Source organism: Vibrio sp. 10N.286.49.B3 (assembly GCF_002873395.1).
Lineage (GTDB): Bacteria > Pseudomonadota > Gammaproteobacteria > Enterobacterales > Vibrionaceae > Vibrio.
Window position 1 is genome coordinate 57,672 of the sequence record NZ_MCUV01000004.1, and the last position, 115,343, is coordinate 173,014.

Sequence of the window (115,343 nt, forward strand, 5' to 3'; positions counted from 1 at the left end):
AAATATTTATGGATTTAAAGAAATGAAAATACTGCATATAGCGGCTTTTGAAGGCAATATCGGTGATAATGCCAGCCACCTTGGTTTTCAAGAAATATTGAATCAGATCCAGGTCAATAGTGATGTCGATCGTTTAGAAATTCGAAAAGCTTACAATAACTACATTGGTGAAGATAAAATCATTTTTAATGAAGATTTTGTCGCTCTAGCCAATACCTATGATTTAGTCATTTTTGGTGGAGGTGGTTTTTTAGACTACTGGGTTGATAACTCCGTTAACGGTACCACCATCAATATCACAAATGATCTTTTAGATACGATTCGATGCCCAATCCTTATTACAAGTATTGGTTGCAATCCACACCGAAAAGTACCCGAAGGAAATCATGCAAAATTTAAAGCATTTTTAGATTATGTACAAACTAACCCTAACATTACCATTGCTTTGCGAAATGATGGCTCTGTTAACTCTATTGCTCATGATTTTGGTCAAGAGTATTTAAGTGACATCCATGAGATTTTAGATCATGGCTTCTTTTATACTCCTAGCAATGCGGTGACATTACCACTCGATGAAAGCTACGCTGTTATCAATATTACTAATGACCAGTTAGAAATGAAGGATGTTATATCCGACGATCCTTCTTGGTATCATGCTGAACTGAAAAGTATTGTTGATACTGTTATTAATAAAGGATTGAAAGCTGTTTTTGTTCCTCATATTCATCAAGATATCACAGCTATATCTCAATTCTTAGATTATCTACCAAGCAGCACAGTGCGCAGTTCTACGATGGTTGCACCTTGCTTCCAAGGCGATGCTGCGACTGATTTTATATTTAATCTTTATAAAAATGCTGACGTCGTTATTGCTTCTCGCTACCACTCCAACGTCTGCTCTTTAAAGTTTGGTGTGAAAACGATTGGTTTGTCGCCATTACATAGAATTGAGTATATTCATCAACAACTGGTAAGTAGCGAGAACGGCTCTAGTTTCTATATTGAAAAAAATGTCGCAAACAAGGTAAATCACCTCATTACAAATTTAGATACTATTAGCATTAACCACAAAAAATTAAATATGCTAAAAGAGGCTACTATTCAGTTTTATGCCTCCTACTTCGCTAACTTAGAAGACTAGTTATACTAACAGTTAGGTAGTCATAGCATTTGACTACCTAACTTTAATTTATCACCTTAACGATTATGACTTATTGGCAAAGTGATCGTTTAAGTAATTTTGTATTCGATTGATCTTTTGAATACTGGCACTTCCTTTTTGCACAAGTACTTTAACTGGGCAGCTAGGGTATAACTTCGACAAAGTATATAAAGCAGTTGAAGATAAACCAATAATATTCACTGGTTGAACTTTCTCTTTATACAGTTCAATTTCTATTGGGAAAGAAGGCATATGATAGATCAGGTTATCCAACCTCTTAATCGCTTCTGTGACATGGGCCATTTCAGTTCTATGAGGGATATAAAGTAACGGGCTATCCGAGCATTGTTGCGCTTCTTCTAAAAGCACTAAGTATTCAGATAGGCTTATATTGTGACTTTTCTCATCCACACGCCCTTGTCCAATGAAAATATCATAATGTGTATTTTCACTCTCAACCTGGCTAAACTTATCGCTTAATGTTTTCAGGTTATTGCTTCTAAATTTTGTAACACAACCTGGAAGATCAAAAACTGAGAATATTTCAGTATTTTCAAAGAAAGGGAGTCTACCTATTGGTTTGATACCTTGTAATTTCAGCTGAAAATCTTGGATTAATCTTGGTCGATAATATGCTTTCTTCGGCTCAAGATGGTCATAATAATCAACAAACATCATCGTTCCATCATCAAAAAAGATATGCTTTTTAAAGTCTAAGTTACGAATAAGAAGCTTATTTCTCCAACTGCGATACTCACTATAAAAAAAGGTATCCAAATTACCTTTCGATAGTTCGAGTACCTTTTTAATTATTTTTGGTGTGTTCGTCGTTCTTTTTTTACGATCAAATCTCAGAATGTAATCCCAGTCGCTTTCATCGACTAAGGCACTCATCTGCTTTTTACCAATTTGGCTATTTTGTTCAATAATAACTAAAAGATTATCTTTTGCCTGATAAGACTCTCGGGCCTCATTGGCACAAATATATTGAAATGGAGAGGTGATGATAAAAACGTTCATGGACTATGCTATCCCGTTTAATAATTAAGCCTATTGCTAGCTTTATGCCTAACATGAATAAGAGATAGGCTGACGGACATAATACCTGTCAGGCTATCTCTATATTATTGAACCTTGCTTCTCAAACTACAGTTGTGAAGCCAAGGCTCTGAGCAAATTTATGCGTTTTGAATCGCAAGATATTCAGCAACACCTTCAGCAACCGTTTTAAATTCAACATCGCAGCCTGTTGCGCGAAGTTTGGTCAAATCGGCTTGAGTAAATTCCTGGTAAGCGCCTTTTAGATGCGCTGGGAATGGAATAGTTTCAATGCTATTGGCGTCTTTACCGTGATGTTTTACCACCGCTTCGGCTACCGCTTGGAAAGGTTCTGCGCGGCCAGTACCACAGTTGTAGATACCTGAAACGCCGTGCTCTAGGAACCATAAGTTCACGCTACACACATCACCCACATAAACGAAATCACGCTTAAATTCAGAGCTGCCTTCGAACAGTTTTGGATTGTCGCCAGCTAGGATTTGGTTGTTTAAGTGGAAAGCCACCGATGCCATGCTGGCTTTGTGATCTTCACGTGGGCCGTAAACGTTGAAGTAACGGAAACCGGTGATTTGCGATAGCGTTTCGCCGTGTGCTTCAGCGTCTGCCCATAGGCGGCGTACATAGTTATCGAACTGCTGTTTTGAGTAACCGTAAACGTTCAGCGCACCTTCAAATTCACGCTCTTCGATGAACTTTTCTGTGTCGCCGTAAGTTGCAGCTGATGAGGCGTATAGGAATGGGATCGCACGCTCAAGACAGTAGTGAAGCAATTCTTTTGAGTACTCGTAGTTGTTGAGCATCATGTATTTTCCGTCCCACTCAGTAGTCGCTGAGCAAGCACCTTCGTGGAATACCGCTTCAATTGGCCCGAAGTTTTCGCCAGACATTAATTGAACTAGGAAATCATCACGGTCCATGTAGTCGGTGATATCAAGATCAACGAGGTTTTTGAATTTTTTACCATTCTTAAGATCATCAACCACAAGAATGTCGTTAATTCCTGCTTTGTTTAATGCTTTAACAATGTTGCTGCCAATCATGCCAGCGCCACCAGTAACGATAATCATAACTCTTCCACCAAGATTTTAAGTATTGATTGAGTTTATCAAATAATCATGTAAAGAAGAAGTGAAGCCCATATTGACCCTAATTCCCAACAATCTGTTTCTTTGATAAACTGTGCAGTAATTTCATTGATATAATAGCGCGCAATAACGTACATCATCACCCCTATAAATGCGCAGTAACGTACTGATATTAAATTAAGTAGATTCAAATGACTAAACGTAATGATTTTGATCCAAAAGCTTATAACCCAACCTTCCAATGGGATTTTCTCGCCCCTAAGCATTGGGGTACGTGGTTAGGCTTAATTGCTTCACTTCCTTTGGCACTTTTACCAAACCGCTGCCATGTTTGGATTGCCGACAAAATTGCTCGCAAACTTATCACCAAGCGCAAAGGCACAATACATAATGCCTGGGTTAATTTAGCGCTCTGTTTTCCAGAAAAATCTGACCAAGAACGTGAAGCGATTTTGCATAAGACGCTGGTCACGGCTGGCACATTTATGCTGCGTTTTGCCAATTTGACCCTGCGCAGTAAACAGTGGCTACGTGATAATACTGTGGTCAATGGCATGGAGAATCTACAAACGGTGCTTGATGAGGGTCATAAAGCGATTCTATTAGTTCCGCATACGTGGGGCATCGATATTCCTGCCGTGCTGCTGGCTTCGCAAGATCTGCCGGTTTCAGCAATGGCCAAGCGTCAGAAAAATCCTGTAACCGACTGGCTGATGCACCGTCAACGCGTGCAATATGGCGGTCGCGTTTATGAGCGCAGTGGTGGTATTAAACCTTTCATTAAGTCGATTCGCGATGGCTACCTTGGTTACTACCTTCCCGATCAAGATCATGGTCGTGAACACAGCCTATTTATCGATTTCATGGGCAATCGCAAAGCAACGCTGCCAGGCTTAGGTAAACTGGCGAAAGTGAGCCGTTCGAAAATTGTGCCTGTTTTTGCCATGTTGAATACCGACACGGGCAAGTATGAAATCAATATTCATCCTGCATGGGAAAACTACCCGAACGAGACCGAAGCGGAAGATGCTCGCATGATGAATGCCATGATTGAGCAGGAAGTGATACAACACCCTGAGCAATATATGTGGATTTTAAAACTGCTGCGTACGCAAGAAGATCCGGATTCAATTTATAATCCTTATAAAGATCCGAAATATAAGGCCTCTAAATAGACGGAGTTCTGAATAAACTAAGATCGAAGTAAACGCAGATTCTAGATAAACAAAGATTCTAGATAAACAGAGTTCTAAATAAACAAAGCAGCAACGCTTTCATTTTTAATTAATAAAACAACGACATTGAGCTTATAGAGATGGATGACGCAAAGAAGATTTTAATTATTGGCCCGTCTTGGGTCGGTGATATGGTGATGTCGCAAACTCTGTATATGACATTAAAACAGCAGCACCCGAATGCGCTGATTGATGTGATGGCACCGGGATGGTGTAAACCGATTGTAGAGCGCATGCCTGAAGTAAACCGTGCAATTGATATGCCAATGGGCCACGGTGATGTGAACATTTTAGGTCGCCGTGAAATTGGTGTGACGTTACGTAACGAAGGATATGATCACGCTTATATCTGCCCAAATTCGGCAAAATCGGCGTTAATTCCTTGGTTTGCGAATATCCCTAAACGTACTGGCTGGAAAGGCGAAATGCGTTATGGTCTATTAAACGATCTACGTCCAAACAAAAAGTCGTTCCAATACATGGTTGAGCGTTATGTAGCGCTGGCTCATCCGAAATCTTCGATGATTGATTCAAGCTCTTTGGGTGGATTAGATAACCTGCCAAGACCGCACTTAACCATTGATGCTGAAGTACAAAAAGCAGCGTTAGTAAAGTATGGCTTAGCAACCGATAGCCCAGTGATTGGCTTAGGTCCTGGGGCAGAATTTGGTCCTGCGAAAAAATGGCCAGAAGCACACTACGCTGCTGTTGCCGAGGCGATGTGTCAGCAAGGCAATCAAGTGTGGCTGTTTGGTTCGGCGAAAGATGTCGAAACCTGCGATTCCATTAAAGCGCGAGTTGATAGCCAGTACCACGACCAAATTCACGTCCTCGCTGGTCACACAAGCCTAATTGAAGCCCTAGATTTACTCGCTTACTGTAAAACCGTAGTGAGTAATGATTCCGGTATCATGCACTTAGCCGCCGCTGTTGGCTGTAATGTGGTTGCGGTATATGGCTCAACCTCACCTCGTTATACGCCACCTTTGGCTGACAACGTAGAGATCGTCCATACCGAGATTGAGTGTCGCCCTTGCTTTAAGCGTGAGTGTCAATTTGATCACTTGAAATGTTTAAGCGAACTGGCTCCTAAGCAGGTACTCGACAGTATTCAACGTCTGCACGCCATCAAGGTTTCGGCATGTTAATTCGCGTCTTTTATACGTTCGCCCTAGCCCTAGCCGCGCCTTTGCTGCTGCTTGGGCTGTATAAGTCAAAGCCGAATAAGCCAAAGTTTGGTTCGCGTTGGAAAGAGCATTTTGGTTACACACCGTCGCTACCTTCGGCGAAAAACACGTCACAAGCACCGCTGTGGATTCATGCTGTATCGGTGGGTGAAAGTATTGCTGCTGTTCCGCTTATTCATGCGCTAAAAAAACGTAATCCGACTCAAACGATTGTTGTCACCACGACCACCAGCACCGGCGCAGAGCAAATAGCTAAGCTGGGTGATTTGGTTGAGCATCGTTATATGCCGATTGATTTTTCGTTTGCCGTGCGTGGCTTTTTAAACGCGATTAAGCCGCAGAAGATGCTGATCATTGAAACGGAGCTATGGCCAAATACCTTAGCGGAAGTGGCAAAAGCAGGCATACCGATCACTGTGGTCAATGCCCGTTTATCCGAAAAATCTCGTCGCAATTACGCCAAAGTGCAGCCATTATTTAATCTGCTTAGCCAGAACTTAAGCCAAGTGTTATGTCAGTCGCAAGCCGATGCTGAGCGCTTTGCTGCCTTAGGTATCGCGCAAGATAAACTCGCGGTCACGGGCTCGATTAAGTTTGATATTCATATCTCGGATGAGACGAAGTTAGCGGCTAAAAATCTGCGTAATGAGCTAAATGGTGAACAAGATAATACAACAGCGAACAAAACTGACAGTGAGCGCCCTATTTGGATTGCTGCCAGCACGCACAAAGGCGAAGATGAGCAAGTACTTGCCGCCCATCAAGCTGTACTTGCCGAGCAACCGAATGCACTACTTATCTTAGTTCCACGTCATCCTGAGCGTTTTGATGATGTCTTTAGCTTATGCCAAACCTCTGGCTTTAACTGCGTTAGACGTACTTCTAACCAAAGCGTGACTGGCAATGATCAAGTCTACCTCGCGGATACCATGGGCGAAATGCTCACCTTAATGGGCGCGGCTGATCTCTGCTTTATGGGCGGTAGTTTAATCGGTGATAAAGTCGGCGGACACAATGTATTAGAGCCCGTTGCTTTAGGGCTGCCAGTCATTACTGGACCTAGCTATTTTAATTTTGAAGAAATAGTGAATACATTGCATGCTGAAGAGCTGTTAGTCATCACACGCGACTCTCACTCTCTAGCGCAAGACATCATAGTATTGCTAAAAAACATGACCACAAAGCGTAATGTTCAAGTTAGGAAAAATAACGATACGAGTGCCACATATCAAACTATCAAGCATATTGAAGGTGATAAGTAATGAGTTCAACGTTAGCAATTAAGATCAGAAGAAAGTTGATTAAAAAGTACATCAAACTAACTCATGACAAAGCCGACTGGTATAAAGCTGACTATTGGCCAGATATAAAAAATATTGAGGATGAGTATTACTTTCAAAAGAATTTAATCCCGACTCAAAAGCTCTCTACTTTGCAAACCGAGCATGACAACGTCAACATCATAGGTTCTGGTCCTAGCATTAATAAGTTAGATTTAGCTGAGATAAAAAATAGCGCTAACATTTATCTCAATGGCGCTATCTCTATTGCTCATGATAAAAATTTACCTGTCTTTGCTCACGTTATTATGGATTTTAACTTCGTATATAACCGATTTGATATCATCAAAAACACCAAAAAAGGCACGAACTTAATCCTTAGTTTAGGGGCGTTATGTGCTATTGCTGAACGGGATATGGATTTATTATTAAGCTGTAATATCTTTGTATTTAAGACTGAAAAGATATCGGCAAGCAATCTATTATCAACGGATATTGATTCTTTCATTGTCGATGGTGGGAGCGTTATGTCTATCGCAGTACAGATTGCCTACCGTATGCAAGCACCCATGATTTATTTGTTAGGGTTAGATATTTCCAACGCGACTCAACCTCGATTTTATGAGAATGATAAAAATAAGCAGAAGTGTGGCTTACAAAAAGATTACGAAAATAAAATCCTGCCATTCATGATGGAAGCGGCAAAGGTTGCTCAAGCTAATGGTATAGATATTGTCAATTGCTCACCGATTTCAAAGCTTCCTTTTGATATTATTCCTTACAGTAATCAATATGAGAAATAAACTGAACAACACCATTATTGAGTGCATTTTAATATGTTAATTCGCACCTGTTATGCCTTCACATTAGCCCTAACTGCGCCTTTGCTGCTTGGGCTGTATAAGTCAAAGCTGAATAAGCCAAAGTTTGGTTCACGCTGAAAAGAGCATTTTGGTTGCAAGCCTGTAAGGAAGCTAGAGCAGTCAAAGAATTTAGAGGTCTTTACTGTCTTTGATATCCCTGAACCGCAACATAAAATTGTAAAAAATACTTTTGAGCAATTAAAAGCACACTATCAATGTGAAACTCTCTATAACGCTGACGCCCCTGCTGGGTTCATTGGTCATAAAAGAAGAAAAACAGTACAGGAATATGTAGCAGAGATTCAGCACTTCACTCAATCACTCGGAAAGTCTGTTATTTACTTCCCTCACCGAAATGAATCGCCTGAAGTAAGAGCTGAAGTTGAGAAAATTGAACTATCTACGCTTGTTGGCATTTTTTCAACAGCGCAATACACAGCATCGATATTATATCCAGGTATGCCTATTTATAATTTATATAAGCCACAAGTTAATGCAACACATAAAATGACGGTACGTGAGAAAAGAATCCATGATGTTTTTTGGTAAAAAAAATCAAAGGTTTATGCATTTATTGTCTGTGGACACTTATATTTATCCCTCTGGAATGCTACTGTTTTTAGTTGTTTTTTAAATTTTCGGGTATGATTCTATTTACTTTATATTTTTCTAGGTATTACTTAAATGTGTATTAAGAATAAAAATGCAATAATTGGTAGAACAAGTCATACTTTCCTAAAACTATACATTGACATGCTTATCCATAAGTGTGACTGTTCAAAGGATGATATTTGTATTATTGCTACAGATAATTCACTTACTATTAGTGAGTTAGATGGTGTTATGGTTATTCCTTTTGAGTCTGTATCTAATGAAGATTTCATTGAGTGCAAAACAATAACCGCTATATCTCTATCAACTCATAACTCAAGTTACTTGTCCAAGATCATCGATATCGGTGATGTTCGAGATAAGCTTTATATCCACTTAACGGATGATGAAGTGGATAGATGGCTTAAAACTAAAGATAAACACGGTGAGTTAATACCAACAAAATCTAATAGTTTTGATGATGATTGCAAACACGTATTGAATCACGTTAAAAATCTCATTGCTCCCAGGGATTACTTCGAACCTAGCCTTCAATATTTGACAGGGCGTGACGATCTAAATTTTATTGATGCCCGTGATGCTTTCAAGTCTCTTCCTACTCTATTATGGGATAAATTTTCTGATGTTTACACCATTGATGAAACTCAAACTGCACCAGAAAATAGAATCATGATTGGCGCTAAAAGAGGTGTTTTCTCTCTTTTTGAAGTTATTGCATTAATTCAAAACCTTAAGAAAGAAAATTTATTACCAAAGTATAAATTACTTGTATTTACATATAAGAAAAAGAAATCATTTAGAGTATTAATTGATATATATCTTGGTTACTTGCGTAAAATTCGCAGGTGCAATGTTGATATTTCCTACCCTACAGCAACCAATTCTATTACTTATAACGCTCTTGTTATGTCATGCTCTCATTTGTTACTACAACGACGAGGAAGTATGTCGACAACGAGAAGTTATTTGAGTTTAGGTCGAGGTGTCGTTCACGTAGAGGTAGATTCTCCGAACTACATTGAGCTTTCTAAAGCTGAATCTATCAAAGTGGCCGGCTACTCATCAATGAGAGATGTAGCAAAAAACATTGCTAATGGAAATATAGACCTCGATATAAATCGCAAGCAGATAGAGGAACGATTTGAATATAAGTTTAGCCTATTAAAAGACATTTATAATTGACTAGATAACCTATTCTCAGGTAGTAAATGACTTTTAGTGAAAGATAAAATTACAATGGCGGTGATCATCTCTTCATGCAGTTTTTCACCTGGGCGAATGCCAACCACTTTCGTTTCACACTCTGGCGCGATAGCTTCTGCGATATCCATGATCTTGTACGATGGGATTTTAGGTACGAAGATTTCACCACCTAAGTGATTTTCAAGCGCGTACATCACCATATTGACACCGTCTTGCAGTGAAATATTAAAGCGAGTCATCTCTTCGTGAGTAATTGGCAATAGACCTTCTTCTTTTTTCTTCATGGAGAATGGAATAACTGAGCCACGTGAACCCATCACGTTACCGTAACGCACAACACTAAAACGAATATCTTTAGAGCCTTTGATGTTATTCGCTGCAGCAAATAGTTTGTCTGATGCAAGCTTAGTTGCGCCGTATAAGTTAATCTGTGCACACGCTTTATCGGTTGATAGTGCTACCACATCATGAACGCCACATTTCAGCGCAGCTTGAATCACGTTCTCAGCGCCGTCGATATTGGTGCGAATACACTCTGTTGGGTTGTACTCTGCTGTATCGACTTGCTTGATTGCTGCTGCATGAATAATCACATCCACACCTTCATACGCTTGGATCATACGATTTTGATCACGTACATCACCGATAAAAAATCGCAACTATGGATAGTCTTTCAGCGGGTAGTTTTGACGAATCTCAAACTGCTTGAGTTCATCTCAATAGATAATGATCTTTTTAACATCTTGATAGCGTTCAAGAATTGTTTTAATGAACTGTTTACCGAATGATCCTGTGCCACTGGTAATAAGTACTGTTTTATTATTTAGCATTTTTTCACCTAACAAGATGTAAATTAATTAAATGTATTATCCATGGTGAATGGTATATCTACGAACTCACCATTACATAACCAGAGTGAATTTTTTCCATTTCTTTTTCACTCCATTGAATATTGCGCTTCTTTTGTTCTTTTATAAAAGAGCGCTTTAATCTCGCTAGGTTACCAGCTTTCCATTCATCACCAGGTTGCTGGTAGCACTTATCAAAATCAATAATCCATACCTTATCTTGATCATCGAGCAAAATATTGTGGATATTTAAATCAGTATGGTTGACTTGAGCTCGATGCATTTTCGCAATCTCCTGCCCAATTTTTTGATATATCTCTGCTGTTAGCGGCTTTTCTTGCAAAATAGATACGAGATCGCGTGCATTGGGTATTTTTTCACTCAGAAGATCGGCTTGATAACAGAAGGTTCGCTTTACTGCGCGTGCTGCTATTGGCTTTGGTACATGAACGCCCGCTGCGATTAACGTGTTTAATAACGTAAATTCTTGGGCGCTGCGGGTTTTATCCCAACCAGTGAACCAGTAGTGGTCTTTCACCAACTTGCCAAATAAACCACCACGTTGATAGTGCCTTAACGCTGCGGCCAATTTCTCGGTCTGCACAAACCATGTGGTTCCTCGCCCCTTCGCACTACCAATCACTAAACCTTGTTGCTGCCAGTAACTTGCATCGAAGACTTGCCCAGGATTTTCACTTAAAAGCGCATCATCAAACCAGATATGCTGTTTAGGTTGCTGAAGGGTTTTGATCACATGGTTTCCTTTTATTTTCCATTGAGTAAACGTGAGCCGATTATAAATATTGCAGCAAGATAAGTAGCCAAGTAAAGCCCGCGAGAGCTAATGCAATAAAAACTGCAGAAGAACCAATATCTTTGGCACGACCGCTGAGCTCATGATGCTCGGTACTCACTCGGTCAACAATCGCCTCAATCGCTGAGTTTAGTAGCTCAACAATTAACACTAAAACCACACTACCCACCATTAAAATGCTTTCGACCACCGATAGGCCTAAAGCAAAATAGAGCACGATAGTTAAAATCAGTGCGACCACCAGCAAGCCTAATTCTTGTCGAACCGCCGCTTCATATTTAAAGGCCGCTTTGAGTCCTTGCATTGAATATCCGGTCGCTTTAATCACGCGCTTAAATCCGGTATTGCCTGGTTTTCCTGTCATTTCTCTCTCCCTGAGCTATCGGGTTAAGGTTTATCACACAATCACACGAATATATCCCATCAATATTTTACATTCTTTGCCCTGCAATACATAATTCTGACTCTTATTTGTCGCTTTTTCTTTAGGGAACTTATCATCATGGCGCTTTTTCAGTCGGCCCCTAACTCTATTTGCATTCTTCGCCTCTCTGCCATCGGTGATGTATGCAATACCATAGCAGCGGTTCAAGCGATTCAACGTCAATGGCCTAGCACTTCAATCACTTGGATTACCGGTAAATTGGAAGCCCAATTGATTGCTGATCTGCCTAATATTGATGTGATTGTCTTTGATAAAAAGGACGGCTGGAGCGGCTATAAAAAGCTGTGGGCACAACTCAAAGGTCAACACTTTGATGCCCTGCTACACATGCAATATGCCCTGCGTGCGAGTGTGGCAACGTTAGGTATTAAAGCGCGTTATAAGCTGGGTTTTGATGCTCAACGTAGCCAAGATTTTCAAACTCTGTTTACCAATGTCAAAGTACCTTCGCCTAGCGAGCCGCATGTTTTAGATGGTCTGCTTGCCTTTACCCATACCTTAGGTGTCACAGCTGCAGAGCCAACATGGTCACTCTCTTATACCGAGCAAGAAGGTCAATGGGCAAGCGAGCAGCTAAATCCGAACCTGCGCAATGTCGTGATTGTTCCGGGCGCGAGTAAAGCTTACAAAAACTGGACAGCACAAGGCTATGCCGAGGTTATCCTTCATGCTCAAAAGCAAGGCTGGCAGGTGATTTTAGCTGGTAGCCCTGCACAGGTTGAGGTCGATTTATCTGCTGATATTGAAGAGGTTCTTATCTCTAGGGTTATGGACTCTCAAGCAGAAAACATGACCAACTTGGTGGGTAAAAGCAGCTTAAAACAGATGTTAGCCCTACTGGATAAAGCCGACTTGGTGATAGCGCCTGATACCGGTCCAACTCACATGGCCAACGCAATGCAAACCCCTGTGATTGGTTTGTATGCCCACCATAACCCTGAGCGCACCGGACCGTATTTATATCGTGACTATATTGTCTCGGTTTATGACCAAGCACTTAAAGCCGAAACCGGCAAAGACAAAACCGAACTTAGCTGGCGTACGCGAGTTAAAGATGAAAATGCAATGCAACGTATTAGCGCCTCACAAGTAATTGAGATGTTTGATAAGGTTGTTTTAGATAAGGATTTAATATGAGTAAGCCAACTCTCGCAGTCGCATTGATTGTTAAAAATGAACAGCAGCACCTGAAGGCATGTTTAGATACGGTCTCTGGCTGGGTTGATGAAATCGTTATCTTAGATTCAGGCAGCAGCGATCAAACCCAAGAGATTGCTCACCAGTTTACGGATAAGTTTTTTACTAATACGCAATGGCCTGGATTTGGTAAGCAGCGTCAGATCGCGCAAACTCATGTTGAGTCCGATTACATTCTTTGGCTTGATGCTGATGAACGTGTTACCCCTGAATTAAAGCAAGATATTCTCGCGGCGGTCAGTGCTGATAAAGCCAATGTTGTGTATAAAATTAACCGCTTAAGTACCGCTTTTGGTAAGCAGATTAATCACTCTGGTTGGTCTCCAGATTGGGTGGTTCGTTTAGGTCGTACCAAAGAGTTGGCTTATAACGACGCGCTGGTGCATGAAAGTGTTTTAACTCCTGCTGAACTAACGGTCGAGCCATTAAAAGGTCGCTTACTTCATCTTACCTTTGATGCGCTACACCAATACACGCGTAAAACGGCTCTGTATATGAAGTCGTGGGCCGATCAGCGTGAAGGCAAAAAGAAGGTTGGATTAACCAGCGCAATCCTGCATGGCTTTTTCCGTTTCTTTAAAATGTACTTTATCAAACGTGGCTTCCTCGATGGTCGTCATGGCTTGGTGCTGGCTATCTTAAGCGCCAACACGACTTTTACTCGTTATGCTGACCTGTGGTTGCGTGACTATGTAAAGCAGCAAAGTGTAAAGCAACAAAACGTAAAACAGCAGAATGAACAGCAACAGGATGAGAAGAAATAGTCATGAAGATTTGTCATGTTAACTTAGCTTCTGGGTTTAGTGGTGGCGAGCGTCAGACCTTACAGTTAATTAAGCAGCAGTTGCGTGAAGGCTATCAGCTTACCGTTGTCGCTAATCCGAAAAGCCCTTTTGCTGATGCGATTCGTGAATTAGGCTGCAAGCTTGTTTTAGCGACGCACTTTACTCGCCAGCATAAGAAATCCATTACACAAGAGTGCCAATTAATTCACGTTCATGAAGGGCGTGCGATTTACTGGGCGCTGATTCAGTCAACGCTGTTTTCGATTCCTTATATTGTCACGCGCCGTATTGATAACCCTTTAAAAAATAAATGGCTATCCACCAAAGCTTATGACAAAGCCAGTGCGGTGATTGGTTTAAGTAATGAAATTGTCGCGCGAGTAAAAGATCGCCACCCGAATGCAACGTTATTTAAAATTCCAAGCTCACCGGTGGCTTATCCTGTCGAGCAAAATCAAGTGGATACGATTTGGCGTCAATTTGCCAATAAATTTTTGGTTATCCAAGCGGCGAATTTGCTCAAACATAAAGGTCATGACGTGACGTTAGCGGCGGCAAAACAGCTGCAGGAACTCAACCCTAATATTCATATTGCCCTACTTGGTGATGGTCCTCAGCGGGAAGCTTTAGAGCAGTACGCACAAGAGCATCAGCTAACCAATGTCACTTTTGTCGGCAAGCAGCATAATATGGGCGATTGGTTTGCCTCGGCAGATCTGCTTATCCACCCTTCTTATACTGAAGGTCTTGGCTCGGTGATTCTAGAGGCGATTCAAGGTGGATTACCGGTTATTGGTACTGATGCTGGCGGTATTCCAGATATTATCGATCATAATCAATCCGGCTTATTAGTTCCGGCTGGTAATAGTGATGAGTTGGCTCAAGCTATCCAATTAATGGCGACCGATAAACCTCTGCGTCATCGACTGTTAACAGGCGCAAAAGAGAAGCTCACTGAATTTGATATTGAACAGACTTCTGCTTTGTATCGCTCAGTTTATCAATCCGTCACTGAGGAAGCATAATGAGCAAAAAAGTCATTTACCCAGGTACCTTTGATCCCATTACGAATGGTCACCTTGATCTGATTAACCGCATTGCCAATATGTTTGATGATGTGACGATTGCCGTTGCCGCGAGTCCAAGCAAAAAGACCTTGTTTACTTTAGATGAGCGTGTGGCGTTAGTTGAGAGCGTGACGCAGCATTTACCGAATGTGTCTGTGAAAGGTTTCTCTGGCTTGATGGTCGATTTTGCCAAGCAACAGCAAGCGAATATTTTAATCCGTGGTTTACGTACCACTGTCGATTTTGAGTATGAGTTTGGCTTAACCAGCATGTATCGTAAGTTGATGCCGGGACTAGAGAGTGTCTTTTTAACCCCATCGGAAGAGTTTGCTTTTTTATCATCGACCATAGTGCGTGAAGTGGCGATTCATGGCGGTGATATTAATCAGTTTGTGCCAGAGGAAGTGGCGCAGGCTATTTACAATAAAATTCAAGATAAGCAGTAAGGAAGCATTGTGCATAAGTTTAGTTATTACGTTACTCATTACCTGTATGTTCTTGTTCCAAAATTTTTATTACACCTGCGTACTCGACGTAATTTACAACGCCAGAAAAGCAATGCGTATATTGAAGATCGGGTGAACTATTACTGCAAAGTGGCAGATTCCTTTGAGGTAACTGGGGACTCTAAAACGAGCGTTAAAGGCTTTCACAAAACCGGTGGGAATACTTACTTTCTTGATCTTTATAAAGTGATCTCTGGGTTCGATGTGAGTAATCAATTTACCTATATTAATGGTGATGTGATTCATGTACCTGACTCACCAAGCTTTTTGAAAAGTCGCCCGATTGCTGGGGATAATCAAAATTCGGTTTTACTAAAGCTCAATGCAATTCGTCACTATCTCTTTGTAAACGATACTCTTCGCTATCAAGACAAGAAGGATATGGTGGTTTGGAAGGGCGCTGGATTCTGGGCTAATCGACGTGTACTGCTGAATAAATACAGTGGTCACCCATTGTGCGATATAACGCGTAGTGATTTTCGCAAGCAAACACCAGATGATAATCCAAGTCACTTTGCTCCGAAAATGTCGATTGAAGATCAGCTTAAGTATAAGTTTGTTCTGAGCTTAGAAGGCAAGGATGTGGCGACCAACTTGAAGTGGATTATGTCATCGAATTCGGTTTGTATTATGCCAAAACCGGAGTATGAGACATGGTTTATGGAAGGTCGTTTGGAAGCTGGCGTGCATTATATTGAAGTGAAGGATGACTTTTCTGACTTGCTAGAGAAGATGGATTACTACCTAGCAAATGAAGAAGAAGCATTAGCTATTGTGCGTAATGCTAATCAGTGGGTTGAGCAGTTTAAAGATGCCGATCGTGAGGTGTTGATTGCTCAGCATGTGGCGAATCGATATTTTAAGCTTTCAAATCAAGCGACTATTTAAGTTATTGCTTATCAGTGGTTACCCAGCATATGACCCTGAGCCAAGGATTAACACTCGACTCAGCGCCGTCACGACCTAGATAAAATGTGTTCGATGTAGCGAATGTAAATAGGCATGGATGCCTATTTTGAAGCGAACAGGGATGTCTTGAGCGGTTCGCGGAATCGGATGCATTTTTATCTCACCACTCACCGTTCTGCTTTTCAAGTATTCATAGGGCTGTGTTTACTTCTGGCACTGCTCACAAAAGAAAGTGTTACGTTGACCAATCTTTTGCTCGTGTAGTGGTTCACTGCATTGCGGGCAAGGTTGGCCAGCTTTGCCATATACTTGCAGCTCCTGAGCAAAATAGCCCGGCTTACCATCGGCTTGCGCAAAATCTTTTAAGGTCGTACCGCCACGTTTGATTGCGGTGGCAAGGACCTGCTTTATCTCTCCCACTAAACTCGCCCACTCTTTTTCTGTCACTTCACCTGCCGGACGTAATGGATGAATATGCGCACTAAAGAGTGACTCATTGGCGTAGATATTCCCCACACCAACCACAACTTTGTTGTCCATAATGAAAGACTTAACTGCTACACGCTTGTTTTTCGCCTTGTGCGCTATGTCATCGGCATTAAACTCGTCGGTTAAAGGCTCAGGTCCGCAGTTATTTAAAACCTTGTGTGATTCACCAGGCGCGCTGTACAACCATGCCCCAAAGCGGCGCGGGTCGTTATAGCGTAGGATTTTACCGCTGGTGAGCTTGAGATCGACATGATCGTGTTTACCGGCTTCGAAATCGGCATCTAATACACGTAATGAACCTGACATGCCTAAGTGGATAATGGCGCTGCCTTGGTCGGTATCGATAAGTAAGTATTTGGCGCGGCGGCGAATGGAGCGGATCACTTGTCCATGCAGTTTTTGTAATTCATCGGGAATCGGCCAGCGTAGTTTTGGCTGACGAATAATGATGGTGTCGATGCTTTCACCGAGTAAGTGGGGAGTGATGCCCATGCGACTCACTTCAACTTCGGGTAACTCTGGCATTCTCACTCTCCTTTACTGGTGAAAAATTCAATCTATCGACAAAATCTGAATAGGCATAACAATGCCCATTAATGTCTGATCCATCATATCCTTATTGCTACTCTAATAAGTTAGGCCTATGGATATAGATACGCTTTATCAACATTAACGGCTATCCACTCACCTTGCCAGTTTTTCAGCAGCCAAAAGCTATCGGTGATGTAATAGGTGATCCTTTGTGGCTCTTCTTGATCTTGATACCAAACTTCGATCGTCTGTGGGCTACCAAGTTGGGTGCGCAGTTTTTGGTAGGTCGGTTGATCTATCGGTGTTCCGACGATGCTTTTCCAGCGAGAAGCCAATTCTTTTGGTGCAACAGCCACAGACTCACTTGATCGCCAGCGACCTTGGTTTTTCTCTAGTGACCAATCTGAAAAGTGTAGTGCTTGCAGGGCGTGCTGTGGTGCGAGCAAGAAAGGAAACTCTGGTTGCTCGGGCTTAATAAGGTAATGTTTGATCCAAACGGGTGAATAGAGGATCACCATAAAGGCGACGACACCCACTATCATCCAATGATTCCACCGACGTGTTCGACGAGCCATTCTCACCTCCTAATTCAATCATATCTATTTAATATATCAGAATAAGTGTATGAGCTATATCGAGTTGCACTTATTTGAGCTAGATACTTAACCCACGCACCAACGGCTAGATAAAATGTGTTCGGCGGAGCGAACATCAATAGGCATGGATGCCTATTCTTGAGCGCACAGGGATGTCTTGAGCGGTTCGTGGAGTTGAATTCATTTTGGTCTAAATACTTAACCCGCGCATCAACGGCTAGATAAAATGTGTTCGGCGGAGCGAACATCAATAGGCATGGATGCCTATTCTTGAGCGCACAGGGATGTCTTGAGCGATTCGCGGAGTTGAATATATTTTGAGCTACATACTAGATTGGTTTGTAATTTAGAAGATTTGAAGGGTTTTCTTACCGGCATAAAAAAACCCAACTACAAGAGCTGGGTTTTTAGCTATCTCACAAAAAAGAGCAATCAATTACTTGATTTTAGCTTCTTTGTACATAACGTGCTTACGTGCAACTGGATCAAATTTCTTGATCTCAAATTTGCCTGGCATGTTACGCTTGTTTTTGTCAGTTGTGTAGAAGTGACCAGTTCCAGCAGAAGATACTAGACGGATTTTCTCACGAATGCCTTTAGCCATTGCTTAATTCCTCTTAAACGTTTTCGCCACGTGCACGGATATCAACAAGAACAGCATCGATGCCTTTCTTATCAATGATACGCATGCCTTTAGCAGTTAGACGTAGTTTAACAAAACGTTTTTCGCTCTCTACCCAGAAACGATGAGTTTGTAGGTTCGGCAGAAAACGACGCTTAGTAGCATTTCGTGCGTGTGAACGGTTGTTACCCGTTACAGGACGCTTACCAGTTACTTGGCATACTCGGGACATTGAAGTCTCTCCAAATCGTTTCAGCTCGATATCAACCTTGCTGGCCGAACCTCTTCTATCAAATTCTGAAAATAGAGGTAAAAACCATTATGGAAAATCCATTCAAGGCTATCAAAGGTCGCGCATTATACTAACTTGACATGCATTGCTCAAGACCCGAACAGATCCTTTTTACAGAATTTCGTGATCTTTTTATGAACAGGCTGCTTTTAATGAGTAATTGAGCTGATTTAGGTTCAAAAATTAGTGCGCGAATCATAGCAGATCTAGAGCAAGTAACAACCTAAAAGTGAGCCTTATCGCAATTGTTCTTGTCAAATCGATGGTTTTATTATTAATTCTTCAATAAAATAGCCAATTGCTTACGGTTTATTTTCTAATCAGCCCAACTTCACCAACCAAAAGACCCTATTTTTACATCCAACCACGCTCTGCAAACGAAATCACCTCACCATCACCGACCACAAAATGATCCAAAATACGAATATCCACCAGCGATAACGCATCAACAAGGTGTCTAGTGATCCTTCGATCGGCCTGACTCGGCTCTGCCACACCCGATGGATGATTGTGCGCCAAGATAAGCGCAGCACTATTATGATGCAACGCACGCTTAACCACTTCACGCGGATAAACACTCGCCGCATCAATCGTACCCTCAAACATCACCTCATCACTAATAATCCGATGTTGGTTATCTAAAAAGAGTATATAGAAGGCTTCACGCTGCCGATCGCGCAAGACACTCGATAAATAACGCTTAGTATGTTCCGGACTCGTTAACCCATCACCACGTTCAATCGTTTCTGCCAAGTAACGCTGGGTCATCTCAATCACCGCTTGCAACTGCACGTACTTCGCCTCGCCCAGCCCCTTATGCTGACAAAACTCACTTTTACTGGCACTAAATAGCTGTCTTAATGAGCCAAACTGTTTTAGCAGCGTATCGGCCAACGTGATCACATTCATCCCCTTGGTGCCAGTGCGTAAGAAAATCGCTAACAACTCCGCATCGGTTAATGAACTCGAACCGTGACTAATGAGCTTTTCACGTGGCATGGATTCATAGGGGAGCTGCTTTAGTTTCACACTCATCGTCTTTTTCTCGTTTGATCAATAATCCTTCACCTTGGTCTGCTTTGCTCTTTATCACGAACAGAATTTTTCTATTTTCAAACCAACAGCTAAATTTAATGTAACGGCAATGATAAGAAAGGCGTAACAAACGGACTTAACACCACTTCTTATGCCTTGTTCTAGCTCCTTGCCATCCATTTTGATATCTTATCCTGAGTATTTTTAAGGAATAACATCATGCAAACACTCGCTGGTAAGAAAATTCTACTTGGCATCAGTGGCGGAATTGCCGCGTATAAATGTGCTGAGTTAACACGTCGTTTAATTGAACGTGGCGCTCAAGTTCGCGTTGTCATGACCAAAGCCGCGCAAGAGTTCATTACGCCTTTAACTATGCAAGCGGTCTCGGGTCATCCGGTTTCCGATAGCTTATTCGATCCAGCGGCGGAAGCGTCAATGGGTCATATCGAATTAGCGAAATGGGCTGATCTGGTATTACTCGCACCTGCCACTGCCGATTTGATTGCTCGTATGAGTGCTGGCATGGGTAACGATCTTCTTGCGACTTTAGTCCTTGCGACCGATTCTCCTGTTGCCGTTGCGCCAGCGATGAACCAGCAGATGTACTCTAATGTGGCTACGCAGGAAAATATTGCGACATTAACCCGTCGTGGTTTTAACTTGTGGGGACCCGCTGCCGGCGAACAAGCCTGTGGTGATGTGGGCATGGGGCGTATGTTAGAGCCGATGCAACTGGTACATTGCTGTGAAGCCTTCTTCTCTTCTCGCGACAAGCTGCTATTAGATCAAGCAACAGCAACCGACACTGCCAGCGAAGAGACGCTATGCTTAAATGACCAACCACGTTTAGGCGACCAACCTCGTCTGGGTGATTCCATCGAGTTTCCGCTGCAAGGTAAGTCTGTGCTAATTACGGCAGGTCCAACTCGTGAAGCGATCGATCCTGTACGTTATATCTCCAATCATAGTTCAGGAAAAATGGGGTATGCCTTAGCCAAAGCAGCCAAAGCGCAAGGCGCACGCGTGACCTTAATTAGCGGTCCAGTTCGTTTAGCGACCCCAGAGAACGTGACGCGTATTGATGTCGAAAGTGCCATGTCGATGTTTGAAGCGGTGACCGAGCAAGCGCCAAACCATGATATTTTCATTAGCTGTGCTGCCGTTGCCGATTATCGCCCAGAGTGTATTGCCGAGCACAAGATCAAGAAAACCGGTCATAACGATGATGAAATGACGCTGCGTATGGTGAAAAATCCAGATATCGTCGCTTCTGTGGCGGCGATGACTGAGCAACGTCCATTTACGGTTGGCTTTGCGGCAGAAACACAAGACGTTGAGAAATACGCTCGCGGTAAACTTATCAATAAGAAGCTGGATATGATCTGCGCTAATGACGTATCAATTGAAGGTTTAGGCTTTAATAGTCAGCAAAACGCGCTGCACCTTTATTGGCAAGGCGGAGACAAAGCGCTACCAACCGAAGATAAAGACGTGCTTGGTCAGGCTATCATCTCGCATATTACTACCCTGCTGTAGTCCCTATCACAGTGACTAATCCATTGTTTACTCGGATTGTTATAGCTCACTGAATCGCATCGTAATCCTGCATATCGTTTGGTTTGGGTATATACTGCCCGAACCACTCTATGAGTAAAAATTGTTGTTAAAGGAAAAAAATAGATGGCTGGCACTAGAAAAACAAATCGCCGCGACGAGATCCTTCAAGCCCTAGCACACATGCTTGAGTCTCCAGAAGGTGCATCTCGAATCACCACTGCAAAACTGGCAAAACAAGTGGGCGTTTCTGAAGCTGCGCTTTACCGTCACTTTCCCAGCAAAGCCCGCATGTTTGAAGGTTTGATTGAGTTCATTGAAGAGTCGCTGATGTCGCGTATCAACCTTATCTTAGATGATGAGAAAGATACTCTTGAACGTATTCGTCTGATTATGCAGCTTATTTTAGTCTTCTCTGAGCGTAACCCTGGTCTTACCCGTATTCTTTCTGGTCATGCCTTGATGTTTGAAAATGAGCGTTTACGTGAGCGTATTAATCAGCTGTTCGAACGCATTGAGACTCAACTTCGTCAGGTATTGCGTGAGCGTAAATTGCGTGAAGGTAAGTCATTCCCTGTTGAAGAAAAGATCCTGGCCGCGCAACTGCTGGGTCAAGTGGAAGGCAGTTTGAATCGTTTTGTACGTTCTGATTTTAAATATCAACCGACGGCGAACTTTGATGCTTACTGGTCGCTATTAAGTGCGCAAATTAAGTAGCGATTATAAGTTACCGCTAGTGATGGGCTATAAATAGTTCAAGTCGTTGATTGATATACACCGTTTAGATTAAGCGAGCGTTTGATGAAAGATAGTTTAGATAGATACCCTGCGCCTAAATTTACTCTCTCTTTATTGCACCCAAGAAACTGGGGCGTATGGGCTGGGTTTGGTTTGTTGGCTTTACTGGTTAACCTGCTGCCTTATGCACTGCTATTAAAGCTAGGTCACGCCATGGGTCAACTGGGCATGCGTTACGGTAAGAAGCGCGTTCATGTGGCTAAGCGTAATATTGAGCTCGCTTTTCCTGATAAGTCGGCAGATGAAGTCGATGCCTTGGTGGCTGAGAACTTTAAAAACACGGGCTTGGCATTAATTGAAACGGGTATTACTTGGTTTTGGCCTACGTGGCGTTTTAAGCGCTTGATTGATATAAAAGATATTAGCGGGTTAGCAGAGAGCGACGCGGAAGGTAAAGGGGTATTGCTGGCTTGTGTGCATGCGCTTAACCTTGAGATCACCGCGCGTGCTTATGCTGTGGTTGGTTTTCCTGGCTATGGTGCATATCGTCCGCACAATAACCCTGCTTATGATTACATTCAGTACAATGGTCGCACGCAAAATGGCAACCGTCTGATTGACCGTAAGGATTTAAAGCAGATGATCCGCGTGCTGCGCAATGGTGGTCGTTTGTTCTATTTAGCCGATCATGATTATGGCATGAATAAGTCGGTATTTGTGCCTTTCTTTGCGGTTAAAGATGCCTGTACTACAACGGGTTCAAGCATTTTGGCTTACACCAGCAAGTGTGCAATTGTCCCAGGCTCTGGCTTTCGTAACGATAATAATCAATACGATTTAATTGCCAATAAGCGCATTGAGGCTGACTACCCACAAGATGATAGCACCGCAGCCGCTGCCTACTTAAACCACTATTTAGAAGAGGTGATTTTACGCGCCCCTGAGCAGTGGATGTGGCTCCATAAGCGTTATAAGACCATGCCTGACGGAAAGAACAAAGGCATTCGTTATAAGTAACAGCAGTAGCAAGTTACAAGTTACAAGTTACAAGTTACAAAAAGATAAGGGCTAGGTAGAGATTCTACCTAGCCCTTTTTTTATCAAGTGCTCGTTATTAAACGATCTTAGATGCCGTATTGTGCGCGGTAGGCTTTTACTGACTCTAGGTGTTGCTCATCTGTGCCCTTCTCTTCTAGGAAAGTCACCAGGTCAGTTAGGCTTACGATTGAGATGATTGCACAACCAAAGTCACGCTCCACTTCTTGAATCGCAGATAGCTCGCCTTTGCCTTTTTCTTGACGGTCAATAGCGACTAATACGCCAGCTAGATCGGCGCCATTTGCTTGGATGATTTCCATTGATTCACGAATCGCTGTTCCTGCTGTGATCACGTCATCAACCAGCATGATACGACCTTCTAGTTCGCTACCGACTAGGTTGCCACCTTCACCGTGATTCTTTGCTTCTTTACGGTTAAAGCAGTAAGGCGTGTCGATGTCGTGGTGATCGGCAAGTGCTACTGCGGTTGTCGTTGCGATTGGGATACCTTTGTATGCAGGGCCAAATAGCACGTCAAATTCAATACCAGAATCAGCAAGTGCTGCTGCGTAGAAACGACCTAAACGCGCTAGGTCACGACCTGTGTTAAACAATCCAGCATTGAAGAAGTATGGACTCTTACGACCTGACTTTAAGGTGAACTCACCAAATTTTAGTACTTCTTTCTCTAGGGCAAACTCAATAAATTCACGCTGATACGCTTTCATGTTTTCTCTCTCGTCAATGTATAAAGGGTCTATGTGTAAAGTGTCTGTGTATAAAGTTTCTATTTATAAGCTTTCTATTTATAAATAAGGGGGGTGTCTGTGGATCTTCAGTCAAAAAAATAGCCCCTGAATCAGGAGCTATTAAAAAATCAAATTAATCGGCTAGTGCCGCTTTCTGAGCGGTGACGATATCGGCAATGCCTTTGTTCGCCAATGCCAGTAATTCCATTAGCTCTTCGTGGCTAAATGGTTCGCCTTCTGCTGTGCCTTGAATTTCGATCATCTTGCCATCTTCTGTCATCACAACATTCATGTCGGTGTCAGCAGCAGAGTCTTCTGTGTACTCTAGGTCACATAGCGCTTGTTGTTTTACGATGCCCACTGAAACGGCAGCAACGTGGCCTTTCATTGGGTTCTTTTTCAGTTTACCGCTGTCTAATAGGCTTTGGATTGCATCCGCCATTGCGACACTTGCGCCAGAGATAGAAGCGGTACGTGTACCACCGTCAGCTTGGATTACGTCACAATCGACAGTGATCATGATTTCGCCCAGTTGCTTTAGGTCAACAACAGCACGTAGGCTACGAGCGATAAGACGTTGGATTTCCATCGTACGGCCGCCTTGTTTGCCACTTGCCGCTTCACGACGGTTACGAGTGTGGGTTGCGCGTGGCAGCATGCCGTATTCCGCTGTTACCCAACCTTTACCTTGGCCTTTTAACCAGCGTGGTACGTTTTCTTCTACGCTAGCGTTACATAGTACTTTGGTGTTGCCAAACTCAACTAATACTGACCCTTCAGCATAAGCGGTGTAGTTACGAGTAATTTTAATTGGACGAACTTGATCTACAGCACGGTCATTTGGACGCATGAGACTACCTATGTGAATGGGGTGAACTTGGTTGGGGCGAGATTATAGCGAAAAAACGTCATAGGTAATAGACACTAGACACTTTTTTCGACTCTTACCTCGTTTCTACTTTTGGGTTACACTTAGCTTATACTTATATTTTCATCTTCCTATAAAGGATACATTCATGATCTACAGCATGACCGCTTATGCACGTAAAGAAGTTAAAGGCGATTGGGGTTCAGCAGTTTGGGAAATCCGTTCTGTTAACCAACGTTACCTTGAAACTTACTTCCGTATGCCAGAGCAATTTCGAGGTTTAGAACCTATTTTGCGCGAGCGTTTTCGTAAGCGTCTAGCTCGCGGTAAAGTAGAATGTAACCTACGTTTTGAAGCTAACCCTGCTGCTAAAGGTGAGCTAAGCATCAATGAAGGTCTGGCGCAGCAAGTGATTAATGCCGCGAACCAAGTGATGGCGATGACTGGCGAAACGAGCCGCGTTAACCCATTCCAAGTGATGAACTGGCCTGGTGTGATGGAAACGCCTGAGCAAGATATGGATGCGATCAATAAAGATTTACTGGTTGGCTTTGATGCTGCGATTGCTGAGTTCATTGACGCACGTGGTCGTGAAGGCGAAAACATGAAGGCGTTGATTGTTCAGCGTTTAGATGCGATCACGGAAGAAGTGGTGAAAGTACGTGCGCGTATGCCTGAGATTTTGGTGTGGCAACGTGAGCGTCTGCTGACTAAATTTGCAGATGCGAAGGTAGAGCTTGAAGGTTCTCGCGTTGAGCAAGAGTTGATTCTTCTTGCGCAAAAATCTGACGTAGCAGAAGAGCTAGATCGTCTTGATTCTCACGTGAAAGAAGCAAATGTTATCTTGAAGAAAGGCGGAGCTTGTGGCCGTAAACTTGACTTCATGATGCAAGAATTTAACCGTGAATCAAACACGCTAGCTTCTAAGTCAATCAGCACAGACATCACCGCTTCAGGCGTTGAGCTAAAAGTGTTAATCGAACAAATGCGCGAGCAGATCCAGAATATCGAATAAAGTTTCTAGCTATTCACAGGCGTCAATATATACACGTAAGCCCCAGATTAATGGGGCTTTTCTGTTTTTATTGGTATTGACTTGTTTCCCCTAGTTCATGCTAAAGTGGTGACATATATGGTGACATATATGGTGACATATATGGTGACATAAAGTCGGGTTTCTTATAACCCTCCTCCCTAAAAGTCACCTTTAGATGATGAAGGGCAAGTGAAACTATAATTTCACAAACAAGGAAAATAAAGAAATATAGCTTCTCTTCATGTGTATCAATAAATAGTCCCCCCTATTGACCTTGCAACTAATATGTAACTATAATTTCACAAATGATAGATTAAGGAAACTATAATTACATTATGATGAATCAAGATGCTAAAGCTAAACGCACTGCTATTATCTTTCCTAAAAATAAGCAAATTCTGAATACATTAGGGGAGAATATAACGCTAGCAATGAAGCGACGCGGTATAACCCAGGATATGATGCACAACAGAACTGGCATATCTAAACCAACTTTACGAAAAATATCAAAAGGTGATCCCTCCGTATCTCTTGGGCACTATGTTAATGTACTTTCAGTTCTCGGTTTATTGGATGACCTCGCTAAAGTAGCATTTGATGATGAGTTTGGAAGAAAACTTCAAGATATTGAATTAATGAAGAAAAAAAGATAAGAGAGCCACATATGGAAATCTACGTTTATGCTGATTGGGTTGACCCAATTGATTCCATGTTCATTGGTACATTGCGCTCCTCTGTAATCAGAGGAAAAGAACACTTCAGCTTCAACTACGATAAAGAATGGTTAACCTCCGAATATGCTCGTCAAATAGATCCCTCTTTACAATTATATATTGGAGAGCAACATGCCGAAGATGACCGAAATTTCAAAGTATTTCTAGACTCATGCCCCGATCGTTGGGGGCGTCTTCTGATGCAGCGTAGAGAAGCAGTAATAGCTCGAAATGAAAAGCGTCGAGCCCGTAAATTGTTTGAAACCGATTATCTCTTAGGAGTACATGATTCATTCCGCATGGGAGCTCTACGCTTCCGTACATCCAAAAATGGCATTTTCCTAGATAATAGTGATGATTTAGCAGCACCTGCAATCACTTGTCTACCAGAGCTACAACTGGCTGCAAATGGTATTGAAAATACTCCCGATTTCGATAATCCTGACTACCTTAAATGGTTAAACATGCTGATATCTCCGGGCTCATCATTAGGTGGAGCTCGCCCTAAAGCCTCAATTAGAGATATAGATCAAAGCTTATGGTTAGCTAAATTCCCAAGTCGTTATGACGAGTATGATATCGGATTATGGGAGTTTATTGTGTATCAGATGGCTTTAGATGTTGGTATCAATATGGCAGATTCAAAAATTGAAGCTATCGGGCATCATCACATCTTCTTGACCAAACGGTTCGATAGAACCGAAGATGGTAAGAGACTACACTTCAGCTCAGCAATGACTCAACTGGAGTATTTTGATGGTCATGATGACAGTGCAAGCTATCTAGAGCTCGCTGAGTTCTTAATACAGTACGGTTCTAATACCAAAGTGGATTTAGAGCAACTTTGGAAGCGTATGCTATTCAATATCATGGTATCAAATAGTGATGACCATTTGAGAAATCATGGCTTTATTCTTGATACAACTGGATGGCGACTATCCCCAGCCTATGATATTAACCCTACAATGAATGCGACTGGCTTACATCTAAATATAGACGACACAAGTAACGCTCTTGATGTCGATCTTGCATTTGAAGTTGCAGATTACTTTCAAGTTGATGCACGAACAGCGAATGAGATTTATCAAAAAATTCTTAACGTTGTTTCCGGATGGGAGAGCCTGGCACAAAAATATGGAGCGCCAAAAGGCGAACGCGATCTTCTGAGAGGTTGTTTTATAACAGAAGAATACTAAGCCTCTATTTTAGAGGCTTTTTTTATGCACCGATAAACAGTGAAGCTGGTACACCAAAACGCGCTGATAGTGCCTTAATGTGGTTGAGCGTTAGGGAGCGCTTTCCACTCAAGATCATTGATACTGTCGATTTTGCACCAATCTCTTCTTTGAAGTCACTTAACGTCAATTGATGCTGATCGATAATAACCCTTAGCATGGCGATGCCTGGCTCTAGTTTTTCGATAGCTTGATTAAATTCACTAAACTGCTCCGCTTCTTCTTCGTATCTTTCAATCACCGGAAACATCAAGTCGATCACTGGCTGATGAGCATCATAATCTTCGATAAGTACTTCCATCGTGGCAATCAGCTCTTGATATTGCTCAGGCGAAGAGATACCACTCACCCAAGGCATAACTTGGTTCAGTTGATTAGCGGCTTTGTCTAACACAGCGATATCTAACATATTGTTACCTCTTCAGTTTCTTTTCACGGTATTGCTTTGTAATACGGTCGTACTCGGCATGGCTGACAATGTTCTTAATGAAGCATCGACCTCCTACAAATTCGATAAATGCAATAAGCCTTAAGTTGTTACCGCCAATGCCGATCACCCACCACTTATCAACGTATTTAAAATTGTCTAGTGACGGAAAGACTTTTCGTAGCTCATCTGGGCTTTTTGCTTTACTCTCTTTTAACACCTTGTACGTTGCATCTAGTGCATCGGAATCGTTTGGATAGAGTTTTTTCGCATTTTCAAAAGGTTGCTTACTTATAACGTGCATGTACTATCCAGTTTGTTCACTATATGGGAACACTATACCTAAACCAAGCTTAGTTCACAATATGTGAACGCCAAGGCGTAACCAAAATGGATAGCTGGATAATCAATGGTGGTCAAATCGGTGGTTAAAAATGTAAATTAAAGAAAATAGCAACCTCAACCACATGATTTAAAACAGGTTAACTATTGCAACCCACATTCAGATCCAAAACATCGAATAATTTTATTGCTGTTTTTTATGCTCTATCTCTAACTCTTTTTTCTGCCTATCCTTTACCGTTCCCCAAGTTTCACCCTCTTCCCTTTCTGTTACTCTCTCTTTGTATTTTTTTACCGCTCGCTCCATAACTCTACTTTTATCTATATGACCCGATAAATCTAAATGCTCTAATGTACAAGCAATATCCCACAATAGATCCCCGAGTTCATCTTCAAGATAACATTGACGATTAGAGTGAATTTCTTCTTTCACTTCTTCGACTTCTTCAACTAAACCATTCAGATATGTTTCAGCACCTTTATACCAGTCACCTTGTAGATCTCTCTGAGCTTTAACCGTTGCAATTTCTTGTAATTTTTTAAACATCGATAGCCTTCACCATAAGTAAACATCTCTTGAATATTAACATTAGTTACCTCAACACTAAGCAAAAAAAACTGGCCTTATATACAGTTCATCGTTATAATCTACCTCATATTTAATAAATAGGTAAAAGACATGTCTAAGAATATTGTTTCATTTTTTGCAGGTGCTGGCGGCTTAGATCTTGGTTTTGAAAATGCAGGATTTAATGTCACTTGGGCAAATGAATATGATAAGGATATCTGGGCTACTTATAAAAAAAATCACCCAAATACTCAATTAGATCAGCGAAGTATCACAGATATTAATGCAGATGAGGTTCCTGAATGCGATGGCATCATTGGGGGTCCACCATGTCAAAGCTGGAGCGAAGCCGGTGCTCAACGCGGAATTAAAGATCAAAGAGGTCAGCTATTTTTTGATTTTATTCGTATTCTTGAGGCAAAGAAACCAAAGTTCTTCCTTGCTGAAAACGTAAGTGGTATGCAGCATGCTAGACACAAAGAAGCTCTTGATAATATTAAGGTAATGTTTAAAGAAGCTGGCTATGATCTTAATATAAAAATGATGAATGCCGTGGACTATGGCGCAGCTCAAGATAGAAAACGTGTCATCTTTATCGGCTTTAGAAGTGATTTAAACGTTAAGTACACCTTTCCTGAGCCAATCGCAAAAGATGAACGCCTAGCTCTGAAAGACATTATCTTAGACCTAGATGGCTCAGCAATGCCAGCCCTTGATAAACAAAAGCCAAACCCGGATGTGAAGATTCTTAATCATGAGTTTATGATTGGAGGCTTCTCTACTATGTTTATGTCTCGTAATAGAGTTAGAACTTGGGATGAGCCATCTTTTACCATTCAAGCCGGTGGACGACATGCACCTATTCACCCTAGCGCTCCAAAAATGGAAAAAGTAGAGAAAGATAAGTTTAAATTTATTGAAGGACATGAGTATAGAAGACTTAGTGTTCGAGAGTGTGCTCGTATTCAAGGCTTCCCTAATGACTTTGAATTTATATATAAGAATGTTGCTGCTGGCTATAAAATGATCGGTAATGCTGTCGCTGTACCCTTTGCTAAAGCTCTAGCAATCAGCATTAAAGAGCACCTTAAATAAGAAAGGGAACAATTCTGGCATGAAATGACCTAGCAGCGATTACCAATATCCGCACAATTCTTTGCTCAAAAATTAACGATAAAAAGAATTACAAATTATGAAAAAAACCATTCTTGCTGTAGCGCTTGCTGCTGCTTCTACTTTCGCTTCAGCTTCTGAAGGTTTAACCAAATTCAGCCCAGCATACGCAGGTAGCAAAGTGGGCTTTAGTGCTTCAAGTGCTAAGCATTTAGATAGCCATAATGCAGGGATTCAAGTGGGTAACGGTATCGTTGCGGGTACTTTTAACTACTCTGACATTGAAGATTTCACTACCCTAAACCTTGGTCTTAAGTTTAATGCTGACGGCTTTTTTGGTGGCCTAAACTACGATATCGATTCTGATTTTCACTACTCTTATCGTAACTCTTATTATTCTGAATCTCTCGATCCAAAACTAGGCTTTCACTTAGGTTATGAGTTTAACCCTAACCTTTACGTGATGTGGGCGCGTAGTGCGCTTGAGTGGAACTATGTTGATAGTAATTTGCGAGGTCATCTTGAATTCGTAGTGAATAACCTAGTGGTTGGCACTCAATTCCAACTGGCTGATAATCTATATGGTCACGGTATCTTTGGTATGAGCATGTACTCTGAAGATTCTAAATACGGCTATAGCTACACAGATAACAGCGCTATCATAGGCTTTGGTATTGAGTACTTAGCAAATAGTGGTTTCTATGCGGGTGCTAACCTAACACACGTTGATGAATCAACCGTTAGCTTTGGCTTCGGCTACATGTTCTAAATTTGGCTTTCCGTTCTCACTTGTTTATTCATAGATAAGTGAGGATTGATGCCATAAAAAACGCCACCCTCTTCTGATTTAACTACAACGAGTTAATCTAAAGAGGGTGGCGTTTTTACAGCTTGCTACTTACATCATCTAGCGCACTAATGATGCGACGATGACAAAAGTTATAGCAAAACCTACGATAGTGTCGCTTGCAGTTGTTCGAGTAGTGAACGTTGCTCATCAGTTAGATTGGTTGGCGTCTGCACTTTCATCTTCACAAACAAATCGCCCACTTCGCCTTTACGGTTCGTTACGCCTTTGCCGGTAATTTTGAACTTACGTCCGGTCTGAGTACCCGCTGGCACTTTCAGTTTAAAGCGACTATCAATCACGTTCACTTCGGCTTCACCACCTAATGCGGCTGTCGCCATATCAATCGTCACGTTGCAGATAAGGTCGTTCTCTTCACGCTCTAAAAACGCATGGGCACGCGTGGTGATGTTAAGCAGTAAGTCACCAGAAGGACCGCCATTGATGCCTGCGCCGCCTTTGCCAGAGAAGCGGATTTTCTCGCCATCTTTAATGCCTGCAGGGATCTTAACGTTGATTTTTTTATGCTCACCATTAATTGGTAGCTCAACGACTTTTTCAATCCCTTGAATAGCATCAACAAAATCGATGGTAAAGGTGAATTCACGATCTTGACCTTTTTGTGGACGAGGACGACCGCGACCTTGAGAAAAGATGTCATTAAAGCCACCAAATCCACCGCCGCCGAACATATCTTCAAATCCGCCGCCATGACCACCGAAGCCACCGTGACCGCCAAATCCGCCGCGTCCTTGTCCACCGTTTTCAAAGGCAGCATGACCAAACTGATCATATTGACGACGTTTATCGGCATCATTCAGCAGTTCGTACGCTTCTTTGACTTCTTTGAAACTGGCTTCTGCTGCGGCATCACCTGGATTTTTATCTGGATGGTATTTCATCGCTAGCCGTTTATAGGCTTTTTTGATGTCCTTTTCTGAGGCTCCCTTAGAGACACCTAGCACGCTGTAATAATCTCGTTTCGACATGCTAAAACCTCTTTCAATGTCTAGCTTAAATAAAAAAGGGGCGAGAGAGTTACCTCATTCGCCCTGAATAACCGTTAGCCTAACTATTTATAGCCATAACTCAACGATTTATTACATTTAATTCAGCATTGAGCTAATACGTTATTTTACTTCCTCAAAATCGGCTTCCATTACATCGTCATCTGATTTTGATTTCGACTGTGTTTCAGCACCATTGGTTTGAGTTTGTGCTTGTTGTTGAGCGATTTCCATCAGCTTTTGAGCCGCTTGCATCAACTCTTGAACTTTAGCCTCGATCGCTTCTTTGTCATCACCAGGCTTAACTTCTTCTAGTGCTGCAATAGCCGCTTCGATTTTCGCTTTCTCTTCCGCTGGAAGTGCTTCACCCGCTTCATCCATTTGCTTCTTGGTGCCGTGGATCACTTGGTCAGCTTGGTTGCGCACGTTCACCAATTCTTCAAACTTTTTATCGTCTTCTTTATTGGCTTCCGCTTCTTGAACCATGGCTTCGATTTCCGCTTCAGATAAACCACCAGAAGCTTGGATTGTGATCTTCTGCTCTTTGCCTGTCGCTTTATCTTGTGCTGATACATTCAAGATACCATCAGCATCCAGATCAAACGTCACTTCAATTTGCGGCATGCCACGTGGAGCAGGCTGAATACCTTCTAGGTTAAATTGACCTAGCGATTTGTTGTAAGTTGCTTGTTTACGCTCACCTTGCAGAACATGAATCGTCACGGCATTTTGGTTATCTTCTGCTGTCGAGAACGTTTGATGCGCTTTGGTTGGGATGGTGGTGTTCTTCTCAACCAATTTTGTCATCACGCCACCCATGGTTTCGATACCAAAAGACAGAGGAGTAACGTCGAGTAGTAGAACGTCTTTAACGTCGCCAGCCAGTACACCACCTTGCACTGCAGCACCCATTGCAACCGCTTCATCTGGATTGACATCACGGCGAGCTTCTTTACCAAAGAATTCAGCCACTTTCGCTTGAACCATTGGCATACGGGTTTGACCACCCACTAAAATCACATCCGTAATGTCATCAATAGTCAGCTCCGCATCGGCAAGGGCAACTTTTAATGGCTCTAGTGAGCGTTGCACTAAATCTTCAACTAAAGACTCTAGCTTTGAACGTGTGACTTTAACGTTCATGTGTTTAGGACCGGTTGCATCAGCCGTGACGTAAGGAAGGTTTACGTCGGTTTGCTGCGCTGAAGAGAGTTCGATTTTCGCTTTCTCTGCCGCTTCTTTAACACGTTGCATAGCAAGAGGATCGGTTTTTAAATCAATACCCTGCTCTTTTTTAAACTCATCAACGAGGTAGTTGATCATGCGATTATCGAAGTCTTCACCACCAAGATGGGTATCACCGTTCGTTGCCAGTACTTCGAAGGTTTGGTCACCATCAACTTTGTCGATTTCGATGATAGAGATATCAAATGTACCACCACCCAGGTCATAGACTGCGATAGTGCGCTCACCCTCTTTCTTATCAAGACCGTAAGCCAGTGCGGCAGCGGTTGGTTCGTTGATGATACGTTTGACTTCAAGACCAGCGATACGACCCGCATCTTTCGTCGCTTGACGTTGTGCATCGTTAAAGTAAGCAGGAACGGTAATAACCGCACCAGTGACTTCTTCGCCTAAGAAATCTTCCGCTGTTTTCTTCATTTTTTTCAGAATTTCAGCCGATACTTGAGGAGCCGCCATTTTTTGGCCTTGCGCTTCAACCCAAGCATCACCATTGTCCGCTTTAACAATATTGAAAGGCATGATTTCGATATCACGCTGAACTTCTTCGTCTTCAAAACGACGACCGATAAGACGCTTGATCGCGAATAGTGTGTTTTGTGGGTTGGTTACTGCTTGACGTTTTGCAGGTTGACCAACCAGTGTTTCGCCATCGGTATAAGCAATAACCGATGCCGTTGTGCGCTCACCTTCCGCATTTTCAAGTACGCGTGGAACGTCGCCGTCTAATACTGAAACACAAGAATTTGTTGTTCCTAAGTCAATACCAATTATTTTACTCATAATTATACCCTCGATACTTGCATTAGTTTTTATAATGCAAATATCTAAATTTAGTGTGCAGTTCCCCTAGCGCAGCGATTGATTCACTGCGCTAAACTTCAATTTTTTATTCAGCTATATGATGAAACTGAATGATTACCGAGCGATTTAGTGGTCGGTATTAGCCAATTGAGATATTACGCGGCTTCATGGCTTCAGGGACTTCACGGACTAAATCAACGTGAAGTAAGCCATTTTCCATGCTGGCTGTAGTGACCATTACGTAATCGGCTAATTGGAATTTGCGCTCAAAGTCGCGCTCTGCAATACCTTGATATACGTAGTTTGGTTTGTCTTCAGTCGTTTTCGCTTTGCCTGAGACCAACAGCATGTTTTCGTTTTGCGTTAGGGTAATGTCATCTTCTGAAAAACCAGCAACGGCCATCGTAATACGATAGTTATTGTCATCTTTCTGTTCGATGTTGTATGGAGGGTATCCATTACTAGACTGCTTCTTCGCGCTGTTTTCTACAAGATCTAACAGGCGGTCGAAACCAATTGATTGGCGGTATAGGGGAGAAAAATCTACTTGACGCATAATACTATCCTCATAAATAAGCAATAGTTCTCAGACCAGGATTGGCTTATATAAGCACGACCAATAGCATGAGACTAACCACATACTCCGAGTGTTATCTTTATAACCACTTTGGACGTATGTATTAAATAATGAAAGCAGGTGGCAAGCCGAATCGGTCATGCGACACTCTACCGTTTGATGACTGTTGAACCCGATTAAGTCGGCGAACTTGGTCATCAATGAACTCCATAAGGCAGCTCATGTATTTAATATATGCTTCCCAGTTTTAACTGTCAATATAGAAATTAGTTTTTTTAATGCTTATTCGGTTTTCATTAACGCGTCCAAGCTTAAACAACAAAAAAACCTTGGCCTAATGAAAAGCCAAGGTTTTGTGTCTTTAACTCAGTGTGATGCTAACGAGTCACTAAGTGTGATGCTAGCTAGAACTCATTGAGCTTACTCTGGGCAAACCGCCTCACCGATGTCTTCCCAAACACTGCTTGTTGTTGGGTTCTCACCTTGAGTCCACCATTTTGCTTGGTAGCGACGCTCGCCGTGGTCAACTTCATCACCGCCATTGTAAACGGTGTCAGCATTCCAACCCATCGCAACGGTGCTGTGCAGTTCCCATACGTCAGCGGCTAGAGAAGGCGCGGTATTTTGTGTCCACCACTTCGCTTTCCAAACGAGATCATCATGACTCACTGTGTCACCACCGTTGTACACTTGACCGGCTTGGTATGCAGGGAAATCACCTAGGTTTGGATCTTCCACTGAACATTCACCTGGAAGCTCACCCGGTTCGCCAGGGATAAGTGGCTCATCTGGTGTACCTGGTTCTGCTGGCTTACCGCTTTCACCTTCTTCAGGCGCTTCAATTGGCGTACCGGTTCCTGGATCAATCACTATCATTTTTTCTACGATAATCGTCGTGCTTGCTTTAGCGTCAAGCTGACCATCGGAAACCAAGACGCTAATATCAGTGACGATATCTTCTGTGGTGGTTGGCGCTTTTACCACAAGTGTCTTTGAGCCGTAGCCGCTGATCACCTCAAAGTTACTTGGCACTGACCAGTCAAACGTTAATGGATCGTTTTCAGGATCGTTTGCTTGTGCTGTCAGGCTAAATTGTTGACCTGATTTCACGGTTAGTGTCGCTGGAAGCTCAACCGTTGGCGGCTGGTTTTCTGGCTCTTCAGCTAGGTTAGCAATCGCCACTGAATCGGTGCCCGTTAGGTTTTCAGGGTCGGTTACCGTTAGTGAGAAGCTGTAGGTTTGGTCTTCATCAACCGCTGGTACAAACACGGTCGCTTGTGCACGGTCAGCATTGATTAGCTCAACCTGCTCGCCACCAATTTGTGTCCATGTGTAGGTCAGTGCTTCACCTTCTGGATCGTAAGAAGCGCTGCCATCTAGCGTCACTTCTACTGGACCACTAACTTCATGATCTTGACCTGCGTTGGCAACCGGTGGCTTGTTGACGGGTGGCAGTTCGCCATTATCATCGCCATGACCGAGAGACTCATGCATAGCGTTAAGCACATCACCGTTATCGCCATCAATTTCCCACGACATTAAGCCGCCAAGACCGTGTTCACGTACGTATTGACCTTTCGCAAGTACAGCACGTTCATTATCAAATGTGATCAGCTCTTTGGTTGTTGGGTTCCACATGTATGACGCTTCTGCTTGCTCATCATAACGCTCTTCCCAATCACCACCGCTGCGGTTAGCTCGGATATCACGGTAATCAACAACGCCGTTTTCCCATGTACCTTTGATTGCGCCTGTTGCACGACCTGAGAATGGGTTGTCGTTAACATAATCATGTACGCCAGTCCAACCACGCCCGTATTTTGGTACGCCAGGAATGATACGTTTTCTATCCACACCGGCTTCGATTAGGTGCTGTACGCCTTCATTCAAGTTAAAGTCGTATGGGACGTCATGTTCTGGTTGGTAAATACCAGATTGGTGACCAAGGTTTTCAGTATCAAAGGCACCGTACATGTCGTAGCTCATCACGTAGATGTAATCCATGTACTGCTGCGCTTGATTGAAATCGACAACGCCAAGTTTTGTTGATGAAGTGTGTACTGCTGAAGAGAGCTCGAAAGTACGACCGGTTTCTGCTTCTAGTTCGTCCATCATTTCACGTAACTCTTTCATCAGCGTTACGTATAGCTCGCCATCTTTTTCAGGGTCGCCAAGGTTTGGATTCGCACCGCCACCGCCTGGGTATTCCCAATCGATATCAATGCCGTCGAAGAATTTCCATGTCAGTAGGAATTGACGTACTGAGTTGATAAATGTTTTACGACCTTCTTCATCGTGCATGAAATAGAATGGGTCTGAAAGTGTCCAGCCACCAAGAGAAGGAACGATTTTTAGATCCGGGTTGGCTTGTTTGATCTGCATTAGCTGACCAAAGTTACCTTTAAAGTTGTCGGCCCATGTGAAATGACCATTAAAGGTATTTTGCACGGTTGCCCACGGGTCATGTAGAGCCAGTTCAAAGTCATCAACGCCTTCACAAGCACGCAGTAACTGTTGGTAACTGCCATCAATTTCTTTCACGCTGTCATTCATGTCTGCACCACAAATTGGTACGAACGCGTAGATAAGGTGCGTTAAGTTTTCATGTGGGATTTTTGCTGCTAGGTAGTCACGCTCATAGCCTGACCACTCTACGAAATAGGTACTCACCACACTGCCCGATGTATTGGTGTATGGCTTGTTGTTTTCTAGGTATTGAGCTTCCAGCGGCTCCATGTGTGCGCCATCTGTATCGGCAACCACAACATTTTTTGGCGTACTTACGCTGGCGCCATCATCATTTGATAGCTCCACAACAAGCTCATAGCGACCGGATTTTTCGATATTAAAACTGGCTTTACCTGGGTTACCATCGGCTTGCCAAACGACTTCGCCATTGAGTAAGATCGCTGATTGGGTAGCGGGATCGCCAGTCCAAACAGACCATGAGATATCAACCACCACTTCATCGTGTAGCGTAATTAAATCACGGTATGACTGTTTGGTATCGTCTACTTCAACAAATGAGTAGTTGAGATCGCCCCATTCATTAATGGTTGGAACGCCCGGCGCGGCTGCCATCGTATTGAATGACATGCCCCCGATTAAAAGTGCTAGTACTGTTTTTTTCACGTTAAGCTATCCTGTTATTTATTTTTCACAATTAATGTTCAAGTCAATTGAAAGGCAGTCATCGGATTGAAAGCTGCCGAGTTATTAGACCTGATATAAATGAAAAACCACTAACAGAACACCATTCTGTGGGAGAAAATCACACTCTTAATATTTATTGCCGTTTGCACACATTCCTCTGACTTTTGCACTTGATTTTCATCAAACATAAAGTTATGAGAGCAAGAAAAAGGCTGTGTTTATTAATCTTGAAAATTAACGGCCACCAAAGCAAAGGTATTTGATATCTAGGTACTCATCTAAACCTTGCTTAGCCCCTTCCCGACCAATACCCGATTGCTTAACTCCGCCAAATGGGGCGACCTCTGTGGAGATAATGCCGTCATTAATGCCGATCATGCCATATTCCAATGCTTCTGAAATCTGCCAAATACGGTGAATATTCTGGCTATAAAAGTACGCGGCTAATCCATAAATGGTGTCGTTTGCCATCTCGATTAAGGATTCATCGCTATCAAAACAGACCACAGGAGCAACAGGACCAAAGATCTCTTGTTGGATAATATCCATACCATGGCTGACATCGGTTAAGATCACTGGCTGAACAAACAAGCCATCCAACTGCTTAATCGGAGAGGTCGGGTTCGCGCCTTGCTCAATAGCACGCTCTACCATCGCTTGGATATTTTGTTTCGCAGCTTGGCTAATAACAGGACCAACGGTAGTGCCTTCCTCTAACCCATTACCGACTTTCAAGGTTTTTACTGCCGCATCGAATTTGCTGACGAACTCATCGTACACCTTGCTGTGGACGTAAAAGCGATTGGCACAGACGCAGGTTTGTCCAGCATTGCGAAATTTCGATAGCATGGCTCCTTGAACTGCGGCGTCGATATCCGCATCATCAAAGACGATAAATGGGGCATTGCCTCCCAACTCCATCGAGGTGCGCTTAACACTTTGTGCACACTGCGCCATGAGTAAACTGCCCACCCGTGTCGACCCGGTAAAAGAGAGTTTGCGGATCAATGGGTGTGAGGTAAAAGCGTCACCAATTTGCGGCGCATCTTCACCAATCACGACTTGTAATAGGTCACGTGGAATCCCGGCTTGATAAGCTAACTCGGCAACCGCAAAAGCTGAAAGTGGTGTCAGCTCTGCTGGTTTGATGATAAAGCTACAACCGGCAGCAAGGGCTGGGGCGGCTTTACGGGTGATCATGGCGATGGGAAAGTTCCATGGGGTAATCGCGCAGGCAACGCCAATTGGTTGCTTGATGGTGACTAAGTTTTTACCCGCAGCTGGCGCAGGAATGGAATCACCGTAGGCACGCTTGGCTTCTTCTGCAAACCATTCAACAAAGCTTGCACCATAGCTCACCTCTCCCATGGACTCTGCCAGCGGTTTACCTTGCTCTAGCGTCATCAGCCGCGCGAGATCGGCTTGGTTTTCCATCAGCAATTCATACCACGCTTTTAATATTACTGCCCGTTGCTTTGCTGTCTGTTTAGCCCACTCTTTTTGCGCATCATGAGCTCGTTCAATACCTTGATTAACACTTTTGACACAGCTAATGGGAACATGCCCTATTTGCTCACCGGTTGCAGGGTTCGTCACTGCCAGTTGAGATGGTGCGCTGACATCCATAAATGATAATAGGGTTCGGTTTTGAATATGCTGCATGACATTCCCTTTATGTGGCTGTTTTCTACAATACTCATGTAGTTGCATTATAATAATTGTGTCAATGGATGACAATTTGGTCATTGCTATACTTTGGCTTAGCGCACCACTTACTTATAAAACTCAATTAAATTAGAAGCTTATATTCGATAAAACCAACCATCCTGACATAAATCTCAAAAATAGGATTCGAACACTTTTTAATCAAATGCTGTTGAAAAAAACACCTTGTACGCTACCATGGTCATACTTGATTGAAGTGTCGATAACAATAAAAATTACCACCTTCATTTAAGTTGTCGTTAATTAGATATAAGGGAATATTATGGATCAATGTGACCACTCACAACATTTACAACGTCAACATAGAAATTTCTGGCAGCGGTTCATTGGTATTAAAGAAATACTCCGCTGCTCTAACTGTGGTCATATCATCACGGTTAGATAGACAGCAAAAAGGGCGCTTCATTAAGAAGCGCCCTTTTGTTTATTTTGCATTCTATTCTAAATAATCTCGAAAATAGACATATTTTGTCCAGGCACACATCTTACAATTTGACACTGTGATTAAGCTTATAAATGAAAAACCTGTTCATATTCACCGCAGCAAGCTTACCACACACAATACGCAACATTTATCACAAAAGTACAATAAACCCATTCAACTTGTGTGATATTAGTTCCATTTTTTCAGCTAAAGATCTTTTATAATAAAACTATAAATAAGATTCATAAAATAATTCAAAGAAATAATAGGCTTAATATGTGCAACCATTCTCAATACTTGCAACGTCAACGAAGGAGCTTCTGGCAAAGGCTCATTGGTATTAAAGAAATACTCCGCTGCTCTAACTGTGGTCATATCGTCACTGTTAGATAGACAGCAAAAAGGGCGCTTCTATTAGATAGAAGCGCCCTTTTGTTTTTAAACCGGATACTAATCACTGCGAGTAGATTGGTATAATATCCCTAGCAAACGCGTTGTCATCTTAGTGATAATCTTATGCGCTGTTCGAAGTAGTATCGAAAATGCAGGTCATGCCGTTGCTTACCCCAAAATCGAAACTACCCCTTTAGCATTACACGCTGATAATAATTATGTTAGTAATAATATACACAACCAATCGTTATGCGTGATATATCACGATTTTAGACTTCCACTCTGTTTTTTTGAAGTAATGTCACAAAAATAACATCTATAGGGCTATTTTATTCTAGCGAGTAGAGACGTTACCTCATCTACCGACAATACAACCATATAGAGTGATTTTGGGTTCTTTAAAGTGATGATTTATTTGTATTCGATAACTTTTGCTACGTACTCAAATTTATCCGACTTACCAAGTTTATTGCGATAGACATCTACGGAGAAAAAGTTTGGTGAATCTTGCTCAATTTTTTTGATGATCTCTTGATTGAGCTTATCTAGGCTATCGTGACCATAAACAAAGAACTGATCTTGTTTTTCCAAGTTGATATGCTTAGCGTAAGTTGCCGAAACTAAAGCTTTACTTAAACTTTCATGTACCACAACTTGGTAGTCAACATATTCAAACTGCGTCCCTTCATTATGTACGCTAGCAAAGATATCTTCTTGGCCTGACACTGAAACGAGTTCTCGCATCACTTGGTTAACTTCTTGAATGTCTTGTGTGGTTGCTGTTTGAGCTGAAACATTAAAAGCAGCAGAAATAAGTGCAGCAAGTAAAAGTGTTTTTTTCATAATAGAGAGTCCCGAGTTGTTGGCTACTGATGGTTATATTACCCATACAAATATGATCTATTTAATCTCATTTGCAGGACTCAACCCTCCATACAACCGTGTGCTTATCACTCTTGATAAGGACAAAAAAATGTCATCATTTACATATTCACCTAACTCGCCGTTTATGCTACTCTTCGCCTCCATTTTTCTGGGTGCTTTTCACTCAGAACACGCATTTTAATAGGCTAAGCACTACACTTAGCATTCAATCCAACCAACCGTGGAAATATAAAGATGGGCAAAGGCACTCTCTATATCGTATCTGCTCCTAGCGGCGCCGGTAAATCGAGCTTAATCTCAGCGATGCTGGAAACGAACCCTACCTATGCGATGAAAGTCTCTGTGTCTCATACGACTCGTGATGCTCGCCCAGGTGAGATCGATGGCACCCATTACCACTACATTGCGAAAGAAGAATTTAAGTCTTTAATTGAACAAGGCTTATTCCTTGAGTACGCAGAAGTATTTGGTAACTACTACGGTACCTCTCGTGTTTGGATTGAAGATAACCTAAATAAAGGTATCGATGTCTTCCTCGATATCGACTGGCAAGGTGCACGTCAAATTCGTGAGCAAATGCCACAAGCGAAAAGCATCTTCATTCTGCCACCGTCAAATGGTGAACTAGAACGTCGTCTAAATACTCGTGGTCAAGATGCTCCTGAAGTCATTGCAAAACGAATGAGTGAGGCAAAATCAGAGATTTCTCACTACAATGAATATGATTACATGATCATTAATGATGACTTTGATAACGCTTTAATTGACTTTAAAGCTATTATCCGTGCCGAGCGTCTGAAACAAGACAAGCAAAGCGCTAAGTATCAAGGTATGCTGACCGCACTATTATCTGAGTAATCAGACACCAGCATACATACAAATCTTTACTGCTGGCTTGGCGATTTAACGGCTTCTCTGTCTATTTATATGGCGTTCAGGTCTATTATCGTTGGCGAGCAGTATTTATCAGTGAGATAAGTCTGCCTCGATCTAGCTAAAGCTGGACGAAACTTGTATACTTTCTCGTCATTAAAAATTAATTAGTTAACTATTTGGAGTTCTCATGGCACGCGTAACTGTTCAAGACGCTGTTGAAAAAGTTGGCAACCGTTTCGACCTAGTTCTAATCTCTGCTCGTCGCGCTCGTCAAATGCAAACTGGCGGTAAAGATTCACTAGTGCCAGAAGAAAATGATAAGCCTACGGTTATCGCTCTACGCGAAATCGAAGAAGGTCTTATCACGAAAGATGTATTGGACGCACGTGAGCGCCAAGAACAGCAAGAGCAAGAAGCGGCTGAGCTGGCTGCGGTAAGTAGCATTACACATACCCGTTAATTCGGTTATTCGTATCAAGTAACTTTTCGGGTCTATAATTTGTATCTATTCGATAGCCTCAAAGACGTTGCCCAAGAATATCTAACAGAGCCTCAGGTAGAGGCTCTGCGTCAATCTTTTGTGGTAGCGCGGGACGCGCATGAGGGGCAAAGTCGCTCTAGTGGCGAGCCTTATATCATTCACCCGGTTGCTGTTGCTCGGATCTTGGCGGAAATGCGCCTTGATACAGAGACACTTCAAGCAGCACTTCTTCATGATGTCATCGAAGATACCGAAGTCAGTAAAGAAGAACTTGAAGCTCAATTTGGCACTACCGTTGCTGAGTTAGTGGATGGGGTATCTAAACTCGATAAACTTAAGTTTCGAGATCGCAAAGAAGCCCAAGCGGAAAACTTCCGTAAAATGGTGCTGGCGATGGTACAAGACATTCGTGTCATCTTAATCAAACTGGCAGACCGAACTCACAACATGCGTACACTTGGGGCACTTCGTCCTGACAAAAAGCGTCGTATTGCTCGTGAAACTCTAGAAATTTATTCACCTCTTGCCCACCGTCTGGGTATCCACAATATTAAAACCGAATTGGAAGAGTTAGGCTTTGAAGCGCTCTACCCTAATCGTTATCGCGTTTTAAAAAATGTGGTGAAAGCGGCGCGTGGTAATCGTAAAGAGATGATCCAACGTATCCATAGCGAAATCGAAGGTCGACTGCATGATGTCGGTCTATCGGCACGCGTCTTTGGTCGTGAGAAGAACCTGTTCTCCATCTATAACAAGATGAAAAGTAAAGAGCAGCGTTTCCACACCATTATGGATATCTACGCATTCCGTATTGTCGTTGACTCTGCTGATACGTGTTATCGCGCATTGGGTCAAGCACACAACTTATACAAGCCACGTCCTGGTCGAGTAAAAGATTACATTGCTGTGCCAAAAGCCAACGGCTATCAATCGATTCATACTTCAATGGTAGGTCCTCATGGCGTACCGGTTGAAGTGCAGATCCGTACTGAAGATATGGATCAAATGGCGGATAAAGGGGTCGCGGCGCACTGGTCTTATAAAGGCAATGGCGATCGCACTGGCACCACCGCGCAAGTGAAAGCCCAACGCTGGATGCAAAGCTTATTAGAGCTGCAACAGAGTGCGGGTAACTCGTTTGAATTTATCGAGAACGTAAAATCTGATCTTTTCCCGGATGAGATTTTTGTTTTCACGCCGAAAGGACGCATTGTTGAGCTTCCTGCCGATGCGACTCCGGTTGATTTTGCTTACGCTGTGCATACCGATGTCGGTAACATGTGTGTTGGTGCGCGTGTGGACATGAACCCATACCCACTGAGCAAATCACTGCGTAATGGTCAAACGATTGAAATTATTAGTGCTCCGGGCGCTCGTCCGAATGCCGCTTGGCTTAACTATGTCGTGACATCGCGTGCACGTACTAAGATCCGCCAAGTACTGAAAACCATGCGTCGTGCCGATTCGGTTACGCTTGGTCGTCGCCTACTTAATCACGCCCTTGGTCAACACTCCATTAGTGATATTAACCCTGATAACCTTAAACAAGTGCTATCAGAGCAGCGTCTTGAAGATGAAGATGATCTACTCGCTGCAATCGGGTTAGGTGAACTGATGAGTATCGTTGTTGCTCGCCGTCTATTAGGTGATGCCGATGAACTGACGGAAGTGATCAATAGCGATGGTACGCCAAAACGTAAGCTACCAATTCGTGGTGCTGAAGGTATTTTGCTGACCTTTGCTAACTGTTGTCACCCGATTCCTGGCGATGACATTATTGCTCACGTATCACCGGGTCGTGGTCTGGTTGTGCACCGTGAGAACTGTCCGAATATTCGTGGTTATCAACGTGAATCGGATAAGTACATGGCTGTTGAATGGTCGACTGAGTTTGATCAAGAGTTCATTACTGAGTTACGTGTTGATGTCCATAATCAGCAAGGTGCGTTGGCAGAACTCACCAATGTTATCTCACAAACTGGCTCGAATATTCATGGTCTATCAACCGAAGAGCGAGATGGTCGTCTTTATACGGTTTCTGTATTGCTAACCACTAAAGACCGTATTCACTTAGCGAAAATCATGAAGCATATTCGTGTGATGCCAGGAACGCTTAAAGTTCGTCGTCGCCGTAACTAATCTTACTAAGCACGAGTCTATATGCAGAAAGCCAGAAAGAAGTTCATCCTTCCTTCTGGCTTTTTTGTCTCTGAACTGCTCTCGTCACATCATAGGTCCGCATTAGCCATAAAAAGTAAAGTCGGTGATGTAACAGAGTCGCCATTTATCGCCTTCATTACAGATCATGATTTCTACTGGATGAAGCCCACCAGCTTCAGCGTTGTGAAAGCGAGTTGAGATAGGCAGCTCGCAACTCGGCTTATTCAAGACCATATCTTGATATCCTAACAAACGATACGTTTAACGAGAAGAGCGTTCTAATTTAGGGGTGTTTTGGGTTTGGTGTTATAAATATCTGGATAATTATATAAAGCAATTAGAATTATGAAAGTTGCGGTATAATGGTGAGTTAATTGTGTTAAGTATAGTATTTTGGAATATCAGTTGGGATTTATGAGCATTAACTCTTTAGAAAGTATAGAAAATTTATTATCTCCGTTAGCAGAACCTCATAAACCGGAAGGTACGGAAACCAAAGCTGTTGTCGATCAATGGATACATGCGATTGCTACGGATAGTCAATTTTTCTGTAAAAAGGATTTAATCTCAGCTGATGAATTAAAAAATAATGTGATGACTCGCTTACAGTCGGAAGGTCTGTTCACTGATCGTGCTACCTTTTTTGATATTGTATTTAATAGCTTGGAGCTAAAACCAAGTAAGAGTAGTAATTTTAAATTCATTGATTTATTTGCGGGCATAGGCGGAGTACGTTTGGGTTTTCAAAACAATGGTGGAACCTGTGTGTTTTCATCAGAGTTTGATAAATTTGCTCAAGCGACATATCGTAATAATCATGGTGAATTTCCATTTGGGGATATTACTTCTGTTGAGCCTACTCACATCCCTGATCATGATGTACTTTTAGCTGGGTTTCCTTGTCAGCCATTTTCACACGCAGGTTTGAAGTTAGGTATTGATGATACTCGAGGTACATTATTTCATAATATCGCGCGTATCATTGAAGAGAAACAGCCAAAGTTTGCACTATTAGAAAATGTAAAAGGTCTAGTGAGCCACGATAAAGGGCATACGTTAAAAGTTATTCTTAAAACACTCACTGATATTGGTTACAGCTGCAATATTCCTAAAGAACTGATTGAAAATGGAACTGCTAAACAGATTCAAATTGAAGCTAAAAAAATGATAATGAAATCTGTTGATTTTGGTGTTCCACAAAATAGGCAGCGTATCTATATTGTATTATGGAGAGATGGCTTAATTGAGAAATTTGAATACCCTAAGCCACTGGATATAATAACTAAAGTTGCTGATATTTTAGAAGATAAACCTTCCGAAAAGCTAACTATTTCAGATCGTTTATGGGCGGGACATCAGCGTAGAAAAATTGAAAATAAAGCTAAAGGTAAAGGCTTTGGATATGGCTTAGTTACACCCGATAGTGAATATACAAACACAATTTCAGCTCGTTACTACAAAGATGGTAGTGAAATTTTGTTAGCTCAAGACGGTAAGAACCCAAGAAAAATCAGCCCTAGAGAAGCCGCTAGATTGCAAGGATTTCCTGATAGTTTTATGCCTAGTGTTTCCAATACTCAAGCATATAAACAGTTTGGAAATAGTGTCTCAGTACCTGTAATCGAGGCACTAGCATTTGAAGTAAATAAATATATGGAGTAGTTAATTGAAAGATCTTAATACATACTTAAAGTCGGCAGAATTACAATCGAAGTTTTTGTGTGAACTTGGAATCAGTGGTGGCTTTGTTAATTTTAGAAATAGCGGAGCCAGAGGAGGAGTTAAGGAGTTCACTGTTTCTTTATCTTCTCTCTTGCAAGGTTTAGAGGATATTAAGGCTAATCTACAGCACTTTTCTAAGCTGACGAGTTATGTTGAAAAAGAATGGCGTGATGCTGGTTCAAAACATTTTCAAGATCTAGCTCTTAAATCAATGATTACAGTACAAACCAAACCATGCTTTACTACATTATCTAAGCTTATTAGTTGGGCAAATCAAGAGGATGAAGCGAAGTTTGATGATAGTACTATTGATTTATCAGTACATGCATTAGATGAATCAATTAAACGCGTAACAAAGTTAATAGCTAAATATACTCCTCCTATTAATTCATCAAACTTCACTTCTAGTGCACCACCAATAAAAAATATACCGACAACCCCTTTACCTAAGCCTTTCCTGCTTTTGGCGGGTATCTCCGGGACGGGTAAAACACGCTTTATTCGTAAACAAGTTGAAGCATTGGGGTCGTTAAGTGAAAGCTATTGTCTGACCTCAGTGCGTCCCGATTGGCACGAGCCGAGTGACTTACTGGGTTACGTATCCCGTCTAAAAGGTCAGTCAGAATATGTGAGTACCGACGTTATTGAGTTTATCGCAAAAGCGTGGCGTAGTATCTTTCACGGTGGCTTTACCGTCAGCTCAAAAGTGGATGACTGCGGTGAGTCAAAATTAGTCGTGCAAGGCAACAGTGAAGCATTGAACCGTGCAATCCCTTACTGGCTCTGTCTCGATGAAATGAATCTGGCACCTGTAGAACAATACTTTGCAGACTACCTATCCATTATTGAAACCAGAGAGTGGGATTGGGCGAACAGTGATGAGTTTACTTATGGCTGTGATGCACTATTGAGTGCCTCTGTTATCAACCATCAAGACTACACTGAACAGCTTCGCAAGCAACTGGGCTTTAAAGATGAGCAATATGATGAATTATGGCAGTTATTTTGTACATATGGCATCAGCATTCCCTTTAATTTAATTGTTGCTGGCACCGTCAATATGGATGAAACCACGCATGGTTTCTCACGCAAAGTGATTGATCGTGCATTAAGCTTCGATTTCGGTGAGTTTTTCCCAAATGACATCGACGAATTTTTTGAAGCAAAATCATCCCCAAAAACCCTCAGCTTTCCTATTTACAGCCAAGCCAAACTTGAAAAATTCGAAACGGTTACTGCTGACCCTGATGCAAGCAAAACTACCACCTTCTTTAAGGTGATTAATACGGTGCTAAAAGGAACACCATTTGAACTTGCCTTTCGCGCGTTTAATGAGTTATGTCTGTCCGTTATTAGCTTTGCACCAGAAAATGAAGAGCATTTAGCCGCCGTTTTTGATGACTTTTTGATGTGTAAAGTACTACCCCGCATTGAAGGTGATGAAGATAAACTCACCACACAAGAAGGCGAGCCATTGCTGGAAACATTACAAAAAGAGATAAGCCAAACACTGAGCAGTATTTGGGACAGTGAGCGAATCGATTTGCTACGTGAAGGTAAAGAGGCTGCGAATAAAATCGTAACGGTACAATGCCGCTCTAAGATAAAACTGACAGCCATGCAGATCAAATTAGACAACGGCTTTACATCATTTTGGCCATAGAGGCGCTAGGAAGAATGAACAGTGACGATTAAGGATAAGCGCGCCACCATCAAGTTTAAGCATCCAGACTTTACGCTTTATATCTGTTGTGATGATATCGTAAAGCCGCTTAAAAAAATGAAGCATACCTATTTACAGCGTAGTGTTGCCTTACCTAGTGGGGACATCATTGCTGTTTTAATCGATCAAGAACCCGCAAGCTTTGATAATGGTGAGCCTTTAGAAACACCATTCTTTTTTGAAAACCGCCAATATTGGTTTGAAATTGAATTTAACCATCATGTTCAGAATAACTCAGCGGCTGTGCACCATAAGCATCGATTAATTGAAAAAGCATTTCATTTAAACCGCAAAGGCAACGCACTGCAAGGCGCGCTGAACTTTGGTAATGATATTGGTCACTGCCATTTTGCAGTTGAGTATCTTGTCGCAGGTAAATCTTGTTCTGTTGATATTCGTTTCAATATTTTTGCAACCAAAATGGTCATGGAGCAAGACCTCACTCTGATCAACCAAGCTATTGATAGTATTTATCCTTTATGGCGTTACAGTTTAATCAGTAAAACCAGTCAGCAGGTGAGTAAATCAAACCGCAGCACTGATAAATTTGAACTGTTTTGGTTGGCGCAATTTGAAAGATTAGTGACTGAATTCGCGCGAGGAGTTAAGCAAATAATCAACGCTCCTCACCATCGTTTACAGTCATTCACCAAACAGCAAAAGCTCGACCGAATTAATAAGCAACAAAAGCCAAAGCAAACAGAAAAAGCCCAACAATTGCTAGCCAGTGGTGTGGCGAACCCGCGAATGAGCGTTAACTACAAAAAGCTCCATATCGATACGCCAGAAAACCGTTTTATCAAAATGGTGATTAATCACATTACGGATAACTTAAAAAATATCATTATCGCTATTAATAGCAATGATAAAACCAAAGCCTCTCACTCTTTTATTGATAAGTTAAACACATGGCACAACACATTCAATAAGATGAAAAATCAACAGTTTTGGCGAGAGGTGGGTCACTTTAATGGACTAAACAGTGATTCTAAAGTGCTTCAGCAAGGTAATGGTTATGCGAAAGTGTATAAGGTTTGGCAGCAATTAAAGCACTACCTAAATAAAACCGGAAAGGGTGCAGATATAGCCGTTAAATCAGTGGCTGATTTATATGAAATCTGGTGTTTTGTTGAGGTGATGGAGGTAATTAAAAGCCTAGGATTTGAAGAGCAAAAAAGAGAGCTATTTAAACTCAAACAAGTTCAATTTGAAAAACAGTTTAGTAAAAATGGCATGGCAGCGGCCTTTGAATATCATCGAAGTGATGGTATGAAAATCAAACTAGCACATGAACCAACTTTTGCACCTAATCATAAGGCGGATAATCGTACCTGGCTGGCAAAGCAACGACCAGATATTGTACTGCAAGTTATCTTGGCAAATCAGGAATCATTCTTCATTATATTTGATGCAAAATATCGGATTGATAATGAACAGATAGCCGGTAAGGATGCCGTGCCAGAAGATGCGATAAATCAAATGCACCGTTATCGTGATGCCATTATTCACCAGCAAAAACTCACCAATGAAGCCCCGATAAAAAGTCGTCCGGTAATGGGTGCTTTTGCCTTGTATCCTGGTTTTTGCGATCAAACGACCATCAGTAATCCATATCAAGAGGCGATTGACCAAATTGGCATCGGAGCGTTTGCCTTATTACCAAGTGACACTAATCAGCAAAGCCATCGTGTATGGCTGCAAGATTATCTAAAACTAAAATTGGGAATGAATACCAATCCCTACCAGCAGCGCAGTCAGGATTACTATTTTGTAGAAGAGGCTGCACGAATTGCACCTTATGGACAGAATGTAGTACGACATACTGGTTTGACGATGGTTGCACCGTTAAATGAACTAAACCGTCATTCGCACTATATTCAACAAGCAAGAGAAGGCAAGTTAAAGGGTTACCACACTCAATTGTTGGCCACTAACCGTCAAAACATTCATCGTAATATCATTCGTGAAGTGCGTTATTTCATCGTCACCGTTCGCAGCCAAGATGACGGTAATATGCAGGTTGGTCAATACCTTTACCATGTACGAAATGTTAAATTGATGCCAAGACACAGCATTGATGAAACGTTCACAGGCAAGACAAGCACCGATAGTCGCCTTTATTGGTTTTTTGAGTTTTCAGCAGGACCAATCAAGCTTGAAAGTGAAATTGAAGTGCCTTATGAAGCACACTTTAAGTTTAAATTAACGAAAGCAGAGCACCTGAAACAAATACAACATTGGGATGATATCACCGGTGAGTTTCAGTTATATAACGGCCTAGATAACACATGGTGAACACAACACCAATAGAAAAAGTCTGTACAAAAAGACAGTAAAGTGCTTGAATTCATTTATCTAGGTTTTTAATTTTTGAGCGTTTTATGTCGCAACTTCTTTCCGCTATCCCGTTAACTTCCCTCTCTGGCGTAGGGGCAAAAGTCGCCGAGAAACTGAGTAAAGTCGGCTTGAATAACGCTCAAGACTTGCTCTTTCATCTGCCTTCTCGTTATGAAGACCGCAGCCGCGTTTATCCTATCGTCAAATTACACCCTGGCTTATGGGCAGCAGTGCAAGGTCGTGTGGTCAGTGTTGATACCGTCTTTGGTAAACGTAAGATGTTAGCGGTGAAGATAAAAGATGCCCATGGTACGCTGACTCTGCGCTTTTTCAATTTTACCGCTGGGATGAAAAATGCCTTTGCGGAAGGAAAAAAAGTGCATGCCTATGGGGAGATTAAGCGTGGAGGACTGGGCTTAGAAATCGTTCATCCTGATTATAAATTCCCGAGCCACTCCGACCATGACGAGCCAGAAGAAGGGCAAGCTTCATTAACGCCGGTTTACCCAACAACGGATGGATTACGCCAAACCACACTGCGTAATTTAACCGACCAAGCGCTCGATTTACTCGATAAAACGGCGGTGACGGAGTTGCTACCTGCTGGCTTATATCCCGATCAAACTACCCTAACGCAAGCGCTGCACACCATTCATCGCCCGCCATCGACCATTGATTTGCACGCCTTTGATGAAGGAAAACATCCCGCTCAACTGCGCCTGATCATTGAAGAGTTACTGGCACAAAACCTATCCATGCTCGCGGTGCGCAGTGAAGGACAGCAAGATGTCGGCTTTCCATTAGCCGATTTAAACCTTGGTGATAAGAGCTTAAAGCAGCAGTTACTTGCCCAATTACCTTTTGAGCCTACTGGTGCCCAAAAGCGTGTGGTGCAAGAAATTGAGACCGATTTAGTGAAGTCACACCCGATGATGCGCTTGGTGCAAGGGGATGTGGGTTCAGGCAAAACCTTAGTGGCAGCGATGGCAGCGGTGCGAGCGATTGAACACGGTCATCAAGTGGCACTAATGGCACCGACGGAATTACTTGCCGAGCAACATGCGATCAACTTTGCCGCTTGGCTTGCTCCGATGGGCATTGAAGTGGCGTGGCTGGCAGGTAAGTTGACTGGCAAAGCGAAACAAGCCCAGTTAGAGAAAATCGCATCAGGCAGCGCGAAAATGGTGGTGGGAACGCATGCCCTCTTTCAGCAACATGTTGAGTTTGACCAATTGGCGCTGGTGATCATCGATGAGCAGCACCGTTTTGGTGTCCACCAGCGTTTAGAGTTGCGAGAAAAAGGCGCAAAACAGGGCGCTTATCCTCATCAATTAATCATGACGGCAACCCCGATTCCGCGCACTTTAGCCATGACCGCTTATGCCGATTTAGAAACGTCCGTTATCGATGAACTACCACCGGGTCGTACCCCGATTCAAACCGTTGCCCTACCCGATACTAAACGTGATGATATTATTGCTCGCGTGCGCCATGCCTGCTTAAACGAAGGCAAACAAGCCTATTGGGTTTGTACTCTCATTGATGAATCCGAAGCTCTGGAAGCGCAAGCCGCGGCAGAGACGGCTGAAGAGTTGCAGCGCATTTTACCCGATGTGAACATTGGCTTAGTGCATGGTCGAATGAAGTCGGCAGAGAAACAGGCTGTGATGAAGCAGTTTAAAGACAATGAACTGCATTTGTTGGTGGCTACAACCGTGATTGAAGTGGGCGTTGATGTCCCTAACTCGAGCTTAATGATCATCGAGAACCCAGAGCGCCTTGGTCTAGCACAGTTGCACCAATTACGTGGTCGTGTGGGACGTGGTTCGGTCGCCAGTCACTGTGTATTGCTCTACCATGCTCCACTATCAAAAACGGCGAAAAAGCGCTTAGGGGTATTAAGAGAAAGTAATGATGGCTTCGTGATTGCTCAAAAAGATTTAGAAATTCGTGGTCCCGGTGAGCTGCTTGGCACCAAACAAACCGGGCTGGCTGATTTTAAAATTGCTGATCTAGTGCGCGACCAACGTTTGATCCCAGAAGTGCAACGCATGGCACGCTTTATCCACGACCAGCATCCCGAGCGAGCAAAACCTATCATCGACCGCTGGTTGGGTGAAAAAGACATCTACGCCAAAGCTTAACGAATCAGCCCTAGTGCCGGGTAGGAAAACTCAACTGAACCTTCAACCCACCCTCACTACGGTTGCTCACTGCCACTGAACCGCGATGCTGATTCATAATACGTTTCACTATCGCCAGACCAAGCCCTGTTCCCTCACTTCCTCGCGCAGTATCACCCCGAGTGAAAGGTTCAAACAACTTAGACACCTGGCTTGGCTCAATGCCCGGACCATTATCTTCCACCGTCACCGACACCAACTTACGATCTGCGGTCATCGACGTCGTCACCTTGATCCAGCCATCGCCATAACGAACGGCATTCACTACAAGATTGGTGATCGAACGCTTAATCGCAATAGGATTACCCAGCGCTAAATTCACGCCTTTAGCTATCTCTGTCTCAATCTTGATCTCATAACCACCTTCAGAGACCGCAATATCACGCGTAATATCATTGATGTTAACCGCTTCAAAGAGATTCACATCCACCGGCTTTAGGTAGTCCATAAACTGGCTGATGATCTCATTACACTCTTCGGTATCGCTGATGATCCCTTCCGCTAAATAACTGTCTTGCGGTGACATCATCTCGGTCGCCAAACGAATGCGTGTTAATGGCGTACGCAAATCATGACTGATCCCCGCCATCAGCAAAGCACGATCATTTTCTAGCTCTTGAATCCCCTTCGACATCTGATTAAAGGCACGCGTCACCGAACGAATCTCCGTTGGACCACGCTCTTTGAGGATCTTAGGGATCTCACCACGCCCCACTTTTTTTGCTGCGGTTTCCAGACGCATCAATGGACGGTTTTGCAAACGAATGAATAGCCAACCACCCGCTAAAATCAGCAACGCCATCAATAGACTGTTATAAAATAGCGGCGCAAAATCGTCTTGCTGTAATTCAGTGAGCGGAATACGGATCAGCTTATTGGGTAAACTTTTTACATTCAGCCACAGGATATAACTCTCTTTGCCAGAAACCAGTCGCACCTCGGTCTCTAAACCCAGTTCTTCACTCATCTCCTCACTCATCAAGGCGATCGACATACCTTGATTAAACTCTTCTGCCAGCAAACTTTGCGAGTGATGAATCGTCACACCAAGCTCTTCTAAAACTCGATAACGATTGGGCGACTCGCGATACATTTGCGGTAATTCATCCACCACCTGATTAATTTTTTCAGGTTCATTTTTTAGTGCAAAGCGTAACTCATGCGCCAATATACGATTAAACTGCTGCAAACCGGGCAACAGCGCGTAATTGAACACCGCATAATAAGAGAACGCCTGACTGGCAATAAGGAGAGTAAGGAAAACAATGAGGGATTGAGAGAAGGAACTACGAGTACGCATAACGGTCTCACAGGCAAAAGGAAAATATCAGGTTCTAGGCGAAGTGCCACCCAGAACCTATGCTAACACCATCAGTGAATGAGGTTTTTATACGTCGCGACCATCTGGAACAAAAACGTAACCTAAGCCCCATACCGTTTGGATATAACGAGGCTTACTTGGATCTTCTTCTAACATGCGACGCAGACGAGAGATCTGAACATCGATAGAACGCTCCATCGCTGAGTATTCACGACCACGCGCCATATTCATCAACTTATCACGCGACATTGGCTCACGTGGGTTGCTCACTAATGATTTCAGTACTGCAAACTCGCCTGATGTAAGTGGCATCGGCTCTTCATTGCGGAACATCTCACGCGTGCCTAGATTTAGGCTAAATTCACCAAATTCAACCACAGATTCTTCAGAGCTTGGTGCGCCCGGTGCTTCTGTCACTTGACGACGTAATACCGCTTTAATTCGAGCCAGCAGTTCACGTGGGTTAAATGGTTTTGGTAGGTAATCATCAGCGCCAACTTCTAAGCCGACAATGCGATCAACTTCATCACCCTTGGCGGTCAACATCAAAATCGGTAGCATGTTGTTGTTGCTGCGTAGACGACGACAAATTGATAAGCCATCTTCACCCGGCAACATTAAATCTAACACCATCAGGTGGAAGGTTTCGCGAGTTAACAGGCGGTCCATTTGCTCACTGTTAGCGACGCTGCGTACTTGGAAGCCCTGTTCCGCTAAGTAACGCTCTAATAATGCACGTAGGCGCGCATCATCATCGACAACTAAAATTTTATGGTTTTCTTGCATTATTATTATTCCACCTATGTATTATTCATCCACCGTATGCTTATAAATAAAACATATGGTGGATAAAATGTAACACTGTTTAGCTCAAAAGCACCTAAAGAATTGTTAGCGTTTGTTGCTTTGGTCTCAACTCTGCCACTGACTGATTGGCTTATGTGCTTTTTATCTGGTAAATCGGCTATTGAACTTGCTCTAACTCACCTTCTAATGGCGTTGTTAAACGATACTGCTCATCACTGCTCACCACTAAGCCTTCACGTAAAAAGTTCTTACCTAAAATCATGCTGTAGTGAAAACGCGAGCGGTCTTGTAAGTTGACTCGAATGGTATCTTCAATATCACCGAGCTTAACGCGCATCATCACCACAGGACGATGGTTCGCCTGTTCACCTGCCTTTGCACGAATGGTCATGGTATCAACCACTTCTCTTTCAAAGTGCTGTTTTAGCCCAGAATCATTCTGATAATCAAAACTCACCATCGGCTTATTATCGCGTGTGAAGTGCTTAATATTCAGTGCGTTCATTGACGAAACATCAGCGCCAGTATCGAGCTTAACGGGGAAATCGAGCCCTTCAACGCTTGCCGTCTCAATGTAACCCGCTTTGGTGATTGGGTACTCTTTTAGCAAATCCGTGGTACGCGTATTAATAAACACCCCATTTTCTGCTGCCAGTTTACCGATAAGCAGTTCACTTTGCGTTTCATCATCATTTAATAAACTCAGCGCCACATCGTAGCTCACCACACCATCGGGCAACGCGAAATTAAGCGTCACTATCGGTCTAACTTCCTCGCCGACACGAATGTTTTTCACCAGCGGCTTAACGAACCTCTGCTCTTCGCCTTTGTCGTTATCTAGGTAGTAGGTCACTTGCTTAGCTTGAGTGCCGTGCCCCTTCGAAATGGCAAAATCACGCACTTTAAGTACTGAGGTTTGCACGGTAAATGACGCAACCGCAGGAATATTCACCCCTTCAATGTTCAGTGTTTCTTGCGGTGAAATAACCAGGCTATCACGCTTATCAAGCTGGCTATAACGCACCACCTTATCACTCATACCATACTTATCATTGGTGCTGACCATGAAATAGCGATTAAGATTATTCAGCCCTAGACGCAGTTGAGTCGTGCGATCGGAACGGTCTTTTAAGTACACCAGCATTTGACGCACTGGCTCATCATGAAATTGCACCGGCACATAAACTTGTAAGCGTTCCACGTTACCAAAGTTAATCACCCCCGCTAACGGCAGGCTCATACGCTTGGTTTTGCCTTCAGCGTCTCGAGTGGTGAAAGCGACTTTATTGCCCTCTTGCTTAATATTGGTCGCATGCAAAATCGAATGCTTGTTGGTAAATGAAAAGCTGGTATCAAACTGAAGCCCGTCGATATGAAAGCTATCATGACGACCAATCACCAACGCTTCTTTTTGCTCTTGCAGATAATCGTAACCTGCCATTACCCATGCATTGTCTTTTAAGAAGGTTTTACCAATCAAAATAGGCGCGGAAAAATTGCTGCGATCGGTAAGGCTCACATCGGTATTCACTGTCGTGCCAGCAATGGTCATCGGGATGTTGATCACCGGTCGGTACAGCGGCACTTCACTGGTGCGACTGCGTACCACACTGATGCGGTTTAATGGCAACTCGACTGGGATCACTTTACCGCTATAAGGATGCGTAAGGGTAAAGTTCACTTTTAATTTAAATTGACGGTCTTCATTATCAAATTCATGATGCCACCAGTTTGATGCCGGTCCACCATGTTCATCGATGATCTTCGCCATCAAAGGCACGCCCGTTAAATTTTGATATTTCGGGTTATCACTGCTGACATAAATGTTGTTCGCATGCATTGAAGTGGTGTCGGCGCCGGTATCAATTTTACCCATAAATGGCAGGTTGTTGAGCGCTTTGATTTGACCAAGATAGACATTTTCTAGCCGACCCAGCACCACTTTATCTTCGAGTTCGTAAGCTGGATTTTGCGTCGAGTATGCTGAATTTTGCGTTGGGTATGCTGAATTTTGCGTCGAGTATATAGTAGATTGTGCGGTTGCTTGCGCCGTTAAACCAAGAAGTGCTGACAGCGTTAACCCCAGCAAAGAAAAGCCTTTGTTCATTCCTACCCCACCTTCTGTTTGATGACTATATTTTAATTATATGATTTATCAGACAAACGTCATTTATTTCTATAATAGCTGAAGATAGCTTTCCCTGCTGCGTTTGTTTACTGTGCCGCTTGATGTCCATGAGTCGAACTATTAGCACTAGAAATCTCTCATCTTCATCCCCATCTATCAAGTAGCTTAACGGTAATTTTTTCTGCTGATGTTATAACAGTGCAAAAATACCACCATTCATTATTAGTCCTCTGCGCGATTCTGATCATGCGATCACCTTCCAGAGCGCTAACAACATAAGAGAAGCACGGATGAGCCAAGCTATCTGCCTCCAGATCGCTCAAGAACTGAATGTTCGCCCTGAGCAAATCACTGCCGCAGTTACCCTCATTGATGATGGTAATACGGTTCCTTTTATTGCCCGTTACCGTAAAGAAGTGACTGGAGGGCTGGATGATACTGAGTTACGTACGCTCGATAGTCGCCTGTCCTATTTACGTGAACTCGATGACCGCCGCCAAACCATTTTAAAGTCGATTCAAGACCAAGGTAAGTTAACCGCAGATCTTGAAAAAGCGATCATCAGTGCCGATAGCAAAACGCGTTTAGAAGATCTCTACCTGCCTTATAAACCCAAGCGTCGCACTAAGGGTCAAATCGCCATTGAAGCAGGTCTTGAGCCATTAGCTGACCAACTGTGGCATCGTCCGCAAACTAACCCTGAAACAGAAGCGGCGAAGTACATCAGCGCAGATAAAGGCGTGGCAGACAATAAAGCCGCTCTCGATGGCGCACGCGTTATCATCATGGAACGTATTGCTGAAGATGCAGACTTGCTGAATAAGGTTCGTCATCACCTGACACGCCAAGCTGAGCTCTCGGCAAAAGTGGTCGCAGGTAAAGAGCAAGCGGGTGAGAAGTTTAAAGATTACTTTGCCCACCAAGAGCCCATCAGCAAAGCACCTTCACACCGTGCATTAGCGATGCTTCGTGGTCGTAATGAAGGCTTCTTGCAGCTATCGATGAATGCCGATCCAAGCCAAGATGAGACCATTCGTAGTTCTTACTGTGAAACCATTATCGCTGACCATTACGGCATTACGCTAAGCGATGCACCGGCTGATACATGGCGCAAGCAAGTGATCAGTTGGGCATGGCGCATTAAAGTGTCGATGCACATGGAAACCGAACTGATGGGCAGCATGAAAGAGCGTGCTGAGATTGAAGCGATTGAAGTGTTTGCCACTAACCTAAAAGATCTATTAATGGCAGCACCGGCAGGTCCTCGTGCTACGTTAGGTTTAGATCCAGGTTTACGTACCGGTTCTAAAATTGCCATCGTCGATCCAACCGGTAAAGTACTGACAACAGATACCATTTACCCACACCCACCGCAAAAGCAGTACGATAAGTCGATGCATGTGGTTGAGCAGTTAGTACGTAAATATAACGTTGATTTAATTGCTATTGGTAACGGTACAGCTTCACGTGAAACCGATAGTTTTGTCGCCGATATGATTAAGCGCAGCAACCTGAAAGTGCAAAAAATCATTGTGAGTGAAGCGGGCGCGTCGGTTTACTCTGCATCGGAATTAGCGGCGAATGAATTCCCAGATATGGACGTATCACTGCGTGGTGCGGTGTCGATTGCTCGTCGTTTGCAAGATCCATTGGCAGAGCTAGTGAAGATTGATCCTAAGTCGATCGGTGTGGGTCAATACCAGCACGATGTTAGCCAAACACTGCTGGCAAAACGTCTCGATGCAATTGTTGAAGATTGTGTAAACGCTGTGGGTGTTGATGTGAATACGGCTTCTGCTGCTCTGCTTAATCGCGTGGCAGGGTTAAGTACCACCATGGCAAAAAACATTGTTGATTACCGTGATGAGAATGGTCGTTTTGAAGCACGTACCGCACTGAAGAAAGTGGCACGTTTAGGTCCAAAAGCCTTTGAACAGTGTGCTGGATTCCTACGTATCATGGATGGTAAGAACCCGTTAGATGCCTCGTCGGTTCACCCAGAAGCCTATCCTCTAGTAAAAACCATCGCTGAGAAAAATGGCACTAAACTAAAAGACTTAATTGGTAACAGTGCGTTTTTAGCCAAGTTACGTGCCGTGGATTACACCGATGAGCACTTTGGTATTCCAACCATTACCGACATCATTAAAGAGCTTGATAAGCCGGGTCGCGATCCTCGTCCTGAGTTTAAAACCGCGACCTTTGCTGAAGGCGTGAATACCATGTCGGATCTGGAAGTGGGCATGGTGCTCGAAGGCGTGGTTTCTAACGTTGCTAACTTTGGTGCTTTTGTCGATATCGGTGTTCACCAAGATGGTTTGGTGCATATTTCTGCGCTTACCGATCGCTTTGTTTCTGATCCGCGTGAAGTGGTTAAAGCCGGTGATATTGTGAAAGTTAAGGTGATGGAAGTGGAAGTGCAACGTAAACGTATTGCGCTCACTATGCGTTTGAACGATGAACCGGGTCAAGACAATCGCAGTCAACGTGGTGGTTCAGAGTCGCGTGGCAATGCGAATGCTCGTCCTAGCTCGAATGCTAATAATCGTAACCAAAACAGCAATAACAGTCGCAGTACGAACCGCAGCAACACAGGTTCTCGCAATCAATCACAGCAAGGTGGTGGATTTGGCGGTGCGATGGGCGGTGCATTTGCTGATGCCTTTGCGAAAGCGAAGAAGTAAAGAAAGTTAAGAGCGGAAAGAGAAAAGTGGAAAGTTAAAAGAAAGAGATTAGAGCGGGGTAAGTGTTATCAATATGGAGGTGATTACGCAGACCGCTCTAGACATCCCTGTTCGCTTAGCAATGGGCATCCATGCCCATTGATGTCTGCTCCATCGCATCCATATTGCCAATGAATAGATCAGCAAAATGTGTGCGGCGTAATCTTTTTCTATCATGGCTTGAAGCTATAAAACGGCGAGCACTCCTGATGGGATATTTGGGGCGACGGCTTCATCATAGTGGTACTTGATCACATGACGGCGTTGCACCATTTGTCCCTCTTTCAGCGCTGCATCAAGGATATGTTGTGGCAAACGAAAACGCACAATGTAGCCTTTACCCTGTGATTGACTATAACTGTCTAACGACAACAAGCGAAATAGACGCTCCATACCATCAAGCGAGTCATCGTCATACCAAACTTGCTCTTCTTCCGCCTCTTCATGCTCATAATCAGGATGCTCTGAAGGGTCCCACGCCGATTGCTTACGACGCTTATCATCTTCATTAATCTGACGCTCGGCATTGGTGCGATCAAGCGATGTGGGCGCAGCGACAGGTTCACGCACCTTATTATCACGCGCCACTTGTTCGGTCGGCACATTCACAGACGTGGCGATCAAAGGGATATTCACTGCTGATGGTGATACGATCATTCGCTTACTCCCTCCTAAGTGCTCACTGTATGCAAAGCGGCAACACGATAAAGCCAATTGTCCATCTTAGACTAAATAGTACTCAATGTATGTGATTTGATCATGACACTATTCACAATAATCGTACGAGAAAATGCATTTATCCAATCGCTATAAGTTACATAGAAGCTGACAAAAATCATCCGCTTGTGTCATAAACGGTGCATGCGATGAGTCATGGAAAATATGCGTATCACTGCTCTCATGCCATTGCGATAACGTCGTTGCCACCTTAACTGGAACAAGCCCATCTAAACGCCCATAACAGCGCAATAACGGCATGGATAATTGGTTCAACTGCGCTCTTAAATCAATATTCGCTAATAGACCTAAACCTTGTAATAGCGCGTTTTGATTCGGCAGTGGACGCGATAACACCGCCTCTTTTAACTGCTTCACATCTTGGCGAGCCGACGGGCTACCCATCGCTTGCAGTGCCATAAAACGCTCGACCGTGAGTTGAAAATTATCCATTAATTGCTCTGTAAAAGCGCTCAATACTTGAGGTTGGATACCGCGCCAGCCTTTCTGCGCTGCAAAACAGGGCGAACTGGCAACTGTGACTAATTGGCTCACTCGCTGCGGATGATGCAGGGCGATGTGCGTTGCCACCAAACCTCCCAGTGACCAACCGACCCAAATCGCCTGCTCGGGTGCGTGCTCTAACACCTGATCTGCCAAGGTCAATAGTACCTGCTCACTGTCTGATTCTGAGTGCAGCGTTTCATCATGAGCCTGCGCGCTGTGTCCATAACCAGGTAAATCGACCACATGCACACAATAATGTTTCGCTAAACTGGCGACCGTTTGCTGCCAAACTGCGCCATTCATTCCCCAGCCATGCAGTAACACCAGGTTTGGTCCATGCCCTGTGACTTGCCAGTATAAGTCTCGGCTTGATGAGCGCGTCGGTTGTGGCTTGAGTGGGCTTGCCTGCTGCGCGGTTAATATTGTGCTCATGATCTCACTATCTCCTACCTATTCCATTCTTTTTGCTTGCCGATCTTCGCTAGGCTTGTGCTATCGACACATCACTTGAGGATTCCATGTTATCCGATTGGCTTAAAAAAACCATGCCTAGCCCGCACCTGTCACTGTGCCATCTGTGTCGTTTACCCATAGAGCAACCTTGGCTCACCGACTTATGGTGCGCGCACTGCTATGGCTATTTTCAGCCCACACCACGTTGCCAGCGCTGCGGAGCGAAAAGTTCCTATCGTGTTGAGCAGTGTCAACAATGCCTCGATGACCCTCCACCTTGGCAACGTTTAGTGTGCATTGGTGATTATCAATTTCCAGTTGCCAACTATGTCCACCAGCTCAAATACGAACGTCAGTTTTGGTATGCGCAGAATTTAGCGTTACTGCTCAGCCCTTATATCAACCAACCCGCTCCGATCCTCACTGGCGTCCCTATGCATTGGCAGCGCTATCTCAAACGAGGCTTTAATCAAAGTGAATTGCTCGCCGCTCACCTTGCTAAACAGCTTAATACCACCCATCAACCTAGCCTCTTTCGTCGCACGGTTGCCACGCGCTCACAACAGGGATTAAGCCAGCAGCAGCGCATCAATAACCTCAATAATGTCTTCACCTTACGCCACAAACCCAAGGTAAAACATGTCGCAATTGTTGATGATGTGGTCACAACGGGCACAACGGTACGACATTTATGTAAATTACTACTTGAAGTAGGCGTCAAAAGAATCGATATTTACTGTGTATGTCGTACTCCTGAGCCTTCGAGTTAGATGATTTGCTTATTATTTAGCTTTATAAGGATTGGATTTTGCTTGAAAAAGGCTGGATTCCAATACACACAGGAGTAGAATGGATTAATAACCTACAAAACTACTCAGGTATTCGTTGTGTCAAATATTACTATTACAGAAAATGCTCAAACTCACTTCGCAAACCTTCTAGGTCAACAACCTGAAGGGACTAATATCCGCGTATTCGTGGTAAACCCAGGGACTCAAAATGCAGAATGTGGCGTATCTTACTGCCCACCGGAAGCAGTTGAGGCGACGGATACTGAACTAAGTTTTGAGTTCTTCTCGGCGTATGTCGATGAACTAAGCCTACCGTTTCTTGATGAAGCTGAAATCGATTTTGTTACCGATAAAATGGGTTCTCAACTCACGCTAAAAGCCCCTAATGCAAAAATGCGTAAAGTGGCAGATGATGCTTCTCTTGTTGAACGTGTTGAGTACGCTATCCAAACTCAAGTTAACCCACAACTAGCGGGTCACGGCGGTCACGTTAGCCTAGTTGAAATCACAGAAGAAGGCGCAGCGATTGTTGCCTTTGGTGGTGGTTGTAACGGTTGTTCTATGGTTGACGTAACACTTAAAGAAGGCATCGAAAAAGAGCTTCTACAACAGTTTGAAGGTGAACTTACTGCGGTTCGCGATGCAACTGAACATGACCGTGGCGAACACTCTTACTACTAAGCAACGAACTAGGCACTATGATAGATAACGTCATATTCTATTAATAGATCTTAGCTAAGCTAGCTATACCATCGCATTAATTGGGGCATATTATCCAATAAGTGCGATGGTTTTATCACCTGTTCTTTTGCATCTAAAATAGGGTTCAGTCTCTGATGAGCAAACAAAATAAGCCTGAAATTTTGACCTGTGCTGTTATCGCCCAATCAAAACTCTTTGCTATTGAATCGCTTGATTTACGTTTTTCTAATGGCGTTGAACGCACTTATGAACGTATGAAACCGAGTAATCGTAATGCCGTGATGATGGTGCCGATTACCCCACAAGGCGATCTACTGTTGGTTCGTGAGTACGCTGCGGGAACCGACCGCTATGAACTGGGCTTTCCTAAAGGGCTAATTGATATAGGTGAAAGCGCAATTGATGCCGCTAACCGTGAATTAAAAGAAGAGATTGGTTTTGGCGCACAGCAACTGACACCGTTAAAAGAAGTGGTGCTTGCTCCGTCCTATTTTTCTAGCAAGATGACGCTATTTGTTGCCCAAGGTCTCTACCCTGAGCAATTGGAAGGCGATGAACCTGAGCCACTGCAAGTTGTCCGCTGGCCACTCGCTCAAGCAGAAGATCTGCTCACTCACCTAGACTTTTGTGAGGCTCGCTGTATCACTGCGCTTCTTTTAACGCTACGCTATTTAAAGGTATCGGAATAACAAGGACCGTTTTTTATGGCAACCAGTAAAGATTTATCCCACCTTATTCCCGCGGTGATTGAGATTGCTCGCACTGCTGGGCAATTGACGCTCGACATCTACGAGAAGAAAAACTACCAGTCCTTTACCAAAAGTGACTCAACCCCTGTCACCAGTGCCGATTTAGCCGCGCATAAATTGATCATGGAAAAACTTGCCGACCTCACACCAGAGATCCCAATTTTATCCGAAGAAGATGCAGAGATTGATTTAGCTGAGCGAGGTCAATGGGACCGCTATTGGCTGGTTGATCCTTTAGATGGCACACAAGAATTTATCGCACGCAGCGGTGACTTTGCCACTATCATTGCCCTCGTTGAACATAATCAACCGGTAATGGGGGTGGTGTATGCGCCGGTTTCTGGTGTCACTTATTATGCTTATCAAGGCAAAGGCGCGTGGAAGATTCCGGAGCTAAACGACAGCGTACGTATTCATGCTCATCAACACGATCAGCAAGGCGCACGTCAAGCGATCAACATTGCGATCAGTCGTCGTCAAAATATTAATGATGTCACTAATCGTATGAGCGCAGAGTGGGATTATGATTTAGTGCCGCTTGGCTCTGCGGCATTGAAGGCGTGTTTAGTGGCAGAAGGTGCTGCTGATTGCTATCTACGTCTAGGACCAACGGGTGAGTGGGATACTGCTGCGACCCAGTGCATTATTGAAGAAGCCGGTGGACGCATTGCAAACCTGCAGCTTAACCCGCTCTCTTATAATCAGCGCGAGACGCTAGAGAACCCTAACTTTATTGTTATTGGCGATAAAGAACTGCCATGGCATGAGATTTTAAAGCAAAAAGAAACGGCTTAAACGGCTGACTCTACGTTGCTATACAATGAAGAGCTAAACAGTATCTCTTGAGTCGCTTGAGTAAAATAAGCGACTTGAGTAAAGATTATGTCGTGCATAAAAATGGATGCGACTCCGCAAACCGCTCAAGACATCCCTGTGCGCTTAACAATGGGCATCCATGCCCATTGATATTTGCTCCATCGCACCCATTTTATCGCAAGATTACTTTCTAGCTTTTCTCTGCTCTTAACTCAAAACTTTCTAACTCGCTCTTCCCAGCTCTCAACTACAAACGACCCTGCTGAGTAAACGAATACTTGCCTTCATTATCCGGCTCGCCTAACCACTTCAACTGCGAACCCAATTGACTTGGAAATTCAGCACCTGGCTTAAACCATGCCGTGCTGGTGTAGCGCATGTCCGGTGATAACGCCGCATCAAATGCACTGCTCACCTGTGGGCTCTCTTGCTGACCAACGGCTGTTAAACGGCTATCTTGGCAGGCTAAATCGGCAATCACTGGACCAAATTCCAGATCCCCTAGTGGCGTACCCACTGCCGATTGCGTCCAAGCTAGGCTGCCTTGAGCGGTTTCACACCAAGGTTGAGCGTAGTGCAAAGCGTTAATCGTTAAATCCAACTTACCTTCAACATTAAGCGGTAACGGCAGCGGAACAAACGCCATCACTTCCTGCGCTGGTAATGATGCCATGACATTTTCCGCATAAGGACCAGCCAGCGAATAGCCGACCAAACCCTTACCACGCACATCCATGCTGCTACCACGACCAAAACGCACCGCCACTTCAGCTTTACCACTTAATAGTTTCTTCCACTGAAAGTCCCAATGCACCTGACCAAAGTTTAACGCTTGCATACGCGGTTGCTGCCAACCCACTTGCTGCGCACTGCCTTGCCAAATCGTGCCTTGCACACCTTCAATCGATAAACCACGAACCTGAGGGGTATGTTGAAGAACAAATGCCGCCGGCGTATGCAGTAGAAAACTTGCCGAGAAAAATAGCGTAAAAATAACGCCGTATAAAATGCCTTTTTTCACGTTAGCTTCCTCGCTTAAACTGCAGACGGTTCACTTCAACCACACCCGGCGCTTTGCCTTTATCAACATCTAAAAACTCAACATCAACACGCTGAGTCTCTTTCAAATACGCCAGCCAATTAATCAGTTGATCAAACGACGTTGGCTTAATCCACACTTGCAGCATCTCACCGCGTGGCTGGACTCGGATCAGCTCAATGTTAAAACGACGACTCGAAGAATCAATCACTTGGTTCATTGGCTGAATCGAACCTTGCACACCACCTGCTTGGCGCAGCGCAACGATATCATCGGCTTTATTGGTCACCCAATTCACCAACTGCTTCTCGCTTTGAATACGCTGCTGCGCTAAATCGGCACGCTGTTGAAGCGGTTGTAATACCCCCCAATACACACTACCAATCAGCAACAAGATACCGCCACCCATCACTAAACGCTGCTCTCGCTGAGAAATGCTGCTCCACCACGTTTGCAAGTTCACCAATAATGCTTTCATTGTCTTACCCTACTTACGCTTTAGTGTGAAACTGCCTAACACAGCATCATCGTTTCTGTTCAATTGACCTTGCTCTACAATAAAGTGCTCTGAGAACTTAACTCGAGCTTGCTCAAAGTGTTGGAACTCTGGGCTCTTTGCTTGCAGACGAACTTCATCACGGTTGCCATCGTACTTAAAGCTCAATAGCTCCATGCCCTTCACTTCACCCAAGGTTGGCGGTAATAGGGTTAGCCAAGTTAGTAGCGCTTGTTCGTCACCACCGCCCGATAAGGCATTCGCTTCATCGTTCATTTGACGCTTAAGGTAACTCACGGTTGGAATACGTTTTTTATTAGGGAAAACCTGCCTAAAAATACGTTCACTCTCATCACGATAAGCGCTGGCTTGTGTTTCGTATTGATTGACCACCATGACTTGCTTAACCATGATCGCAGCCACCAGCATCACGCCAGCCACTGCCACTTTTTGCCAAACTTTCCAATGCTTTAAAAACGATGACTTGGCTTTGAACTCACCGGTTAAAAGGTTAATTGGGTTAATGTGCGCTTGTTGAGAAAGCAAGATCATCGCCATTTCTGGCGGCTGCTTTTTCCACGTGATCTGGCTCGATGTTAACTCGCACGCTTGTGGGTAATTCGAGTAACAGTTCACCTGCCAAGCTTGCTGATGATTAGCCAATGCTGGTTTATCAGATGACAGGCTATGAGCGGTCTCTTTATCATCGCTCGACGTATCAGCCGACGATGATGCGGTATCCGCTTGCTCATCCTCTGCCTTCTGCACTTTTTTAACCGGTGCTAGCCAATCGGATTGACAGAAAATATCAAGCCATGCTGCATCCACTGACGCCCCTTGATGCGCCCCTTTACGTAATAGCCATTGACCATCACACTCCACTGCCGAGACTTGATTCTCTTGCGGTAAAGGTAGAGCAAGCACATCTGGCAATACCTTTTTAATATCGATATTGACCTGCTTAAACTGGCTAATAATGTGCTGTAACCATTGACGGTCAATCGCACAAATATCTGCTTTGCCTGCTGCTTTACGCAACACGCTAAAGTGCAGTTCTTCCACATCTTGGGCGACTTCATCTTCAATAAGATAAGGTAACATGTTGTCAAATTGGCGCGCCCCGCCCGGTGGAATATCAACACTCGTTAACAGCACATCACTGGCTGAAACGAGGGCGATAGTGGTTCTTTGTTGTGCATAAGACGTCAATTCACCCAGCTGTTGCCAACGGTCAATTTCGCCACTTGCTATCACTTCTTGTTGGCTTGTAGACCACACCAACCATTGTATTTTTGCTTGTTGTTCGCTACTCAGCCGAACGGTCAGAAACTCGCTCACTGATCCCTCCAAAACGACGGCGTACTACCGTCACAGACTCTCGATTATCACTATAAAAAAGGCTTCGGATCCTCACTCGAGATTCGTCCACTAATACTTGTGCATCTAATTCAAAATATTGGCTATCAACGCCTAAATACGCTTTCGCCTTACCGCTCACTTCGGTGCTAATGTTGGCTAATGCACTTTCCGACATAAAGTCATCAATACTGTCCCAGCCATCATAAGGACGATCGGTGATCACCTGCTGGGCATCGGACTCACTAAGGTTTGGGCTAAATAATGCCACCAATAACGGCGCTTGCTCTGGCTGTAATGTATTGACGTTTAAGCGCCAGTCATCACTTGGTAAAGCACACACCATCGGCGAAACCTTTTCCATCACCACGGCATCGACTTCACTGATCGCACGTAACTCACTGCTATCCGCTATAAATCCGCTGGCAGTCATGTAAGCCGGGGACATGCCTTCATAGGTACTATCGCCAACACCAGAAACGGAACGAACCGCTTGGCTGCTATGGACAAATTCCCAAGTTGAATCCGCAATCACTTCGGTTTTATACGGCTCTATTTCTAGCTCATTAAGCAGATTAACCAACACAGCAACCAAAAAAGGACGCTCGGTTTGTATATCACCCGGTTCAACTTGCGCAAGGACATTAAGATTAAAACACGCCTGCCTATCGATAATTCGACCAGAGGCTAAGCCATAATCAAGCGGATAAACTTGCTCTTCTAATGCCCACGCTTGGTTTAAGTTAATCGTATCGCTATCACGGTAACTCTCTTCAATCCCGACTTTAGCTAACGCTTCAACTCCAACGCTGTACCAGTAAGCTTGTTGATAATTAACCTGATGCGTGGCGCGTTGAAACTGCAAAAACAGTCGCTCTGACATGCTGGCTGCGATGGTCGCCATTACCGCCAGTAGCATTAAGATGATGATCAGTGCCACACCTTGTTGACGACCTTTCGCTCGGATTTTTCCTTTGCCAAAGGTATGACGAGGAGCGTGCGATTTAGTTGTCATCGTTCTCTCCTGCTATGCTGCCATTTAGCTTACCGCCTGAAGTGAGGTAGATACGCTTGATCAAACCATAATCTTCTAATTCAATATTCACTGAAACCGCTTGGGGCAATGTCAGCGTTTGTTCCCACTCTTTTAACCAGTTACTGCCATCATAAAACTCAAGATTAAAATCGGTCACTTGGCTAAGCAGGGGAGTCACAATGCCCTCTTGCCCAACGGGGGTATCTGGGTAGCGCCACCACACACGTTGTAAGGTTTCATCTTGAATGCGATAGCCAACCTTGGTCACTTCTCCACGAGGGAATTGTTGCTGTGGGTTGTGCCAACCTAAACGGGTAAAGAGCACGCCTTTGGTATCCGATTCCAATAGGTAATCTTGCCAATAGATCAGTTGACCGGCTGGCGCTTCACCATTGGTGCGAAATTGACGCAGTGCCATCTGACGAAAATCACTATCGAGATACACTAAAGCGCGTTGCAGTTCACTTAGGCGATGGCTACGCTCTTGAGATGCAACGTTACTGCGCTGAACTTGGTTAACCACTTGATAGGCTGCCACGCTCATTGCGGCAAAAATAGCAATGGCGACCAAGACTTCAATCAGGGTGAAACCTGCCACTTTACGCACAGCGGATCGTTTAAAATGACGGCGGTTAGTTGGCGACATAACTTCTCACCGTGATAAGTGGGCTGCTGTCTTTATTGGCGGCAACACTGACATCAAAGGCTTTAAGGATATTGTCACTGGTGCTCACCGGAATGACTTGCCAATACCAGGTTCTGCCTACCATCTCTTCTTCGCCTTTTTGTGCTTTTAGCTTCTCTTTACTTAGCATGACCTTCGCCATTTGGTTATCGACCACTAAGGCGGCAAAGGTCTTCTCTTCTAAATAGTTGAGCGTAGTAATGTGCTGGCTCACCGAACGGATAATACTCACGGCAGCCGTGGCAAAAATCGCCAACGCCACCAGCACTTCTAATAATGTAAACCCGCGAGTGCGATAGGATTTAGTTCTCATCGTCTTGCTCTCCCGGCTCTAATAAACGGATAACGCCGGTATCTTTCACCACCACTCGCCAACCATCTTGCTCGGCATCTTCTTGTTGTGGGTAAAAGGATAAGGTGAAAGGCGTCATTTCACCGCTGGAAAAAATAAACAGTTGTGGCGGTTTGGCTTGTGGCTTTTCATCGCTATCGGCAAAGCGATCTTCATCAGCGAAACGGTCATCATCAAACAGACTGCCCGACTCAAATAAGCGCCCATCGTCAGCCCATGCGCCGCCACCTAAGGTTAAATCCAGTGCCACGCCTGAGCCGTCTAATTCTGTTGTTTGTGGAATTTTACCCACGTTTGATTCAACCCAACCGTCGGCGGTGAGTATCAATAGGGTGTAGCTGTCTTTTCTGTCGTCGACACGAATACCAAAATCTTTACCACTGAGCAGCGCTTCTTCGTTTAATAGACGCAAACGCTGATATAAGCTCTGGCCGTAATGCTTCGCTTCATCTTTACTATTGGTTGGGATCGAACCGATAACCGCCACCGCCGTTATGGATAACAGCACTAAAACCAGTAGAATTTCGATTAGGGTGAAGCCTTGGTGTTTTTTCATGTGACTCATTAATTTATGAGCAATATGGAAGTGATGATGCAAACGACTGACGCCTTCCCTGTTCGCTTAGCAATGCGCGTCCGTGCCCATTGCTGTCTGCTCAACCACATCCATATTGCTGATCGGTGATTTTCTTGATAGATCTTATTGGAAGTCTTGGATGTTCCAGTTACCAATATCTTGTGCTGCACCTTCACCGCCTTCTTGGCCATCTGCGCCTAGCGTGAAGATATCGATGTCACCGTTGTCGCCTGGGCTTAGGTACTGGTACTCGTTGCCCCATGGATCATTAGGTAGACGACGAATGTAGCCACCGTCACGGTAGTTGCGTGGCTCTGGGTTACCAGGCTTAGTCACTAGTGCATCTAGACCTTGATCGGTGGTTGGGTAAACACTGTTGTCTAGCTTGTACATATCCAGCGCATTTTCTAATGCTACGATATCAGTGATAGCTTTTTGTTGGTCCGCTTTTTCTTTGTTACCTAATAGGTTTGGTACAACAAAACTGGCTAAAATACCTAGAATTACCACTACAACCATTACTTCTAACAGTGTAAAGCCCGATTGTTTTTTCATGTTACGTTTCATCGTTTTCTCCAAAGGTTGTGTGATATCGTAAATAGTAGGGCTCGCCTATTACTTACCACTCATTAAGTTATTCATTTCTAACATCGGCATCAATGTTGCCATCACGATAAACAGAACTAAACCCGCCATCAAGGCGATCAGGGCTGGAGTGAAGACTCCTAACGCAATATTGACACTCGATTCAAAGTTTTGATCTTGCGTGTCTGCCGCTCGAGTTAGCATGTGCTCTAATTGACCACTCTGCTCACCACTGGCAATCATGTGCAGCATCATCGGTGGGAAGAGCTTGGTTTGATCTAATGAGCGACGCAAACTTGCCCCTTCACGTACGTTATCAGCCGCCAGTAACACCTGCGCTTTCACGTATTGATTCGACATAACATCGACTGCCACTTTCATGCCATCGAGAATCGGAATCGCACTGGAAGTACAAATCGATAATGTGCGTGCAAAACGGGCAGTGTTTAACCCTTTCGCTATCTTGCCAATCAGCGGCATGCTAATGATTTTTTTATCCCAACTCATGCGAATTTTTGGCTTACTGAGTGCCACGCGGCTGAGGTAAAATAGGACGGTAAACGTCACCACTAATACCACGCCCCACTCTTGAATAAATTCACTGGCTGCCAATAGGAACTGAGTCGATTCTGGTAGCGTTTGTCCCATCTGAATAATAGGCTCGATGATTTTTGGTACCACCGCTGCCAACAGAAACGAGACGATTGCCACCGCAAAGACCACCAATACCACTGGGTAAATAAGCGCCTGCATTAGCTTCGAACGCATCTTTTGACGGTTCTCTGCATAGTCCGCTAAACGCTCTAAGATCGCATCTAAGTGACCAGACTTCTCGCCCGCTGCCACCATAGAACGAAACAGTTCATCAAAGATGTGTGGGTAGTCTGCCAAGCTATCAGCCAAGCTATAACCTTCCGTCACTTTTGAACGAACCGCAGCAAGCATAGTGCGAATACGTGGCTTTTCAGATTGCTCAGAAACGGCTTTTAAACACTCTTCTAATGGCATACCTGATTGAACAAGTGTTGAGAGTTGACGGGTGATCAAAGCTAAGTCTGGGGTACTAATACCACGCTTGAAGTTGACCGCGGCAGGTTGACCTGAACCGGGTTTGCTTGCCGCAGATTTGGCTTTGGTTTCTGTCACCTCAACGGGAATTAACCCTTGCTCTTTTAAACGCTGGCGCACCTGACGAGCATTATCACCATCGATATTGCCTTTCTTCTGTTTGCCTTTTGCATCTAATGCTTTGTATTCAAATGCCGCCATAGTTTAGCCTTCCTTTGTTACACGCATAACTTCTTCAAGGGAAGTAATGCCACGTTTCACTTTCGCTAAACCATCGTCACGAATACTTGGGGTTTTGGCACGTACCGCTTTATCAATCGCTTGCTCACCCACTTCGCTGTGGATCAACTCTTGGACTTCTTCATCAACCATCAGCAGTTCATGAATACCCGTACGACCACGATAGCCTTTGTTATTACAGTGCTCACAACCATGCGGCTTGTACAGCACTAGGTCATCTTGCTCGGTAAGGTTAAACAGTTTCTTCTGCTCTTTGTCCGCTTGGTATGGCACTTTACATTGCTTACATAAAGTACGTACCAGACGCTGAGCAAGTACGCCCAGTAAAGAGGAGGAGATAAGGAAAGGTTCGATACCCATGTCGCGCATACGAGTGATAGCACCAATCGCCGTGTTGGTGTGCAGCGTCGACATTACTAAGTGACCAGTCAATGAGGCTTGCACCGCAATGGACGCTGTCTCTAAGTCACGAATTTCACCCACCATCACGACATCGGGATCTTGACGCAAAATAGCACGCAGACCACGCGCAAAGGTCATATCCACTTTCGAGTTTACTTGGGTTTGACCAATGCCATCGATATCGAATTCAATCGGATCTTCAACGGTGAGGATGTTACGTTCGTTGCTGTTTAGCTCTTGTAGACCTGCATAAAGCGTGGTGGATTTACCTGAACCCGTTGGACCGGTGACCAAGATGATCCCGTGCGGTCTTTTGATTAGCTGACGGAAGTTTTCATGGTTTTCAGCCGTCATACCTAAGCTGTGCAGATCAAGACGAGTGGCATTCTTATCCAGTAGACGCATTACCACACGTTCACCGTGCGACGATGGCATGGTAGAAACACGAACGTCCACCGCACGACCACCGATACGCAAAGAGATACGACCATCTTGTGGAACACGTTTCTCGGCGATATCCATTTTCGACATGACTTTCACACGCGATACCAATAGCGGAGCAAGCTTACGACTTGGTGCTAGGATGTCACGCAATACACCATCCACACGGAAACGAATCGATAAGGTCTTCTCGAAGGTTTCGATATGGATATCCGATGCCCCTTCTTTGATCGCTTCACTGAGCATGGCGTTGATCAGTTTAATGATCGGCGCATCATCTTCAGATTCTAATAAATCTTCATCTTGCGGTAACTCTTCAGCTAATGAGAAGAAGTCATCGTTATCCGCGCCAATATCTTCCATTAACTGACGCGCTTCCGATGAATCTCGTTGATAAGCATCGGTGAGCTTTTTATCAAACGCATCAATATCAATCGCGATCGGTGTGAACGGCGCTTTTAAGACACGGCGCACTTCAACCAAAGCTTGTGCTGAAATAGGTTCAACGTAGTAAAGCTCGGCTGGGCGCTCCGGATGAGGGAACTCCAGCACTAGCTTGTAACGATTGGCAAAGCTAAATGGCAAACGACGATACGCCGCTGCCATATCTAACATTTCACTCATTACTTACTTTCCATCGCGTTCATTTGGTCGATAAAGGCTTGAATTTCAGCTGGGTGACGGATCTCTTCACCAAATTCTGGCAAAACTGGAATGCCCGAATCATCCATTAATTTCAGACCTTCGCTCTGCTTGTACAGTTGCTCTGCGCGGATAAAGTTGTACTTACGCTGAGTGATACCATCGGCGGTCATACCATCACGAATAATGGTTGGCTTGATAAATACCATCAGGTTCTTCTTCTCAACTTGTGTGCTGGTTGATTTGAATAGGTGTCCTAGGAAAGGAATATCACCCAAGATTGGCACTTTAGATTCACTTTCTAGCGCACGCTCATCGATTAGACCACCTAAGACCAGCATTTGACCGTCTTCAATAATCACAGAGGTATTCAGTTGACGCTTAGCAAAACGTACATCGACCGCACCGTTAGCCCCTAATACGTTCGATACTTCTTGTTCGATATCCAGTTGAACTGAGTTACCTTCGTTAATTTGTGGTACGACTTTAAGCTTGATACCTACTTCTTTACGGTCAACCGTTTGGAATGGGTTGTCGTTGTTTGAGCCTGACGTTGAACCTGTCAGTACCGGCACTTCTTCACCCACGATGAATGACGCTTCGCCATTGTCCATCACGGTGATGCTTGGCGACGATAGGATGTTCGAGTTTGAATCGGTCGATACTGCGCTGATTAATGCTGTCCAATCACCCATCGCTAGGCTCACTGCTGCACCATTTACGCCGCCTAATGCTGACGCTAAGCTTGAGTAATCACCTGGGGTTGTTTTCTCAATCGCAACTGGGTCGCCGTTACTATCGAAAGTGTAATCGGTTGTTGTGCTATCTTTCGCTTCTTCCAAGCCGACCATCACTTGACCAATCGATGCGCCAGTATTGCCGTATTGGATCATCGCACCGGTTTCTAGGTTACCCCATTGAACGCCTAAGTTGATGCCATCGCCTTCCGCCATTTCAATGATTAACGCTTCAATCAACACTTGTGCACGACGAATATCAAGCTGAGCAATCACATCTTGAATCGCGTTCATGATGTCCTGTGGCGCCGTGATGATCAGTGAGTTAGTCGCAGTGTGCGCGCTGATAACCACAGAGTCACGCTGAGTATTTTTGCTACCTTTGCTGCTGCTTTTCTCTGCTTGCAGGTTGTCTGACACCCCTTTTAGCACATCAACAATTTCATCGGCTTTAGCATACTTTAGGTAAATAACGCGGTTGTTGCCTTTGGTTGCCATTTCCACATCTAACTGGCGGATAAGCTTTTTCAAACGGTCACGTACTTGAGGATCACCTGAGATTAAAATGGAGTTGGTGCGCTCATCGGCGACCAATTTAGGCTGTAGGAACTCAGGGGTGTTTTTCGCATCGGTGCTTTTATTGAGCGCTTCAACGATACGTACCATTTCGGCTGCTGAAGCATTCTCTAGCTCAACCAGCTCAATGTCTTTGTTACCGGCTCTATCAACACGTTGGATGATCTCAGCCAGACGATTTACCACCGCTGCACGACCAGTGATCAAGATGATATTGGCTGGGTCGTAGTGAACCACGTTACCGGCGCCAGCGTTATCATTCAGTTGACGCAGTAGCGGTGACAATTCACGTACTGATACGTTATGTACCGTCACAACGCGAGTGATCACGCTGTCGCCTTTGATGTGGTCATCGTCGCCAACCACTGGGATCGCTGATGTTTTTGCGTCTTTTGCTTTGATGATTTTCAGTACACCTGAATCCATCTCAACAACGGCAAAACCATACACTTCTAATACGTTTAAGAAGAAGCTGTAGTATTGCTCTTCATTTAATACGTCATAACTGCGAACATCAATTTTGCCGCGTACTGACGGATCAACGATGATCGTTTTTTCAAGATTACGTCCAACGATATTGATGAACTCTTGAATATCCGTCCCTTTAAAGCTAGCGCTAAAATCATTTGCTAGCCCGACACTCGGCACACATAGCAAACTACCCGCCAATAACCATGTGCTCTTGTTAAACCAATGTTTCACGTCTTTCTCCCTCACTCACGTTGGATACGTCAGTATTAAAATTCAATATAAATATCATGTTGCTGACCGTTACGCTCTACCGTGAGGTTCAGTTCAGTCAAATTGTTCATTTCTTTAAGAATGCTGCCCATTGCACTTGGATCGGTTAAATCGGTGCCATTAAGCCCCACCGCAATATCACCCGACTGCAGACCAACCGAATTGAAAAGGTCCGCTTCTTTACCTGGGCTAACACGATAACCAACCACGCTGCCCTCTTTCTTTACTTGAGAAAGACGAACGTATTGGAAGATTTGTTGTGGATCTTCAGTAATCGCCTGTTTGATGCTGGCTAGGTTGTCACCACTTTGGGCAGAGTTGTTGCTTTGCGTTCTGCTGGTGCGACTTGCTTTCGCGGCTGGCTGGCTTTGCGAGCGCTGATTGTAATCAACCCCTTCCAACATTAACGTTTCATGGCGACCTTGGTTATCAATGATGATGCGATCAACCAGTACTGAAGTCAGTTTTGCACGTGTACCATCAATTTCTTCACCAATGCCGTAGGTATTTTGTTTACCTCGGTTAGCAATCACGGCCAAGCTGCGTTTATCATTCGAACTTGCCACCGCACCGACTAGCACCAAATTAAGACGCGTTTTTGGCGCATCGGTAACCACGGGCTTTTTCTCCACTTTTGGCGCTTCGGCTTTTGCTTTATAAACGCCAAACATGTTCATCGATTTTACTGCGCTTAAATCGATTCCGGCTTGATTAACGACTGCCGTTCCATCTTTCGCAGGTTGCCAAGTAGAGACACTTTGTTGGCTACTTTGGTTCAACCAAGTGACTTGACCAAACACCCATGCTGATGAGGCAATTAAGATAGCGGTGATGATAAAACTGGACTGTTGCTGAAGGACGGGGCCATTTTGAATTAATCGCGCCAAACGTGGAAAGCGATTTAGCTGAGCGCCTAACTCATTCAATTTCACTAATAATATTCCTTTTACCTAATGGCAATAAACCTACACCTACAACACTAAAATTTGAGAGATGGAGCTAAAGTAGTGCGCGATTATATCATACCAATATTACAGAACATCGAACGTATGTTTGATTTTGCCACCGACCTTGAAAAATTGGCAGCACATCACCATTTATAGAGGCATAGCGCTTGATTTTTATTAAATAGAGGTATTTTGTCACGATGAATTCCACCACTGAATCCGTAAGATTGGATAAATGGCTGTGGGCGGCTCGTTTTTACAAGACTCGTACTATCGCTCGTAACATGGTTGATGGTGGCAAAGTCCACTATAATGGTCAGCGTAGTAAGCCAAGTAAAGCCGTTGAACTCGGTGCGGTTATTACCCTGCGCCAAGGCAATGAAGAGAAGACGATCACTATCGAGAAGATTTCCGGTCATCGTCGCGGCGCACCAGAAGCGCAGACCTTGTACACGGAAACGGCAGAAAGTATCGCAAAACGTGAAGCGTTCCTTGAACAACGCCGCTTGCATGCGCATAATCCAAGCCCTGAGCGTCGCCCAGATAAAAAGCAGCGTCGCAGTATTATTCGCTTTAAGAGTCAATAGTAAAAACGAATAGTAAAAACAAATTGTATTGAGTTTTACAACCAACATCGATCACATTTAAGAACCAATAAGCTGGAGTCACCTTGATGACAAACAATGTTTTAAACCGCTACCTATTTGATGACCTTTCAGTACGTGGCGAGTTGGTACAATTGGATGATACTTACCAACAAATTATTTCAAGCAAGGACTACCCAAAGGCTGTGCAAAACCTGCTGGGTGAGCTACTGGTTGCAACGTCTCTACTAACGGCAACGATTAAATTCGAAGGCTCTATCACACTACAACTACAAGGCGACGGTCCTGTTTCTCTTGTGGTTATTAATGGTGACAATGACCAAAAAATGCGTGGTGTTGCTCGCTTTGACGGTGACATTGCTGACGGCGCGACTCTGCACGAACTGATTGGTAAAGGTCACCTTGTGATCACGATTACACCAGACAAAGGTGAGCGTTACCAAGGTATTGTTGGTCTTGAAGGTGATACGCTAGCAGAAATTTTAGAGATCTACTTTGAGCGTTCTGAGCAACTAAAAACGCGTCTTTGGATCCGTTTAGGTGAACTTGAAGGCAAACCACACGCGGCAGGTATGCTACTGCAAACGATGCCTGATGGTACTGGCACGCCAGATGACTTCGAGCATCTAGAGCAGCTAACTAACACGGTTAAAAATGAAGAGTTATTCTCACTAGAAGCGAATGACCTACTTTACCGCCTATACAACCAAGAGAAAGTTCAGGTGTTTACCCCACAAGATGTGACTTTCTTCTGTGGTTGTTCTCGTGAGCGCAGTGGTGGTGCTATCGTTACGCTAGCAAAAGAAGAAGTGTACGATATCCTAGCAACAGAAGGGGCTATCGGCCTGCACTGTGATTACTGTGGTACTGAGTACTCATTTGATAAAGCCGATGTTGATGCACTTTACCTCAATGCAACATCAGGTAACGATACGGTTCACTAAACCTATTCTTCCGTTCAAGCTATGGCTTCAGCTGATCTATACTGGAAGCTGCAAATAGCGAGAGGATAAAAACCCCAATCAGTCTCTTATAGTATTAACTAGAAAAAGACCGGCTGGGGTTTCTTTTTATCACGATACAATCACGATATTCATCATGTATAAAGCGACCATTTAGCCAATTTTGGTTGGTTCAAACTCATGCGTTGGTTCAACAAATTCATATTGACCGGCAATGGTTTCTAGCTCCCAACTGCCACACTCTTGAGTGAGTTCCAATACGCCATAAACGGCATTATTGGTGTGACAAAAAGCACTAAACGGTGACATCTTCTTCATCAAACAAGCGGTAAAAACAGCGGTAATAAGATCGCCTACACCAACTGGGGCCTTATCAAATTCAAGCTCGGGACGCTGAACCAGATAACACGCTTTTGGGGTGGCTAAGATCATGCTAAAGACACCTTTTGATATCGAATGAAGGTTTTTCACTAATACCAAATTAGGACCCATCTTTAATGCTTGTTTACAGGCTGTCACAGCGTCGTAAAACGAATTAATATCAACACCGGTGAACTGCGATAGTTCATATTGATTTGGTACGATAACATCGGCTATTGGCATTAGCGTATTGACTAAACTCTCCGTCACTTCAGACGGTACAATGCAGCCTTTTTCAGGATCACCCATCACAGGATCGCATACGTAAATCGCTTTATGATTTTTTTCTTTTACGCGCAATACGGTATCCGCTACTGCTTGGCACTGATCTGAACTGCCTTGATAACCAGAGATAATAGCGTTGCATTGACTTAATTGGCCAATGTTGTCTAAACCATCGACTAAAGTACGAATATCATCCGCATTAAAACGCTGACCTTTCCAACCTTGGTCATATTGAGTGTGATTTGAGTATTGAACGGTATGAATCGGCCAAACTTCAAGACCCATTCTTTGCATTGGAAAAACGGCTGAACTATTGCCAGCATGCCCAAATACCACATGACTTTGTATCGATATAATACCGCTCATAATTTTTCTCTTTAAATATTATACAATTAGGTCTTGTACATTAGAGAATGTAGCAAGAAGTAAACTACCATTATCAAGCGACAGATCCTTTTCATTCACAAGTTAACTGATAAAATAAGTATAAATTCAGTGGTCCTGTTTCCGTAATCGCGTTTGAAGGATGAGACTCTCTATAATGACCACGGGTAAATATTGATTTAAACGAAAAAACCCCACCAAATGGCAGGGTTTCGATAGCAAATAAGGCATGACATACGCCTTATTGCTAGGTTGCTAATAAAGGAAATTAACCTTTAAATTCAACGTAGTATTCGTTTAACACTTGACGAGTTGAACGACCAATTAGCTCATATTCGTGGTGTGTTAGGTTCGCTAGTGATACACGTACTGAAGCATTTACCGTATCAAAGCCACGACCTGGTAGTAAGATAACACCTGTATCATGCGCTAGGCGGAATAAGAAATCTTTCCCTTTACCCTGCGCTTTGAACCATTCAACAAACTCTTCACCGTATAATTTACCACCTAGCGTATCAAGCTCTAGCAATGTGTAGTAATCAACACGGTCAGTATTATCTTCAACTTCAAGACCAATGTTTTTGTATAGCGTGATGTAACGTTCACGAATGATGCGTTTACATGCTGCTTTGTATTCACCTTCAGAGTCCATTAGACAGTTCAAAGAGAACAGTGCCATTTGTACTTGTTGTGGTAGTGATAGACCTGCTGTGTGGTTAAGTGCCACAGAACGGCTATCAGCAACAATGCGGTCAATGAATTTAATATCACGTGGTGTTACGGTTAATGTTTTGTAGCGATCATCCAATTTTTCTTGATGCGCTTCTGGTAGACGACGCATTGCATCATCAAATACATTGTGGTGTTGGATACCGATGGTACCTAAACGCCAGCCTGTTGCACCGAAGTATTTAGAGAATGAGTACACACATAATGTGTTGTACGGTAGTTTTGCAAATAGTGAGACAAAGTCATCAGCAAATGTGCTGTAAACATCATCAGTAATGATAAACAGATCAGAACGTTGAGTTTCAACAAACTGTGTTAGGTTGTCTAACGTTTCTGTTGAGAATTTCACTGACGCTGGGTTAGCTGGGTTAACCACACATAACAGTTTAATATCGGTGTCTGCTAATTTTTCAATTTCAGACATTGGTAGCTGCCATGTTGTTTCGTCTAGACGCAACTCAACAATTTCTAGTTCGTATTCAGCGAGCTCTGGGATCTCTAGGTAAGGAGTAAAGATTGGCGTGATAAGCGCAACTTTGTCACCTTTTTTCAATAGACCATTGTTGAACATAGTTGCGAACGTGTAGGTCATTGATGCCGTACCGCCCTCTGTTGCAAACAGGTCAAAGTCTGTTGTCATTGGTAATGGACCATACATTTCTTCGCCAATGTACTGTTTCACTACTTTTTCAATGTTGGTTAGCATGCGTGATGGCACTGGGTAGTTACATGCAAGGTAAGCATTCACTAATTCGTGCAGAAATGCTTGTTTGTCGATACCTAGACGATCTTTTGCGTAGCTCAATGCACGTTGCATGAATTCCACACCTTCACGGCCTTTGTTGTCTTTAGCAAATGAGTCAAAACGCTCAACCACACCAACACCGTCAGGAATACCACCAAAACCACCATTTAGGTAAGCGTAACTACGCTCTGCTTCTTCAACGGCAAAGTCACCTAAGCGTAAAAATGCTTTACGTGGTAGCGTTGCTAGGAAGTTTGGGTTACCACGACCTGCATCAAGTAGTACGCGGTCAGGAACCGTTTGTGCCACTTCGATAAGTTTATCTTTTAATTCAAATGGGCTTAAATCTGCGTATTGAGAGAAGTCGATAGTTGTATTTTGAGTAGTCATAATAAGTACCTTTTTATATGTTTAACCTAAAATCAGGTTAAACAGATCCGGTCGCTCCATTAAATGAAGAGCAACAAGATAAATTTAAATAATATTTGGATAAAGCGAGGGTGAGTATTTCACCCTCTGTTCATTCTATTGACCGATTACATACCTGCATTAACGGTAATGATACCGACAATGATAGGACCCCAAAGGGTAAGTAATACATTCGCTACTGCGTAAGTCACTGTAAAAGAAAATACTGGTGTCGCGTTACCCGCTTTTTCCATTAAGGCCGCAAAGGCTGGGTTAGCGCTTCGTCCACCGGTTACACAACCTAGTGCTTCAATTGGGTTTTTAATTTTCAATACATAGTAAGAAAAGAAAAACGAAATCACTTGTGGTATTAGCGTTACGCCAGCACCTAAGAACAGGAGAGATAAACCATGTTCTTTAATTGTATCAACCGCTTGAGGTCCTGCTTCTAAGCCAACAATACCGACAAAAACAGCCAAACCAAAGTCACGAATGAAGTTTGATGCTCCAACAGGCAGTGCGGCAATATTCGGATTACGGCTACGTACCCACCCCACAATCAGACCTGAAATCAAACAACCTGCACCTGAGCCAATCGTGACTGGGATACCGGCAATTTTAAAGCTGATCAAACCAATTAATAACCCAAGTACCATGCCCATACCGAAGACAATAAAGTCGGTTGCGGTTGCTGAGCCCATACGTTTACCGATATTTTTTTCAACTCGATTAATATCTTTTGGCGTACCGGTTAATTCAATCACATCATTTTTTTGAATGACGGTTTCTGGATTAATCTCTATTTCGCTGCCAGCACGGGTGTAATTAGTCACATAGACACCGCGATAGCTGCCTTTATTTGATGCTTCTTTTACTTCTAATAAAGTGCGACCAATTAACTGTTTATTATTTGCAATCAGTTGACGGCTTTCTTCAATCACTTCAAGTGTGGTTGGGATTTCTATTTCCTGACCTAATACATTGTTTTGTAATTGATACAGCGCCTGACGACGACCAGTAATAATTAAGACATCACCTTCTTGAACCACCTCTGTCGGTGAAACTTCAATTGGCTGATTATTTCTTTCAACTAATTCAATGCAAGCGTCAATTAATGGGTTATCTAATTCTGCAAAGGTTTTGCCTTTAATCGTACTGTTAGCATCAACTTGAAAAGCACGTGTCACTAAAGGCGTTACTGCATTAAATTCACCATCATTTAATACCGCTTTACCATCGGATGTTCTTTCTGCTTCTTTTAATGCTTCTGAGCGAATATCCCATTTCATGAAGGTTGGAATAACCCAGGTCACCATCAAGATTGGACCTAATGAACCAAAGATATAGGTCACGGCATAACCAACGGCGACATTGGTTTGCATCAGGTGTTTCGCTTCATCACTTAACCCAGCAAGGCGACCAATGGCATCACCAGCGGTACCAATAATCGCTGATTGAGTCAGTCCACCAGCGGCTAAACCTGCTGCTGTACCACGGTCTAAATCAAAGAACCATGCGGCGAATAGGACACATAACAAACCGGAAACGGTCATCACTACCGCAGACAATAAGATATTGATGGTTTTAAAGTTAAGTGCTTTAAAGAACTGCGCACCCCCTTGATAACCTACCGCGTAAATAAACAGTGCAAAGAAAATGCTTTTTACACCTGGGTCGAGATGAACCCCAAACTGCCCGATAATCACACCCATCAACAAGGTACCGGCAACACCACCAAGAACGAAACGTCCAATGGTAATTTTACCAACTAGATAACCTAGCGATAGAGTAATAAATAGTGCAATAAAGGGTGATAAATTAAATAGTTGCTCAATAGTATTCATAGCGTTATCACTTATATATTGTTAAGTCATATTTAATTAACAAAGCGAAACTATCTACGACTTAAGCTTGGCTTTACCAATTAAATAAAAAATCTGAACTCCCTTAGGAAGTAGGGCTATATTATTGCCAAGAGTCATTAATGAACAATCCAACTTGAAGGACGAAACCCTGCATAAGTTGAGCTTAAGATTAAAAAAAGACTAACAAGTCACAGAAAACAATGAGATAAACCCAGTCTAGATGAAAAAGCCATCTTATAATTTATTCGTTCAAAGCATTAATTTTATTTATCTCTGCCACTCTAATTTTGATTAATCTTGCAATAATAAGCACTTAGTGGAAAAAAACTTTTTATCCCAAAATCACTATTATTCAATCTCCCCCCTACCCCCATCAAATCAAACCACCTCAGCTAATATGTGACGAGACACTTAAAACCACGCGATTTATATGGTTAAATTTTGAGCTCCCTCGCTGTTTTATCTCCGAACCGTTGCTAGCATGAAAGACAGATAATAAAAACAAACTTAGAAAAATCCCTACACAAAAAAACTTATAAGGACCACCTATGACCGTTATGGAACATACAAAGGCCACCTCAATCGATCTAACAACCTATGGGCTTACTGGCGTTACTGAAGTTCTACGTAACCCTAGCTACGAGCAATTATTCGCTGAAGAAACACAAGAAAGCTTATCTGGCTACGAAAAAGGCGTAGTTACCGAGCTTGGTGCTGTTGCTGTTGATACCGGCATCTTTACTGGTCGTTCACCAAAAGATAAGTACATCGTAAAAGATGATACGACGCGCGATACATTATGGTGGTCCGATCAAGGCAAAAACGATAATAAAGCGATCACGACTGACGTATGGAATGATCTAAAAGAGCTGGTTACCGCTGAACTGTCTGGCAAACGACTGTTTGTGATTGATGGCTACTGTGGCGCTAACCCAGATACCCGTTTAAGCGTACGTATTGTGACGGAAGTGGCATGGCAAGCGCACTTCGTGAAAAACATGTTTATCCGCCCAACAGAAGAAGAGTTGGCAACGTTCAACCCTGACTTTGTAGTAATGAATGGCGCGAAGACAACCAACCCTAAATGGCAAGAGCACGGACTCAATTCGGAAAACTTTGTTGCCTTTAACCTTACTGAGCGCCTGCAAATTATTGGTGGTACTTGGTATGGCGGCGAGATGAAGAAAGGCATGTTCGCGATGATGAACTACCTGCTTCCTCTGCAAGGGATTGCTTCTATGCACTGTTCTGCCAACGTCGGCACGGAAGGTGATGTCGCGGTATTCTTTGGTCTATCAGGCACAGGGAAAACAACCCTATCGACTGACCCTAAACGTGAGCTGATCGGTGATGATGAGCACGGCTGGGATGATGACGGTATCTTCAACTTTGAAGGAGGCTGTTACGCGAAAACGATCCGCCTATCTAAAGACGCTGAACCTGATATCTACAATGCGATTCGTCGTGATGCATTGCTAGAAAACGTGACCGTTCGTAATGATGGTTCCATTGATTTTGATGACGGCAGAAAAACGGAAAATACTCGTGTTTCTTACCCAATTCACCACATTGATAATATCGTTAAACCGATTTCTAAAGCCGGTCATGCAAATAAAGTTATCTTCTTAACTGCAGATGCTTTCGGTGTTCTACCACCGGTTGCTAAGTTAACGCCAGAGCAAACTAAGTACCACTTCCTATCCGGCTTTACGGCTAAATTGGCAGGTACAGAGCGTGGCATTACTGAGCCAACACCAACCTTCTCGGCAGCCTTTGGCGCGGCATTCTTAACGCTGCATCCAACGCAATACGCTGAAGTGTTAGTGAAACGTATGGAAGCGGCTGGCGCAGAAGCTTACCTAGTCAACACGGGCTGGAATGGCACTGGCAAACGTATCTCAATTCAAGATACACGTGCCATCATTGATGCGATTCTAGATGGTTCAATTGATGAAGCGAAAACAAGCATCATCCCAACCTTTAACCTCGAAATCCCAATGGCACTACCAGGGGTTGATAAGAGCATTTTAGACCCAAGAGATACCTATGTTGACCCACTACAATGGGAAAGCAAAGCGGAAGATCTTGCACAGCGCTTTATCAAAAACTTCGCACAATACACAGATAATGCGGAAGGTGAAGCACTGGTTGCTGCTGGTCCACAAATCGACTAAAGCCGCCAACGCAGTGCTTATTGCTGCATTGAAACGTTAGTCATACCGAAAAAAGCCCTGCTAATGCTAGTATCTAGCCAAATGTAGGGCTTTTTTGTTGCAGATTTCAACGTTTTAGATCATGGTAGAGACCTATCAATTAGGAACTGATCTGGAATGAAAAAAGTACTCTGGTTTTTTATCGCACTTGTGGCTTTGTCGCTATTATCCCTCGCCAGTTTATTGATTGTATTACAAACCTCACTTGCCACACCGCTAAGTAATACGTTATTAGCTCGCTACTTTGATCCTGATATTCAGGTCGAGCGCATCGATTATCAATTTCCTAATCATCTTGTCTTGCATCGCATTGATACTCAAGATCCAGCGATTCCTTCGATCGATAAAGTCGAAATCTGGCTAAAATCGAGCAATATGTTCGCCATGCTAACCGGCAAACCTTTTGCGATTGAAAGTCTGCTCATTGATGGATTAAGCCTGCAGCAAGGGGTACCAAAAAACTTAGTCACCCCAACCTTGTTCGGTCGCTCTATCGGCTTACATCAACTGGCCATTCAAAATTTAGATTATGCCGATGAGCAATTTTCAGCGCGTGGTGTGAGCCTACAGATCCGTGCACCACATTGGCCACAGGGACACTCATACGATAGCGACGATCCTTCAACACCCTCGCCTATCCTGCCTTATGGCAACCTACAACTGTCAGCCGATCAGCTCTATTGGCAAGCTGAAGCGATTGATAATGTCTTAATGGATATGGATTATAGAGTCGATGACAGTACGGTTTATGGGCTCTCTTTTAACTGGCAAGGCAGTCGTATTTCGACTCAGGCTGAGCAGTTTGGTGAAGCTTGGTCGGTGATTAATGCCACCTTCAATAAGCTAACCATCACCCCGACGAAGCAAGCATTGTGGCGCGAGCGCGGTCTACTTGAGAAGCTGCCATTTGTCATTAACCACATTAATAGCCTCGACATCATTGATAGTAATTTTGATGATGGCAAATTGGCATTTAATGATATTGATGCCACGCTCGAGAATATCCATTTACTGCCGTTTAACCCTTGGCAGCAAGAGCAAGCGAGCATCTCATTTAGCGCTGAAAGTATTCGTGAAAATGACACCATGTTCATCAGCCCGAGTGCACAGTTATCGCTAACGCCAAATCAGATTGAAGTCACTCAACTCAGCACCGAGCTATATCAAGGAAGGTTGCTACTCGACGCCTTATTTACGCCAACCAGTGCGCACTTTGACAACATCACGCTGGAGAACATGAAGTGGGTCGCAGAGAAAAGTGACCCAACCGTTATACCGCCTCTGTATGTGCATTGGTTAGATTTATCTCTGCTTTCGGACACGTGGTTTTCACAGTTAGAAGCTCTGACAATGGATACGCTTACGGTGAACAACAGCCAATTTATTCAACTGGCTCGCACACCTTACTGGCAAAGCTCTGGTACTTATGCGCGTGGTAAAGAGGTCGAATTAATACGTGATGGACGCTGGGGATTATGGGCTGGCGATTTAGAGATCAGTGCCAATAATGCCAGTTACGATCAGGTAATTTCCATGCAACCGATTATCGATATGACCAGTCGTGATGGGCTATGGCAACTCAAGCGCCTGTTTGTGCCTTTAGAGCAAGGCTACATTAATGCCCAAGCCGAGATAAACTTTAGCCAGCTATCGCAACCTTGGTCGTTAAGCGCACAAGGAGATGGCATGCCGCTGACTCCTTTGCTGAAAACTTTTAATCAGTCACGCCGAGAGCAAGATCGACCACCCGTGCCGTTTGATATTGAGGGAGTGAGTGAGTTTACCTTGCAAGCATCAGGTTTAATGGGTGATGAGGCGATGTTTAATCATGGCTTATCAGGGCAATTTTCCGCTTGGCTACGTGACGTTTATTTAACGCCTCATCGCGATGAAGCAAACTTAGATCAAGCAAGAAGCTCAGATCAAGCCACAGAAAGTGACGCTATCTTAGAAAAACCAGCACCCATCGCTGCCACAATTGCCGATATTCATTTAACGGTAGACCGAGGACGCGCTCGCTTACCTTTAGTCTCGATCAAAGCTAAAGAGCACCAACGCGCGCAATTAGCCGGCACACTGCAAGGCGAATGGGATCTGGTTTCAAGTTCATCAAGTGAGCAAACGGCTAATCAAAATAAGCCATCCCTGCCCCTTGAGTTACATTGGCAAGATCAGCACTTCAACGCCGATCTCCTTGCTGATTAATACATTCAGCTGGCAGTAGGCTTCGCTCACTTGCTAGCCGTTTATAGCATCAAACCATTTCAGCCGTTTAATATGGCTGAAATGGGCATGGACGCCCATTGCTAAACAAACTGGCTATTTTGGATGACTTCCTACCCGTTAGCTATTCAATTGAGCCTGATAATTCGGCAACAGCATATAAGTACCAACAAACTCCACAGCAGCGACATCACCACTAAAAATCGTCACGTGAATCACAATGCGCGCCTTACGCCCAGACGCTAACCTATCCAAATCACCACTGATGCCATCTAACGAGGTCGAAGCCACCGGGTTTTTCTCCACCGGATGACTATAACGGATCTTACTATCCGCCAAGACAATATCACCAGACAAGCCGCGCTCTTTCATTAACAGCCACGCCATGCCCCAACCCGTCAGCGTCGCCAACGTAAACGCCGACCCTGAAAACATCATATTATGAGGGTTCAAATTAGGGTTTAACTGTGCACTACACTCAAATTGATAACCGGTATATTGATTAATCTTGATACCCATCTTATCGCTGATCGGGATCTGTTGCTCCCAGCGCTCCTGCAGGTCTCGACACCACTCTGGGTTACGCAATACATCAGCCATCGGGTTTAACGCTTTAATCATCTGTTGGTGACGTACAGGACCACGCTGCTCATTCAGATCACCTTGGCTTTCAAAACCATTCTTCTGATAAAACTCAATCGCATCTTCACGTGCATTACACACCAAACGCTTCGCCCCTTCTTGACGAGCAAGCGATTCTAGAGCAATCAAGACCAACGAGCCGACCCCTTTAGTACGGCGATTATTTTTCACCGCCATAAAGCGTATCTGCCCTTCGCAGTCCGGGGTAATGTATAAACGCCCGATCGCCACAGGACGACCTCGACCATCAACAATCATGCGGTGATGACTCATGGGATCATACTCATCACGCTCAGAACCGAGCGGCAAATGCCACGGCTCTCGCAGCATCTGCCAGCGGAAGAAATAGTACTTCTGTAATTGATTTTCAGTCGTTGGGGTAATGAGTTTAAACATGCGTGTTAACGTTCCTTGTCAGCCAAAAACGGTGGCGATCATTATTATTGTTATTTGCTATTTGTTATTTGGAATTGATTCTGTGCTTCTGTGGAATGTTTAGAATTGGCGTGGGATATTAAACCTGTAGCCAGAATGTCACGGGACCATCGTTCACCAATGACACCTTCATATCGGCAGCAAATTGACCACGCTCGGTTGGCAGTGTCAGTTCGCATTGATCAGCAAAGTAATCATATAAACGCTCAGCATCAACAGGGTGTGCACCACGAGAGAATCCCGCTCTTGTGCCCTTCTTCGTGTCAGCAGGCAGTGTAAATTGAGACACCACTAACACACTTCCGTTCACTTGTTTTACGTTTAGGTTCATCTTGCCATCTTGATCTTCAAACACGCGGTAGGTTGTGACACGCTCCATCAGACGCTTGGCTTTGGCTTCATCATCTTCCTTTTCAACCCCAAGCAGCACGAGCAAGCCTTGTTCGATTTCCCCTATAACTTTGCCATCGACTTTAACGGCGGCTTCACTGACTCTTTGGATCAAAGCTATCACTAACGACTTCCTTCTTTAACTTTTCTACGACATCACTCTCACCCATCACTGTGGTATGAGATTGGCTTTTATCTGTCGAGTGTACCACTTCTGTTTGATTATCTTGAATATTGTTCGTTGTTAATCGTTTCGGGTTTTCATCTTGGCGAATTTTCTGCCATTGATCGCTTTCACCTAACGCCGCTGTGACTTCTGCGCCCAACAAGACAATCATCCAACATAGATAAACCCAGACAAATAAGATTGGAATCGCCGCCAATGCCCCATAGATAAGTTGATAGGAAGGAAATTGAGTAATGTACATCGCAAAGCCTTTTTTACTCAATTCAAACAGTACCGCAGCAAGCACCGCCCCCGTGATCGCATGAGTAAAATAGATTTTCTTATTTGGTACGAGCAGATATAAACCGGTAAAACCGAGCACGGAAAGTATTAAAGGCAACCAACGCAGCATCAAGTTATAAGCGCCCGAGATGGCTTCATGATCGGATAAGTGCAGTGAGGTGATATAAGAGGTCGCGGCAATACTTCCGCCCGCTAAAATCGGACCTAGAGTGAGGATCATCCAGTACATTGAAAACGAGAAAACCAGGCGACGCTTTTCAGTAACTCGCCAGATATAGTTGAGGTTTTTATCGATATTGGACATCAACATCAAAGCCGCTATAAAAAGAAAAACAGCACCTACTGCGGTCATTTTTCCGGTATTGGCAACAAACTCAAGCAGGGCATTATGCACCGCATCCCCCGCCGCTGGGACAAAATTTTTAATCACAAACTCTTGCAGCATCAAGCCTACGTTTTCAAAAATAGGGAATGATGAAAGGATCGACAGCAATACGGTCAGCAGTGGCACGATGGAGAGTAAGGTAATGTAGGTCAGATACCCAGCATTCACATTGACTCTATCATGCTGCATTCGTGTCAGTAGATAACGGATAAAACACACGCCATCATAAGCTATCGTTTTGGGTACCATTTGCACTCTCCCTTTCCATGCCGAACCTGTTACAAAAGATTAACAAGTAATTATCGATATAGATAGGGCTAGGCACAGATTGATCGCAACAAAAAAGCCCCATGTTATTACGACCTAAATCGAATAAACATGGGGCCCTTATTTCGCATCTCGCCAGTTAAGTCAGACTTAACTTTGCTGCATCAAGCAATTATTTTGCTGGACGGCTAGCGCGTTTACGTTCGTTCTCAGTAAGAAGACGCTTACGGATACGGATGCTTTCTGGTGTTACTTCTACTAGCTCATCATCATCGATGAATTCTAGAGCTTGCTCAAGTGTGTACTTGATTGCAGGAGAAAGCGTTTGTGCTTCATCAGTACCAGATGCACGTACGTTAGTTAGTTGCTTACCACGTAGACAGTTGATAGTCAGGTCGTTTGCACGGTTATGAATACCGATGATTTGACCTTCGTATACTTCGTCACCGTGCTCTGCAAATAAACGACCACGATCTTGAAGGTTGAATAGAGAGTAAGTTACTGCTTTACCCATACCGTTCGAGATTAATACGCCGTTAGCACGTTGACCGATTACGCCGCCTTTGTGAGGACCGTAGTGATCGAATGAGTGGTAGATAAGACCAGAACCAGACGTCATTGTTAGGAATTCAGTTTGGAAACCAATAAGACCACGAGAAGGCATCATGAAGTCCATGCGTACACGGCCTTTACCATCTGGTGCCATATCAGTTAGTTCGCCTTTACGAACACCGATGCTTTCCATGATCGCGCCTTGGTGCTCTTCTAGAACATCAATTGTTACCGTTTCAAACGGTTCCATTAGTTGACCATCTTCTTCTTTGATGATTACTTCTGGACGAGATACTGCTAGCTCGAAACCTTCACGACGCATGTTTTCGATCAGGATAGATAGGTGAAGTTCACCACGACCAGAAACGCGGAAACGATCTGGGCTATCTGTTTCTTCAACACGTAGTGCAACGTTGTGTACTAGTTCTTTTTCTAGACGCTCAAGAATGTTACGTGAAGTAACGAACTTACCTTCTTTACCCGCGAACGGAGAAGTGTTTACTTGGAACGTCATTGTTACTGTTGGTTCGTCAACAGATAGTGGTGGCATTGCTTCAACGTTGTTTTGGTCACAGATAGTGTCTGAAATTTTCAGCTCACCAAGACCAGTGATAGCAATGATGTCACCTGCTTTCGCTTCTTCAACTTCGTGACGCTCAAGACCTAGGTAACCTAGAACTGTGCCCACTTTACCGTTACGTTTCTTACCGTCAGAACTAACGATAGAAACTTGTTGGTTTGGCTTAACAGAACCACGAGTTACACGACAAACACCGATAACACCTACGTAAGAGCTGTAATCTAGTTGAGAAACTTGCATCTGTAGTGAACCGTCTAGGTCAACTGCTGGCGCTTCTACGTTGTCAACAACCGCTTGGAATAGTGGTTCCATGTCTTCGCCTACAACGCCTTCTTCCATTGTAGCCCAACCGTTTAGTGCAGAAGCGTAAACTGTTGTGAAGTCTAGTTGCTCATCAGTAGCGCCTAGGTTGTCGAATAGATCGAAGATTTGATCCATAACCCAATCAGGACGAGCACCTGGACGGTCAATCTTGTTGATAACAACGATTGGCTTAAGGCCGTGTGCGAATGCTTTTTGTGTTACGAAACGCGTTTGAGGCATAGGGCCGTCAACGGCATCAACGATAAGAAGCACAGAGTCAACCATAGACATGATACGCTCAACTTCACCACCGAAGTCCGCGTGTCCTGGAGTATCTACGATGTTGATACGGTAGTCGTTCCAGTTGATTGCAGTGTTCTTCGCAAGAATCGTGATACCACGTTCTTTTTCGATGTCATTTGAATCCATGACGCGCTCTTCAGCCTCACCACGAGATTCAAGCGTGCCTGATTGTTGTAGCAGTTTATCAACCAAAGTCGTTTTGCCGTGGTCAACGTGCGCGATGATCGCGATATTTCTTAACTTATCTAGTGGAGTAGACATGGATTTTCGATTCACTCAGTAAAGTAGCCGCACATTGCCAACCTGTTGGTAGCGCCGCTAGCTTGATTAAAAAAACGGTCAATAATATATCAGATTTTAGGGAAAACCCCAGAAATATGTGATCCAATACATACCTTTTTCGACAATAAGTTCATTTTCGTCCCTTTTAGTTTAGGCGTCATTCAATTTTGAGACAAACTTCATCACGTAAATATCAAAAGAAAATTGACAGCTGTTTAAAAAGCAGGCTGAATGAGATGAGTAATTTGATTCACAATGGTGCAAAGATAAACTTATGCACCATACTGGTGCAGAAGGGGATCATCGTGGTGCATAGAAAGCACCAAAAAAGCCCCCTACTAACTCAAATTACTGAAAATTAAAGGATTAATTTTTTGGCACGATTTTAGCTTTATATAAATCATCACTGAGAGCCAATCAGCGCTCAATGATGAAGGTATAACGAGCTACAGTTTGCATTGCTTAGTTAACAGCATAAAAGCTAATCAATGTTGATTGCCATTTTTAGTTATTGTTTTCCCTATCTATAGATAGCCGCAGTAACAAGAATCGCGCTCAAGCCACTTTAAATAACACTGGAGGTTATCCAAGATGTCAGTAGAAAACGTTCTATCTCTGATCCAAGAAAACGAAGTTAAGTTTATCGATCTACGCTTTACCGATACTAAAGGTAAAGAGCAGCATATCTCTATTCCTTCTCACCAAATCGATGCAGACTTCTTTGAAGAAGGCAAAATGTTCGATGGCTCTTCAGTGGCTGGTTGGAAAGGCATTAATGAATCAGATATGGTAATGATGCCAGACGCATCAAGCGCTGTACTTGACCCGTTCACAGAAGATTCAACGCTAAACATCCGTTGTGACATCCTTGAACCTTCAACTATGCAAGGTTACGACCGCGATCCACGTTCTATCGCAAAACGTTCTGAAGAGTACCTACGCGCAACAGGTATCGCTGATACTGTTCTTGTTGGTCCAGAACCAGAGTTCTTCCTATTTGATGACGTGAAATTCAGCACTGATATGTCTGGTTCTTTCTTCAAGATTGATGACATTGAAGCGGTATGGAACACAGGTTCTGATTTTGAAGGTGGTAACAAAGGTCACCGTCCTGGCGTTAAAGGCGGTTACTTCCCAGTTGCTCCTGTTGATTCTTCTCAAGATATCCGTTCTGCAATGTGTCTTGTTATGGAAGAGATGGGCCTAGTTGTTGAAGCTCACCACCATGAAGTTGCAACTGCTGGTCAAAACGAAATCGCAACTCGCTTTAACACGCTAACAGCGAAAGCGGATGAGACTCAAATCTACAAGTACGTTGTTCACAACGTAGCACACGCTTTTGGTAAGACGGCAACATTCATGCCTAAACCACTTGCTGGCGATAACGGTAGCGGCATGCACGTTCACCAATCTCTAGCTAAAGATGGCGTTAACCTATTTGCTGGTGACAAGTACGGCGGTCTATCTGACCTTGCTATCTACTACATTGGCGGCATCATCAAGCACGCACGTGCTATCAATGCTTTTGCTAACCCATCAACTAACTCGTACAAGCGTCTTGTACCAGGGTTTGAAGCGCCAGTTATGCTAGCTTACTCAGCTCGTAACCGTTCTGCTTCTATCCGTATCCCAGTGGTACCAAGCCCTAAAGCACGTCGTATCGAGCTACGTTTTGGTGACCCAGCGGCGAACCCGTACCTATGTTACTCTGCAATGCTTATGGCTGGTCTTGACGGTATCAAGAACAAGATCCACCCAGGCGAAGCAATGGATAAAGATCTTTACGACCTTCCAGCAGAAGAAGCAGCTGAAATCCCAACAGTTGCTGAATCTCTAGAAGTTGCTCTTAAAGCACTAGACGAAGATCGTGAGTTCCTAACGGCTGGCGGCGTATTCTCTGATGACTTCATCGATTCTTACATCGGTCTTAAGTCTCAAGATGTTGAGAAAATCAACATGGCAGTACACCCACTAGAATTCGACCTATACTACTCTGTATAAGACGTCTCCCTAGTCGGTAACGTACGCGCTACCCAACAGAAAAGCTCACCACATGGTGGGCTTTTTTATTTCCTATCATTTGGGGACACGGCAAGGTTATTGCATTGTTTATGTCTAGAATGGTGCATTTATTCAAGATCACAGTGAAGTGAACGTTAAACCGCTAAATCTTTATAAGATAATAGGAAATTAGCGCTATAACCGCTTTTTCTTATCGTTATGATCAGCCATACTTCTCACTACTTCGCACCAATATGGTGCAGTGCACTTATTTGGCCTTATAACGATAGACTAGCCACCACAAGGAGGTGTGTATGAATACAGAATTGAGCACTGCCGTTCTCGATAATATGGTAACGGCGACCCTTATGCTCGATGAGCACTTAGTGATTCAGTTTGCTAACCCAGCGGCTGAGCAACTCTTTTCTCAAAGCTCGAAGCGCATTGTTGCTCAACCACTCTCACAATTAATTCAGCATGCATCGCTTGATTTAGCACTTCTCACTCAACCTCTACAAAGTGGTCAAAGCATTACCGATAGTGATGTGACTTTTGTTGTTGATAGCAAACCTTTGATGCTTGAAGTGACGGTAAGTCCGATGTCATGGAACAAGCAGTTAATGCTGTTGGTTGAAATGCGCAAGATTGATCAACAACGTCGCCTCAGCCAAGAGTTAAATCAACATGCTCAGCAGCAAGCCGCCAAGCTACTGGTGCGCGGTTTAGCCCATGAAATTAAAAACCCATTGGGCGGATTACGTGGTGCGGCGCAGTTGTTATCGAAAATGCTGCCCGATCCAAGCTTGAATGAATATACCCAAATTATTATTGAGCAAGCAGACCGCCTGCGTGCTTTAGTCGACCGTCTGCTTGGCCCACAAAAACCGGGTAAGAAGACGTCGGAAAACTTACACCAAATCCTGGAGAAAGTTCGTCAATTGATTGAACTGGAGTCCGATCATAACTTGGTGATGGAACGAGATTACGATCCAAGTTTGCCTGACATTGTGATGGATGCTTATCAAGTTGAGCAAGCGATGCTTAACATTGTCAGCAACGCCGCACAAATTTTATCAAAGCAAGAGCATGGCACGATCACCATTCGTACTCGCACTGTGCACCAAGCGAATATTCATGGCCAGCGACATAAGCTCGCAGCCCGAATTGAAATTATTGATGATGGTCCAGGTATTCAACCCGAGCTACAAGACACCCTCTTCTACCCTATGGTCAGTGGCCGTGAAGGCGGAACCGGGCTTGGTTTATCTATCTCACAAAACCTGATAGACCAACATGGCGGTAAAATTGATGTTGAGAGCTGGCCTGGCCGCACAACATTCACTATTTATTTGCCAATTTAATCGCACCAACACAAAACGCGCTATTTCACTGTGTTGTTTCTCTAACCTTATTTGCTATGGATAAAGAATTATGAGTAAAGGATATGTTTGGGTCGTCGATGACGATAGCTCGATACGTTGGGTAATGGAAAAGACCCTCTCTTCTGCCAATATCAAATGTGAAACTTTCGCGGATGCTGAAAGTGTATTAATGGCGCTAGAACGTGAGACACCCGATGTATTGGTCTCTGATATTCGCATGCCCGGCATTGATGGTATGGAGTTACTCAAGCAGGTTCATGTACGTTCTCCTGATTTGCCTGTCATCATTATGACCGCACACTCGGATTTGGATGCTGCGGTTAATGCTTATCAAAAAGGCGCGTTTGAGTACTTACCTAAGCCGTTTGATATTGATGAAACCTTAACCTTAGTTGAGCGTGCGATTGCCCACAGTAATGAGCAGAAACGTGAGCAAGCGAGTAGTGCTCCTGCCTACACTGAAGCACCTGAAATCATTGGTGAAGCACCAGCCATGCAAGAGGTGTTTCGTGCCATCGGTCGTCTTTCTCGCTCTTCTATCTCTGTGCTTATCAATGGCGAATCTGGCACAGGTAAAGAGTTAGTTGCTCACGCGCTGCACCGTCATAGCCCACGCGCTAAAGATCCTTTTATTGCCCTAAATATGGCAGCCATTCCCAAGGACCTGATTGAGTCGGAGTTATTTGGTCATGAAAAAGGGGCGTTTACCGGTGCAAACAGTGTGCGTCAGGGCCGTTTTGAGCAGGCCAATGGCGGGACTTTATTTTTAGATGAAATTGGTGATATGCCATTGGATATTCAAACGCGTTTATTACGTGTGTTATCCGATGGTCAGTTTTATCGTGTCGGTGGTCATACGGGCATCAAAGTGGATGTGCGCATTGTCGCGGCAACTCACCAAAATTTAGAAAAGCTCGTTCATGAAGGCGATTTTCGTGAAGACCTTTTCCACCGCCTGAATGTTATTCGTATTCAAATCCCTGCGTTAAGGGAAAGACGCCAAGATATTGAAAAGCTGACTTATCACTTTTTGTCACTGGCTGCTGAAGAGATGGGCGTGGAAGTTAAAACGCTGCACCAAAGCGCGGTGGAGACGTTAACCAATCTTCCTTGGCCAGGTAATGTTCGTCAGTTGGAGAATATCTGTCGCTGGTTAACTGTGATGGCTAGTGGTAGTGAAGTGTTGCCAAGCGATCTGCCTCATGAGTTATTAGAAGAGCGCAAAACCACGGTGACAGGGGATCTAGGAACTTGGCAGGTTCAACTGGCTGAGTGGGCAGAGCAAGCCTTGCGATCGGGTGAAACAGAACTTCTCTCTTTTGCTCAACCTGAGTTTGAACGTATCTTACTTGAGGTGGCACTTAAGCACAGTAATGGTCATAAGCAAGATGCCGCTAAGGTGCTAGGTTGGGGACGAAATACCCTCACTCGCAAGCTAAAAGAGTTGTATTAATCAGCATTGAATTAGGTAGTGTGATAATGGCGATTAAAGTTTTATACTGGTAGGTAACTACACAGCGGAATGGACTTATATCAATGATCACAAAAAACTTACCTCTTACTGATTTACACCGACATCTAGACGGTAATATCCGCACTCAAACGATTTTAGAACTTGGACAACAGTTTGGGGTTGCTCTACCGGCTTACTCCGTTGAAGCATTAACACCACACGTTCAGATTGTTGAAGCAGAGCCGACTCTGGTTGCATTCCTATCAAAACTGGATTGGGGCGTTGCGGTGCTTGGTGACCTTGACGCTTGTCGTCGTGTGGCTTATGAAAACGTTGAAGATGCGTTAAATGCACAAATTGATTATGCCGAGTTACGTTTCTCGCCTTACTACATGGCAATGAAACATAAACTGCCAATCGCAGGTGTGGTTGAAGCTGTCATTGATGGTGTGGAAGCTGGCGTTCGTGATTTTGGCGTAAAAACGAACCTGATCGGTATCATGAGTCGCACTTTTGGTACCGATGCGTGTCAAAAAGAATTGGATGGTATTTTGGCACACAAAGATAAGATTGTTGCTGTCGATTTAGCCGGTGATGAGCTGGGTCAACCTGGCGATCGCTTTGTCAGTCACTTCAATCAAGTGCGCGATGCTGGTTTACAGGTCTCGGTTCATGCTGGTGAAGCGGCAGGTCCGGAAAGTATGTGGCAAGCCATTGAGCAATTAGGCGCGACGCGTATTGGTCATGGTGTGAAGGCGATTCACGATCCTAAACTGATGGATTACCTTGCTAAGCACCGCATTGGTATTGAGTCGTGCTTAACGTCGAACATTCAAACGAGTTCGATTGAGTCACTGGCTGTACACCCATTAAAAACCTTCTTAGAGCATGGTGTGATGGCGTGTATTAACACTGATGATCCTGCTGTTGAGGGGATTGAGTTGCCGTATGAGTATGAAGTTGCTGCGCCACAAGCCGGTTTAACACCAGCGCAAATTCGCCAAGCTCAAATTAATGGTCTGGATCTAGCGTTCTTATCGGACAATGATAAAGCGGAGCTACGCACAAAAGCGAGCCAACGTTAATCTTCAAGTTCGATCAAAAAAGGTCAGAGTGATTTCTCACGCTGACCTTTTTTTATCACCAAACTGAGATTAAATCACGCGCGAGAACTGTTGCTGTCTTGCTCGGCTGCGTAGGTATTTATCAAAGCACATGCAGATGTTGCGGATCAGTAAACGACCACGAAGTGTCACGCGAATCGCTTGCTCATCGACTTCCACTAACTCATCATCAATGAAGGTTTGTAGTAGCTTTAAATCTTCAGCAAAGTAATGATTAAAGTTTAAGTTAAACTCTGATTCAATCGCTTTCTTATCCAGCTTGAAGTTACAGATCAACTGCTTAATCACTTCACGGCGGATCAAGTCATCATTGTCGAGTACCACACCACGCCATAGGGCATGACGTAAGTTGTTCACTTGCTCGTAGTACTTTTTCAACTCTTTTTGGTTTTGCGCGTAGGCATCACCAATCATCGAAATTGCCGAAACACCAAAGCCAACTAAGTCGCTATCACCTTGTGTGGTGTAGCCTTGGAAGTTGCGGTGCAAAATACCTTGGCGCTGAGCGATAGCCAATTCATCTTCAGGTAAGGCAAAGTGATCCATACCAATGAACTGATACCCTGCTCCCGTTAAGGTGCTGATGGTATCTTGCAGAATCGACATTTTCACTTCTGCAGCGGGTAAATCTTCATCTTTAATTTTGCGTTGTGCAGCGAAAAGTTGCGGCATGTGCGCGTAGTTAAAGACCGATAGACGACCCGGTTGCATGGCTAGCACTTGCTTTAGTGTCTCTGCAAATGATGCTTCTGTCTGCTTTGGTAGGCCGTAAATCAAATCTAAGTTGGTCGAACGGAAGTCCAATAACTTGGCACGTTTCACCATCTCGATAATAAAATCTTCGTCTTGCTCGCGGTTAACCAAGACTTGCACTTCTTTATTGAAGTCTTGAACACCGATGCTTAAACGGTTAAAACCTTCGGCACGTAAGTGATCCAATACATCCAGTTCAATCTCACGTGGGTCCACTTCAATGCTAATTTCCGCCTCAGAATCAAAGCTAAATTCGTCACGTAAAATTGTCATTAAACGGGTAATTTGTCTTTTATTTAGATACGTAGGTGTACCACCGCCAAAGTGTAATTGAGTCACTTGGCGATCACCTAATAAACCCGCTCGTTGACGAATTTCATGTTCAAGAATATCTAAATACTCATCCGCTTTGTGCGAATGGCGTGTCACGACTTTATTACAACCACAGTAGTAGCAAAGCTTATGACAAAATGGGATATGGATATATAGGGATAATGGACGCTCTAGATACTGCGTGCAGGCCATATCATAATCAGCAATCGTAAACGCTTCATGAAACTCTAATGCCGTTGGGTACGAGGTGTAACGCGGGCCTGAATAGTTGTACTTATCTAAGATCGCTTGATCCCAAACGATCTGCTCGTTAGATGCAGTGTGCTGACTCGACATGAGGATACGTCCCATTTAAAACTTTGACTGGCTATTCTGCCACAGTCAGTAAAAACTCACAGAGCAACAAAATACTTTTTACCGACTAATATTCAGAAGTGATAGCTAGATCACGAGTGCACTCTCAATATGAAGAGTGCGCACTTGATTAGACCATTTGAATGTTGATCTGATTATTTAAAGGCTTTACTTGTTCTTGTAACTGCTTTAATTCATCAATGATAGCGTCACTAAGCCTGGCTTCGGCTTTATGACGCTCAAGGTTATGCTTCATGCGCTCTGGCTTGTTCATCGCTTGACGTTCTTCGCCACGCGGCATGGATTTCACAATGTGAAACAGTTCCGCCGTTGCTGGGTAAGTGCTATCAAAGTCGATACGCTTTTCCCCTTGAAGATAATCCATCATGCTATATATGCGGATACTCGCTTCAGATAAATCACACTGACCCTGAATACCCGCTAAACATAATATATTCACGTTGTCGTAAATATTGGCATTACGCTTATCTATCGCAAAAGATTGATGACGTAGCTGCAATTCCTTTTGCTTCTTTAGTTGTAGCAGAAGGTAACCAGCATAACACGCCACGCTGAGCAGAATAATTCCACCTAAGATTGCGAGTATGGTTACATTCATTGCTTTACTTATCCTTTAAAGTCATTCAGATCAAAGTCTTCAAACTGAGCAAGTAGATCATCATCAGACAGTGCTTTGTTTGATGTTGATTTTGGCATGATAACCGGTTGCTCTTCAGACTCAATCTCATCTTCTTCTGGCTCTAATAGACCAAGACGGTTCATTAGGTGCTCAATGCGATCCAGTTTTTCATCAACAAACTTCTGTAGACCTGCACCTAGGTTTTCACCCATTTCAATGCGGTCTAGCAATACGTTTAGTTGTGCATCATTTTCTAGCATTTCAAGCTCTTGAGCGGCAGATAGTTTGCGCTCTTGCTTAGTTTGCTTCTTCACTGGCTCAATAATAAGTGGGATTTTCTTCTTACTACCAAGACGTGGATCGCGTGCTTGCTTCTGGTGTGACTTTTGAGAATCACTACCATCAGAGTGACGGCTACCTGATTTTAAGCCTTTACGCTTTTTAATGCGTTTGCGCTCACGACCTTCTACATCTGATTCGCTACGGTTACGTGTAACATTAGGGCTAACCGCTTCCGCCATTAACGCACCAGGTTTTCTCGATTTTTTGCTACGACTCATTGCTGGGTCTTCCTCAGTAAAACTTACATCATTACCAATAAGTCATACTCTGGATGAAAACACTGCAATAGTCAGGTGCTCATTCACTAAGTACAACTTAACGTGGTGTCGGCCTCTCTAATTATAGCGAGATCGATAAAACTTACCGTAAGATGCATAATCTACGATAAGTTATGGCTGAAACCACATCCAAATTTAAACTTTAATAAGTCATCAACTGCGACGCGCGCAATACTTATCAAAAGGGATGCGAAACATACCAGAAAGTGCGTATAGAGTGGAGCGCTATTGCACATTTTTTCATCAAATTAATAAAAAAAGTACCTGAGAAGCAAAAATGCCCCGCAGCATCATTGTTTTCACAATCACTGTAGGGCAATTCATCACGCTTTCGCTCATCGACCAATGCGACTAGTGCAAGCCACCAACGTATTTCGACAAGGTATCAATGTCGCCATCGGTTAGCTTAATGGCCACATCACGCATCATGCCATTCATATCATTATTGCGTGTGCCATCGCGAAACTTCTCAAGCTGCAATTTAATGTAATCGGCTTGCTGACCTGAGATTTTTGGAAAGCCTGATAGTTCAGTACCATTCCCTCGAGGACCATGACAAGCGATACAAGCGGCAATTCCTCGCTCGGCATCACCAGCAGAATATAAGTTTTTACCCTGTTCTACGACATTTTCTGGGGTACTGTTGGCGGAAATAGGCAGTGAGGCGTAGTAGGCAGCAAGGTCGAGCATGTCTTGATCTGACAGCGGCATTGCCATTGCACTCATCACAGGATCATAACGTCCCTGCTTGCCAGCACTGCTCATTCCTAACTTAAGCTCTTGTAATTGCTTGTTAAGGTATTTACCATGCTGACCCGCTAATTTCGGGTAGCTAGTAATTAAGCTATTGCCATCAGCTCCGTGACAGGCAACGCAAGTTTGTGATTTGGCTTTCCCTGCTTCGATATTGCCTTCAGCCCATACCGAGCAGCTAGCCAGAAGAGTCAAAATTAGCGCTAATTTCTTCATGATATTCCATTATAATTATCAAGCTTCCAGTACCACTCTATGTTGTCAGTCATGGTACAATAGGCGATCTTATATAAAACACATATATTTTACACAATTTCACAAAAAAGTAATCAATCGACTACAAAAGTCGGGATGGAGTTAACAGTGAGCGTAAAAATTCATTATCAAAACACGCATTTCATTACCAGTGCGCCTGATATTCGTCATCTACCAGAAGACGAGGGTATCGAAATTGCGTTCGCAGGACGCTCCAACGCTGGTAAATCAAGCGCATTAAACCGCTTAACCAATCAAAGAAGTTTAGCAAAAACCAGTAAAACGCCAGGACGTACGCAGCTTATTAACCTATTTAAGGTGACGGAAGGCTGTCATATTGTCGATTTACCAGGTTACGGTTTTGCTCAAGTTCCTCTTGAAATGAAGAAGAAATGGCAAAAATCACTGGGTGAATACCTACAGAAACGTAGCTGCCTCAAAGGGTTAGTTGTTCTGATGGATATCCGTCACCCAATGAAAGACCTTGACCAACAGATGATCTACTGGGCGGTTGATAGCCGTATTCCAGTTCAAGTTCTGTTGACCAAAGCAGACAAACTGAAAAGTGGCGCACGTAAAGCACAACTACTGAAGATCCGTAAAGACGCTGAAAGCTTCGGTGGCACGGTTGTCGTTGATATGTTCTCGTCGCAAAACGGCATCGGTGTTGATCAACTTCGCAACAAGTTAGACACATGGTTCGCGCCTGCCTTTGCTCATTTGCAAGAAGAAGAGCAAAATAACGCAGATAACGACTAAGATTCACCCTTAGCCTCACTGCCGATATCAGCCCTGCTTCACTCTTCTTTTTAGTAAGAGTTGATGAGTGGGGCTTTTTTTTGCCTGTCATTTGCTCGTTGGGGGATGAAATCGAATCTATTTTTCAGTACTTCACGGCATAAGAAAATACCAAGCGACGCTTCAGCAAAAGGGAAGGAAAAAAGTCAGTAAAAGACAAAGACCAGCAAAAAAGAAAGGAAAAGGGAATAAAAAAGAAAGCCCCACTAATTTTAGTGAGGCAAGGGGAGAGAAGTATTATATGTTAAGTAAGTTATATTTCTTATTCTGCCCCTAGCATCCGCCACAAAACGATAATTTGCAACCCTCCCCAATTGGTTGAAATCCCACCAAAAACGATAGGTAACCCATTGAATATAAATAATTTAATTGTTAAATTCCTCTCAAAACAAAGCCGTTAATTCTCGATCGAAAATAACAAAAGTGTGACAGAAAAGAAGTTACAAAAAATGAAGATAAAATAAGCAGAAAAAACAGCAGACGATCAACGCTAGTGACCCGTGGTGATCTGATATTGCAGAGAAGATAAGTGAATAAAGAAAAATAGTACGAAAAAATACGCCATATCAACAAAGGCAGTCAAACTCTTTACAATCAACAAGATAGCGTGTGATATAAAGTTTTCTTTGCCCCATAAAAAATGCCCCAGTCAAAAACTGACTGGGGCGGCTGAATAAGCCTAATCCAATAACGTGAAACAAAAGGTCTGAAAGATAGAACATCTTACCTCTGTACCCTACGAGTATTAATGTACAACAACCGGTCAGAAATTCAACCTTTTTTTGTAATTAATTTTCACGTTATTTTACTTTAATGACACAAGGCGTAACTTAGTGATAACTTTATTTCTAATCGAAAAAAGCCAGTGTTTGTGCACTGGCTCATCATTTCTACGCTATTCGGGTCTAAAAGTGTTTAGTGGGCTTCATCCCAATTGTCACCATGCCCAGCTTCGGCAACTAATGGCACATTAAGCTCTGCAGCCGCTTCCATTAATTCTTGTACTTTACTTTCAATTTCGGTTAATGCCGACTCTTCTACTTCAAATACCAGTTCATCGTGCACTTGCATTAACAGTTTCACGCGACCGTCACCTTCCGCTTGAATCCACTCATCGACTAATAGCATCGCTTTTTTGATGATATCAGCCGCTGTGCCTTGCATTGGTGCGTTAATCGCTGCACGTTCTGCGGCTTTACGACGCATGCCATTACGCGATTTAATTTCTGGCAGATGTAAGCGGCGTCCCCATAGAGTCTCAACAAAGCCTTGTTCAGATGCTTGAGCACGCGTGTCTTCCATGTATTGCATCACGCCAGGGTAACGCTCAAAGTAAGTGTCCATGTAGTGCTGAGCTTCGCCACGAGCAATGCCAAGCTGCTTCGCTAAGCCAAACGCACTCATGCCATAAATCAGGCCAAAGTTCACCGCTTTAGCACGACGACGTTGCTCGCTAGAGACTTCATCAATCCCCACACCGATAATCTCTGCTGCCGTTGCTGCGTGGATATCTTTGCCTTCTTGGAAAGCCGTTAGTAACGCTTTGTCACCCGATAGATGTGCCATGATACGTAATTCAATTTGCGAGTAATCGACTGCAAGAATTTTATGACCGTGTGGCGCAACAAATGCCTGACGAATACGACGACCTTCTTGGTTACGGATCGGAATGTTCTGTAAGTTTGGATCGGTCGAAGAGAGGCGTCCTGTTGCTGTGACCGCTTGGTGGTACGAGGTATGCACTCGCCCTGTTTCAGCGTTAATCATTTTTGGTAGTTTATCGGTGTAGGTGGTTTTTAGTTTTGCTAAGCCACGGTACTCGATCAGCAGTTTTGGTAGTTCATATTCTAACGCAAGCTCTTGCAGCACTTCTTCGTTGGTTGATGGTGCACCTGAAGGGGTTTTCTTCACCACTGGTAAGCCCATTTTTTCAAATAAGATCACTTGTAGCTGCTTTGGAGAGCTTAAGTTGAACTCCTGCCCTGCCACGGCAAATGCCTGTTGCTCAAGCTCATCTAAGCGCTGTGCTAGCTCTTGAGATTGGGAGTTAAGCAGCATGTCATCCACAAAAACACCGGTACGTTCAATGCGTGAGATCACCGGTACTAATGGCATCTCTAAATCACGGTAGATGGTTTGTAGCTTGTCATCTTGCTCGATGTGTTCCATCAGGCGGTTGTGCAAACGTAGTGTGACATCGGCGTCTTCTGCTGCGTATGGGGAAGCTTGCTCAAGGTCGATTTGGTTAAAGGTAAGCTGTTTTTTACCTTTGCCTGCGATCTGCTCAAATGAGATGCAGCTATGTTGTAGGAAACGCAGTGCCAAGCTATCCATGTCATGTTTGCCGCCTACGCTGTTGTAGACGTATGACGCTAACATGGTGTCGTGCTCGATGCCTTGCAGTTCGATATCATAACGCGCTAATACGCTTGCGTCGTACTTAAGGTTTTGACCGACTTTCGCTTGTTCAGCATCTTCTAAAATCGGCTTAAGTTGAGCAAGCACCCAATCACGATCCAGTTGCTCTGGCGCATCTAAGTAGTCATGCGCAACCGGAACGTAAGCTGCCACACCTTCTGCGGTCGCAAAAGAGAGACCAACTAAGTTAGCCACCATGTAATCAAGGCTGTCAGTTTCAGTATCAAAAGCAAAAACGTCACTCGCCTTAAGCTTCTCCATCCATTGCTGGAAAGTCTCTTGATCTAAAATGGTTTCGTATTGGCTACGATCGATGTTTGCCGCTGCATTGTTCAGTGCAATCTCGCTCGCGCCTGATGCTGCTTTGCCGTCGCTTGATGCTGCGCGCGTTTCGCCATCGGCAAGGACAACGCCATCACCACCTTCAAGCAGTTCATTTAGCCAAGATTTGAACGTCAGTTGACCGTATAGCTTGATAAGCTCATCCACTTTCGGCTGAGTTTTCACTAACGATTCTGGTGTCTCTTCTAGCTCAACGTCTAGCTTAATGGTCGCGAGCTCATAAGACAGTTTTGCGTTGTCTTCATTATCGACCAGCTTCTTCGCCATGGTTTTTGAACCACGAAAGCCCAGAGGGGCAATATCGTCTAAGCGTTGGTAAAGCGTTTCAATGCCGCCGATACCTTGCAGTAGTGCCGTAGCGGTTTTATCGCCAACACCTGGAATGCCAGGGATGTTATCGACCTTATCGCCCATCAGTGCAAGATAGTCGATGATAAGCTCTGGTGGGATACCAAACTTTTCAATTACGCCTTCACGATCCATCACCACATTGGTCATGGTGTTGATCAAAGTAACGTTTTCATCCACCAGCTGAGCCATATCTTTATCGCCCGTACTGATCAGAACTGGCATGCCCGCCTGTGAAGCTTGCGACGCTAAAGTGCCAATCACATCATCCGCTTCTACGCCGGTGATTGAGATAAGTGGTAAGCCCATAGCACGAATAACATTGTGCAAAGGTTCGATCTGACAACGTAGGTCATCAGGCATCGAAGGACGGTTTGCTTTGTATTCCGGATAGATATCATCACGGAAGGTTTTGCCTTTCGCATCAAAAATAACCGCGATACGATCAGAAGCAAACTGCCTCATCATACTGCGCAGCATATTAACGACGCCAAAAATAGCATTGGTCGGGATTTCTCCGTTACTCATCGTGCCTGGGTAAGCATGAAATGCACGATAAAGGTAAGAAGAACCATCAATGAGGATAAGTGGATTATCTGGAATACGAGCCATAGTCTTTTGTGTCCAAAGAAAATGCAAAAATGATCTGCTAAGAATGCCACGAGTGCCTTAGTGAATCTACGTTAACGCCGTAATCTTATTGGATATATTTCTGTTGGGCTTTTTTACACAAGCTGGCTACAACTGTGGATAACTCTGTTTATATTATTTATCCACTGGTTATACAGAGGTGCTAAACCATCCACAGAAAACATTTAAGGTGCTGTTTTATATGGATAATATCTTAGATCCAACAATTGAAATTCGATCCCAAAATGATCATGCGTTGTGGAAAAGATTATTGGTGACCTTTTATTCACTGTCAAATTAAACAGATAGCGATAAAAAAGCGACACCAAATGATGTCGCTTAAAAAGAAAGCTATTTAGACTTGTTTGCTTTTTATTCTGTTGACCGCTTAACCATTATCTTCAGCTAACCACTGCGCTACATCTTTCGCAAAGTAGGTTAAAATGCCATCAGCACCTGCACGTTTGAAGCATAATAGTGATTCTAAAACGGTTTCACGCTCTTTTAGCCAACCATTTTGAATCGCCGCTTTGTGCATCGCATATTCACCCGATACTTGATAAGCAAACGTCGGCACTTGCAGCTCTGATTTCACACGGCGCACGATATCAAGATAAGGCATCCCCGGTTTCACCATCACCATGTCAGCGCCTTCGTTGATATCCATTGCCACTTCATGGATCGCTTCATCGCTATTGGCAGGATCCATCTGGTAGTTCTTCTTATCACCACCTTTTAGATTCGATGCTGAACCAACGGCATCACGAAAGGGTCCATAGTAGCAAGAGGCGTATTTGGCTGAGTAAGCCATGATTTGAGTGTGGATATAACCGGCTTCTTCCAGTGCTTCACGGATCTTACCAATGCGTCCATCCATCATGTCTGAAGGCGCAACCACATCCGCTCCCGCTTTAGCATGAGAGAGTGCCTGCTTGATCAACACTTCAGTGGTCACATCATTTTGCACATAACCATCGGCGTCAATAATGCCATCTTGACCATGTGTGGTGAATGGATCCAGTGCGACATCGGTGATCACACCCATGGTTGGCACATGCTCTTTTAGTTCACGCACCGCACGTTGCACCAAGCCTTCTGGGTTATGCGCTTCTGCTGCACATAGGCTCTTCGCATCTTGGTTAACGACAGGAAATAGAGCAATGGCTGGGACGCCGAGTTTTGCTAAATAGCGAGCTTCTTCGATCATAAGATCAATCGACAAACGCTCAACGCCAGGCATTGATTCCACGCGCTCGCGACGATCTTTACCCATGAGGATGAACATTGGGTAGATTAGATCGTTAACTGATAATTGGTGTTCTGCCATGAGGCGGCGGCTAAAGTCGTGCTTACGCATACGGCGCATACGACGACCTGGAAATTGACCTTGAATTGAAACAGACACTCTATTCTCCTTGTCTGATGAAAGTACTCACAAAAGCATATCACTGTTGATCGCATACGCTAGCGCTATTGCCAACTAATCGTAAAAAATTGTCTATTCCTCACACTGAATCGCTGATAAGTAATAAATCGAGACTTTAGCAATATGGATGTGGCGGTGTTTGATATTATACTTCTCTAGTCGCCCTTTTAATTGCACAGAGATAAACAATGATTGATACCCACGCCCATATTTACGCGCAAGAATTTGATAATGACCGTGATGCTGTTGTGCAACGCGCTGTCGAGCAAGGCATCAGCCACATCCTATTGCCGAACATTGATTTGAATTCGATTGAGCCAATGCTACAAACGGAAGCGGCTTATCCTGAAGTGTGTCGCTCGATGATGGGTTTGCATCCTTGCTATGTAAATGGTGATGTAAAGCAAACTCTCGCGACCATTCATGCGTGGTTTGATCGCCATAACTTTATTGCCGTGGGTGAGATTGGCATCGATTTATATTGGGATAAAACCTTTAAAGCCGAGCAAGAAATGGCGTTTGTGACTCAATTAAATTGGGCGAAAGAGAGAGATTTACCTGTGGTGATCCATACTCGTGACTCGATTGATGAAACCATGGCGCTACTTAAACAAGAGCAAGATGGCTCACTGCGTGGTATTTTCCATTGCTTTGGCGGCACGGTTCAGCAAGCGAAAGAGATTAATGATGTGGGCTTTCACTTAGGTCTGGGCGGAGTAACCACGTTTAAAAATGGTGGCATGGATCAAGTGATCCCACATCTTGATATGGACTTTGTCGTGCTCGAAACGGATTGTCCTTACCTAACGCCAGCACCTCACCGTGGCAAACGTAATGAGCCGGCTTATACAGCATTAATTGCTCGACGTATTGCTGACCTGCGTGAAGTGGCATTAAAAGAGATCATCACCACCACAGATCACAACGCCAAAACTCTGTTTACTCTTTAACAGTGAATTGATTTCATGCGCCTGCTCCAATAAAAAGCACCTATAAAAAAAGCGGCTATCTTAGCCGCTTTTTGTGTCTCTTAATTAGAATCAATCCAATTACGCTTCTTCTTGTTCTTGCTCGTCTTCATCACGCTTAGTATAGAAACGGGCGCAGAACAGACCAACTTCAAACAACAAACACATCGGAATCGCCAATAGCGTTTGAGAGATCATATCTGGTGGTGTCAGCATCATACCAACAATAAACGCCGCGACGACGATGTACGGACGCTTCTCTGACAACTCTTTTGGCGTTGTTGCCCCTGTCCAGCACAATAGAATAATCGCAACAGGTACTTCAAACGCAATACCAAATGCTAAGAACAGTGCTGAAACAAAATCCAAGTAGCTTGAGATATCCGTTGCAAACTCCACCCCACCCAAAGAGATAGCCGTAAAGAAGCTAAACACTAATGGGAAGACGACGAAATACGCAAACGCCACTCCAGCATAAAAAAGTAATGAACTTGAGAACATCAACGGCATCACTAAACGACGTTCATGCTTATAAAGCCCCGGTGCAACAAAAGCCCAAACCTGATACAAAATAAAAGGAACGGCAATAAAAATCGAAGCCATGAGTGTTAACTTCAACGGCGTAAAGAATGGCGATGCCACATCCGTTGCAATCATGGTGGCGCCTTCAGGTAGTCGCTCGACTAAAGGCGCTGAAACAAATTCGTAAATATGCCCAGAAAAATAAATCAAACACAGAAAAACCACCAATACGGCACCCAGCGAGCGCAATAAACGGTTACGTAATTCCAATAAGTGACTCATCAAAGGCAGCGTCTGCTCAGCAGAAGACATGGAGAACCTCTTGGTTGTACTTATACTAAGGCAATGGCTAGTGCGATTGCGGATAGAAATCGAAAAGGAGCCGGCGATTGGGCTCCTTTAGAGTGAAACTATTCGGCTTTTTTATCTACTGTCGGCGACTGCTCGCTCTCTTGTGCTGGTGTGCTCGATTGAGGTTCTTCCCCACTGTTCGCATCTTTAGCAAAAGGGCGCTGGACTGATTCCGCCGCTTGTTTAAGTTCGTCAACTGATGCCTTTAGGTCAGGAGCAAGATCCTCCATCCCCATTTTCTCAGCTTTACGTAAATTCTCTTGTAACTCATGAATTTTAAGCTCATGAGATAACTCGTCTTTTACGCTATTTGCCATTCCCTTTGCTGAGCCAATAAATTTTGACACGCTACGAATGGCAACCGGCAAACGTTCTGGACCTAATATTAATAGACCCACAATAGATATTAATACCAGTTCCCAAAAACCGATATCAAACACGAATTATGCCTGCTCTTTTTCTTTCTTGGTTTCAGCGGCTGCTTCTGTCTTTTGCTGATCAAGATTTTTTGGTTCGAAGTCAGCATCGATCTCTTTCTTTGCTGCTGTTTGCTCATCTTCGCTCATCGCTTTTTTAAAGCCTTTCACTGCTGAGCCTAAGTCTCCGCCGATACCACGAAGCTTTTTCGTGCCAAAAAGCAATACAACGATAACTGCAACGATGAGAAGTTGCCAAATACTGATACCACCCATTATTCTTTACCTCGGGGTCAATTTAAAAAAATAAAATATTAGCTAAAGTTTAGCGTCTAACGGCGATAAGCTCGCCAACTGAGCAACCAAAATGTGACGCCTATAATGCCACAACTCAGCGCTAATGATTGATGAGCACTCGAAATTAAGATAGCACCACATACGTTCGATGTCGCACCAATACCAAATAAGAACTTCCCTGTTGCTTGCTGACGCTTACTGCTGCGATAACCTTGGTAAAGCTGATCAATTTTTTGATTCATATCTTTGCCTTGGCGCAAGCTATCATAAAGCAATTCTGGCAACTCTGGCAGCTTTTCTACCCAAAAAGGAGCACGATCTTTTAATGCATTCAGCAGAGCTTGAGGTCCTACTTGATTCATCATCCATTTTTCTAGAAACGGCTTGGCTGTTTGCCATAAATCCAACTGCGGATAGAGTTGGCGACCTAAACCTTCGACATAGAGCAATGTTTTTTGCAATAAGACCAACTGCGGCTGCACTTCCATATTAAAACGACGTGCTGTGTTAAATAAGTTTAGCAGTACATGACCAAAAGAGATCTCACATAATGGTTTGGCAAAAATGGGCTCGCAGACGATACGGATAGCAAACTCAAACTCATCGATATTGGTGTCGGCGGGTACCCAACCTGAGTCAACATGCAACTCGGCAACGCGGCGATAATCTCGATTAAAGAAAGCTAAAAAGTTCTCGGCTAAATAACGTTTATCTTCACTGTTGAGTGTGCCCACAATGCCGCAATCTAGCCCTATCCATTGTGGATTATCAGGATGCTCTGGATTGACAAAAACATTGCCCGGATGCATGTCGGCATGGAAGAAGCTATCGCGGAAAACTTGCGTGAAGAAAACGCTCACACCACGTTCTGCCAATAGCTTCATGTTGGTGCCGTTGGCTTGTAGCGCAGCAATATCGGAAACTTGAATACCGTAGATACGCTCTGAAACCATTAAGTGTTCACTGGTTAAGTCGCTAATAACTTCAGGGACATACAGCTCTTCACTGCCTTCAAAGTTGCGGCGAAGCTGGATGGCATTGGCTGCCTCACGACGTAAGTCCAACTCATCTAATAGCGTTTTCTCGTACTCTCTAACCACTTCGACGGGCTTTAAACGACGCGCTTCTGGCAGGGCTTTAGCGACAATTCGTGCCATGCGATACATCAGCTTAATATCAGCATCAATCACAGGGCGTATATCAGGACGAATCACTTTTAGGACTATTTCACGCCCTGAGTCTTTCAGTTTTGCCGTGTGAACTTGAGCGATGGAGGCTGAGGCAAGTGGCTCAATATCAAAGTCGGTAAACCAGTTTTCTAGCGGTCCACCTAATGAGGTTTCCATCTGCGCTTTTGCCAATTGACCATCAAAGGGAGCGACTTGATCTTGCAGCAGAGCTAATTGGTCAGCAATAAAAGGGGGAAATAAATCACGCCGCGTCGACATCATCTGACCAAACTTAATCCACACCGGACCAAGCTCTTGCAGGGCTAAACGCAAGCGCATACCTAACTCTTTATCGCTATGTTGATTCTTAATCCAAAACAACGCTTTACGCAGCAAGATAGGGGTTTTTGTTAGTTGATGCTCGGGCAAAAGTTCATCCAGCCCATACTCTAGCTGGACTTTGATGATACGGTATAAACGGCGTAGCTCAGTTGGGGTCATGCAGTCTCCAGTAGGCGGTTCAGTCTTTGCTCAAGATGCGATACACCTTGGGCAACCTCTTCCACTTGGTCGCAAAAATAAGCCACTTCTAATGGTCCGGGAACGACTTTCCACTCTTCGGTTAGTACCTGAGCAAAATGGTCTTGCTGCTTAGTCACTTGTGAGAGAAAAAATCCACCGACATTTTTGACGCCTTGCACCATGCTATGCGCCACCACATCACCGGTGACTCGCGATAACCACTCTTCAAGATCCGGTTTGCAATCTGTCATCAATTGCGCAAAGGTTTGTACCAACTGCACATCGCCTTCCACCGTTAACTTATCTTGCTTGATGAGTTGGGTGATACTGGCTTGTTCACGCAGTTGGGGAAGGATCGATAGGTTGAGCGATAGGTAGCAGTCGGGCTCGCCTTCGTAATCAGCGAGAACGTCGATCTGTTGGCTAAAGATGAACGTGAGTTTTTTATTCAGCTCTTTGATATGAACTTGAATCACTTGACCTTTTAAACGTACTAAGCGACGCCCTAATTCTGGGTCGTCGTTAATTAGCGTGTTCAGGGTCGTCTCTATTGCTGCCGTAACGAGTGGATCAAATGGCATGCGCTATCCCTAACAAATGGCTTAAAATTTATACCCACGGTGCAAAGCAACAATGCCGCCCGTTAGGTTGTAGTAGTTGGTGCCTTCAAAACCTGCACCCTGCATCATGCCTTCTAGTGTATCTTGGTCTGGATGCATGCGAATGGACTCTGCTAAGTAACGGTAGCTGTCGGCGTCATTGGCAATTAACTCACCCATCTTTGGTAGCAGGTGGAACGAGTAAGCATCGTAAACTTTAGATAATGGCTCAAGGATTGGCTTAGAAAACTCTAATACCAACAAGCGACCACCCGGTTTCAAGACACGATACATAGAGCGTAGTGCTTTATCTTTGTCCGTCACGTTACGCAGACAAAAACTGATGGTGATGCAGTCAAAATAGTTATCTGGGAAAGGCAGTTCTTCAGCATTGGCTTGTACATAATGTACGTTGCCGACAATGCCGCTATCACGCAGTTTATCGCGACCAACATTGAGCATTGAGTTGTTGATGTCGGCTAAGATCACATGACCTTTCTCACCAACAATACGAGAAAATTTAGCGGTTAGATCACCAGTGCCACCACCAAGGTCAAGAATGCGCTGACCAGGACGTACCCCACTGCAATCGATAGTGAAACGCTTCCATAAACGGTGTACACCACCAGACATGAGATCGTTCATGATGTCGTATTTAGCCGCAACAGAGTGGAAGACTTCCGCTACTTTTGCCACTTTCTCTTCTTTCGCCACCGTTTCAAAACCGAAATGGGTCGTTTCTTCTGCTGTATTTGCTTGCACGCTAGTGTCCGTCATGCTGTCCTCTACCATGGTTAAGTCCTCTTCAACGGCATAACGAAATCGGAGCCGCTGCGGTCAATTAGTTTACTTTATCCTCTGCTTGATGTCTTTCCAAGCGATGATCATTTTGTGCGATTTCTGCTAAATTAGGTGAAATGGGCTTCTTCACTTCCACGCCTAAGTGCTTAAAACTTTCCGCTTGGCGAATGACATTTCCGCGCCCGGAAGCCAGTTTATTCATCGCCCCTTGGTAGTTCTGGTTGGCTTTATCTAATGCACCACCTAAACCTTCCATATCATCCACAAACAGACGTAATTTATCGTATAGCTTACTGGCTCGATCGGCGATGGTTTTGGCGTTTTGGTTCTGTTTGTCATTACGCCATAGGTTATCAATGGTGCGCAGTGCCACCAGCAAAGTGGTTGGGCTGACTAATAATATGTTTTGCTCCATCGCATCATTGACCAAACTTGGATCGGCTTGAATCGCCACTTGGAATGCTGGCTCAACGGGGATAAACATCAACACGTAATCGAGACTCTCTATCCCTTTCAGTTGGTGATAGTCCTTTTGACTTAAGCCTTTGATGTGCGAGCGAACAGAGATGAGATGTTCATTTAAGGCTTGCGCTCGTTGCTGATCATTGTCGGCATTGAAGTAGCGCTCGTAAGCCACTAGGGTCATTTTCGAATCGACCACCACTTGTTTATCTTGCGGTAAATGAACGATGACATCTGGCTGATAGCGTTTGCCGGCTTCATTTTGTAGGTTAACTTGGGTTTCGTATTCATGCCCTTCTCGTAGACCGGATTCGGCGAGTACGCGTGCTAAAACTACCTCACCCCAGTTACCTTGCTGCTTGTTATCGCCTTTTAGTGCTTGGGTTAGGTTGACCGCTTCTTGGGTCATCTGCTCGTTTAAGCGTTGTAGGTTTTTCAGCTCATGGACTAAGGTGTGACGCTCTTTGGCTTCTTGGCTAAAGCTATCATTCACTTGTCTTTTGAACCCTTCAAGCTGCTCTTTCAGTGGTGATAGTAAGCCATTTAGACTCTGTTTGTTTTGCTGATCGACCGTCGCAGTCTTATGCTCAAAGACTTGATTGGCGAGTTGCTCAAACTGCTGCTTTAAACGCTCCTCACCCTGCTCGAGAAGTTGCAGCTTTTCATAGTTGGCGATGTTTTCTTGCTCGTGACGCGCTTCTTGTTCGCGCAGTTTTCCTTCCAGTGCCGCTTTATACTCTTTCAGTTGATTGATTTCATGCGCGTACTGCTGGCGCTCTTGTTTTACCGCTTCGAAATAGCGTAACTTTTCCACCGCAGCCATCAACTTACCATGCAACTGCTTGGCTTCTAGGGCATCTTTATCACGCTCGTTATCTAACTCTTCTAGCTCTTGCTTCGCTTCTTCTACTGCCTGCTGTGATTGCTGGTAGGCGTGCTCAAGCTGAGATTTTTGTGCGCTGTATAACTGCTGATCTGATTCGATTTTCTGCGTAAGAAGCTGTACCTCTGTCGCCAGTTTTTGTTTCACCAACCAACCGGCTGCTAAACCGCCAAACGCGGCACCAGAAAGCAGTGCGATGAGAGTTGATTGATGTTCGATAATCCATTGCATAGAGTGTGCGTGCCTTTTTCGAGAATGCTGACTCATGGTATTTACATACTGGATAAATGTCCAGTTTGTGACGTCAATAAGAGGCGATAAACTGACCTGCTTTTTTCTTTCTCACCTCTTGATAATAAGTTGATAATCAAATGATAAATGAACGTCGAGCGCTCATTCTTGGCTTAACGGCTGTGCTATTGTGGTCAACCGTCGCGACCGCTTTTAAGCTGACTTTGGCAGAGTTTACCCCGATACAAATGCTGACCATGGCGAGTGTCGTTTCTGCGATTGCTCTTCTCACGATTTGTACGCTGCAAGGTAAAATCGGTTTAATTAGCCAGACGTTTACTGCTAATCCTTTTTACTACCTGTTGCTTGGCTTGGTTAACCCACTGGCGTATTACTTACTGCTCTTTAAGGCTTATGAACTGCTGCCCGCCTCGCAAGCTCAACCGATCAATTACAGCTGGGCGATCACGTTAACTTTAATGGCGGCGGTATTTTTAGGGCAGAAGATCCGCAAGCAAGATTGGGCAGCGTGCGTATTGGGCTACTTTGGCGTGATTGTCATTGCGACCAAGGGTGATGTGCTGGCGTTGGAGTTTGATAGTCCATTAGGGGTGGGATTGGCGCTGCTGTCTACTTTACTTTGGGCAGGCTATTGGATTTTAAATGCCAAAAATAAGGCAGATCCTGTGGTGGGCGTTCTGCTTGGTTTCTTAGTCGCGATTCCTT

100 protein-coding genes and 2 pseudogenes (2 of these 102 cut by a window edge) are annotated in these 115,343 nt (G+C 43.8%); 43 read left to right on the plus strand and 59 right to left on the minus strand.

All coding sequences use genetic code 11. The annotated features are described in order from the left end of the window. Positions 1-26, plus strand: partial view of a UDP-N-acetylglucosamine 2-epimerase gene (gene neuC, locus BCU68_RS03490; RefSeq protein WP_102563419.1) — the 3' end only. The gene continues 1,102 nt to the left of window position 1, outside the view; 26 of the gene's 1,128 nt are visible here — the last part of the coding sequence; its start codon lies beyond the left edge, outside the window; the stop codon is at positions 24-26. Next, positions 23-1,141 (plus strand): polysaccharide pyruvyl transferase family protein, encoded by a 1,119-nt coding sequence (locus BCU68_RS03495; RefSeq protein WP_157935159.1) that lies wholly within the window; start codon positions 23-25, stop codon positions 1,139-1,141. The genes neuC and BCU68_RS03495 overlap by 4 nt, the downstream gene beginning before the upstream one ends. A gap of 63 nt (positions 1,142-1,204) precedes the next feature. Here the strand turns inward: BCU68_RS03495 and BCU68_RS03500 are convergent, their stop codons facing one another. Continuing rightward, positions 1,205-2,182 carry a glycosyltransferase 52 family protein gene (locus tag BCU68_RS03500; protein ID WP_102563421.1) on the minus strand — a complete coding sequence of 326 codons (978 nt, stop codon included), beginning with the start codon at positions 2,180-2,182 and terminating at the stop codon, positions 1,205-1,207. A gap of 158 nt (positions 2,183-2,340) precedes the next feature. Next, positions 2,341-3,288 (minus strand): ADP-glyceromanno-heptose 6-epimerase, encoded by a 948-nt coding sequence (gene rfaD / locus BCU68_RS03505; protein WP_102563422.1) that lies wholly within the window; start codon positions 3,286-3,288, stop codon positions 2,341-2,343. A gap of 209 nt (positions 3,289-3,497) precedes the next feature. On the opposite strand from rfaD, the gene lpxM reads away from it, so the two are divergent. From lpxM to BCU68_RS03530, 5 genes are all read left to right on the plus strand, one after another. Beyond that, complete coding sequence (gene lpxM, locus BCU68_RS03510; RefSeq protein ID WP_102563423.1) at positions 3,498-4,481, plus strand: lauroyl-Kdo(2)-lipid IV(A) myristoyltransferase; 984 nt, start codon at positions 3,498-3,500, stop codon at positions 4,479-4,481. 140 nt (positions 4,482-4,621) lie between these two features. Next, positions 4,622-5,689: a lipopolysaccharide heptosyltransferase II gene (gene waaF, locus BCU68_RS03515; RefSeq protein ID WP_102563424.1), complete on the plus strand. Its 1,068-nt coding sequence runs from the start codon at positions 4,622-4,624 to the stop codon at positions 5,687-5,689. Further along, positions 5,683-6,990: a lipid IV(A) 3-deoxy-D-manno-octulosonic acid transferase gene (gene waaA / locus BCU68_RS03520; RefSeq protein WP_102563425.1), complete on the plus strand. Its 1,308-nt coding sequence runs from the start codon at positions 5,683-5,685 to the stop codon at positions 6,988-6,990. Before waaF ends, waaA begins: the two co-directional genes overlap by 7 nt. Then, a complete protein-coding gene (locus tag BCU68_RS03525; protein WP_102563426.1) occupies positions 6,990-7,811 on the plus strand; it encodes a 6-hydroxymethylpterin diphosphokinase MptE-like protein in 822 nt (273 codons plus the stop codon). Before waaA ends, BCU68_RS03525 begins: the two co-directional genes overlap by 1 nt. A 744-nt stretch (positions 7,812-8,555) precedes the next feature. Continuing rightward, positions 8,556-9,665, plus strand: coding sequence for a hypothetical protein (locus BCU68_RS03530; protein ID WP_102563427.1), 1,110 nt, complete (start codon positions 8,556-8,558; stop codon positions 9,663-9,665). A gap of 59 nt (positions 9,666-9,724) precedes the next feature. Here the strand turns inward: BCU68_RS03530 and pseB are convergent. The 3 genes and pseudogenes from pseB to BCU68_RS03545 form a co-directional block, all read right to left on the minus strand. Continuing rightward, a pseudogene (gene pseB, locus BCU68_RS03535) lies at positions 9,725-10,516 on the minus strand (UDP-N-acetylglucosamine 4,6-dehydratase (inverting)); the annotation flags it as partial. A 58-nt stretch (positions 10,517-10,574) separates the two neighbouring features. After that, the gene (locus BCU68_RS03540; protein WP_102563543.1) at positions 10,575-11,285 is read right to left on the minus strand and encodes a 3-deoxy-D-manno-octulosonic acid kinase; all 711 of its coding nucleotides are present in this window, start codon (positions 11,283-11,285) and stop codon (positions 10,575-10,577) included. A 43-nt stretch (positions 11,286-11,328) separates the two neighbouring features. Next, positions 11,329-11,712, minus strand: coding sequence for a diacylglycerol kinase (locus BCU68_RS03545; RefSeq protein WP_102563428.1), 384 nt, complete (start codon positions 11,710-11,712; stop codon positions 11,329-11,331). Between the two features lie 138 nt (positions 11,713-11,850). On the opposite strand from BCU68_RS03545, the gene BCU68_RS03550 reads away from it, so the two are divergent. The 5 genes from BCU68_RS03550 to BCU68_RS03570 are packed head-to-tail and all read left to right on the plus strand — an operon-like array spanning position 11,851 to position 16,236. Continuing rightward, positions 11,851-12,930 (plus strand): glycosyltransferase family 9 protein, encoded by a 1,080-nt coding sequence (locus tag BCU68_RS03550; protein ID WP_102563429.1) that lies wholly within the window; start codon positions 11,851-11,853, stop codon positions 12,928-12,930. After that, positions 12,927-13,754, plus strand: a complete 828-nt coding sequence (locus BCU68_RS03555; RefSeq protein WP_102563430.1) for a glycosyltransferase family 2 protein — start codon at positions 12,927-12,929, stop codon at positions 13,752-13,754. Before BCU68_RS03550 ends, BCU68_RS03555 begins: the two co-directional genes overlap by 4 nt. Before the next feature lie 2 nt (positions 13,755-13,756). After that, on the plus strand, positions 13,757-14,800 hold the full coding sequence (locus BCU68_RS03560) for a glycosyltransferase family 4 protein (protein WP_102563431.1): 1,044 nt from the start codon (positions 13,757-13,759) through the stop codon (positions 14,798-14,800). Beyond that, complete coding sequence (gene coaD / locus BCU68_RS03565; protein ID WP_102563432.1) at positions 14,800-15,288, plus strand: pantetheine-phosphate adenylyltransferase; 489 nt, start codon at positions 14,800-14,802, stop codon at positions 15,286-15,288. Before BCU68_RS03560 ends, coaD begins: the two co-directional genes overlap by 1 nt. Positions 15,289-15,297: 9 nt before the next feature. Then, positions 15,298-16,236 carry a glycosyl transferase family 90 gene (locus BCU68_RS03570; protein ID WP_102563433.1) on the plus strand — a complete coding sequence of 313 codons (939 nt, stop codon included), beginning with the start codon at positions 15,298-15,300 and terminating at the stop codon, positions 16,234-16,236. A 225-nt stretch (positions 16,237-16,461) separates the two neighbouring features. Here BCU68_RS03570 and mutM read toward each other — a convergent pair whose 3' ends face one another. The 5 genes from mutM to radC all read right to left on the minus strand — a co-directional run bounded on the left by mutM (position 16,462) and on the right by radC (position 19,816). Then, the gene (gene mutM, locus BCU68_RS03575) at positions 16,462-17,271 is read right to left on the minus strand and encodes a bifunctional DNA-formamidopyrimidine glycosylase/DNA-(apurinic or apyrimidinic site) lyase (RefSeq protein ID WP_102563434.1); all 810 of its coding nucleotides are present in this window, start codon (positions 17,269-17,271) and stop codon (positions 16,462-16,464) included. Between the two features lie 116 nt (positions 17,272-17,387). After that, complete coding sequence (locus tag BCU68_RS03580) at positions 17,388-17,858, minus strand: hypothetical protein (RefSeq protein WP_102563435.1); 471 nt, start codon at positions 17,856-17,858, stop codon at positions 17,388-17,390. Between the two features lie 451 nt (positions 17,859-18,309). Continuing rightward, positions 18,310-18,477, minus strand: a complete 168-nt coding sequence (gene rpmG, locus BCU68_RS03585; protein WP_102563436.1) for a 50S ribosomal protein L33 — start codon at positions 18,475-18,477, stop codon at positions 18,310-18,312. Positions 18,478-18,490: 13 nt separating this feature from the next. Beyond that, positions 18,491-18,727: a 50S ribosomal protein L28 gene (gene rpmB / locus BCU68_RS03590; protein ID WP_004728407.1), complete on the minus strand. Its 237-nt coding sequence runs from the start codon at positions 18,725-18,727 to the stop codon at positions 18,491-18,493. A 414-nt stretch (positions 18,728-19,141) separates the two neighbouring features. Beyond that, positions 19,142-19,816 (minus strand): DNA repair protein RadC, encoded by a 675-nt coding sequence (gene radC, locus BCU68_RS03595; RefSeq protein WP_102563544.1) that lies wholly within the window; start codon positions 19,814-19,816, stop codon positions 19,142-19,144. 225 nt (positions 19,817-20,041) lie between these two features. On the opposite strand from radC, the gene coaBC reads away from it, so the two are divergent. From coaBC to lpxL, 3 genes are all read left to right on the plus strand, one after another. After that, positions 20,042-21,361 (plus strand): bifunctional phosphopantothenoylcysteine decarboxylase/phosphopantothenate--cysteine ligase CoaBC, encoded by a 1,320-nt coding sequence (coaBC, locus tag BCU68_RS03600; protein ID WP_102563437.1) that lies wholly within the window; start codon positions 20,042-20,044, stop codon positions 21,359-21,361. 144 nt (positions 21,362-21,505) lie between these two features. Then, the gene (gene slmA / locus BCU68_RS03605; RefSeq protein WP_102563438.1) at positions 21,506-22,096 is read left to right on the plus strand and encodes a nucleoid occlusion factor SlmA; all 591 of its coding nucleotides are present in this window, start codon (positions 21,506-21,508) and stop codon (positions 22,094-22,096) included. A gap of 84 nt (positions 22,097-22,180) precedes the next feature. Beyond that, positions 22,181-23,134, plus strand: coding sequence for an LpxL/LpxP family Kdo(2)-lipid IV(A) lauroyl/palmitoleoyl acyltransferase (gene lpxL, locus BCU68_RS03610; protein WP_102563439.1), 954 nt, complete (start codon positions 22,181-22,183; stop codon positions 23,132-23,134). A gap of 107 nt (positions 23,135-23,241) precedes the next feature. On the opposite strand, the gene pyrE is transcribed toward lpxL, so the two are convergent. Together pyrE and rph are read right to left on the minus strand one after the other, a co-directional pair. Beyond that, positions 23,242-23,883 (minus strand): orotate phosphoribosyltransferase, encoded by a 642-nt coding sequence (pyrE, locus tag BCU68_RS03615; RefSeq protein ID WP_102563440.1) that lies wholly within the window; start codon positions 23,881-23,883, stop codon positions 23,242-23,244. Between the two features lie 154 nt (positions 23,884-24,037). Next, entirely contained in the window at positions 24,038-24,754 is a 717-nt protein-coding gene (gene rph / locus BCU68_RS03620) for a ribonuclease PH (protein ID WP_102563441.1), read from the minus strand. A 166-nt stretch (positions 24,755-24,920) separates the two neighbouring features. Between rph and BCU68_RS03625 the strand changes: the two genes are divergently transcribed. The 3 genes from BCU68_RS03625 (at position 24,921) to BCU68_RS03635 (ending at position 27,717) form a co-directional block, all read left to right on the plus strand. Further along, a complete protein-coding gene (locus tag BCU68_RS03625) occupies positions 24,921-25,787 on the plus strand; it encodes a YicC/YloC family endoribonuclease (RefSeq protein ID WP_102563442.1) in 867 nt (288 codons plus the stop codon). A gap of 356 nt (positions 25,788-26,143) precedes the next feature. Further along, the gene (locus BCU68_RS03630) at positions 26,144-26,461 is read left to right on the plus strand and encodes a helix-turn-helix transcriptional regulator (RefSeq protein ID WP_102563443.1); all 318 of its coding nucleotides are present in this window, start codon (positions 26,144-26,146) and stop codon (positions 26,459-26,461) included. An 11-nt stretch (positions 26,462-26,472) separates the two neighbouring features. Next, complete coding sequence (locus tag BCU68_RS03635) at positions 26,473-27,717, plus strand: type II toxin-antitoxin system HipA family toxin (protein ID WP_102563444.1); 1,245 nt, start codon at positions 26,473-26,475, stop codon at positions 27,715-27,717. Positions 27,718-27,739: 22 nt separating this feature from the next. On the opposite strand, the gene BCU68_RS03640 is transcribed toward BCU68_RS03635, so the two are convergent. The 3 genes from BCU68_RS03640 to BCU68_RS03650 form a co-directional block, all read right to left on the minus strand. Continuing rightward, positions 27,740-28,165 (minus strand): helix-turn-helix domain-containing protein, encoded by a 426-nt coding sequence (locus tag BCU68_RS03640; RefSeq protein WP_102563445.1) that lies wholly within the window; start codon positions 28,163-28,165, stop codon positions 27,740-27,742. Positions 28,166-28,169: 4 nt separating this feature from the next. Continuing rightward, positions 28,170-28,487 carry a type II toxin-antitoxin system HigB family toxin gene (locus tag BCU68_RS03645; RefSeq protein ID WP_102563446.1) on the minus strand — a complete coding sequence of 106 codons (318 nt, stop codon included), beginning with the start codon at positions 28,485-28,487 and terminating at the stop codon, positions 28,170-28,172. A 222-nt stretch (positions 28,488-28,709) separates the two neighbouring features. Continuing rightward, the gene (locus tag BCU68_RS03650) at positions 28,710-29,072 is read right to left on the minus strand and encodes a MazG nucleotide pyrophosphohydrolase domain-containing protein (protein ID WP_102563447.1); all 363 of its coding nucleotides are present in this window, start codon (positions 29,070-29,072) and stop codon (positions 28,710-28,712) included. Between the two features lie 132 nt (positions 29,073-29,204). Between BCU68_RS03650 and BCU68_RS03655 the strand changes: the two genes are divergently transcribed. Both BCU68_RS03655 and BCU68_RS03660 read left to right on the plus strand, forming a co-directional pair. Further along, the gene (locus tag BCU68_RS03655) at positions 29,205-30,188 is read left to right on the plus strand and encodes a DNA cytosine methyltransferase (RefSeq protein WP_102563448.1); all 984 of its coding nucleotides are present in this window, start codon (positions 29,205-29,207) and stop codon (positions 30,186-30,188) included. A 97-nt stretch (positions 30,189-30,285) separates the two neighbouring features. Next, complete coding sequence (locus BCU68_RS03660) at positions 30,286-30,975, plus strand: hypothetical protein (RefSeq protein WP_102563449.1); 690 nt, start codon at positions 30,286-30,288, stop codon at positions 30,973-30,975. Between the two features lie 182 nt (positions 30,976-31,157). On the opposite strand, the gene BCU68_RS03665 is transcribed toward BCU68_RS03660, so the two are convergent. The 6 genes from BCU68_RS03665 to BCU68_RS03700 form a co-directional block, all read right to left on the minus strand. Then, on the minus strand, positions 31,158-32,042 hold the full coding sequence (locus BCU68_RS03665; RefSeq protein WP_102563450.1) for a DnaJ C-terminal domain-containing protein: 885 nt from the start codon (positions 32,040-32,042) through the stop codon (positions 31,158-31,160). Positions 32,043-32,183: 141 nt separating this feature from the next. Then, entirely contained in the window at positions 32,184-34,085 is a 1,902-nt protein-coding gene (gene dnaK, locus BCU68_RS03670) for a molecular chaperone DnaK (RefSeq protein ID WP_102563451.1), read from the minus strand. Between the two features lie 160 nt (positions 34,086-34,245). Further along, entirely contained in the window at positions 34,246-34,662 is a 417-nt protein-coding gene (locus BCU68_RS03675) for an Hsp20 family protein (protein WP_102563452.1), read from the minus strand. 441 nt (positions 34,663-35,103) lie between these two features. Continuing rightward, positions 35,104-37,815, minus strand: coding sequence for a glycosyl hydrolase family 18 protein (locus tag BCU68_RS03685; RefSeq protein ID WP_157935160.1), 2,712 nt, complete (start codon positions 37,813-37,815; stop codon positions 35,104-35,106). Between the two features lie 255 nt (positions 37,816-38,070). Further along, positions 38,071-39,498, minus strand: coding sequence for an NAD-dependent succinate-semialdehyde dehydrogenase (locus BCU68_RS03690; protein WP_102563454.1), 1,428 nt, complete (start codon positions 39,496-39,498; stop codon positions 38,071-38,073). 1,291 nt (positions 39,499-40,789) lie between these two features. Next, a complete protein-coding gene (locus BCU68_RS03700; RefSeq protein ID WP_102563456.1) occupies positions 40,790-41,221 on the minus strand; it encodes a hypothetical protein in 432 nt (143 codons plus the stop codon). 276 nt (positions 41,222-41,497) lie between these two features. Between BCU68_RS03700 and gmk the strand changes: the two genes are divergently transcribed. The 3 genes from gmk (at position 41,498) to spoT (ending at position 44,759) form a co-directional block, all read left to right on the plus strand. After that, positions 41,498-42,121: a guanylate kinase gene (gene gmk, locus BCU68_RS03705; RefSeq protein WP_102563457.1), complete on the plus strand. Its 624-nt coding sequence runs from the start codon at positions 41,498-41,500 to the stop codon at positions 42,119-42,121. A gap of 205 nt (positions 42,122-42,326) precedes the next feature. Then, positions 42,327-42,599: a DNA-directed RNA polymerase subunit omega gene (rpoZ, locus tag BCU68_RS03710; protein WP_102563458.1), complete on the plus strand. Its 273-nt coding sequence runs from the start codon at positions 42,327-42,329 to the stop codon at positions 42,597-42,599. A 39-nt stretch (positions 42,600-42,638) separates the two neighbouring features. Then, positions 42,639-44,759 carry a bifunctional GTP diphosphokinase/guanosine-3',5'-bis pyrophosphate 3'-pyrophosphohydrolase gene (spoT, locus tag BCU68_RS03715; RefSeq protein ID WP_102563459.1) on the plus strand — a complete coding sequence of 707 codons (2,121 nt, stop codon included), beginning with the start codon at positions 42,639-42,641 and terminating at the stop codon, positions 44,757-44,759. A gap of 102 nt (positions 44,760-44,861) precedes the next feature. On the opposite strand, the gene BCU68_RS03720 is transcribed toward spoT, so the two are convergent. Further along, positions 44,862-45,014: a DUF2787 family protein gene (locus BCU68_RS03720; protein ID WP_241901262.1), complete on the minus strand. Its 153-nt coding sequence runs from the start codon at positions 45,012-45,014 to the stop codon at positions 44,862-44,864. A 180-nt stretch (positions 45,015-45,194) separates the two neighbouring features. On the opposite strand from BCU68_RS03720, the gene BCU68_RS03725 reads away from it, so the two are divergent. The 4 genes from BCU68_RS03725 to recG all read left to right on the plus strand — a co-directional run bounded on the left by BCU68_RS03725 (position 45,195) and on the right by recG (position 52,706). Next, positions 45,195-46,442 carry a DNA cytosine methyltransferase gene (locus BCU68_RS03725; RefSeq protein ID WP_102563460.1) on the plus strand — a complete coding sequence of 416 codons (1,248 nt, stop codon included), beginning with the start codon at positions 45,195-45,197 and terminating at the stop codon, positions 46,440-46,442. Positions 46,443-46,446: 4 nt separating this feature from the next. Next, positions 46,447-48,165, plus strand: coding sequence for a restriction endonuclease (locus BCU68_RS03730; RefSeq protein WP_241901263.1), 1,719 nt, complete (start codon positions 46,447-46,449; stop codon positions 48,163-48,165). Between the two features lie 21 nt (positions 48,166-48,186). Next, positions 48,187-50,520, plus strand: coding sequence for a DUF2357 domain-containing protein (locus tag BCU68_RS03735; protein WP_241901264.1), 2,334 nt, complete (start codon positions 48,187-48,189; stop codon positions 50,518-50,520). Positions 50,521-50,606: 86 nt separating this feature from the next. Further along, positions 50,607-52,706 (plus strand): ATP-dependent DNA helicase RecG, encoded by a 2,100-nt coding sequence (gene recG, locus BCU68_RS03740; protein ID WP_102563461.1) that lies wholly within the window; start codon positions 50,607-50,609, stop codon positions 52,704-52,706. 10 nt (positions 52,707-52,716) lie between these two features. Here the strand turns inward: recG and envZ are convergent, their stop codons facing one another. From envZ to BCU68_RS03755, 3 genes are all read right to left on the minus strand, one after another. Continuing rightward, positions 52,717-54,045 carry a two-component system sensor histidine kinase EnvZ gene (gene envZ, locus BCU68_RS03745; RefSeq protein ID WP_102563462.1) on the minus strand — a complete coding sequence of 443 codons (1,329 nt, stop codon included), beginning with the start codon at positions 54,043-54,045 and terminating at the stop codon, positions 52,717-52,719. Between the two features lie 87 nt (positions 54,046-54,132). Beyond that, positions 54,133-54,852 carry a two-component system response regulator OmpR gene (gene ompR, locus BCU68_RS03750; RefSeq protein ID WP_102563463.1) on the minus strand — a complete coding sequence of 240 codons (720 nt, stop codon included), beginning with the start codon at positions 54,850-54,852 and terminating at the stop codon, positions 54,133-54,135. 178 nt (positions 54,853-55,030) lie between these two features. After that, on the minus strand, positions 55,031-56,980 hold the full coding sequence (locus BCU68_RS03755; protein ID WP_102563464.1) for a RimK/LysX family protein: 1,950 nt from the start codon (positions 56,978-56,980) through the stop codon (positions 55,031-55,033). A 311-nt stretch (positions 56,981-57,291) separates the two neighbouring features. On the opposite strand from BCU68_RS03755, the gene BCU68_RS03760 reads away from it, so the two are divergent. Further along, complete coding sequence (locus tag BCU68_RS03760) at positions 57,292-59,685, plus strand: Tex family protein (RefSeq protein WP_102563465.1); 2,394 nt, start codon at positions 57,292-57,294, stop codon at positions 59,683-59,685. Between the two features lie 225 nt (positions 59,686-59,910). Here BCU68_RS03760 and BCU68_RS03765 read toward each other — a convergent pair whose 3' ends face one another. Further along, positions 59,911-60,381, minus strand: coding sequence for an ATP-dependent Lon protease (locus tag BCU68_RS03765; RefSeq protein ID WP_102563466.1), 471 nt, complete (start codon positions 60,379-60,381; stop codon positions 59,911-59,913). A gap of 150 nt (positions 60,382-60,531) precedes the next feature. Then, positions 60,532-61,380 carry a pimeloyl-ACP methyl ester esterase BioH gene (bioH, locus tag BCU68_RS03770; protein ID WP_102563467.1) on the minus strand — a complete coding sequence of 283 codons (849 nt, stop codon included), beginning with the start codon at positions 61,378-61,380 and terminating at the stop codon, positions 60,532-60,534. Positions 61,381-61,466: 86 nt separating this feature from the next. Between bioH and BCU68_RS03775 the strand changes: the two genes are divergently transcribed. The 4 genes from BCU68_RS03775 (at position 61,467) to cysQ (ending at position 64,438) form a co-directional block, all read left to right on the plus strand. Beyond that, on the plus strand, positions 61,467-62,171 hold the full coding sequence (locus BCU68_RS03775; protein ID WP_102563468.1) for a ComF family protein: 705 nt from the start codon (positions 61,467-61,469) through the stop codon (positions 62,169-62,171). 117 nt (positions 62,172-62,288) lie between these two features. Continuing rightward, positions 62,289-62,873, plus strand: a complete 585-nt coding sequence (gene nfuA, locus BCU68_RS03780) for a Fe-S biogenesis protein NfuA (protein WP_102563469.1) — start codon at positions 62,289-62,291, stop codon at positions 62,871-62,873. 155 nt (positions 62,874-63,028) lie between these two features. Beyond that, complete coding sequence (gene nudE / locus BCU68_RS03785; RefSeq protein ID WP_102563470.1) at positions 63,029-63,583, plus strand: ADP compounds hydrolase NudE; 555 nt, start codon at positions 63,029-63,031, stop codon at positions 63,581-63,583. Positions 63,584-63,598: 15 nt separating this feature from the next. After that, positions 63,599-64,438 (plus strand): 3'(2'),5'-bisphosphate nucleotidase CysQ, encoded by an 840-nt coding sequence (gene cysQ / locus BCU68_RS03790; protein WP_102563471.1) that lies wholly within the window; start codon positions 63,599-63,601, stop codon positions 64,436-64,438. 268 nt (positions 64,439-64,706) lie between these two features. Here the strand turns inward: cysQ and BCU68_RS03795 are convergent, their stop codons facing one another. The 12 genes from BCU68_RS03795 to gspC all read right to left on the minus strand — a co-directional run bounded on the left by BCU68_RS03795 (position 64,707) and on the right by gspC (position 76,364). Further along, a complete protein-coding gene (locus tag BCU68_RS03795; protein WP_102563472.1) occupies positions 64,707-65,480 on the minus strand; it encodes a type II secretion system protein N in 774 nt (257 codons plus the stop codon). A gap of 1 nt (position 65,481) precedes the next feature. After that, positions 65,482-65,976, minus strand: coding sequence for a type II secretion system protein M (locus tag BCU68_RS03800; protein WP_102563473.1), 495 nt, complete (start codon positions 65,974-65,976; stop codon positions 65,482-65,484). A 9-nt stretch (positions 65,977-65,985) separates the two neighbouring features. Next, complete coding sequence (gene gspL, locus BCU68_RS03805) at positions 65,986-67,332, minus strand: type II secretion system protein GspL (protein WP_102563474.1); 1,347 nt, start codon at positions 67,330-67,332, stop codon at positions 65,986-65,988. Continuing rightward, a complete protein-coding gene (gene gspK / locus BCU68_RS03810) occupies positions 67,301-68,365 on the minus strand; it encodes a type II secretion system minor pseudopilin GspK (RefSeq protein WP_102563475.1) in 1,065 nt (354 codons plus the stop codon). Before gspK ends, gspL begins: the two co-directional genes overlap by 32 nt. Beyond that, positions 68,355-69,032, minus strand: a complete 678-nt coding sequence (gspJ, locus tag BCU68_RS03815) for a type II secretion system minor pseudopilin GspJ (protein ID WP_102563476.1) — start codon at positions 69,030-69,032, stop codon at positions 68,355-68,357. The genes gspK and gspJ overlap by 11 nt, the downstream gene beginning before the upstream one ends. Beyond that, complete coding sequence (gspI, locus tag BCU68_RS03820; protein ID WP_102563477.1) at positions 69,019-69,384, minus strand: type II secretion system minor pseudopilin GspI; 366 nt, start codon at positions 69,382-69,384, stop codon at positions 69,019-69,021. Before gspI ends, gspJ begins: the two co-directional genes overlap by 14 nt. Continuing rightward, positions 69,374-69,988, minus strand: coding sequence for a GspH/FimT family pseudopilin (locus BCU68_RS03825; protein ID WP_241901266.1), 615 nt, complete (start codon positions 69,986-69,988; stop codon positions 69,374-69,376). Before BCU68_RS03825 ends, gspI begins: the two co-directional genes overlap by 11 nt. Positions 69,989-70,123: 135 nt before the next feature. After that, positions 70,124-70,567 (minus strand): type II secretion system major pseudopilin GspG, encoded by a 444-nt coding sequence (gene gspG / locus BCU68_RS03830; RefSeq protein ID WP_102563479.1) that lies wholly within the window; start codon positions 70,565-70,567, stop codon positions 70,124-70,126. Between the two features lie 48 nt (positions 70,568-70,615). Then, a complete protein-coding gene (gspF, locus tag BCU68_RS03835) occupies positions 70,616-71,854 on the minus strand; it encodes a type II secretion system inner membrane protein GspF (RefSeq protein WP_102563480.1) in 1,239 nt (412 codons plus the stop codon). A gap of 3 nt (positions 71,855-71,857) precedes the next feature. Continuing rightward, complete coding sequence (gene gspE / locus BCU68_RS03840; RefSeq protein WP_102563481.1) at positions 71,858-73,360, minus strand: type II secretion system ATPase GspE; 1,503 nt, start codon at positions 73,358-73,360, stop codon at positions 71,858-71,860. Further along, on the minus strand, positions 73,360-75,393 hold the full coding sequence (gspD, locus tag BCU68_RS03845; protein WP_102563482.1) for a type II secretion system secretin GspD: 2,034 nt from the start codon (positions 75,391-75,393) through the stop codon (positions 73,360-73,362). The genes gspE and gspD overlap by 1 nt, the downstream gene beginning before the upstream one ends. Before the next feature lie 35 nt (positions 75,394-75,428). Further along, entirely contained in the window at positions 75,429-76,364 is a 936-nt protein-coding gene (gene gspC / locus BCU68_RS03850; RefSeq protein WP_102563483.1) for a type II secretion system protein GspC, read from the minus strand. A gap of 215 nt (positions 76,365-76,579) precedes the next feature. Between gspC and hslR the strand changes: the two genes are divergently transcribed. Next, the gene (hslR, locus tag BCU68_RS03855; RefSeq protein ID WP_102563484.1) at positions 76,580-76,966 is read left to right on the plus strand and encodes a ribosome-associated heat shock protein Hsp15; all 387 of its coding nucleotides are present in this window, start codon (positions 76,580-76,582) and stop codon (positions 76,964-76,966) included. An 86-nt stretch (positions 76,967-77,052) separates the two neighbouring features. After that, positions 77,053-77,928 carry an Hsp33 family molecular chaperone HslO gene (gene hslO, locus BCU68_RS03860; protein WP_102563485.1) on the plus strand — a complete coding sequence of 292 codons (876 nt, stop codon included), beginning with the start codon at positions 77,053-77,055 and terminating at the stop codon, positions 77,926-77,928. 171 nt (positions 77,929-78,099) lie between these two features. On the opposite strand, the gene pdxY is transcribed toward hslO, so the two are convergent. The 3 genes from pdxY to aspT all read right to left on the minus strand — a co-directional run bounded on the left by pdxY (position 78,100) and on the right by aspT (position 82,701). Beyond that, a complete protein-coding gene (pdxY, locus tag BCU68_RS03865; protein ID WP_102563486.1) occupies positions 78,100-78,957 on the minus strand; it encodes a pyridoxal kinase PdxY in 858 nt (285 codons plus the stop codon). Positions 78,958-79,243: 286 nt separating this feature from the next. Further along, positions 79,244-80,839: a bifunctional aspartate transaminase/aspartate 4-decarboxylase gene (locus tag BCU68_RS03870; RefSeq protein WP_102563487.1), complete on the minus strand. Its 1,596-nt coding sequence runs from the start codon at positions 80,837-80,839 to the stop codon at positions 79,244-79,246. 146 nt (positions 80,840-80,985) lie between these two features. Beyond that, positions 80,986-82,701 carry an aspartate-alanine antiporter gene (gene aspT, locus BCU68_RS03875; protein ID WP_102563488.1) on the minus strand — a complete coding sequence of 572 codons (1,716 nt, stop codon included), beginning with the start codon at positions 82,699-82,701 and terminating at the stop codon, positions 80,986-80,988. 569 nt (positions 82,702-83,270) lie between these two features. Between aspT and pckA the strand changes: the two genes are divergently transcribed. Together pckA and BCU68_RS03885 are read left to right on the plus strand one after the other, a co-directional pair. After that, the gene (pckA, locus tag BCU68_RS03880; protein WP_102563489.1) at positions 83,271-84,896 is read left to right on the plus strand and encodes a phosphoenolpyruvate carboxykinase (ATP); all 1,626 of its coding nucleotides are present in this window, start codon (positions 83,271-83,273) and stop codon (positions 84,894-84,896) included. A gap of 156 nt (positions 84,897-85,052) precedes the next feature. After that, a complete protein-coding gene (locus tag BCU68_RS03885; protein ID WP_102563490.1) occupies positions 85,053-87,140 on the plus strand; it encodes an AsmA family protein in 2,088 nt (695 codons plus the stop codon). A gap of 138 nt (positions 87,141-87,278) precedes the next feature. On the opposite strand, the gene BCU68_RS03890 is transcribed toward BCU68_RS03885, so the two are convergent. The 4 genes and pseudogenes from BCU68_RS03890 to typA form a co-directional block, all read right to left on the minus strand. Then, positions 87,279-88,196, minus strand: a complete 918-nt coding sequence (locus BCU68_RS03890; protein ID WP_102563491.1) for a bifunctional GNAT family N-acetyltransferase/hotdog fold thioesterase — start codon at positions 88,194-88,196, stop codon at positions 87,279-87,281. Positions 88,197-88,314: 118 nt separating this feature from the next. Continuing rightward, positions 88,315-88,749, minus strand: a complete 435-nt coding sequence (gene dtd, locus BCU68_RS03895) for a D-aminoacyl-tRNA deacylase (RefSeq protein WP_102563492.1) — start codon at positions 88,747-88,749, stop codon at positions 88,315-88,317. 142 nt (positions 88,750-88,891) lie between these two features. Then, positions 88,892-89,728: pseudogene (locus tag BCU68_RS03900) on the minus strand (virulence factor BrkB family protein); the annotation flags it as partial. Positions 89,729-89,918: 190 nt separating this feature from the next. Continuing rightward, positions 89,919-91,745 carry a translational GTPase TypA gene (gene typA / locus BCU68_RS03905; protein ID WP_102563494.1) on the minus strand — a complete coding sequence of 609 codons (1,827 nt, stop codon included), beginning with the start codon at positions 91,743-91,745 and terminating at the stop codon, positions 89,919-89,921. Positions 91,746-92,357: 612 nt separating this feature from the next. Between typA and glnA the strand changes: the two genes are divergently transcribed. The 4 genes from glnA (at position 92,358) to add (ending at position 97,687) form a co-directional block, all read left to right on the plus strand. Next, positions 92,358-93,767 carry a glutamate--ammonia ligase gene (gene glnA, locus BCU68_RS03910; protein ID WP_102563495.1) on the plus strand — a complete coding sequence of 470 codons (1,410 nt, stop codon included), beginning with the start codon at positions 92,358-92,360 and terminating at the stop codon, positions 93,765-93,767. A gap of 314 nt (positions 93,768-94,081) precedes the next feature. Further along, complete coding sequence (glnL, locus tag BCU68_RS03915) at positions 94,082-95,128, plus strand: nitrogen regulation protein NR(II) (protein ID WP_102563496.1); 1,047 nt, start codon at positions 94,082-94,084, stop codon at positions 95,126-95,128. 70 nt (positions 95,129-95,198) lie between these two features. Continuing rightward, entirely contained in the window at positions 95,199-96,602 is a 1,404-nt protein-coding gene (gene glnG / locus BCU68_RS03920; RefSeq protein WP_102563497.1) for a nitrogen regulation protein NR(I), read from the plus strand. An 83-nt stretch (positions 96,603-96,685) separates the two neighbouring features. Further along, positions 96,686-97,687, plus strand: coding sequence for an adenosine deaminase (gene add / locus BCU68_RS03925; RefSeq protein WP_102563498.1), 1,002 nt, complete (start codon positions 96,686-96,688; stop codon positions 97,685-97,687). A gap of 69 nt (positions 97,688-97,756) precedes the next feature. On the opposite strand, the gene hemN is transcribed toward add, so the two are convergent. From hemN to BCU68_RS03945, 4 genes are all read right to left on the minus strand, one after another. Beyond that, positions 97,757-99,148, minus strand: coding sequence for an oxygen-independent coproporphyrinogen III oxidase (hemN, locus tag BCU68_RS03930; protein WP_102563499.1), 1,392 nt, complete (start codon positions 99,146-99,148; stop codon positions 97,757-97,759). A 148-nt stretch (positions 99,149-99,296) separates the two neighbouring features. Further along, complete coding sequence (locus BCU68_RS03935) at positions 99,297-99,785, minus strand: DUF2489 domain-containing protein (protein WP_102563500.1); 489 nt, start codon at positions 99,783-99,785, stop codon at positions 99,297-99,299. Positions 99,786-99,793: 8 nt separating this feature from the next. Next, positions 99,794-100,366, minus strand: a complete 573-nt coding sequence (gene yihI / locus BCU68_RS03940; RefSeq protein ID WP_102563501.1) for a Der GTPase-activating protein YihI — start codon at positions 100,364-100,366, stop codon at positions 99,794-99,796. A 411-nt stretch (positions 100,367-100,777) separates the two neighbouring features. Continuing rightward, positions 100,778-101,395: a c-type cytochrome gene (locus tag BCU68_RS03945; RefSeq protein ID WP_102563502.1), complete on the minus strand. Its 618-nt coding sequence runs from the start codon at positions 101,393-101,395 to the stop codon at positions 100,778-100,780. Positions 101,396-101,530: 135 nt separating this feature from the next. On the opposite strand from BCU68_RS03945, the gene yihA reads away from it, so the two are divergent. Further along, the gene (gene yihA / locus BCU68_RS03950) at positions 101,531-102,193 is read left to right on the plus strand and encodes a ribosome biogenesis GTP-binding protein YihA/YsxC (protein WP_102563503.1); all 663 of its coding nucleotides are present in this window, start codon (positions 101,531-101,533) and stop codon (positions 102,191-102,193) included. 954 nt (positions 102,194-103,147) lie between these two features. Here the strand turns inward: yihA and polA are convergent. Next, entirely contained in the window at positions 103,148-105,952 is a 2,805-nt protein-coding gene (polA, locus tag BCU68_RS03955; RefSeq protein WP_102563504.1) for a DNA polymerase I, read from the minus strand. Between the two features lie 406 nt (positions 105,953-106,358). After that, positions 106,359-107,375: a porphobilinogen synthase gene (gene hemB / locus BCU68_RS03960; protein WP_102563505.1), complete on the minus strand. Its 1,017-nt coding sequence runs from the start codon at positions 107,373-107,375 to the stop codon at positions 106,359-106,361. A gap of 209 nt (positions 107,376-107,584) precedes the next feature. Here hemB and BCU68_RS03965 point away from each other — a divergent pair, with 209 nt between their 5' ends. Beyond that, on the plus strand, positions 107,585-108,346 hold the full coding sequence (locus BCU68_RS03965; RefSeq protein ID WP_102563506.1) for a TatD family hydrolase: 762 nt from the start codon (positions 107,585-107,587) through the stop codon (positions 108,344-108,346). Between the two features lie 99 nt (positions 108,347-108,445). Here BCU68_RS03965 and tatC read toward each other — a convergent pair whose 3' ends face one another. From tatC to rmuC, 7 genes are all read right to left on the minus strand, one after another. Further along, a complete protein-coding gene (tatC, locus tag BCU68_RS03970; RefSeq protein ID WP_102563507.1) occupies positions 108,446-109,198 on the minus strand; it encodes a twin-arginine translocase subunit TatC in 753 nt (250 codons plus the stop codon). Between the two features lie 98 nt (positions 109,199-109,296). Continuing rightward, a complete protein-coding gene (gene tatB, locus BCU68_RS03975) occupies positions 109,297-109,677 on the minus strand; it encodes a Sec-independent protein translocase protein TatB (RefSeq protein ID WP_102563508.1) in 381 nt (126 codons plus the stop codon). Positions 109,678-109,680: 3 nt separating this feature from the next. After that, positions 109,681-109,929 carry a Sec-independent protein translocase subunit TatA gene (tatA, locus tag BCU68_RS03980; RefSeq protein WP_102563509.1) on the minus strand — a complete coding sequence of 83 codons (249 nt, stop codon included), beginning with the start codon at positions 109,927-109,929 and terminating at the stop codon, positions 109,681-109,683. A gap of 56 nt (positions 109,930-109,985) precedes the next feature. Then, positions 109,986-111,620, minus strand: a complete 1,635-nt coding sequence (gene ubiB, locus BCU68_RS03985) for a ubiquinone biosynthesis regulatory protein kinase UbiB (protein WP_102563510.1) — start codon at positions 111,618-111,620, stop codon at positions 109,986-109,988. After that, on the minus strand, positions 111,617-112,222 hold the full coding sequence (locus tag BCU68_RS03990; protein WP_102563511.1) for an SCP2 domain-containing protein: 606 nt from the start codon (positions 112,220-112,222) through the stop codon (positions 111,617-111,619). The genes ubiB and BCU68_RS03990 overlap by 4 nt, the downstream gene beginning before the upstream one ends. Before the next feature lie 21 nt (positions 112,223-112,243). After that, the gene (gene ubiE / locus BCU68_RS03995) at positions 112,244-113,017 is read right to left on the minus strand and encodes a bifunctional demethylmenaquinone methyltransferase/2-methoxy-6-polyprenyl-1,4-benzoquinol methylase UbiE (RefSeq protein WP_102563512.1); all 774 of its coding nucleotides are present in this window, start codon (positions 113,015-113,017) and stop codon (positions 112,244-112,246) included. A 64-nt stretch (positions 113,018-113,081) separates the two neighbouring features. Further along, positions 113,082-114,617 (minus strand): DNA recombination protein RmuC, encoded by a 1,536-nt coding sequence (rmuC, locus tag BCU68_RS04000; RefSeq protein ID WP_102563513.1) that lies wholly within the window; start codon positions 114,615-114,617, stop codon positions 113,082-113,084. Positions 114,618-114,760: 143 nt separating this feature from the next. On the opposite strand from rmuC, the gene BCU68_RS04005 reads away from it, so the two are divergent. After that, positions 114,761-115,343, plus strand: the 5' portion of a protein-coding gene (locus BCU68_RS04005; RefSeq protein WP_102563548.1) for a DMT family transporter. 323 nt of this gene lie beyond the right edge of the window; the window shows 583 of its 906 coding nt (coding positions 1-583); its start codon is at positions 114,761-114,763; its stop codon lies off the right edge, out of view.

What these genes read in the sequence shown, in the direction of transcription:
- BCU68_RS03495 (WP_157935159.1), top strand. Translation starts at nt 23, where the DNA reads ATGAAAATACTGCATATAGCGGCTTTTGAAGGCAATATCGGTGATAAT.
- BCU68_RS03500 (WP_102563421.1), bottom strand. Translation starts at nt 2,182, where the DNA reads ATGAACGTTTTTATCATCACCTCTCCATTTCAATATATTTGTGCCAAT.
- rfaD (WP_102563422.1), bottom strand. Translation starts at nt 3,288, where the DNA reads ATGATTATCGTTACTGGTGGCGCTGGCATGATTGGCAGCAACATTGTT.
- lpxM (WP_102563423.1), top strand. Translation starts at nt 3,498, where the DNA reads ATGACTAAACGTAATGATTTTGATCCAAAAGCTTATAACCCAACCTTC.
- waaF (WP_102563424.1), top strand. Translation starts at nt 4,622, where the DNA reads ATGGATGACGCAAAGAAGATTTTAATTATTGGCCCGTCTTGGGTCGGT.
- waaA (WP_102563425.1), top strand. Translation starts at nt 5,683, where the DNA reads ATGTTAATTCGCGTCTTTTATACGTTCGCCCTAGCCCTAGCCGCGCCT.
- BCU68_RS03525 (WP_102563426.1), top strand. Translation starts at nt 6,990, where the DNA reads ATGAGTTCAACGTTAGCAATTAAGATCAGAAGAAAGTTGATTAAAAAG.
- BCU68_RS03530 (WP_102563427.1), top strand. Translation starts at nt 8,556, where the DNA reads ATGTGTATTAAGAATAAAAATGCAATAATTGGTAGAACAAGTCATACT.
- BCU68_RS03545 (WP_102563428.1), bottom strand. Translation starts at nt 11,712, where the DNA reads ATGACAGGAAAACCAGGCAATACCGGATTTAAGCGCGTGATTAAAGCG.
- BCU68_RS03550 (WP_102563429.1), top strand. Translation starts at nt 11,851, where the DNA reads ATGGCGCTTTTTCAGTCGGCCCCTAACTCTATTTGCATTCTTCGCCTC.
- BCU68_RS03555 (WP_102563430.1), top strand. Translation starts at nt 12,927, where the DNA reads ATGAGTAAGCCAACTCTCGCAGTCGCATTGATTGTTAAAAATGAACAG.
- BCU68_RS03560 (WP_102563431.1), top strand. Translation starts at nt 13,757, where the DNA reads ATGAAGATTTGTCATGTTAACTTAGCTTCTGGGTTTAGTGGTGGCGAG.
- coaD (WP_102563432.1), top strand. Translation starts at nt 14,800, where the DNA reads ATGAGCAAAAAAGTCATTTACCCAGGTACCTTTGATCCCATTACGAAT.
- mutM (WP_102563434.1), bottom strand. Translation starts at nt 17,271, where the DNA reads ATGCCAGAGTTACCCGAAGTTGAAGTGAGTCGCATGGGCATCACTCCC.
- rpmG (WP_102563436.1), bottom strand. Translation starts at nt 18,477, where the DNA reads ATGGCTAAAGGCATTCGTGAGAAAATCCGTCTAGTATCTTCTGCTGGA.
- rpmB (WP_004728407.1), bottom strand. Translation starts at nt 18,727, where the DNA reads ATGTCCCGAGTATGCCAAGTAACTGGTAAGCGTCCTGTAACGGGTAAC.
- coaBC (WP_102563437.1), top strand. Translation starts at nt 20,042, where the DNA reads ATGCAAACACTCGCTGGTAAGAAAATTCTACTTGGCATCAGTGGCGGA.
- slmA (WP_102563438.1), top strand. Translation starts at nt 21,506, where the DNA reads ATGGCTGGCACTAGAAAAACAAATCGCCGCGACGAGATCCTTCAAGCC.
- lpxL (WP_102563439.1), top strand. Translation starts at nt 22,181, where the DNA reads ATGAAAGATAGTTTAGATAGATACCCTGCGCCTAAATTTACTCTCTCT.
- pyrE (WP_102563440.1), bottom strand. Translation starts at nt 23,883, where the DNA reads ATGAAAGCGTATCAGCGTGAATTTATTGAGTTTGCCCTAGAGAAAGAA.
- rph (WP_102563441.1), bottom strand. Translation starts at nt 24,754, where the DNA reads ATGCGTCCAAATGACCGTGCTGTAGATCAAGTTCGTCCAATTAAAATT.
- BCU68_RS03625 (WP_102563442.1), top strand. Translation starts at nt 24,921, where the DNA reads ATGATCTACAGCATGACCGCTTATGCACGTAAAGAAGTTAAAGGCGAT.
- BCU68_RS03630 (WP_102563443.1), top strand. Translation starts at nt 26,144, where the DNA reads ATGATGAATCAAGATGCTAAAGCTAAACGCACTGCTATTATCTTTCCT.
- BCU68_RS03635 (WP_102563444.1), top strand. Translation starts at nt 26,473, where the DNA reads ATGGAAATCTACGTTTATGCTGATTGGGTTGACCCAATTGATTCCATG.
- BCU68_RS03640 (WP_102563445.1), bottom strand. Translation starts at nt 28,165, where the DNA reads ATGTTAGATATCGCTGTGTTAGACAAAGCCGCTAATCAACTGAACCAA.
- BCU68_RS03645 (WP_102563446.1), bottom strand. Translation starts at nt 28,487, where the DNA reads ATGCACGTTATAAGTAAGCAACCTTTTGAAAATGCGAAAAAACTCTAT.
- BCU68_RS03650 (WP_102563447.1), bottom strand. Translation starts at nt 29,072, where the DNA reads ATGTTTAAAAAATTACAAGAAATTGCAACGGTTAAAGCTCAGAGAGAT.
- BCU68_RS03655 (WP_102563448.1), top strand. Translation starts at nt 29,205, where the DNA reads ATGTCTAAGAATATTGTTTCATTTTTTGCAGGTGCTGGCGGCTTAGAT.
- BCU68_RS03660 (WP_102563449.1), top strand. Translation starts at nt 30,286, where the DNA reads ATGAAAAAAACCATTCTTGCTGTAGCGCTTGCTGCTGCTTCTACTTTC.
- BCU68_RS03665 (WP_102563450.1), bottom strand. Translation starts at nt 32,042, where the DNA reads ATGTCGAAACGAGATTATTACAGCGTGCTAGGTGTCTCTAAGGGAGCC.
- dnaK (WP_102563451.1), bottom strand. Translation starts at nt 34,085, where the DNA reads ATGAGTAAAATAATTGGTATTGACTTAGGAACAACAAATTCTTGTGTT.
- BCU68_RS03675 (WP_102563452.1), bottom strand. Translation starts at nt 34,662, where the DNA reads ATGCGTCAAGTAGATTTTTCTCCCCTATACCGCCAATCAATTGGTTTC.
- BCU68_RS03690 (WP_102563454.1), bottom strand. Translation starts at nt 39,498, where the DNA reads ATGCAGCATATTCAAAACCGAACCCTATTATCATTTATGGATGTCAGC.
- BCU68_RS03700 (WP_102563456.1), bottom strand. Translation starts at nt 41,221, where the DNA reads ATGAAAAAAACACTTTTACTTGCTGCACTTATTTCTGCTGCTTTTAAT.
- gmk (WP_102563457.1), top strand. Translation starts at nt 41,498, where the DNA reads ATGGGCAAAGGCACTCTCTATATCGTATCTGCTCCTAGCGGCGCCGGT.
- rpoZ (WP_102563458.1), top strand. Translation starts at nt 42,327, where the DNA reads ATGGCACGCGTAACTGTTCAAGACGCTGTTGAAAAAGTTGGCAACCGT.
- BCU68_RS03720 (WP_241901262.1), bottom strand. Translation starts at nt 45,014, where the DNA reads ATGGTCTTGAATAAGCCGAGTTGCGAGCTGCCTATCTCAACTCGCTTT.
- BCU68_RS03725 (WP_102563460.1), top strand. Translation starts at nt 45,195, where the DNA reads ATGAGCATTAACTCTTTAGAAAGTATAGAAAATTTATTATCTCCGTTA.
- recG (WP_102563461.1), top strand. Translation starts at nt 50,607, where the DNA reads ATGTCGCAACTTCTTTCCGCTATCCCGTTAACTTCCCTCTCTGGCGTA.
- envZ (WP_102563462.1), bottom strand. Translation starts at nt 54,045, where the DNA reads ATGCGTACTCGTAGTTCCTTCTCTCAATCCCTCATTGTTTTCCTTACT.
- ompR (WP_102563463.1), bottom strand. Translation starts at nt 54,852, where the DNA reads ATGCAAGAAAACCATAAAATTTTAGTTGTCGATGATGATGCGCGCCTA.
- BCU68_RS03755 (WP_102563464.1), bottom strand. Translation starts at nt 56,980, where the DNA reads ATGAACAAAGGCTTTTCTTTGCTGGGGTTAACGCTGTCAGCACTTCTT.
- BCU68_RS03760 (WP_102563465.1), top strand. Translation starts at nt 57,292, where the DNA reads ATGAGCCAAGCTATCTGCCTCCAGATCGCTCAAGAACTGAATGTTCGC.
- BCU68_RS03765 (WP_102563466.1), bottom strand. Translation starts at nt 60,381, where the DNA reads ATGATCGTATCACCATCAGCAGTGAATATCCCTTTGATCGCCACGTCT.
- bioH (WP_102563467.1), bottom strand. Translation starts at nt 61,380, where the DNA reads ATGAGCACAATATTAACCGCGCAGCAGGCAAGCCCACTCAAGCCACAA.
- BCU68_RS03775 (WP_102563468.1), top strand. Translation starts at nt 61,467, where the DNA reads ATGTTATCCGATTGGCTTAAAAAAACCATGCCTAGCCCGCACCTGTCA.
- nudE (WP_102563470.1), top strand. Translation starts at nt 63,029, where the DNA reads ATGAGCAAACAAAATAAGCCTGAAATTTTGACCTGTGCTGTTATCGCC.
- cysQ (WP_102563471.1), top strand. Translation starts at nt 63,599, where the DNA reads ATGGCAACCAGTAAAGATTTATCCCACCTTATTCCCGCGGTGATTGAG.
- BCU68_RS03800 (WP_102563473.1), bottom strand. Translation starts at nt 65,976, where the DNA reads ATGAAAGCATTATTGGTGAACTTGCAAACGTGGTGGAGCAGCATTTCT.
- gspK (WP_102563475.1), bottom strand. Translation starts at nt 68,365, where the DNA reads ATGACAACTAAATCGCACGCTCCTCGTCATACCTTTGGCAAAGGAAAA.
- gspJ (WP_102563476.1), bottom strand. Translation starts at nt 69,032, where the DNA reads ATGTCGCCAACTAACCGCCGTCATTTTAAACGATCCGCTGTGCGTAAA.
- gspI (WP_102563477.1), bottom strand. Translation starts at nt 69,384, where the DNA reads ATGAGAACTAAATCCTATCGCACTCGCGGGTTTACATTATTAGAAGTG.
- BCU68_RS03825 (WP_241901266.1), bottom strand. Translation starts at nt 69,988, where the DNA reads ATGAGTCACATGAAAAAACACCAAGGCTTCACCCTAATCGAAATTCTA.
- gspG (WP_102563479.1), bottom strand. Translation starts at nt 70,567, where the DNA reads ATGAAACGTAACATGAAAAAACAATCGGGCTTTACACTGTTAGAAGTA.
- gspF (WP_102563480.1), bottom strand. Translation starts at nt 71,854, where the DNA reads ATGGCGGCATTTGAATACAAAGCATTAGATGCAAAAGGCAAACAGAAG.
- gspE (WP_102563481.1), bottom strand. Translation starts at nt 73,360, where the DNA reads ATGAGTGAAATGTTAGATATGGCAGCGGCGTATCGTCGTTTGCCATTT.
- hslR (WP_102563484.1), top strand. Translation starts at nt 76,580, where the DNA reads ATGAATTCCACCACTGAATCCGTAAGATTGGATAAATGGCTGTGGGCG.
- hslO (WP_102563485.1), top strand. Translation starts at nt 77,053, where the DNA reads ATGACAAACAATGTTTTAAACCGCTACCTATTTGATGACCTTTCAGTA.
- pdxY (WP_102563486.1), bottom strand. Translation starts at nt 78,957, where the DNA reads ATGAGCGGTATTATATCGATACAAAGTCATGTGGTATTTGGGCATGCT.
- BCU68_RS03870 (WP_102563487.1), bottom strand. Translation starts at nt 80,839, where the DNA reads ATGACTACTCAAAATACAACTATCGACTTCTCTCAATACGCAGATTTA.
- aspT (WP_102563488.1), bottom strand. Translation starts at nt 82,701, where the DNA reads ATGAATACTATTGAGCAACTATTTAATTTATCACCCTTTATTGCACTA.
- pckA (WP_102563489.1), top strand. Translation starts at nt 83,271, where the DNA reads ATGACCGTTATGGAACATACAAAGGCCACCTCAATCGATCTAACAACC.
- BCU68_RS03885 (WP_102563490.1), top strand. Translation starts at nt 85,053, where the DNA reads ATGAAAAAAGTACTCTGGTTTTTTATCGCACTTGTGGCTTTGTCGCTA.
- BCU68_RS03890 (WP_102563491.1), bottom strand. Translation starts at nt 88,196, where the DNA reads ATGTTTAAACTCATTACCCCAACGACTGAAAATCAATTACAGAAGTAC.
- typA (WP_102563494.1), bottom strand. Translation starts at nt 91,745, where the DNA reads ATGTCTACTCCACTAGATAAGTTAAGAAATATCGCGATCATCGCGCAC.
- glnA (WP_102563495.1), top strand. Translation starts at nt 92,358, where the DNA reads ATGTCAGTAGAAAACGTTCTATCTCTGATCCAAGAAAACGAAGTTAAG.
- glnL (WP_102563496.1), top strand. Translation starts at nt 94,082, where the DNA reads ATGAATACAGAATTGAGCACTGCCGTTCTCGATAATATGGTAACGGCG.
- glnG (WP_102563497.1), top strand. Translation starts at nt 95,199, where the DNA reads ATGAGTAAAGGATATGTTTGGGTCGTCGATGACGATAGCTCGATACGT.
- add (WP_102563498.1), top strand. Translation starts at nt 96,686, where the DNA reads ATGATCACAAAAAACTTACCTCTTACTGATTTACACCGACATCTAGAC.
- hemN (WP_102563499.1), bottom strand. Translation starts at nt 99,148, where the DNA reads ATGTCGAGTCAGCACACTGCATCTAACGAGCAGATCGTTTGGGATCAA.
- BCU68_RS03935 (WP_102563500.1), bottom strand. Translation starts at nt 99,785, where the DNA reads ATGAATGTAACCATACTCGCAATCTTAGGTGGAATTATTCTGCTCAGC.
- yihI (WP_102563501.1), bottom strand. Translation starts at nt 100,366, where the DNA reads ATGAGTCGTAGCAAAAAATCGAGAAAACCTGGTGCGTTAATGGCGGAA.
- BCU68_RS03945 (WP_102563502.1), bottom strand. Translation starts at nt 101,395, where the DNA reads ATGAAGAAATTAGCGCTAATTTTGACTCTTCTGGCTAGCTGCTCGGTA.
- yihA (WP_102563503.1), top strand. Translation starts at nt 101,531, where the DNA reads ATGGAGTTAACAGTGAGCGTAAAAATTCATTATCAAAACACGCATTTC.
- polA (WP_102563504.1), bottom strand. Translation starts at nt 105,952, where the DNA reads ATGGCTCGTATTCCAGATAATCCACTTATCCTCATTGATGGTTCTTCT.
- BCU68_RS03965 (WP_102563506.1), top strand. Translation starts at nt 107,585, where the DNA reads ATGATTGATACCCACGCCCATATTTACGCGCAAGAATTTGATAATGAC.
- tatC (WP_102563507.1), bottom strand. Translation starts at nt 109,198, where the DNA reads ATGTCTTCTGCTGAGCAGACGCTGCCTTTGATGAGTCACTTATTGGAA.
- tatA (WP_102563509.1), bottom strand. Translation starts at nt 109,929, where the DNA reads ATGGGTGGTATCAGTATTTGGCAACTTCTCATCGTTGCAGTTATCGTT.
- ubiB (WP_102563510.1), bottom strand. Translation starts at nt 111,620, where the DNA reads ATGACCCCAACTGAGCTACGCCGTTTATACCGTATCATCAAAGTCCAG.
- BCU68_RS03990 (WP_102563511.1), bottom strand. Translation starts at nt 112,222, where the DNA reads ATGCCATTTGATCCACTCGTTACGGCAGCAATAGAGACGACCCTGAAC.
- ubiE (WP_102563512.1), bottom strand. Translation starts at nt 113,017, where the DNA reads ATGACGGACACTAGCGTGCAAGCAAATACAGCAGAAGAAACGACCCAT.
- rmuC (WP_102563513.1), bottom strand. Translation starts at nt 114,617, where the DNA reads ATGCAATGGATTATCGAACATCAATCAACTCTCATCGCACTGCTTTCT.